Origin of the sequence: Pseudonocardia nantongensis, from assembly GCF_046546495.1 — a bacterium.
Taxonomy (GTDB): domain Bacteria; phylum Actinomycetota; class Actinomycetes; order Mycobacteriales; family Pseudonocardiaceae; genus Pseudonocardia; species Pseudonocardia nantongensis.
This window is the reverse complement of record NZ_JBKGXT010000023.1, coordinates 1-94,024: the sequence shown is the minus strand read 5'-3', so window position 1 is coordinate 94,024 and position 94,024 is coordinate 1. Positions and strand designations below refer to the sequence as shown.

Sequence of the window (94,024 nt, the reverse complement as noted above, 5' to 3'; positions counted from 1 at the left end):
GGGTCGTTGTCGACGACGATGACCGAGAGGGCGGGGTGGTCGGAGGCCAGCACGGCGCGCAGGCAGCGGGTCAGCGAGTCGGCGCGGTTGCGGGTCGCGATCACCACGGTGATCGGGTCGGCCGCCACCGGCGCGGGGGCGACGTCGTCGACCGGGCCGAGGGTGGCCGCCGCGGCCTCGATGTCGGCGGCGTTCGCCCGGCCGCCCCGGAGCGGGACGGTGACCTGCCCCTGCGGGGTACCGCCGACGGTGAGCAGCAGGCGGGCCGCTCCGAACCGGGGGTCCACTGCCAGGTCGGCGGATGCGGCCAGCCGGTCCCACTCGCCCACCCAGGTCGCCAGGTCCGGTCGCGTCGTCATGGTTCCCATGGTGCTCACGACTCCTGTGACGGCGCTGAGACGTCGCCGTGCAAGGGAGTGTCGCGTCTCGGCGACCTGCGGCGACGCGACCCTGGTCGGGCGCGTCACAACCTCCGGCGGCCGCGGCCCCGGGGAACAACCGCCGTCCGGATCCGGTTGTGCCGAATGTAGATGACATATCAACCGGATCCGGCGTGACCGGACCCGGGAGGGGAGGCCGGACCGATGACCACGACCACCCTGAGCTGGCTGACGGGCGGGCCGGCGACGCCGGCCGACCGGTGGGAGCGGGCGAGCTACCTCTTCGACACCGGCGACCACATCGCGGCCGCCCGGGAGCTGGAGTCCCTGGCCGGCGAGCAGCCGGACGCCGGTGCGGTCCGGCTGCTGCTGGCCCGCGCGTACTACCACTCGGCACAGCTGGAGCGCGCCGAGCGGACCCTGCGCGACCTGCTGGCACACACCCCGGCCGACGGCTACGCGCACCTGCTGCTCGGTCGCACGCTGCAGCGCCGCTCCCGGCGAGACGAGGCCGCGCCGCACCTGCGCCTGGCCGCTGCGATGGGCGTCGCCGCGGACTGACCCGTCCGGCCCCCGTTGCGGGGTCGCGCTCCGGCGCGGTCCCGCAACGGGATCTCCGTGTCATTCCTCGGCGGGGTCCGGGACGGGTTCCTCGGTGGGCTCCGCCGCGGGTTCTCCGGCGGGGTCCGGGGCGGGGTCGCTCCCGTCCAGCGGGTAGATCCGGACCCAGTCCACCTCGTACCGGGCGGGTTGCATGTCGCCGCCGAAGAAGTTGTCCAGCTGGATCGTCAGGTGCCCGCTGGGCATGGCCTGGATGTCGCGGCGGTTGCCCTGCGCACCGCCGGAGAAGCGGAACCACTCCCGCCCGTCGATGAAGCCCGTGATCTCCTCGGGCGTCCACTCGACCGCGACGTTGTGCCACTCGGTCAGCGGGGCGCCGCAGTCGGACTCCCGGACGAACTCCTGCTGCACCGGGCCCCGGCCGTGCGGGTAGTGGATGAACGCCTCCGCGCAGTCCTCGCCGGGTGCGCCGTTCTCCAGGAAGTCGTACTCGCCATCCTGTGGCCAGCGGTCCGACTCCGGCCAGATGATCAGCAGCGGGTGGTACTGCCGGCCGTTGTCCGGGCCGGTCGGCGTCGAGCGGACCCGGGCCTCCCAGCGGCCGTACTGCTGGTTGAACGTCGAGGCGACCCAACCCGAGTCGCCGTTCGCGAGGCCGGTCTGCACCAGCTTCCCGTCCTCGATCGTCGTCCGGCTCGCACAGCGGCCACCGTTGCCGTCGTGGCCGGGCCAGCACTCGCCCGGGGTGTTCCAGCGGGCCGGGTCGGGCGGGCCGGTGTAGTCGAACTCGTCCGACGCAGGCAGAGGCATCCCCCAGCCGTACCGCTCGGCCGCTGTGCCGGCGTCGGGGTCGCCGCCGCCCGGTTCCGCGGAACGCGGTTCAGTGCCGCTCGGTTCCGCGGAACGCGGGTCAGCGGCGCCCGGTTCCGCGGAACGCGGGTCAGCGGCGCCCGGACCGGTGACGTCCGGGGCGACCGGGCCCGGCTCGACGGCACCCGGCCCGGTGCCGCTCGGTTCCGCGGAACGCGGCTCGGCGGGTTCCGGACCGGTGGGGCTCGGCTCGGCGGGGTCCGGCTCGGTCAATCCCGGAGCCGCCGGACCCGGAGCGGCAGCACCCGCGGCCGGATCGGCAGCACCCGCGGCCGGGTCGGGTTCCGCCCCGACCGGATCTGGCGCGGGCGGATCGGGCGCCGGCGGATCAGGGGCCGGGTCGTCGGCAGCCTGGTCATCCGTTCGGTCACCGACAGGCGGCTCGGGCGGGGTGGGCGGGGTGGGCGGGGTGGGCGCCGGGGCTCCCCCGGGCGCCGGGTCGCCGGCCGCGGTTGCGAGGCCGTCCCCCGCCGGCGCGGTGGACACCGGACCCGCGGGTGTCGTCGTCCCCTCGGCCGGCGCGGTGGCGCTGCCGGAGAAGGCGAGCACGCCCGCCGTGATCACTGCCGTTCCACCGATCACCGTGCGTCGTGCCAGTCCGCGTCTCATGGCGCTGGTCCGTCCCCGTCCGTGTCCGGTCTGTCCGATATCGCGGACGCTATGCGCGCTCCGCACGCACCGACCACGCACGCCACCCGACGGTGCGGCGAACCCACCCGGCCGGGCGTCCCCGGGTCGCGCGATCCGGTCACCGGGTGCCGCCCCGCCGTCCCCGCCCTGCCCGTCGTCCGGGGCTGCCGGGCCTGCCGGGACGGTGGGGAGGCGTGAGGTGGCCCCCCGGCCGGACCCCGCGCCGGGTCGCCGCGGCGACCCGGCAGGCTGGGCGGCGTGGCGGACGGCAGTGACCCGAGCGGCGCGGACGAGGACCTGGCGCGACTGGAACGGCTGGCCGGACCCGAGGGCGCCGCCCTGCTCGGCCGGCTGGCCGGCACGGACCTGAGTGGCGACGCGGCGCTCCGGCTCGGGTCCGCGCTGCGCCGCGAGTACCCGGCCGACCTGGTCGCGGACGCGATGACCCAGGCCGGGCTGCGGGACCGGGCGTCGACCAAGTTCGCCCGCGCCGGCGACATGTGGTTCACCCGCGACGGGCTGGAGCAGGCGTCGTCCGAGGTGATCGCACGGCACCGCGCCAGCCGCTACGCCGGCCGCGGGCGGCTGACCGACCTGTGCTGCGGGATCGGCGGGGACCTGGTGTCGCTGGCCGCCGGGCACGACGTCGTCGGCGTCGACCGGGACCCGGTGCACCTGTGGATGGCCGGGCGCAACGCCGCCGCACACGGCCACCGGGCCGGGACCGTGCAGGCCGACGTCCGGGATGCCGACCTGACCGGTGTCGACGGCGTGTTCGTGGATCCGGCGCGGCGCTCGTCCGGGGGGCGGATGCGGACCGGCGAGTCCGAGCCGCCGCTGGAGTGGTGTCTGGCGCTGGCCGGGCGGGTGGACGCCGTCGGGATCAAGGCCGCACCCGGGATCGACCACGCGCTCGTGCCCGCCGGCTGGGAGCTGGAGTTCCTGGCCCTGGGCCGGGAGCTGAAGGAGGCCGCCGCCTGGTCCCCGGGACTGGCCGGCGCCAGGACCCGGGCCAGCGTCCTTGACCCGGACGGCACGGCGCACAGCCTGGCCGGGGAACCGGATCCGGCGGACGGCGACACCGGCGTCCCGGTGAACGGCCCCGGGGGGTGGCTGCTGGACCCGAACCCGGCCGTGACCCGCGCCGGCCTGGTGTCCGAGCTGGCCGCGCGGACCGGCGGCACCCGGATCGACCCCCGGATCGCGTTCCTGACCTGCGACGACCGTCCGGCACCGACGCCGTTCGCCCGGACCATGCAGGTCATCGACTCACGGCCGTGGAACCAGAAGCGGTTGCCGTCGCTGCTGCGCTCGCTCGACGTCGGCGCAGTCGACGTGCGCCGCCGCGGGCTGGCCGGGGACGTCGACGCGCTGGCCCGCAAGCTGCGCGGTGCCGGATCGCGCCGCGCGACGGTCGTCATGACCCGGGCAGAGGACCGCCCGTGGTGCCTGGTCTGCGTCGATGCCTGAGCCCGCCGGGCGGGACCTGCTCAGACCCGGCCGGGGAAGTGGATGAACTCCAGCGTGATCCCGTCCGGATCGCGGAACTCCAGCGTCGCGTAACCGGTCGGGTCCGTCCGGTCGACGACGCCGTCGTGCGGCACCGCGAGCGTGTCCAGCCACGCCGCCCACCGGTCCAGGGTGTCCCGACGGTCGACGCCGAACGCCAGGTGGTCCAGCGCCCCCCGCAGGATCCCGGGGTCGCCCCCGGCCGGCGCGTGCAGCTCGATCATGACGCCGGTCGCGGAGTCGAGCAGCAGCGCGGCCTTCTCCGGGTCGCCGCCGCCCGAGTCGTGGTGCGGGAACGTCATCGGCAGCCGCTGCAACCCGAGAACCCGCTGGTACCAGGTGGCGCTGCACTCCACGTCGGTCACGGCGGCCGACACATGGTGGAAGCCGGTGACCGCCGGTCGTTCGATGCCCGAGCCCATCGGCGCCCTTCTCCTCGTCCGGCCGCGAACCACGACCGCGCTCAGTCAATCGGTCGGCCGGGCCCGGTGTCCACCGAGCACGCCCGGCCGACAGCATGATCGCCGGTGCGGATCGCGGCCGTGACGGCCCCTCGGCGCCCGGCGAGCGGGTTCGCGCGAACGGTGATCGACGATCCGGTGGCCGACCCGGTCACCGGTGGCCGGACCGACCGCCGGATCGTCGATCACCGGGCTCCGGCACCGCCTGCGTTGCCGCCCCCGTGACCGCGTGCCACCGTCGACACCGTGACCGCGAGCGCCGAGATCCCCGAATCGATGCGATGCAGCGTGCTGCGGACCGCCGGTGAGCTGGAGGTGCAGCAACGCGCGGTCCCCCGGCCGGGCCCGCGCGAGGTCCTGGTCCGGGTGCACGCGGTCGGCACCTGCGGCTCGGACGTGCACTACTTCCGGCACGGCCGGATCGGGTCGTTCGTGGTCCGAGCACCGCTGGTGCTCGGGCACGAGCCGGCCGGGCGGATCGTGGCGGTCGGGCCGAGCGTGGACCCGGCCCGGATCGACGAGCGGGTGTCCCTGGAGCCCGGGGTGCCGTGCCGACGCTGCCGGCACTGCCACACCGGCGCCTACAACCTCTGCCCGGACGTCGTGTTCTTCGCGACACCGCCGGCGGACGGCGCGTTCGCCGAGTACGTGACGATCGCCGACGACTTCGCGCATCCGGTCCCCGAGCACGTCTCGGACGACGCGGCGGCGCTGCTCGAGCCGCTCTCGGTGGCGTTGTGGGCGCACCGCAAGGCCGGCACCGGCGCCGGTTCCCGGGTGCTCGTCGCGGGGGCCGGGCCGATCGGGCTGCTGGTCGCGCAGGTCGCCGCGGTGCAGGGTGCGTCCGAGATCCTGGTGTCCGACCCGGATCCGGGACGCCGGGAGGCGGCCCGCGCGAACGGCGCGACGGCGGTGCTCGACCCGACGGCCGACGACCCGTCGAGCACCGACGTGGACGCCTTCCTGGACTGCTCCGGCGCATCGCCGGCGGTGCTCGCCGGCCTGGCCGCGGTCCGCCCCGGTGGGCGCGCGGTGCTGGTCGGGATGGGCGCCGACGAGATGACCCTGCCGGTCGCCGCGCTGCAGTCCCGGGAGATCACGCTGACCGGCACCTTCCGCTACGCCGGTACCTGGCCGACGGCGGTGCGGCTGGCAGCGTCCGGCGCGGTCGACCTGGACCGGCTGGTGACCGGGCACGTCGACCTCGACCACGTCGCCGACGCGCTGGAACCCGACCTGGCGCAGGTCAAGGTGGTGGTCCGGCCCTGAACCCGGTGACGCTGCCGGTCCGTCCCGGCTGGGAGCGGCGGGCCGCCCGGACGGTCCTGGCCGCGCCCGCCGGACCGGCCGGGAACCGGCTGGTCACCGTCGACGGGTTCTCCGGGGCCGGGAAGTCCTCCCGGGCGACGGAGCTGGCGCACCGGCTGGACGCACCGCTGCTGGAGATCGAGGACCTCTGCCCCGGCTGGGACGGCCTGGCCCGGGTGCCGCAGCTCGCCCGGGACGGGATCGGCGACCCGCTGACCGACGGGCGGACGTTGTGCTGGACGTCCTGGGACTGGGAGCACGACCGGCCCGGCCCGCGGCGCACGCGCCCGCCGGCGGCCGTCGTCGTGCTGGAGGGGTGCGGTGCCGGCGCCGCCGCGCTGGCCCCGGTGACGTCGCTGGCGATCTGGGTGGACGCCCCGCCCGATGTCCGGGAGGTGCGGTTGCGGGCGCGCCCGGACTGGCCGCTCCACGCGCCGTACCGGGACGCCTGGCGCCGGGCCGAGCAGGCGCTGGCCGCCCGGGACGGCAGCCGGGACCGGGCCGGCGTGCTGCTCGCCGATCCCGGCCGCTGACCGGGCGGACACGACCGCGGTCCGGCACCACCCCCCAGTGGATGCCGGACCGCGGCCGGGTGCCCGGGCTCCCCTCCCGGGTCGTGGGTCAGGCGTGGGCGCGCCGCACCACGAGGAAGCCACCGGCCGCCGCGACGACCGCGAGGCCCAGTGGGTAGATGCCCAGCAGCAGCGGGATCGGGGTGTCGACGAAGAACCGGCCGAAGGCCGGCCACGCGCTCTGCCAGGTCAGCGCGAACACGATCGCGCCGATCACCAGCAACGCCGCGACCACCGCCGTCCACACACCGAACTGGCCCCAGCGCCGGAAGATCGCACCGATCGCGACGAACACGAACCCGATCGCCACCAGCGGGCTCCAGTAGGTCAGCACCTGCAGCAGCGGGTTCTGCTCCGGCATGAACGACATGGAGAAGAAGCCCGTCCCGATCCCCCAGCCGCCGGTCGCCCGCTCGATCCCCAGCAGCGCGGTCAGCACGACCGCGTGGAACAGCGTCTCGACCGCCACCAGCACCGACACCCCGGCGTAGAAGTGCCGGCGGGTGATGCCCAGGCTCAGCGCGAACGGCATCACCTGGGTCATCACGATCAGGTAGGTGGAGCCGATGATGAAGAACAGCGCGGACAACGCGCCGGTGGCGCCGTCACCGGCGTCGTCGACGTTGGCCCGGATCGCCCACCAGATCACCAGGTTCACCGCGAAGATCGCGGTGAGGATCAGCCAGGATCCGCCGATCCGGCCGACGGCGTCGACCCCGTTCATCCGGATGACGGCGAGCACCCGGTTCCCCGTCGTGGTGGACCGGTTCCGGTCCAGGGTGGCGGCGGTCATGACAGGACCTCCCGGTCGGCCAGGACTCCGGACTGCTGCTGGGTGGTGCGGACGACGAGCTGCTGCAGCGAGACCGGCTCGAACTGCAGGTTCGGCTCGGTCGGCTCCGGGGCGGCGCCGGACAGGGTGACCCGCAGGAATCCGCCCAGCTGCTCGCGGTGCAGCTCGGTGTGCCCGGCGGCGAACCGCTCGACGGCCTCGACCGGGCCGGTGACGGTGACCGCCCGGCCGCGCAGGGCTTCGGCGTCCTCGTCGATCAGCACCCGCCCGTGGTCGATCAGCACCACGTGCTCGATCAGGTCGGAGACCTCGTCGATCAGGTGCGTGGACAGCACCACGGTCCGCGGGTGCACGGCGTAGTCCGCGAGCAGCCGGTCGTAGAACAGCTGCCGGGCGACGGCGTCGAGACCCAGGTACGGCTCGTCGAAGAAGGTCAGCGGCGCCCGCGAGGCCAGACCGATGATCACTCCGACCGCGGACTGCTGGCCGCGGGAGAGCTTCTTGCAGGACCGGTTCGACGGCAGCCCGAACTCGCCGACCAGCTGATCGGCGAACGCCTGGTCCCAGTTCGGGAAGACGCTCGCGGCGGCCCGCAGCGCGTGCTCGACCTTGTAGGAGTCCGGGTACTTCAGCGACTCGCGGATGAAACAGGTGCGAGCGAGCACTCGCGCGTTCTCGTACGGTCGCTCACCGAAGATCTCGGCGCTGCCCGAGGTGGCGAAGTTCTGCGCGGTGAGGATCTGCATCGCGGTCGTCTTGCCCGCTCCGTTGCGGCCGAGCAGGCCGTGGATCCGGCCCTCCTCCAGCTCGAAGCTGACCTCGTCCAGCGCGGCGAGATCGCCGTACCGCTTGGTCACCCCGTGCATCGCGACGACGGTGCTCATCGCTCCTCCCCCCAGACGTCGATCATCTTCTTGAGCTGCTCCGGGTCGATCCCGATCTTGCGGGCCTCGGTGACCAGCGGAGCGATGTACTGCCGGGCGAAGTCGTCGCGCCGGCTCTCCAGCAACCGGGTCCGCGCCCCCTCGGCCACGAACATCCCGATCCCCCGTCTCTTGTAGAGGACACCCTCGCTGGCCAGCTGGTTCAGGCCCTTGGCCGCGGTCGCCGGGTTGATCCGGTGGAACCCGGCGAGCTCGTTGCTGGACGGCACCTGGGTCTCCTCCGGGTAGGTCCCGTCCACCACCGCCGAGGCGATGGCCTCGGCGATCTGCGCGAACAGCGGGCGGTCGTCGTCCATCACGGCGACCTGCCGGTCCCGTAGCGCTGTGGTTCATTACTCATGTAACGAACCATAGAAGCAACGAACCTCGACGTCCAGTCCGGGTATTATTCTGTCTTGACTTATATAAGTTAGTGCGTAAATTATGGCCGTGCACGCGTTCGACGTCCTGGGCGATCCCGTCCGGCGCCGGATCCTCGAGCTGCTGGCCGGCGGCGAACACCCCGCCGGCGAGATCGCCGAGGCCCTCCGAGCCGAGTTCGGGATCTCCCAACCTGCCGTCTCCCAGCAACTGAAGGTGTTGCGGGAGAACGGCTTCGCCACCGTCCGCGCGGAGGGGACCCGGCGCATCTACGCCGTCGATCCGTCCGGTGTGGATGGCGCCGAGCAGTGGCTGACCCGGTTGCGCGGCTTCTGGTCGCAGCGACTGGACGCACTCGGTACCGAACTCGCCCGTGGGCGCCGCACCCGCGCCCCGTCCCGGAAGGATCCACAGTGAACGATCTGCTCGACACCCTGGACGCGGTACGCCGCCGGGTGCACTCCGGTACCGACGGGGACGTCGGGGCGGAATCGTGACCGGCCCGGCGGGCGCGGTCGTGCGCCGCCCGGACGGACGCTCCGAGCTGGCGTTCCGCCGGGAGTTCCCGGACCGGGTCGACGACGTGTGGGCCGCGGTCACCGACCCGGACCGGTGCGCCCGCTGGTTCGGTCGCTGGACCGGCGACGCGCGTCCCGGTGGCACCGTCATGCTCACGATGACCAGCGCCGAGGACGGCGGCGGGCCACCGGAGGCCGTGCGGATCGTCGACTGCGTGCCGCCGCACCGGCTGGCCGTGACGATCGGTGTCCCCGACGCCGGCCCGCCGTGGGAGATCACGGCGGAGCTCGCCGCCGACCGGGACGCGCCCGGGGGCGGCACGGTGCTCGAGTTCCGGCAGGTGCTCGCCGACGGGTTCTCCCCGGCCGACGCCGGGCCGGGCTGGCACTGGTACCTGGACCGGCTCGCCGCCGTGCTGTCCGGCGGGCCCATGCCGGGCTGGGAGGCGACGCTCGCGGCGACCGGCCCGCTGTACCCGCGCTGAGCCCGGTGCCGACCCGACCGAACAAGAAGCAGCGATCTCCAATCGTTCCGCTGATTCCGTTCCGGTCCGGTGACCTACCCTGCTCGGATGAACGCCTCCCGCACCGCCCGCGAGCGCGCCCGCGCCGAGCTCGTCGCCGAGATCACCGCGTCGGCCCGGCGGCAGCTGGCCGAGACCGGGGCCGCGGCGCTGTCCATGCGCGCGGTGTCCCGCGACCTCGGGATGGTGTCGTCGGCGCTGCACCGCTACTTCCCGACCCGCGACGACCTGCTCACCGCGCTGATCGTGCAGAGTTACGGCGCACTCGGCGACGCCGTCGCGGCCGCGGACGCCGCCGCGGACCCGGCCGACCACCCGGGCCGCTGGCGCGCGGTGACCGGGGCCGTGCGGGACTGGGCCCTGGCCCACCCGCACGAGTACGCGCTGATCTACGGCTCTCCGGTACCCGGCTACCGGGCCCCCGCCGACACCATCCCGGCGGCCGGGCGGGTGGTGCTGCCGATGCTCGGCATCCTGGTCGACGCGCACGCCGCGGGCCGGCTGGCGACACCCGCCGGCCCCGTCGCGTCGGCCGGCGACACCGGACGGCTGCGCGCGGTCCTGGAGGCCCCCGACGACCTGCCGGACGCGACGCTGGCCGCCGGGGTGACGGCCTGGACCGGCGTGTTCGGGCACGTCTCGTTCGAGCTGTTCGGTCAGTTTGAGAACACCGTCGAGAACCGGGACGTCCTGTTCCAGGCGACGACCACCCGGCTCGGCCTCCTCGCCGGCCTGCCCTGCTGAGCCCCGCCACCGGCGCGCCGATCCGGAAGGACGCGCGAGCGCGCGTCCTGCGGTGTCGCGCGTCCTCGTGGCGGAGGCGCGTCCGTGGGAGCGTCGGGCGGGTCAGTCGCGACGGAGGCGCGCGACGAGCGCGGCCCACCGGGCCCGCCAGGCCTCGAGGCCGCCCTGCTCGGCGCGCACCACGAACGCGACTGCGGCGACCGCGAGCAGCAGCGCCAGCAGCAGGTCCCCGAACGGTCCGACGCCGAACCGCCCGGTCCCCAGCGACGACGCCGCCGTCCCGACCGGGGGCAGCCAGGCCCGCGTCCCGGTCACGACCAGGAAGACCAGCGCGCACATCAGCGCCACGCCCTGCCGGCGGAACACCGGCCGGGCGAACACCGACCCGACGGCCGCGCCGGTGATCCCGCACGCCAGGTGGGCGAGCAGCCCGTCGAGCAACCCGCCGGTGGTCGCCGTGCCCCAGGCCGCGATCACCCCCCACACGGTGGCGAGCATCCCGAGCGCGGCGGTCCCCGCCGTCGCGGCGATCAGTACGCCGGCCGCGACCGGCAGCGGGCCGCCGGCGGCCGAGAGCGTGACGGTGCGGGCGACGTCGTCCTCGGTCTCGGCCACCGCGTGCGCCAGCCAGGCACCGACCGGGTAGAGCAGCAGCGCGCTGGCCGCCCACGGACCGGGCAGCGGTCCCGGCGCGCCGCCGAACAGGATCGCGAGCGCCCCCACGTAGAGCACGGCGGGCGCGATGAAGCGCTCGGAGCGCGCGACGTCCTCGCCGAGCAGCAGGGCCACGGCGAGCGCCGACCGGGCCCGGGTCACCACGCCGATCCCGCCTCACTCCGTGGTCCGCGCCGTTCGTCGGCCGGCCGCAGCGGGCGCACCGAGCGGACCGCGCAGCCGACGGCGAGCGCCGCGGCCAGCCAGGCGTCGCTCTCCGGTGCGGGTACCCGGACGACCAGCCGGCCCGGTCCGGCCGTCTCGACGTGCGCCGGGGGAAGCCTCTCCAGCAGCGGGCCGGGGTCGCCCGCACAGGCCAGGTCCAGCCGGAGCACGGCACCCGGTGGGGGCGCCGCGGGCAGTGGCACCGAGTCCGGGTCGGCCCCGGACGCGATCCGGCCCCCGCGCAACCGGTGCAGCCGGGCCCCGGGCAGCGACGCTGCGGTGCCGGAGTGGTCGGTGAGCAGGGTGAGCCCGTGCCGCGCAGCGAGCCGGGCGGTCAGCGCGTCGGCCGCGTCGTCGTCCAGGCCCGACCAGGGCTCGTCGAGCACGAGCAGGCCGGGGTCGCAGGCCAGCGCCTGCACCAGCCCGAGCTTCTGCGCGTTCCCCTTGGAGAGCTCGGACATCGGCTCGCCCTCGGCGCCGTCGTAGCCGAGCTCCTCGAGCAACTCGTCACCGGTGTCGGCGACGTCGTCCGGGTCGAGGCCGCGGACCCGCGCGAGGTGGTCGAGCCAGCGCCGCGGCGGCAGCCGCAGCAGGGCGGGGAAGCGGTCCGGCAGGTACCCGACGACCGCGGGCCGTTTGACGACCCGGCCGGCACTCGGCGTCTCGGCCCCGGCGGCGATCCGCAGCAGGGTGGACTTCCCGGCGCCGTTCGCGCCGCGCAGCACGGTCGGTGCGGCCGGGTCGACGTCCAGGTCGACGCCCCGCACCGCGGCCGTCCCGGACGGGTAGGTGTGGTGGATCCCGACGAGACGCACGTGCACCCCCCACCGGCTCGGATCGTCTAGCACCTGCCGACCAGGTTCGCACAGCGACACCGGCGGACGACCGGCCGGGCGCGGGTGCGGATCGGGTCTCACCGAGCCGGTACGCAGGGCACCCGGTCCGGTCCGTTCAGCGCGTCCCGGTGGTGTCCGGGCGCGACGCGGCGATCCGGCGACGCTGGCGTATCCGCCGCCACACCAGCCAGCCGACGGCGACGACGCCGAGCACCAGCACGACCTTGCTGATCGGGGACATGTAGCCCTCGATGAGCTCCCAGCGCTCGCCGAGCGCGTAGCCGAGGGACACGAAGATCGCGTTCCAGACACCGCTGCCGAGCGTGGACAGCAGGGCGAACCGGGTCAGCGGCATCCCGGCGATGCCGGCCGGGATCGAGATCAGGCTCCGGACGATCGGCACGCACCGGCCGCCGAGCACGAACCAGTTGCCGTACCGGTCGAACAGCTCGTACCCCTTCTCCAGGTCCTTCTGGCTGGACAGGACGAACCAGCGGCGCCCGGCGAGTGCGTGCACCCGGTCGTAACCGAGCCACGACCCGAGCGCGTAGAGCATCAGCGCCCCGGCCACCGCACCGGCCGTGGCCGCCACCCACACCGCGACCGGATCCATCATCCCGGTCTGCGCACGGAAGCCACCCAGCGGGAGGATCACCTCCGACGGGATCGGCGGGACCACGTTCTCCAGGAAGATCAGTAAACCGATCCCGGCGGCCCCGAGCCGATCCACGATGTCGAACACCCACTGCGTCACGCACTCCATAGTGCATGCCCGGCCCCGACGACCGGCGCGAGCTGCTCGCACCGGATCCGGCGACATGATCGAACGTAGACTCGCCGGATGGCTGTGAACCCCACCGGTGCGGACATGAAGGCCTTCCTCGCCGAGGACCCCGACCAACCGATCGTGATGCTCAACCTGCTGCGGTTCGCCGAGGACGGCGAGGCCCGCTACGACGAGTACGCGGCCCACTTCCGGGAGACCGCCGCCGAGTACGGGGCGGAGGTCCTCTACTTCGGGCGCGGGCTGGCGCCGGTGGTCGCCGAGCCGGGACAGGAGTGGGACGCCGTGCTGCTGGTCTCCTACCCGAGCCGCCGCGCGTTCTCCGACATGGTCCGCGACCCCGCCTACCAGGACGGCACGCACCTGCGGACCCAGGCGCTGGTCGAGGCGACGCTGCAGCCGACCGTGCCCCGCTGACACACGCACGAGGCCCCGCCGGCCAGGTGCCGGCGGGGCCTCGGTGTCGCGGAGGGGGGGTGTCAGGCAGCCGCGGTGGCCGTCTCCCCCTTCGCGGCGCGATCCCGCAGGCTCTGCGGGACCGCGAACCGCTCGCCGTAGCGCTCGGCGAGCTGGTCGGCGCGGGCCACGAAACCCGCCGTGCCGCCGGGGTAGCCCTCGATGTACTGCAGCACGCCACCGGTCCAGGCCGGGAAGCCGATACCGAAGATCGAGCCGATGTTGGCGTCGGCGACGGTCTCCAGCACACCCTCGTCGACGCACTTGACGGTCTCGATCGACTCGATGAACAGCATCCGCTCGGACAACTCGTGCAGGTCGACGTCGTGGTTGGTCGCCCCGAACTCCGACCGCAGGCCCGGCCACAAGCCGGCACGCTTGCCGTTCTCGTAGACGTAGAACCCGGCGCCCGAGCTCTTGCCCTTGCGGTCGTACTCGTCGAGCATCCGGTCGATCACCGCGTCCGACGGGTGCGGGGTCCACGTCCCGCCGGCGGCCTCGGCGCCCTTGCGGGTCTCCTCGCGGATCTTGCGCGGCAGCGTCAGGGTCAGCTCGTCCATCAGCTGCAGCACCGGGGCCGGGTAGCCGGCCTGCGACGACGCCTGCTCGATCGTCTGCGGGTCGATGCCCTCGGCGATCATCGCGACGCCCTCGTTGATGAAGGTGCCGATCACCCGGCTGGTGAAGAACCCGCGCGAGTCGTTGACGACGATCGGGGTCTTCTTGATCCCCAGGGTCAGGTCGAACGCCTTGGCCAGCGCCGCGTCGTTCGTCCGCTCCCCCTTGATGATCTCGACCAGCGGCATCTTGTCGACCGGCGAGAAGAAGTGCAGGCCGATGAAGTCGTCCGGCCGGTCCACGCCCTTGGCGAGTTCGGTGATCGGCAGCGTCGAGGTGTTCGAGCAGAGCAGCGCGTCGGTGTTGATGTACTTCGCCGCCTCCCGGAACACCTCCTGCTTGAGCTCGACGGACTCGAACACGGCCTCGATGACGGCGTCGCAGCCGGCGAGGTCGGCGTAGTCGTCGGTCGGGGTGATCCGGCCCAGCAGCGCGTCACCCTTCTCCTGGGTGACCTTGCCGCGCTGGACGCCCTTCTCGACCAGGCCCTGCGAGTAGGCCTTGCCCTTGTCGGCGGCCTCGCGCGAGACGTCCTTGACCACGACCTCCCAGCCGGACTGGGCGCAGACGTAGGCGATGCCCGCGCCCATCATCCCGGCGCCGAGGACGGCGACCTTGGTCGGCGCCCACTGGGCCGGGCCGTCCGGGCGGGACTTGCCGCCGTTGATCGCGTTCAGGTCGAAGAAGAACGCCTTGGTCATGTTCTTCGAGACCTGGCCGGTGACGAGCTCGGCGAAGTAGCGGCTCTCGATCCGCAGCGCGGTGTCGAAGTCGACCTGGGTGCCCTCGACGGCCGCGGCCAGGATGTTGCGCGGCGCCGGCATCGGCGCACCCTTGAGCTGCTTGCGCAGGTTCGCCGGGAACGCCGGCAGCATCGAGGCCAGCGACGGGCTCGCCGGGGTGCCGCCGGGGATCTTGTACTTCGGCCGGTCCCAGGGCTGCGCCGCCTCCGGGTTCGCCTTGATCCACTCCTTGGCCTTGGACAGCACCTCCTCCGGGGAGGTGGCCAGCTCGTCGATGATCCCGGTCTCGAGCGCCTTGGCGGGCTTGTGCCGCTGGCCCTGCGCGAGGACGTTCATGAAGCCGTTCGCGATGCCCAGCAGCCGGGTGATGCGGGTGACGCCGCCGCCCCCGGGCAGCAGGCCCAGGGTGACCTCCGGCAGGCCGTAGACGACGCCCTTGGCGTCGAGCCCGACCCGGTGGTGACAGGCCAGGCCGATCTCCAGCCCGCCGCCGAGCGCGGTGCCCGCCATCGCGGCCACCACCGGCTTGCCGAGGGTCTCCAGCTTGCGCAGCTGTGCCTTGACCTCGGTGACGTTCTCGAACACCTGCGGCGCGTCGTCCGGCCCGGCGGCCGAGAGCTGCTGCAGGTCGCCGCCGGCGAAGAAGGTCTTCTTCGCCGACGTGACGATCACGCCGGTGATGTCGTCGCGCGCCGCGACGAGCTCGTCGACGACCTCGCCCATGGCCGCCTTGTAGCGGTCGTTCATGGTGTTGGCACTGCGTCCCGGGTCGTCGAGGGTGACGATCGCGATCCCGTCCGCGTCCTTCTCCCAGCGGACGGCCTTCTGCTCACTCACTGTGTGTTCCTTCCGAAGTCCGGGAGAGGGGCTCAGACGCGCTCGACGACGGTGGCGATGCCCATGCCGCCGCCCACGCACAGCGTGGCGAGGCCACGGCGCAGGTCGCGGCGTTCGAGCTCGTCGGCCAGGGTGCCGAGGATCATCGCGCCGGTGGCGCCGAGCGGGTGGCCCATCGCGATGGCGCCACCGTTGACGTTGGTCTGCTCGTGCGAGATGCCCATGTCGCGCATGTAGCGCAGGGCTACCGCGGCGAACGCCTCGTTGATCTCGAACAGGTCGATGTCGTCGACCGTCAGGCCGGCCTTGGCCAGTGCCTTCTTCGAGGCGGGCGCCGGACCGGTCAGCATGATCGTCGGGTCGGCGCCGGACAGTGCGGTGGACACGATCCGGGCCCGCGGGGTCAGGCCGTTCGCCTTCCCGGCGGCCTCGGTGCCGATCAGCGTCAGCGCGGCACCGTCGACGATGCCGGACGAGTTGCCCGCGTGGTGCACGTGGTCGATCTTCTCGACCCAATGGTACTGCTGCAGCGCCACCGCGTCGAACCCGCCGTCGTTGCCCATCATCTCGAAGGACGGCTTGAGCCCGCCCAGCGCGTCGACCGTCGCACCGGCCCGGATGTGCTCGTCGCGGTCCAGCACGGTCATCCCGTTGCGGTCCTTGACCGGGATCACCGAGTTCGCGAACCGGCCGTCGGCCCACGCCTTCGCGGCGCGGGTCTGCGACTCGACGGCGAAGGTGTCGACGTCGGTCCGGGAGAAGCCCTCGAGGGTGGCGATCAGGTCGGCACCGATGCCCTGCGGCACGAAGCCGGTCTCGTAGGCGGTGTCCGGGTCCATCGCCCATGCGCCGCCGTCGGAGCCCATCGGCACCCGGCTCATCGCCTCGACGCCGCCGGCGAGCACCATCTCCTCCATGCCGGAGCGCACCTTCTGGGTGGCGGTGTTGACCGCCTCCAGGCCGGACGCGCAGAACCGGTTGAGCTGGACCCCGGCAACGGTGTCCGGCAGCCCGGCGGCGATGGCCGCCGTCTTGGCGATGTCGCCACCCTGGTCGCCCAGCGGGGAGACGACGCCCAGCACCAGGTCGTCGACGACGGCCGGGTCCAGCTCGGGGTTGCGCGTGCGGATCTCGTCGATCAGACCGACCACCAGGGAGATCGGCTTGACCTCGTGCAGCGAACCGGAGGCCTTGCCCCGGCCGCGCGGTGTGCGGATCGCATCGTAGATGTAGGCCTCGGGGATCTCGCTCATCCGAACCTCTCGTGGGTGGTCGGGCGCTGGGTCTCCCAACGCGAGGCGCGGCACGGCGCCGACGCCTGCTACTTGCTGGTAGCTTTTGTTACAGCAGTGCTGTCACGTGGGTCAAGGCATCGAACCGATGATGTGACAGCACCGATGCCACATCAAGACTGTCACATCCCGCCGTGCGCACGTAGCCTGCTGGCCATGTCCGCCGCGTCGCCCCCCGAGACCACGCCCGACGGGCAGCTGCTGACCGTCGACCAGCTGGCCGAGCGGACCGGCGTCTCGGTGCGCACCATCCGCTTCTACGCCGGCAAGGGCCTGATCCCGGCCCCGCGGCTGCGCGGGCGCACCGGCCTCTACGACACCGGGCACCGGGCCCGGCTGGAGCTGATCAGCGAGCTGACCGGGCTGGGCTTCACGCTGGCCGCGATCGAGCGGCAGCTGGAGCGGATCCCGCACGACGTCGCCCCCGAGGAGCTGGCCCTGCAGCGGGCACTGCTGACCCCGTGGGTCCCGGAGCGCGGCGAGGAGCTGAGCCGATCCGAATTGGACCGGCGCGCGGGCCGCCCGCTGTCCGACGACGACGTCGCCTGCCTGGAGAGCTTGGGCGCCCTGACCCGGCTGCCCGACGGCGCCCCGGCCGCGGTCCGGCTGCACGGCGCGATCGCACTGGGGTCGGCCCTGGAGGCGCTCGACTCCGGGCTGACCCCGGAGCTGTGGCAGCAGGCGCACGCGCTGATCGAGCGGCACACCACGGCACTGGCCGAGGACCTGATGGTGCTGTTCCAGGACCGGGTGCTGCAGCCCTACCGGGACCGCGGGCGCCCGGCCGACGAGCGCAGCCGGCTCGCGGCCGGGTTCTCCCGGCTCAAGCCGATCACGGTGCAGGGGGTCGTCGCGGCCTTCGGCCGCGCGGTCAACCGGACGATCCGGACCCGGGCGAGCGCCGAAGACCGCGGCTCGCGAACCGGGTGATCTCGGTCTCGTCGCCCTAGTATCGCTCCATGGCGACCTTCGAGTTCCCGGTGCGGGTGCGCTACCACGAGGTGGACGCGCAGGGCGTGGTGTTCAACGCCTGGTACCTGGCCTGGTTCGACGAGGCGGTGACCGAGTTCCTGGAGGCCCGCTTCCTCACGTACCGATCGATGCTCGACGCCGGCTACGACGTCCAGCTGGTGCGCTCCGAGATCGACTGGCGGTCCGGCATCGGGTGGGGCGAGGACGTCGCGATCGCGGTGTCCACCGCCCGGCTCGGCACCACCAGCTTCGACCTGGACTTCGAGGTCCGCCGGGACGACGGCACGGTCACCTGCTCGGCCCGCACCACCTACGTCGTGATCGCCGTCGACGGCTCGGGCAAGCGGGAGATCCCGCCGCTGATCGAGCGCGCGCTCGGCGCCCCGGACCCGCTGCGGCGCTGACGTCGGTGTCCACACCGGACGTTCAGGCGGCGGGCCGGATCCGGCCGCGCACCTCCCCCAGCGACACCCGGCCGCCGCCGGTGCCGGGCGCGGTCGCGGAGAGCACGACCTCGTCGCCGTCCTCCAGCCAGCTGCGCGTCCCCCCCGGCAGGACGACCGGGTCGGCCCCGTTCCAGGCCAGTTCCAGCATCGAGCCGAAGCCGTCGCGCTCCGGTCCGGAGACGGTGCCCGAGCCGAGCAGGTCGCCGGACCGCAGGCCGGCGCCGTTCGACGTCAGGTGCGCGACCAGCTGCTCGGGCGACCAGTACAGGTCCGCGGCCGGCGGGTCGGCGATCCGGTGCCCGTTGAGGTGCACGGTCAGTTCCAGGTCCAGCCCGCGCGCCCCGTGCGGGCCACCCGGGGTCAGGTACCCCAGCGGCTCCGGGTCGTGCGCGGGCACCGGGACCCGGGCGGCGGCCAGCTCCTCGATCGGGGTGACCCACGCCGAGATCGAGGTGGCGAACGACTTGCCCAGGTGCGGCCCCAGCGGCCGGGTCTCGAAGCCCTGGATGTCGCGGGCCGACCAGTCGTTGAGCAGGACGACGCCGAACACGTGCTCGGCGGCGGCGTCCACGGTCACCGGGCCGGGCGCCGTACCGCCGAGCACGAAGCCGAGCTCGGCCTCCAGGTCCAGCCGGCCGCTCGGCCCGAAGTCGCCCGGTCCACGTTGGCCGGACGGCCGAGTCACGGTGCCGCCGCTGACCCGCACCGTCCCGGCCCGCCCGTGGTAGCCGACCGGCATGTGCCGCCAGTTCTTCGTGAGCGGCTCGGCGTCCGGGCGGAAGATCAGCCCGGCGTTCCGGGCGTGCTGCTCGCAGGCGTAGAAGTCGACGTAGTCGGCGACGGTGAACGGCAGCACCGGCACCAGCCCCTCGTCCGGCAACCGGTACGACGCGCTGCGCTCCGGGTCGGCACGCCAGGTCGCGAGCCACTCGCAGATCTCCCGCCACGCGCCGCGCCCCGCCTCCAGCAGCCGGTCCAGGTTCGGGGCGGTGAGCAGCTCGGGGTTCGGGCCGCGCTGGGCGGTGGCGAGCGACCCCACGTCGAGCAACCCGCCGTCCGGCAGCGGGCAGGCGATCCGGGAACCACCGGGACGACCGGCGCCGGCGACCGCTCCGAGTTGCAGTGCGGGCGGGGGTGGAACCGTTCCGACGCTCACGATCGGGACCGTACCGGCCACCCACCGCCACGGGGAGACCTCACCGGACGGTGAGCCGCAACCGGGGTGACTCGCGGGTAACACATGTTTATCCCGAGCCCGGCGAGACATCGCCCCGAACCCATGCCAGAGTCGCGATCCGAGCATGCGTCCTCGTCGACGAGTGGAGTGGTACGACATGGCACAGCAGGTACGCGGGGTCGTGGCCCGCGCCAAGGGCGATCCGGTGACGGTCGAGACGATCACCGTCCCGGACCCCGGTCCGGGTGAGGCCGTGGTGAAGATCCAGGCCTGCGGGGTCTGCCACACCGACCTGGCCTACCGCGACGGTGGCATCAACGACGAGTTCCCGTTCCTGCTCGGGCACGAGGCGGCCGGCATCGTCGAGTCGATCGGTGACGGGGTCACCGACCTGGAACCGGGCGACTACGTCGTCCTGAACTGGCGAGCGGTCTGCGGGGTGTGCCGGGCCTGCAAGAAGGGCAAGCCCCAGTACTGCTTCGACACGCACAACGCGACGCAGCCGATGACCCTGTCCGACGGCACCGCGCTGTCGCCTGCACTGGGCATCGGCGCGTTCATCGAGAAGACGCTCGTCGCGGCCGGCCAGTGCACCAAGGTCGACCCGGAGGCACCGGCCAAGGTCGCCGGGCTGCTCGGCTGCGGCGTGATGGCCGGGCTGGGCGCCGCGGTGAACACCGGTGGCATCGGCCGCGGCGAGTCGATCGCGGTGATCGGCTGCGGCGGCGTCGGCGACGCGGCGATCGCCGGGGCGAAGCTGGCCGGCGCCACCACGATCATCGCGGTGGACACCGACCCACGGAAGCTGAAGTGGGCCCAGGACTTCGGCGCCACGCACGTCGTGAACCCGAAGGAGGAGGACACGGTCGAGGCGATCCGCGGCTACACCGACGGCAACGGCGCGGACGTCGTCGTCGAGGCGGTCGGCCGTCCGGAGACCTACGAGCAGGCGTTCTACGCCCGCGACCTGGCCGGCACCCTCGTCCTGGTCGGCGTGCCCACCCCGGACCTGAAGGTCCCGGAGATCCCGCTGATCGACTTCTTCGGCCGGGGCGGGGCGCTGAAGTCGTCCTGGTACGGCGACTGCCTGCCCAGCCGGGACTTCCCGATGTACGTCGACCTGTACCTGCAGGGCCGGTTCCCGCTGGACAAGTTCGTCACCGACGAGGTCTCCCTGGACGGCGTCGAGCAGTCGTTCGACAAGATGCACAAGGGCGAGGTCCTGCGTTCGGTGGTGATCTTCTGATGGCACCGATCGACCACGTCGTCACCTCGGGCACGTTCAACCTCGACGGCGGCAGCTTCGACGTCGACAACAACGTCTGGATCGTCGGCGACGAGCGCGAGGTGTTCATCATCGACGCCGCGCACGACGCGACCGCCGTCGCCGCCGCGGTCGGCGACCGCCGGGTCAAGGCGATCGTGTGCACCCACGCGCACGACGACCACGTCAACCAGGCCCCGGCCCTGGCCGAGCGGTTCGACGCGCCGATCCTGCTCAACCCGGCCGAGATGGTCCTCTGGGACATGACCTGGCCGGACCGCAAGCCCGACGGCGAGCTCGCCGACGGCCAGCTGCTGTCCGCGGGTGGGGTCGACCTGCGGGTGCTGCAGACCCCGGGCCACTCGCCGGGATCGTCCTGTCTCTACGCACCGGAGCTGGGCGTCGTGTTCACCGGCGACACCATGTTCCAGGGCGGGCCGGGCGCGACCGGGCGGTCGTACTCGAGCTTCGACACGATCATCGAGTCGATCCGGACCACGCTGCTGACCCTGCCCGGCGACACCCAGGTCCGCACCGGCCACGGCGACTCGACGAAGATCGGCGACGAGGCCCCGCACCTGGAGGAGTGGATCCGCAACGGATCCTGACCCCTGCTCGACGCGAACGGGCCCGGTACCGCCTCGGCGGTGCCGGGCCCGTCCCGTGTCCGGCCTGCCCCGTCCCGTGTCCGCTCCGGCGGGCGGGGGCCGGCCGGGGCGAGGTGCTACCCGACCGGTCGCCGGCGCCGCAGCAGCGGGGTGGCGACGAGCAGGACGGCGGCCGTCGTGCCGAAGGCGGCCGCGAAACCGAACGGCTCGGCGATCGCGCCCAGACCGGAGGCGCCGAGGCCGGTTCCCGCGTCGTAGGCGATGTTCCACGCCGCGCTGGCCGCGCCGTAGTGCAGCGGTCCGGCCGCGGCGAACAGGGTGACCATCGCGTCGTTCTGCACGAGCCCGAACCCGAACCCGACCGCGGCCGCGGCCAGCACCAGCAACACCGGGGCGAGCGGGGCGGCCAGCACGCCGAGCATCCCGGCCGCGGCGACCAGCGTCCCGACCGGCAGCAGGGCGCCGGGACGCCCGCTCCGGTCGGTGCGCGCCCCGGCGACACCGCGTCCGACCAGCGCGCCGAGTGCGGTCGCGAACAGCGCCGCCGGCACCGCGAACCGGGCGCCCGGCGCGACCAGCGGGGCGAAGGTGATCACGCCGCCCTGCGCGGTGGAGCAGGTCAGCATGGCCAGCACCGGGACGGCCGGGAGCCTGCGCCGGTGCTCCCGCGGGTGTCCGGTGCCCGCCGCCCGCGCCTCGACCGGCCCGGAGCCGGGGCCCGGGCCGGTGCCGCCGGCCCGTCGGGAAGCCGTGCGCACCCGGTGCGGGCCCCGCAGGAACGCCACGACCAGCGCGCCGGCCACCGGCGTGATCCCGGCGACCAGGAACACCCCCTCGAACCCGAGGACGTCGACCACGGCGACGCCCGCCGGCAGGAACGCCAGCTGCGGGACGCCGACGGCGTAGCCGTAGCGCGCCGAGGCCCGCCCGTGCGCGGACGGCTCCACGAGCTCGGCCACCAGCGCGCTGCCGGCCACCGTCGCCAGGCCGAACCCGACCCCGCGCAGCGCGGAGATCGCCAGCACCGGCGCGAGATCGGCGGACAGCGCCAGCAGCGGCGTCGGCAGTCCGAGCAGCACCGACCCGGCGAGGAGCACCGGGCGGTGCCCGACCCGGCGCAGCAGCGCGGGCACCAGTAGCTGGGTGCCGACGGTGACCGCCATCAGCACGCCGGTGGTGAGCCCGGCCCCGAACTCCCCGGAGCCGCCGCGCGCGACCCACAGCGGCACCACCGGCAGCAGCAGGGCGTATCCGCCGAAGCCGAGCGCGGTGGCGACCAGGAGCAGCCGGAACGGGAGCGAGGTCAGGGAACGGGGCACCTCCTCAGCCTGGCATCGCCCCCGTCCCGGGGAAGATCTGCTCCAGCCGGGGGCCGATCACGCCTCGGGCCATACCGGTACCGGCCGGTGCCGGGTCGCCGCCCGCCCCGAGCCGCTCTCCTGCGGGCTCCCGCATCCCGCGAGGACGGCGCCTCCGGAGAGCGTGACCGTGGCGAGTCCTGCAGGACGTCGTCGCCGATCGATATGGCACAGGCCTTCCGGTCACCCCGGCCCGGTTGCTATGACCGTCCGGGACGGAGGTGTGCATGGACTACGGACCCTGGCTCCTGGTGGTCGACGCCGGCATGATCGGCGGACTGCTCCTCGTCGGCACGCTGGTCAGGAGATGGGTCGAGTCCGCGCAGCGGCTGATGCTCCCGGCGAGCGTCGTCGCCGGCTTCCTCGGCCTGCTGCTCGGACCCCAGGTCCTCGGCGTCCTACCGTTCTCCGACCAGCTCGGAACCTACGCGTCGGTGCTGATCGCCGTGGTGTTCGCGTGCCTGGGCCTCGGCGACGATCCTGGTTCCCGCGGGTTCGGCCGATCCACCGCCGCATTCTCCGCGTACTCCTTCGCCACGTACGCGTTGCAGGTCGGACTCGGGATGGTCCTGGCCTACGCGTTGTTCGTCCCGGTCTTCGGCACTCCGGACGGGTTCGGACTCCTGCTGTTCGCGGGCTGGGCGGGCGGTTTCGGATCCGCCGCCGCAGTCGGCTCGGTGCTCGGCGAGGCCGGCTGGGAGGGTGCGAGCTCGCTGGCCTTCACCTCGGCCACGGTCGGCATGCTCGCAGGGGTCCTCGGCGGGATCGCCATCGCGAACTGGGGTGCCCGGCGCGGGCACACCGGTCGGCTCGGCCGGTTCGACGAGCTCCCCACCACCCTGCGCACCGGTCTCGTACCACCTGGCGACCGCGAGCCCACCGGTGTCGCCACGACCTCGGCCTCCTCCATCGAGCCGCTGGGCCTGCAGGTCTGCCTGGTCGCGGTGATCACCGTCCTCGGTTACGGCGCGGCCGAGGGCGTCGAGCTGCTCGTACCGTCGTTCTCCGCGCCGGTGTTCGTCCTCGCGTTCCTGGCCGGCCTGCTCATCAAGGCACTGGCACGTCGGACCCCGGCCTGGCAGTACTGCGACCAGCGCACCCTCAAGAGCATCTCCGGGGTGAGCACCGACCTTCTGATCGTCTGCGGCATCGCGTCGATCGCCCCCAGCCTGGTCGCGGACTACTGGCTCCCGCTCACCCTGCTGTTCCTCGCCGCGCTCGCGGTCAACCTCGCGATGTTCCGCTGGATCGCTCCGGCGGTCATGCACGGCGCCTGGTTCGAGAAGTCACTGTTCACCTGGGGCTGGGCGACCGGAGCCGTCGCGACGTCGGTCGCGCTGCTCCGCATGGTCGACCCCGATCTGGACAGTCGCACCCTGGAGGAGTTCGGCTTGGCCTACCTCCCGGTGGCACCGCTCGAGACCGGCAGCATCGCCGTCGCGCCGCTGCTCGTGTTGGCCGGCCTGGGTTGGACGGTGGCGGTCGGCTGGACGGTCGCCGGGCTCGTCGCACTCGTTCTGCCCTTCGTGTTCGGGTGGACCCGCACCCGGGCCGGCAGACCCGACCCCACCCCGGAGCGCAGCACATGAGCGCGGACCGCCCCCGCGACGCCGATGTCGCCGTCGTCGGTCTCGGCACGATGGGCTCGATGGCCGCCTGGCGGCTCGCCGAGGCCGGGGCCGACGTGATCGGCTTCGAGCAGTACGGCGTAGCGCACGACCGCGGCGCCGCCGGCGGGGAGTCGCGCCTGTTCCGGGCCGCCTACCACGAAGGCTCCGAGTACGTCCCGATGCTGCGCCGCGCCCGTGAGATGTGGGTCGAGCTGACCCGGACCTCCGGGCGCCCGCTGTTCACCCCGACGGGGTGTCTGTCGATCGGCCTGCCGGACACCGAGCCGATGCGCAACGTCCGCGCCTCGGTCGAGGAGCATGGCCTGGAGCACGAGACGCTCGACCCGGACGCGCTCGCCCACCGGTTCCCGCAGCACGCTCCGGCCGCCGGGGAGATCGGGATCCTGGACACCGCGGGCGGGATGCTCCGGCCAGAGCTCGCCGTGCTGACCGCTGCCGAGCGCGCCCGTGCGGCAGGTGCCCGGCTGCTGGAGCGGACGCCGGTCCTGGCGCTCGAGCCCGAAAACGACGGCGTCACCGTCGTCACCGCGGAGCGAACCTGGCGGGCCCGCCGGGCCGTGGTGACGACGGGACCGTGGGTCCGCGAGCTCGTCCCGTCCGCGGAGGTGACGCCCAAACCGATCGTCCTGACCTGGTTCGCGCCGATCGACGCCCGTGCCTACCGTCCGGAGGTCTTCCCCGCGTTCATCCGGGACACCGACGGCCACCACCTGTTCGGCTGCCCGGTGATGGACGGTGTCTCGGTGAAGGCCGGGGTCGCCGACGTGTGGCCCCCGCTCCCGGACGCTCGGGCGCTGACCCGAGATCTCCCCGAGAACGCGCTCGCCCCGGTCACACACTCGGTCGAGCGGTTCCTTCCGGGACTGCACCCCTCCCCGATCCGCCACGAGGTCCATCTGGACGGCTACACGACAGACCGGACGGCGCTCGTCGGGCCGGTGCCCGGCACGCCGCAGGTGATCGTGCTGTGCGGGTTCTCCGGTCACGGGTTCAAGATGGCACCGGTCTTCGGCTCGATCGCCGCGGACCTGGCGCTGCACGGCGGGACCGGCTTCGACATCGTCCGGATGGATCCCGCCCGGTTCACCCCCGGAGCCGGAGCAGCTCGTCCCGCAGCTCCTGTCCCGCCGAAGCGCTGACCGCGGAGCCGACCAGTGTCCTCACCCTTCCGGCGGCCCGCCGCGCAACCGGCGGGCGTACCAGACGTTCCAGATCCCCAGCCCGGCCAGGACCACGATCGCCATGCCCTGGGACAGCCCGACCGCCACCGGGACCGGCAACAGGTACACCAGCGGCAGCCGCAGCAACGCCTCGGCGATCAGGCCGATCCCCCACACCGCCGACGAGACGCGGTGCCCGCGCCGGGCCGCTGCGCGTCCGCCATCCGGAAGGTCATCGGCAGGTCGAGGAACACCGTGTGCCGATCGGTGATCGCGAAGTCGTGCATCATCGTCGGCGCCCCGACGGCGACCTCCGCGCTGGTCACGAGCTCGCCACCGGCCGAGAGCCGGTGATAGGCGAGGTAGGGCGGCAGCACGGCGTAGCCGAAGAAGTGCAGGTCCCCGGTGACCGGGTCGGTCTTCGGGTGCGCGGTCATCGCGGTCGTGAGACGGCCGCCGAAATCGTCCGGGCCGACGGTCTCGAGCTCGGGGGGCACGACGTACGGGAAGCTGCTCTCGACCAGCGCGAGGATCCGCCCGGCGTGCTCGACCACGTGCGTGTTGGCGGGGCCGACGGCCAGGTCGAACGTGCCGTCCGGCCGGATGTAGGGCTCCCCTCCAGGAGCCGGGTACCCACCCAGCGGTTGCGGTACCACTCGGCGCGCCCGTCGCGGAGCCGGATGCCGTGCAGCATCCCGGCCCCGGCGAACCAGTGCCCGGGGTCGTGGCCCGGTAGCGGGTTGGGTCCGTTGCGCAGGTAACGCCCGATCAGCTCGGGTGGCAACGAACCGGTCACCGGCAGGTCCCGGACGGTGATCTCGTCGGGGACCGGTGCCAGGTGGCCCTGCAGGTAGCTCGGAACGTCCCCGGTGAACGCTCAGTGCACCCGGGGCGCCCGCCCTGCCGCGACCGGGCGCGGCGCCCGCCGCGGCACGGTGCGCGGCACCTGCGGGACATCCAGGCCGTACAGCCGCGCGGCCGTGCCGCCGAGCAGCGCCTCGCGGACGTCGTCGTCCAGCTCGGGGTAGCGCCCGCGCAACGCGTCCGGGTAGCGGAAGGTCATCAGTTCCCGGATCAGCCGCGCCGGCCGCACCAGCGGGTAGCCGCTGCCGAACATCAGCCGGTCCGGACCGAACGCGGCGAGCAGCTCCCCGAGCGCGGCCGCGGCCGGTTCCGGGTTGCGGCGCAGCCCGATCAACAGGTCTGTCAGCAGCACGTACACGTTGGACAACCGGGCCAGCCGGACGAGCGCGGCGGTCGGCGCCGAGCCCGCGCCCAGCACGAACCGGACCCGGGGCAGGGCGGCAGCCAGCTCCCGCACCTCGGCGACGTCGACCGACCCGGCGGGCAGCGGGCCCGCGGTCCGGGTACGGACCGGGAGCGCGGAGCCGGCCCGCACCGGCTCCGCCCATGCGGGCCAGCGCGGGCGCGGCCCGGCGTCCTCGGCCACACCGGCGTGCGCCCAGTCCGGCGCGCCCACCGGCGGCCGTGCGGTCGGTGCGACGCCGAGGTGCACCACCCCCGCGCCCGCCTGCTCGGCCCGGATCAGGGTGCGGCGCAACCAGGACCCGCGCAGCGACACCGCCGTCTCCGGGCGGCGGGCGGGCAGCACGGTCAGGGCGCCGAACCCGGCTCGCGTGACCTGGGTGCCGATCCCGCGGGCCCGCGCCCGGTCGGCCGGGTCGAGCTCGCCGGAGAGGACCAGCCGTCCGGGATGTTCCTCGGCCAGCTCGGCGTGCCAGGCGGGCGCGGCGAAGCCGAGCACGAACAGGTCGGAGAAGGTCGCCGGCACCAGCACCGCCCGATCCACAGCGGACAGCACGTGCGCGGCCAGCGCATCCGGGGTGACCAGCCCGAACGCGTCGTCGGGGAGCGGGCGCGGGGACGGGTCGACCATCCGGTGCCGGTGGTGCAGGTCGGCGACGAACTGCTCGCCGGCCGGGCCGGCCTGGTTGTGCGGGCGACCGTCCCAGCCGTGCACCTGCGCGTCCACGACGAGGGGGAGCCCGGTCCCCCGGCCGAACCGCCCGCCGTCCACTGTGTCCTCCACCCGCCGTTGCGTTCGCTCTGTCGCGGATCGGCCCGGCGCACGCGTGGCGTGGCCGGGCCGATCCGCCGTCCCACCTGCCGGGCGGGTCAGCCCACCGACGGGCCCATGCCCAGCGACTGCGGCGTGCTGGAGTCCGGACTGGGCTGCGGGATGCCCTCGTCCAGCTCGCCGAACTCCGTCATCAGTGCCTTGTTCCAGGGCGTCTGCTCCTCGGCCACCAGCGAGTTGGTGGTGAGGATCAGCCCGGCGACCGACGCACCGTTCTGCAGGGCGGAGCGGACCACCCGGAGCGGGTCGATGATCCCCATCTCGATCATGTTCCCGTAGCGGCCCTCGAGGGCGTCGAACCCTTCGTCGACGGCACTCGCGGTGACCTGCTTGACCACCTCGTCGCCGTCGTAGCCGGCGTTGGAGGCGATCAGGTGCACCGGCTCGTTGAGCGCGTGCCAGACGATCTCCACGCCGATCCGGTAGTCACCGGTGACGTCCATCCTGTCCAGTGCGGCCTCCGCGTGCAGCAGCGCGGCGCCGCCGCCGGCGACGATGCCCTCGGCGACCGCGGCCCGGGTGGCCTGCAGCGCGTCGTCGACGCGGTGCCGGACCTCACGGGCCTCGGCGTTCGTCGGCGCGCCGGCCGAGATGATCGCGGCCTTCCCGGACAGCCGGGCGATGCGGTCGGAGAAGAAGTCCTCGTCGGTGCCGATGGTGGCCCTGGCGAGCTCGGCGCGCAGCTGGGAGAGCCGGTACTCCAGCTTCTGCTTGTCCCCCAGCCCCCCGATGATCGTGGTGCTGTCGCTGGTCACCTGCACCTGCGAGGCGCGGCCGAGGTGCTCGATGTCGATCTGTTCCAGCGAGAACGAGGAGCTCTTCGAGTGCACCTGGCCGCCGCACAGCGCGGCCATGTCCTCGAGCAGGTGGATGCGCTTCTCCCCGAACCCGGGCGCCTGGATCGCGACGGCCTGGAAGTGCCCGTTGACGTGGTTGTGCACGAGCATCTGCAGGGCGGTGCCCTCGACCGCCTCGGCGACGATCACCAGCGGGCGGCGCTCGTTGCGCATGATCCGGTCCAGCACCGGCATGATCTGCTGGACGTCCTTGATCTTCCCCGCGGAGAACAGGATGTAGGGGTTCTCGACGATCGCCTCGAGCGTGCCCGGGTTGGTCACCATGTACGGCGAGACGTAACCGTTCTCGAACTCGAAGTCCTCCACGAAGGACACCGAGACACCCCCGACCGGGGCGTCGTCGATGGTCACGACACCGTCGTCGCCGACGGTGTGCAGCGCCCTCGCCACGACGTTGCCGATCGTCCAGTCGTCGTTCGCGGAGATCGCGGCGACCCGGGCGTAGTCCTCCTCGGTGCTCACCGGGTGCGCCACGGTCTGCAGGTGCTCGACCAGCGCCCCGACGGCGAGGTCGATGCCCCGCTTGACCAGTACCGGGTTGCCGCCGCGCCCGATCGCGGCCATGCCCTCACGGACGATCGCCTGGGCGATGACGGTGGCCGTGGTGGTGCCGTCGCCGACCGTGTCGTTGGTCTTGACCGCGGCTTCCTTGACGATCTGGGCGCCCATGTTCTCGAACGGGTCGCGCAGGTGGATCTCGCGGGCGATGGTGACGCCGTCGTTCGTGACCTCGGGCGAGCCCGTGATCTTCTCCAGGATGACGTTGCGGCCCTTCGGGCCGAGCGTGCTCTTGACGGCTTCGGCCAGCTGGTCGACACCGGCCTGCAGCAGGTGCCGGCCTTCGGCGCCGAAGCGGAGTTCCTTGGCCATGGTGGGAGTCCTCCCGGAGACAGAGTTGGTCCAGTGCGCGGTTGCGGATCAACGCGGTGCTCGTGTCCGAGCGGCGTCGCACCGCCCGAGCCGGCTCGGGCCCGTGGTGGGGGGCGTCGCCGGGTCGTCGTCCCGGGCGGCGCGACGCGATTCGTACTGGGAAACGCCGGTGGCGTCAGTTCACCGGCTCCAGGTCGAAGTCGATGTACTCGGCGGCGTCCTCAGGGTTGGCGAACATGATCGTCTTGTCGTCGAGGTGCACCATCCGCCCGTAGTGGGTGGACATGTTCTCCTCGAACTCGGCGGCGTCGAACCAGCCGTCCTCCTCGCCGGCCTCCTCGTCGAGCGCCGCGTAGTCGAGCTCGAACATGCCCGTGCCGTCGATGCGGATCATCGAGGGCAGGTGCGTGACGGTCACGTTGTCCTGACGGTCCATGACGGTCGCGATCACGGCGCCCACCTGGTTGTTCATCAGGGTGAAGCCGCACATGTTCGACGCGGTGTTGTCCTGCTTGAACGGAGAGTCGGTGCTGGTCACTGCTTCAGCTCCTCGGGGACGTCGAGACCGAGATCGGTGCAGATCCCGGCGAACCGGTTCTTCGCACGGTCGAGGGAGTCCTCGAACGTCGGCGGCTTCGAGTCGGACTGGGACCACATCGGCTGCATCGTGCGGGCGGCCTCGAGCGCCTGCGGCACGTAGGTCCGCAGCCAGCCGTTCATGAGCTCGCGGTTGTGGTCGGCGAACTCCCGGTCGGTGACCAGCGGCCCGAAGCAGGCGAGCGTCCAGCGCAGGTCACGCATGGCGAAGTCGTACTCGCCGGCACCCATCACCGTCGGGGTGACGAAGTCGCCGTTCGTGGCCGCGGACTGCATCACGAGGTTCGACCGGAACAGCTCACCGATCAGCGGCTCGAACACGATGTTCGCCGTGAAGATCGCCTCGGCCCAGTCGTCCCGCACGGCGGTGAGGGCCTCGGTGAACCTGCGGGCGCCCTGCCACTCCGGCGCGTTGTTCCAGGCGTCCAGGTGTGCCGCGCCGTCGAACCCGTCGATCTCCTCGGAGAGCGTCAGGTTGTAGAGCGCCAGGTCCTGCGCGAACCGGATCTTGCGGGTGGAGTTCGCGGCGAGCGCGGTGTTGTGCATGTTGGTCGGCGCCGACCGCTCGTTCGCCGCGAAGACGTACAGGCCGAGGACGTGCTCGATGTGCATCCAGGCGCCGACGTTGCGCTCGACGAACGTGGACCAGTTCGGGTTCCACATCTCGAACGCCTTGGAGTTGCGGGCGTTGTCGATGTTCTGGTTGAGCTGGCGGACGACGTTCGCGTTGTACCGGTAGAGGGACTGCTCCCACTCCTCGTTGGGGTCCCGGAACTCGTGCCAGCCGTGCGCGGGCCAGTCCTTGACGTGCATGGCGCCGGTACCGATGCCGCGGGCCGGCTCGGGTTCGTCGACGCCCCAGGCCTTCAGCTTGGTCCAGTGCAGCGGGTAGCCGCCCTCGCCGTTGGCGAACCCGTAGATCCAGCCCTGTGCGAGGTAGTGCCGAGGATCCGGCTGGACCTCGACCGTGACGTCTTCGTAGTGGGTCTGCTTGCGCTTGGCGGGCTTGAAGTAGTTGTAGCGGCGCGCGCTCGCACTCGAGTCCGGGAACTCCCGTGCCCCGGCCTCCGCGTCGGTGAAGACGGGCTTGGGAACGCTGCGCTGCGAACCGGACGACGTGCTGCTCTCGGTGGTGGTCACTGTCCGTCCTCGCCTTCTTGTTCACCGGTCGTGGTGAACTTGTCGTAGAAGATGTTCTGCTCGCTCACACCCAGCTGGGTCAGCGTCGCGACCGCCGCGTCGACCATCGGCGGCGGACCGCAGACGTAGGCATCGACTCCCTTCAGATCCGACTCGTGCTTCCTGACCACGTCGGTGATCAGACCGGTCTCCCCGTCCCAGTCCGCGCTGTCGAGGCCGTCCGTGTCGGACAGCGCTGGAACGAACCGGAAGCCGGTGAGCTGCGGGGCGAGCGCGGCGATCTCCTTCTCGAAGCAGAGGTCACGCGCCGTCCGCGCGCCGTAGTAGAAGGACGCGCGCCGCTCGACCCCGCCCTCGGCCATCGCCCGCAGCAGCCCCAGCACCGGCGCCATGCCGGCGCCGCCGCCCACGAAGATCAGCGGGGAGTTCCGGTTCTGCCGCAGGGTGAACGTCCCGAACGGCGCCTCGACCTGCAGCCGGTCCCCGACCTGGACCTTCCGGTCCAGGTACTCGGAGAACAGGCCGTCCGGGTAGATCTTGATGACGAACTCGAAGACCCCGTCCCGGTTGGGGGTGTTGGCCATCGAGAACGAGCGCGTCTCCTCGGTCCCCGGGACGACGAAGTCCATGTACTGCCCCGGGAAAAACTTGATCTCGGACGGCTCCACCAGCTTGACCGTGAGGTGGCGCATGTCGTGGGTGACCGGTTCGTTCGACACCACCTCGACCGTGCCCCTGGTGAGCGGGAGACCGGACCGGATGATCTCCTCGTCGTAGTTGAGGAGCTCGATCGTGAGGTCCTCGTAGGCGTGTGCCCGGCAGAGGAGCGTCTGCCCCTCCTCCTTCTCGTAGTCGGGGAGCGCGAACGTCGAGTAGCTGTCGTACTCGATGTCCTCTCCCTCGAGGACGAAGGACTTGCAGGCCGAGCACTGTCCCTCCTTGCAGCCGTGCATGAGCTGGACGCCCTGCTCGGCGGCTGCCCGGAGGATGTTCTGGTCCTCGTCGACCTCGATCTCGATACCGACCGGCTCGAACCGCACGACGTGTTTGTCACCCACGGTCTCCGAACCACCTCTCTGCGATGAACGCGACGTATCGGACAGTCCCGGCCACACGTGTCCCGGATGCCCGTGGCGGGAGGCGGGATGACCCGGCCGGGGAAGACGACCCCCCGGCCGGGCCGCGGGAGAAGGGCCCCGTCATGGCGTGACGGGAGCCCCTCCCCCTCGCCTGACCCGCGCTCAGGCGTCGGTGGGCGCGGGCCGGCCGGCCGGCCCCTGGCGGACGTAGTCCGCCGCGAACGCCGCGCGCTCGTCGTCGCTCATCTCGTTGAGCACCACGTTCGGGCTCGCGAACGCGGGCATCCGCCGCATGTGGTCCAGGTTCCACATCTTCTTCGGGTCCAGGTCCAGGTGCGGCTGGGCGGTCAGCGTGTGGCCGTCGTCGCGCACGTGGCCCATGTCCTTGACCACGTCGGCCCAGTTCCAGCCGTGGTAGAGCGTCTCCCACTCGCGGTGGCCGACGAGCTTGCCCATGTTCGGGGTCTCGCGACCCTGGTAGGTGGGCCGGAAGGCGACGGCGTCGGTCCAGTGGCAGACCTCGTGGCAGTAGGTACGCCACTGACCGTCCACCTGGTCCATGACCATGTCCTCACGCACCAGACACGGGACCATGCAGGTCCAGCAGCGGTGCGGGTACACGTAGTCGACATCCTCGGCCACGATCGCGTGGTGGCCGTTCGGCTTGGCGAGGCGGTTGTAGTTCTCCCACCACTTGCCGTAGCGGTCGTACCAGCCCGGGTACTTGTACTCGAACCACTCGAAGTCCTCGTCGGTCATGCCGTCGATCCGCCAGTAGTTGGCGAGCCAACCGGTGGCGAAGAACTGCGCGACCTCGTGGACGTAGCCCTTGTTCCAGATCTGGTTCCAGGACTCCTCGACCAGGTCGTGCGGGATGACCAGGCCGTACTTCTCGAGCGGCAGCAGGTACGAGCGGTAGTAGTCGTCGTAGATCCATCGACGCCACATCTCCGCGTAGGACTCGCGGTCCTTGCGGCGGTCCTTCGTGCCGTACTCGATGAAGGTGCCGATCGCGGCGTCGACGACCCGGTGGTTGTTCCACCACGCGTAGCGCAGGTCGCGCTCGAGCAGCTGGCGGTTGTCCTCGTCGGACAGGGCCATCAGCAGGGTCGCGTAGCCGTTCGAGATGTGCCGCGACTCGTCGGACTGCACCGAGTGGAACACCGTCGGCAGCAGGTAGTCGCCGTTGGCGGCGGCCTCCGCCGGCATCGCCACGAACAGCGTGTTGGTGAACGCGGTCTCGGCGACGATGGTCAGGTAGATCGACGCCGCGGTGATCGCGTCACCGGTGATGAACCCCTCGGCGAACTGACGGCCGATGGTGCCGCAGTAGTCCGTCTGGAAGTTCTTCAGCGAGTTGTTGAAGCCCGCCGGGTCGATGTAGTTATTCATGTACAGGCGCTTGAGGTTCTGCTGGATCGTGCTGTGCCGAACCTCGTCGATCATCTGGATCGCCTGGCCGTTGTGCAGCTCCGGGTTCGGAACCGCGTGGAACAGCATCGGCATCGAGCGCGCGGCGGAGATCTCCGGCAACGGGATGATCGACAGGAAGAGCTTCTGCCACTCCAGCCAGCGCTCCTGCACCTGCCGGAACATGTTGCCGCGGATGGCACCGTCCTGGGCGCCGTAGACGCGGTGGTCCTTCTCCTCCTCCATCGGGAAGTACGACCGCAGGACCTGCTTGAGCGGATCCTTCTTCGCGGCCTTCCGGAAGGTGTAGTCGGTCCCGTACTTCATGTACGGCTCGTGGTACAGCGGCTCCCAGGAGAGTTCCTGGATCTTCTGGTGAGCCTTCGCCAAGCTCTGCCGACTCACGTCGTCTCCTCACGGTGGTGGGTCATGTGGTCGGATCGCGGGACGAGCGCGGGTGCCCCGGGTTCGTGGTCGAACGCGGGAATCACGGTGTCGCAGCGGCGCGGGTGGCTCCCGCGGCAACGACGTCGTTCTGCCCGTGCTGCGAATCACACCTGGTACACCGAGTGACGGCGGTCTCAATATGAGACGAGGCTGGATCGCCGACTATGGTGATCTTCCTCGCACGGCGCGTACCGTCGCCGTCACACCCTGCGTCGAAGCGGGTCACCGCTGCTCAGCGCCCGATCGCGGGGTGTACGTCCCGATCTCGGCGCAGGCGAGGAGGCCCTCATTGACAGCCCCGCCGCACGCGACCCCCGGGCCGGACGACGGTCGGGGCGGTACGACCATGCGTGAACCGGCATCCGGGTCGCCCGCCGGCGGCGCCCTGACCGCCGCGTCCGCGGTGCCGGCCGAGCGGATCGCCGCCGCGCGCGAGGCGTTCCTGCACCGCGGCGACCGGTTCTCGGACGCCGTCCGGGCGCCGATCCTGGCGTCCTGGATCCGGTCCCGGGACATGGACGTCCCGGCGGACTCGATCGACCTCCCCGAACTCGACGCCGAGCCGGACAGCCCGCTGGTCCGCGCGGCCCGGCCGATCGTCTCCGAGCTGGCCGACCAGTTCGCCACCGAGCCGGTCAGCCTGATCCTCTGCGACCACGACGGCGTCGTCCTGGACCGGCGCACCGGGGACTCCGCGCTCACCCAGCACCTGGACCGGGTGTGGCTCGCGCCGGGGTTCTCCTACGCCGAGCGGCACGTCGGGACCAACGGCATCGGCACGGCGCTGGAGGGGCGCCGGCCGACCGAGGTGTTCGGGCACGAGCACTTCGTCGACCATCTGGAGAACCTGGCCTGCGCCGGCGCCCCGATCCGGCACCCGGTGACCGGGAAGATCCTCGGCGTGGTCGACCTGACCTGCTGGCGCCGGGAGGCCAACGCGCTGATGGTCGCCACGGCGTCCACCACCGCCCGGCGGATCGAGGAGGCGCTGCTGGCCGCCTCCGGCCGGCACGAGCTGACGCTGCTGCACGACTACCTGGCCGCGGTGCAGCGGGCCGGGAACACCCCGGTGCTCGCCGTGGGCGACGACCTGGTGATGATGAACGACCGGGCCCGGGAGCTGATCGCCCCCGGAGACCAGGTCGGGCTGCTGGCCGGGGCGACCGAGGCGCTGCGCGGCGGGCGCTCCCGGCAGCTCGTCGTCGACCTGCCCAGCGGGGCGACCGCCCGGGTGCAGTGCCGGCCGAGCTGGTCCGAACCCGGTTCCTCCGGCGGGGTGCTGCAGGTGACGCTGACCTCCCGCGAGCCGTCCGGTGGTGGGCGGCCCGCGCACCCCACCATCACCACCGTGCTGCCCACCGCCGTCGGGTCCGGGGCGCTGTGGACGAAGTGCGCGCAGTCGGTGGACCGGCACTTCCGCACGAACGAGTGGGTGGTGCTGCAGGGCGAGCCCGGCTCCGGCCGGACCACGCTGGCCCGGGCCACCCACCACCTGCACTCCGCCGCCGGGCACGTCCGGGTGCTGGACGCCGCCGACTTCTGCCCGCGCTGGCTGGGCGAGGTGCACGACGAGCTGACCGGGGCGGGCGGCACGCTGGTGCTGCGCGACGTGGAGAAGCTCTCCCCGTCCGCGGCGACCGCGCTGGCCGACGCGCTGGAGCCGATGCGCGAGTCCACCGACCACGAGCGGCCGTGGGTCGTGGCGACCCGGTCGGCGAGCGCCGCCGGCAACACCGTCGAGGACACCTCGCCCGAGGTGGACACCCTGCTGCGGGCGTTCCCGCGGACCATCGACGTGCCGCCGTTGCGACACCACGTGGAGGACGTCGGCGAGCTGGTGCCCTACCTGCTGACCCGGCTGACCCGCGGCTCCGACCTGAGCTGCTCACCCGCGGCGATGCGGGTGCTGATGCGCAACCGCTGGCCGGGCAACGTCGAGCAGCTCTACCAGGTGCTGCGCAAGGTCGTGGCGCGCCGGCGGACCGGTGTGATCCGGCCGGAGGACCTGCCGCCGGAGACCCGGGCACTGACCCGTCGGGTGCTCACCCCGCTGGAGTCGATCGAGTGCGACGCGATCGTCGACGCACTGCTCGACGCCGACGGCAACAAGGCCGAGGCGGCCCGCCGGCTGGGCATGTCCCGGGCCACGATCTACCGCAAGATCCGCGGCTACGGGATCGCGACGCCGGAGGACACCTCGGCCCCGGCGTAGCCCACCGGCCGCCGATCACACGGGTTCCCGTCATCCACACGGGATCGGACCTCGTGTGAACGACGGGAACCCGTGTGGACCGGATCGGACCTGGCATCGGTACACCTGCGCCCGGTCCGTGATCTACCGTCGTCGCACATGACGCCGGACATCCCGCCCCCGTGGCCGGACACCCTGTTCCCGGCCGATCCGTACCCGGGGCTCCGGCCGCCGGTGTCGTTCGTGCACGAGGATCCCGCCGACGGGGCCGGTGTGACCCGTCAGCTCCGGGCGGACCCGTCGGTGCCGTCGGGCCTGCGGGTGGACGGCGTCTGCCTCGACGGGTGGCTGCGCGAGCGCGGCGTGGCGCCCTCGGCCGGGCGGGTGCCGGTTCTGGCCTACGGGTCGAACGCGAACCCGTCGAAGATCTCCTGGATGCGCGCCGAACGGGGCCTGACCGGACCGGTCGTGGTGTTGCACGTCCGCACCGAGGAGCTCTCCGCGGTGTGGTCGGCAGGGCACCGGGTGGTCGACGGCCAGCGCCCGGCCACCCTCGTCGCCGCGCCCGGCGCGGTCGAGACGCATGCACTCTGGCTGGCCGCGCCGGACCAGTTCGCGGCGCTCGACGCCGTCGAGGGGCGCACGGCGGACCCGCCGCGCTACCGGCTGGCCCGGGTCGCGACCGGCGCCGTCCGGCTGACCGACGGCGGCGGGGTGATCGACCGGCCCTACGCCTACGTCGCGCCGGTCGAGCCCACCGGTGAGCAGCGCACCGACCGGCGTCCACTGCTGGTCGACGGTGCTGCGGTGCCGTGCTCGGCCGTGGGCCAGGTCGCGGCCCGGTCGTTGCGCGGGGTACCCAGCGGCGACGGGCTGGACGCGGTGACGGTCGACGGTGTCCCGGATCCCGACGCCTGGCCGTCGCGGGTATTCGTCTACGGCTCGCTGATGCCCGGCGAGGACGCCTGGGGGCAGATCGCGGAGCACGCCGCTCCCGGGAGCACACCGCGTGCGGCGGTACTACCGGACGCGGCCGTCGCCGACACCGGACACGGCTACCCCGCGCTGACCCTCGGCGGCGACGGCGTACCCGGGTACGTGGTGGAGCTGGCCGACCCGGTCGCCGCGCTACCGGTGCTGGACCGCTACGAAGGGCCGGAGTACCGGCGGATCCGGATCACGCTGCCGGACGGCGCGGTCTGCTGGGCCTGGCTGTGGATCGCCGACCGGGCCGGGCACCGGCCGCTGCCACGTGGTTGGGTGGCCCGCTGACGACGGCGTCCGCAGCACGACCGGGGCTGCCGACCTTCCGTCTCGAGCTCGGCGGTCCGGCTGCGGGGCAGCGTCAACAACACCCTGCGCCCGTGCGACCGGTGACCTACAGTTCGGATCATGAGCAGGTCGTTGTCGCGTTGGCTCACGTTCGACGACGGGATGTCACCGGGGATCCGCGCACTGGTGTGCATGGTGGCCGCCTTCGTGAGTGGTATGTGGCCTACGCTCTTGCTCCCGGTCGAGACTCCGATCTGGCTCCGCGCCATGATCGGCGCGGTGAGCGTGCTGGTGCTGATGGGTCTGGCCGGCGTCGGTTACCGGCGTTTCAGGCCCCGAGGGCGCGTACACGACTCAGGCTGACAGCCGGCAACGCCTATCAGCTCGGCCGTCCCAGCCAGAATCCACCGATGCCCCTCGACGGTCTGGTCGTCGTCGCCATCGTTGGTCTTCGGTGGGGTGCGGCCGGTGCCGCACGGCTGGGCGGGACGTCGAGCGGCTGCTGACACGACGCCGGGCCCGCCTCCGACCTGCGGAGACAGGCCCGGTAGGCCGTGCGCAACGGGGTCAGGAGCGCGCCTTGGCGGCCCGCCGCTCCCGGTGCTCGGCAAGACCCGGAATCTCCCGACCCTTGATCGACATCCCCTTGGTCTCGATGACGAAGTACAGCGCGATCATGCCGATCACACAGGACCCCATCATGTAGTACGCGGGGAACAGCACGTCCCCGGTCGACTCGACGACCGCCTCGTTCACCAGCGGCGCGGTCCCCCCGAACGCGGCCGTCGCCAGGTTGTACGAGATCGCCATGCCGGCGAACCGGACGTGCGTCGGGAACATCGCCGGGAAGGTCGCCGAGATCGTGCCCAGCTGCAGCAGGTAGATCAGGCCAAGCACGGTGAACCCGACGATCGCCCAGGCCAGCCCCTGCGCCATCAGCATGTACATCGGGATGGCCAGGACGAAGATGCCGATCAGCGAGATCCACCAGCACGGCTTACGACCGATCCGGTCCGACAGCGTACCCGCGAACGGGATGAGCAGCATCATGATCACCTGCCCGACGACAGCCAGCGTGTCGGCGCCCGCCGACTCCATCCCGATCGTGGTCTGCAGGTAGGTCGGCATGTACGTGAGCAGCGTGTAGTTGATGACGTTCAGCGCGACGACCAGACCGAACAGCGCCAGGATCGGCTGCCAGTAGCGGACGACCAGGTCCCTCAGCGCCCCGGTCGCGGCGGTCTCGGACTCGCCGGACGCCTCCAGCTCCCGGAAGACCGGGGTGTCCTCCAGCTTGGTCCGGATATAGAGACCGATCATCGCCAGCGGCAGCGCGACCATGAACGGGATCCGCCACCCGTAGTCGAGCATCGCCTGCTCGCCGATCGCACTCTCCAGGCCGAAGACCACCAGGACGGCCAGGGTGAGGCCCGCGAGGGTACCGAACTCCAGGAAGCTGCCCCAGAAGCCGCGCTTCTTGTCCGGGGCGTACTCGGCCATGAAGGTCGCGGCACCGCCGTACTCACCGCCGGTGGAGAAGCCCTGCACGATCCGCAGGAGGAACAGCAGCGCGGGAGCGCCCCAGCCGATCGTCTCGAAGGACGGGATCACGCCGATCAGGAACGTGGCGACACCCATCAGGATGATCGTGAGCGAGAGGACTCGCTGGCGACCGATCCGGTCCCCGAGGGGGCCCCACACGAAGCCGCCCAGCGGGCGCAGGACGAAGGAGATCGCAAAACCGAGAAGTGTTCCCAGGTAACCCAGTTCGCCCGGGAAGAAGGCGTTCGTGAGCTCGACCGTCAGGTACGTGTAGACGCCGTAGTCGAACCATTCGGTGGCGTTACCGATGGCCGACGCGGCAACCGCTCTGCGCAGGATCGATGGCTCGACCTCGTCCTCCGCCCCCTGCTGTGAGCCTGCCGGGACCGATGTCATTCGGTACACCCCCATTCACCAAATGCGTCTGCAATCTGAAACGCATTTTCGTTACACGATCGACACAATCCCCGGATAGTGATCCGCGGAGCCTACCCAGCGCAACGAACGACTGCTACCCCACGCAACGGTCGGCTTCCGGTGCGCGGCACGGGGTCCGTGTAGCGTCGCCCGGGTGCTGGCGATCGACGGGCTCGCCAAGCGGTTCGGGACCGCGCAGGCCCTGGACGGCGTGACGTTCGAGGTCCGGCCGGGCGAGGTGTTCGGCTTCGTCGGCGGCAACGGGGCGGGCAAGACGACGACGATGCGGATCGTCCTCGGCGTCCTGGACCCGGACGCCGGGGACGTCTCCTGGCGGGGCTCCCCGATGGACGCCGCCGTCCGGCGACGCATCGGCTACCTGCCCGAGGAACGCGGCCTCTACCCGAAGATGCGGGTCGCCGAGCAGCTCGCCTACCTGGCCCGGTTGCACGGCCTCTCGCGCGCCGACGCGCACGCCGCGGTGAGCCGGTGGACCGAGCGGGTGGGGCTGGCCGACCGGCGCCACGACGAGGTGCAGAAGCTCTCGCTGGGCAACCAGCAGCGGGTGCAGCTGTGCGCCGCGCTGGTGCACGCCCCCGACGTCCTCGTGCTCGACGAGCCGTTCTCCGGGCTCGACCCGACCGCCGTCGACACCATGAGCGAGGTGCTGCACGAGCGGGCGGGCACCGGTACCCCGGTGATCTTCTCCTCGCACCAGCTGGAGCTGGTCGAACGGCTCTGCGACCGGGTGGGGATCATCTCGGCCGGCCGGATGGTCGCCGTCGGGACGGTCGACGAGCTGCGCGCGGCCGCGGCCGACCGGTACGACGTCGTCGGCCCGCCGCCGGGGTGGGCGGACGATCTGGACGGGGTGCGCGTCCTCGCCACGGACGGTGACCGGACCCGGGTCGAGCTCGCGGCCGGGACCGACGACCAGACGCTGCTGACCGCCGCGCTCGCCGCCGGCCCGGTGCACGCGTTCGGACCGCACCGGCCGCCGCTGACCGAGCTGTACCGCGACGCCGTCGCCGACCGGCCCGGCCCCGGAGCGGACGGGGCGGCGTGAGCGGGGCCGCCGGCACGATCGCGCTGGTCGCGCAGCGCGAGGTCACCACCCAGGTCCGCTCGCGGACGTTCGTCATCGGGCTGCTGCTGATGCTGCTGGTGCTCGGCGGCTACGGCGCGGTGTTCGCGTTCGTCGGAACGCAGTCCTCGTCGTCGTCGCTGGTGCTCGACGGGCCGGCCAGGGACCTGCGCCCGGTGCTGCAGTCGACCGCCGACCGGGAGGGCGGCAGCCTGACGCTCACCGAGGCCGGCAACCGGGCCACCGCGGAGTCGATGGTCCGGACCGGCGAGGCGGACGCGATGCTCACCGGCGGGCCCGGCAGCTACCAGCTCGTCGGGCTCGAGGACGTCGGCGGCGGCCTGCGCACGCTGGTGACCGACGTCGTCGAGCAGCAGGCGGTGCACGACGCGCTCACCGCGGCCGGGGCGGATCCCGAACAGGTCGGCCGGACCGCGGGGGTCGGGGTCCGCACCCTCGAGCCGGCCGACACCGAGCTCGGGCAACGGGTCGCGACCGCGTTCGTCGTGACGTTCCTGCTGTTCTTCTCCGTCACCGCCTACGGCGCGGCCGTCGCCCAGGGAGTGGTCGAGGAGAAGTCCGGCCGGGTCGTCGAGCTGCTGCTGTCCACGATCCCGGCCACCCAGCTGCTGGCGGGCAAGGTCCTGGGTCTGGGCCTCGTCGGCCTGCTGCAGCTGCTCGTCCTCGGCGGGATCGGCACGACGGCGGCGCTGGGTACCGGCGTGGTCGCGGTCCCGGCGCTGCTCGTGGGGCCGCTCGCGTCGGCGCTGCTCTGGTACCTGGTGGGGTTCTTCCTGTTCGCGACGCTGTACGCCGCGGCCGGGGCGCTGGTGTCGCGGCAGGAGGAGCTGCAGTCGGTGACCGCGCCGGTCGCGGTCGTCCTGCTGGTGCCGTTCCTGCTGGCGGTGGCGGTGCTGCCGGTCGACCCGCGGAACACCGTGACGACGGCGCTGTCGTTCGTGCCGTTCTTCTCCCAGACCCTGATGCCGGCCCGGACGGCGCTGGGCGTCACCGCCTGGTGGGAACCGCTGCTCGCGCTGGTCCTGGCCCTGCTGGCGCTGGCCGGCATGGTGCGCCTCGCCGCGCGCGTCTACCGGAACTCGATCCTGCGGACCGGGGCCCGGGTGACCTGGCGGGAGGCGCTGCGCCCTACCGGGCGCGCTTGACCTCCTCGTAGCGGTCCAGGGCATCGTGCCGCTCGGTCGGGTGGTCGACCATCGGCTGCGGGTAGCCCGCCGGGATCCCGTCGCGCAGCTTCCAGGGCTGGTGCACCGCCTTGCCCGCGACGCCGGCGAGCTCGGGTACCCAGCGCCGGACGTAGTCGCCGTCCGGGTCGAACCGCTGCCCCTGGGTGATCGGGTTGAAGATCCGGAAGTACGGCGACGCGTCCGTCCCCGATCCGGCCGTCCACTGCCAGCCGTGCTGGTTCGACGCCAGGTCGCCGTCCACCAGCAGCCGCATGAAGTGCCGGGCGCCCCACCACCACGGCAGGTGCAGGTCCTTGACCAGGAACGACGCGACGACCATCCGCAGCCGGTTGTGCATCCACGCCTCGGCACGCAGCTGCCGCATCCCGGCGTCGACGATCGGGAACCCGGTCCGGCCCTGCTGCCACCGCTCGAAGTCGGCCCAGGCGTCCTCGCCGGTGCGCAGCGGGAGGTGGTCGAAACCGGGGTCGTAGTTCTCCCGGGCCGAGTCCGGGCGCCGGTAGAGCACGTCGGCGTAGAACTCCCGCCAGGCGATCTCGGTACGGTAGGCCTGCACCGAGTCGCCGCGGCGGCCGGCCAGGTCGGCGAGCAGCGTGCGCGGGTGCACGCAGCCGTACTTCAGGTACGGCGACATCCCGGACGTGCCGTCCTTCGCCGGCAGGTCCCGGTCGGACTCGTAGTCCTCGACTCCGGAGTCGAGGAAGTCCTTCCAGCGGGCCAGGGCCGCCCGCTCCCCAGGCTCGGGCAGCTCGGACTCGCAGGACTCGTCATCGGGGATCGGCACCGGGCGCGGCCCGCCGCCGGACTCCGCGGGGCCGATCCAGGTCACCGTGGACGCCGTCGTCCCGGCCGGAGCGCGCCAGCCGTGCTCGGCCCAGGCCCGGCGGAACGGGGTGAACACCTTGTACGGGCCGCCGTCGCCGGTCCGCACCCGGCCCGGGGCGACCGCGTAGGGCGAGCCGGTGCGGACCAGCTCGACGCCGTCCTCGTCGAGCGCCTGCTCGACGCGGCCGTCCCGTCGCATGCCGTACGGCCCGTAGTCGGCGGCGACGTGCACGGTGCCGGCGCCGACCGCCCGCGCGACCCGCGGTACGACGTCGGCCGGGTCGCCCCGGACGACCAGCAGTCGCCCGCCGAGCGCGGCGTCCAGCTCGCGCAGGCAGCCGTACAGGAAGTTCCGCCGCGCGGCCCCGGACGGCCCGAGCAGGGCGTCGTCCAGGACGAACAGCGCGAGCGACCGGTCCGCGGCGTCCGCCGCGGCGAGGAAGGTCGGCTGGTCGGCGACCCGCAGGTCACGCCGGAACCAGACGACGCCGGACGAGACAGCCATGCCGGCCGACGCTAGCGCCGCTCCGCGCCGGACGCCCGCCGACCCCGACCCCCCGAGCGCACGATGGCTCCACAACGCGGTGGGGTGGGGTCCCTACGTGCGTCGTGGAGCCGTGGTGCGTGTCGTGGTGCGTGTCGCGGTGCGTGTCGCGGTGCGCGCGGGTCAGCGCCGCCCGAGGGGGACGTAGCTCCGCTCACCGGAACCGGTGTAGAGCTGCCGCGGACGGCCGATCTTGTTCTGCGGGTCGTCCATCATCTCCCGCCAGTGCGCGATCCAGCCCGGGAGCCGGCCGAGCGCGAACAGCACGGTGAACATCTTCACCGGAAAGCCCATCGCCCGGTAGATCACACCGGTGTAGAAGTCGACGTTCGGGTAGAGCTTGCGCTCGACGAAGTAGTCGTCGGCGAGCGCCTTCTCCTCCAGCGTCATCGCGATGTCGAGCAGCGGGTCGTTGACGCCGAGCTTCTTCAGGATCGTCTCGGCCTGCTCCTTGACGATCTTCGCGCGCGGGTCGTAGTTCTTGTAGACCCGGTGCCCGAAGCCCATCAGCTTCGCGCCCTCCTCCTTGTTCTTCACCCGGTTCACGAACGCGTCGACGTTGCCGCCCTCGTCGTCCTTGATCTGGGTCAGCATCTCCAGCACGGCCTGGTTGGCGCCGCCGTGCAGCGGGCCGAACAGCGCGTTCACGCCGGCCGAGATCGAGGCGAACAGGTTGGCCTGGCTGGAGCCGACCAGTCGTACCGTCGAGGTCGAGCAGTTCTGCTCGTGGTCGGCGTGCAGGATCAGCAGGGTGTCCAGCGCCCGGGCCATGTCCGGGTCGAGCTCGTAGGGCTCGGCCGGGAACCCGAACGTCATCCGCAGGAAGTTCTCGACCAGACCCATGGAGTTGTCCGGGTACAGGAACGGCTGACCGACCGACTTCTTGTAGGCGTAGGCGGCGATCGTGAAGACCTTCGCCATCAGCCGGACCGTCGACAGCTCGACGGCCTTCTCGTCGAACGGGTCCAGCGAGTCCTGGTAGAAGGTCGACAGCGCGGACACCGCCGAGGACAGCACCGGCATCGGGTGCGCGTCCCGCGGGAAGCCGTCGAAGAACCCCTTGAGGTCCTCGTGCAGCAGCGTGTGCCGGCTGATGTCGTTGGTGAACCGGTCCAGCTGCTGCTGCGTGGGCAGCTCGCCGTAGATGAGCAGGTAGCTGACCTCGAGGAAGGACGAGTTCGTCGCCAGCTGGTCGATCGGGTAGCCGCGGTAGCGGAGGATGCCGGCGTCCCCGTCGATGTAGGTGATCGCGGAGGAGCAGGCGGCGGTGCTGGTGAATCCCGGGTCGTAGGTGACCAGGCCGGTCTTGCCGAGCAGCTTGCTGACGTCGACGGCCTGAGACCCCTCGGTCGGGGTGTGCACCGCCATCTCGAACTCGCCGCCCTGATGCTTCAGTACGGCGGTGTCGGCGCTGGCGGCGGTCTCGTCGGACATGTGGAGGTTCCCTCTCACAGCTGGGATGTATTCGGGTCTCGGACGCACACGCTAGCCCGCCCGGCCGGATCCGCAGAACGCGGCGACCAGGGTCACGTGTCCGGCCGGTCCCGCGGAGCGCGGTAACGCAGGAACTCCGGGAACCGGGTGACCACCAGCAACGTGGCGATGATCACCGCCACTCCGCCGAGCGTGGCGGTGGGACCGGGGCCGATCGCGGCGGCGGCCGGGCCGTGCCAGAGGTCGGCCAGTCGCGGCCCACCGGCGACGATGACGATGAACACCCCCTGCATCCGGCCGCGCATCTCGTCGGTGGCCACCGTCTGCAGCATCGACGACCGGTACACCGAGCTGACCAGGTCCCCGGCCCCCGCGACGGCCAGTGCCAGCACCGCCAGGAACAGCGATCCGGTCAGACCGAACAACGCGATCCCGCCGCCCCAGACGCAGATCGCGACGACGACGGCGAGACCCTGCCGGTCCACCCGCGTCAGCCAGCCGGACAGGACGCCGCCGACCACCATCCCGAGCGGGATCGCGGCGAACAGCACGCCGAGCGCGATCCCGCCCCCGGCCGGACCGCCGAAGGTCGTCTGGGCCATCTCCGGGAACACCACCCGCGGCATCCCGAACCCCATCGCGATCACGTCGACCAGGAACGACACCAGCAGCACCCGGTGCATGCCGACGTAGCGGAACCCGTCGAGGACCGCCCGCAGCCCCACCTGCTCGCGGCCGCCGCCGCTCTGCGTACTCGGCAGCGGCGGCAGCCGCCAGGTCGCCCACAGCGTCGCGAGCAGGAAGATCGCGTCCAGCAGGTACAGCGTCGGCAGGCCGATGAAGGGGATCAGCACCCCGGCCAGCAGCGGCCCCAGGACCGCACCGATCTGCACGACGGTCATGTTCAGCGCGTTCGCCGCGGGCAGCTGCTCGGCCGGGAGCAGCCGCGGGATCACCGCGCTGCGGGTGGGCTGGTTCATCGCGAGCATCGCCGACTGGACGGCGAACAGCACCAGCACCACCCAGACGTTCCCGGCGCCGGTGGCCGAGACCACCCACAGTGCCAGCGAGGTCAGCGCGATCCCGGAGCCGGTGAACAGCAGCATCACCCGGCGGTCCACCGCGTCGGCGATCGCGCCGCCCCACAGGCCGAACACGACCAGCGGGACCAGGCCGAACAGCCCGGTCAGGCCGACGTAGGCCGACGACCCGGTGAGCTGGTAGATCTGTGTCGGGACGGCGACCACCGAGAGCTGCGCACCGATCACCGTGACGATCCCGGCCGCCCACAGCCGCCGGTAGGCGGGCGTGCGCAGCGGCGTGGTGTCGGCGAACGTCGAGCGCAACAGGCCGGTGGCCCGGGCACCCCAGCCGGCCCGGGTACGGGTGGTCGGCGCGCCCGGCTCGCTCCCACCGGCGTCGGCGGCGGCGGCGTTCCACACGGGTCGGGTCGGGGACTCGTGTTCGGGTCCCGGGACCGGCTCGGTCGGACCGCCCCCCGGATCGTCGGGCGTGCTCACGGCGTCAGGTGTACACCGCGGGGCGGACGGTCTGCCTCCGGGTTCACCCGGATCCGGCCGGTCTCTCCCGGGTGCGAGCCGGCGCTCAGGGGGCGAGCCGGCGGATCGACCAGCGGTCGTCGCGCCCGAGCTCGAAACGCAGCCGGTCGTGCATCCGGTCCTCGCGGCCCTGCCAGAACTCCACCTGCCACGGGTCGATCCGCCAGCCGCCCCAGTGCGGCGGCCGCGGGATCCGGTCGGTGTCGGCGAACCGGCGGGTGACACCGTCCAGGGCCTGGTCCAGCACGGTGCGCCCGGCGACGACGGTGGACTGCGCCGAGGCCCACGCCCCGAGCTGGGAGCCACGCGGGCGCAGCGCCCAGTAGGCGTCGGACTGGGCCTCCGGGCACCGCTCCACCCGGCCGGTGAGCTGCACCTGACGCTGCAGCGAGTACCAGGGGAAGGTCACCGCGGCGGTCCGCGTGCGGCGCAGGTCGTGGCTCTTGGCCGAGGTGTAGTTGGTGTAGAAGACGATCCCGCCGACGTCGATCCCCTTGCACAGCACCGTCCGCGACGACGGGACGCCGTCCGGGTCGGCGGTCGCCAGCACCATGGCGTTCGGCTCCGGCTCGCCGCCCGTGCGGGCGTCGTCCAGCCAGGCGGCCAGCTGCTCGTGCCAGGTGGCAGCCACGTCGGCGACGTCGAACGGGCGGGTGGCGTAGTCCGTGCGCATGCTCTCGAGCGCCGGTGCGTCGGTCATGGGTCTCCTCCAGGGCCTACCGGCATGTGACCGTAGGCGGGACCCGGTCACCTGCGCACCCGCCGATCGGGGTGCGGCCGGTGCACCGTGTTCACCCCGGGATGTCCGCTTCGTGACCGATCCCACCGGCCCGTCACGTTGCCCGGTCGGTCGCGCGCGGAGCAGGGTGAGCACGCTCGCGGAGCGACCGTCGACGCCGAGCGCAACCCGTGCCGAAGGAGACCCGGTGCCCGAGAACGCCACCACCCACGAGGTGCCCCCGCCGCCGCCCGGCTTCCGCTCCGGTCTGGAGGGCCACGTGGCGTTCCGCACCGAGATCGCCGAGCCGGACAAGGACGGCGGCGCGCTGCGGTACCGCGGCGTCGACCTCGAGGACCTCGCCGGCGCGGTGACCTTCGGCGACACCTGGGCACTGCTGGTCGACGGCCGGTTCGGGCAGGGACTGCCGCCCGCCGAGCCGTTCCCGATCCCGGTGCACACCGGCGACGTCCGGGTCGACGTGCAGGCCGCGCTGGCCATGCTCGCCCCGTACTGGGGATACCGGCCGCTGCTCGACGTCGACGAGGCCGAGGCCCGCGACAACCTGGCCCGGGCCTCGGTGATGGCGCTGTCCTACGTGGCGCAGTCCGCGCGCGGGATCGGCGTCCCGGCGGTCCCGCAGTCCCGGATCGACGAGTGCTCGACGATCACCGAGCGGTTCATGACCCGCTGGCGTGGCGAGCCGGACCCCCGGCACGTGGCCGCCGTCGACGCCTACTGGGTCTCGGCCAGCGAGCACGGCATGAACGCCTCCACCTTCACCGCCCGCGTGATCGCCTCCACCGGGGCGGACGCCGCCGCGTCGCTGTCCGGCGCGATCGGGGCGATGTCCGGCCCGCTGCACGGCGGAGCCCCGGCCCGGGTGCTCCCGATGATCGACGAGGTGGAGCGGACCGGGGACGCCCGCGCGCTGGTCACGGGCATCCTGGACCGCAAGGAGAAGCTGATGGGCTTCGGGCACCGGGTCTACCGGGCCGAGGACCCGCGGGCCCGGGTGCTGCGCCGCACCTGCCAGGAGCTGGACGCGCCGCGCTTCGAGGTGGCCGCCGAGCTGGAGCGGGCCGCGCTGGCGGTGCTGCGCGAGCGCCGCCCGGACCATCCGATCGAGACCAACGTCGAGTTCTGGGCCGCGGTGATCCTGGACTTCGCGCAGGTGCCGCCGCACATGATGCCCGCGATGTTCACCAGCGCCCGGACCGCAGGCTGGTCGGCACACGTGCTGGAGCAGAAGCGGGAGGGCAAGCTGGTCCGCCCGTCCGCGCAGTACGTCGGGCCGGGCCCGCGGCGCCCGCAGGACGTCGAGGGCTGGGACTCGATCGTCGCCCGCTGAGACAGGGCGGAGACCGCTCGCTCAGCCGAACCCGGCTTCGCGGATCAGGTCGGCGTCGAGGTGCTCCCGGCGGATGCGCTGGTCCTGGTGCAGCAGCCCGAGCACGCCGCCCGTCAGCACAGCGCCGACGGTTCCGGCCACCACGCCGACCAGCCCGCCGACGACACCTGCCGCGGCCGCCCCGCCACCCCCGGCGGCGACTCCGACACCGACGATCGTCAGCGGGATCATCAGGACGATCACGAGCAGCATCACGAACAGCATGGCGAGCAGCTGGACGCCGAAGAACCGCCACCACGACCCGCGGACCAGCTCGACCGACCGCCACAGGGCGTCCCGGACGCCGAGCCCTTCGACTGCGGCGACGGCCACCGCCGGGTAGAGCAGCACGCCGACGTAGATCAGTGCGGCGTAGGCCGCCAGCCCGATCAGGATCGCGACGACCGCCGCGACTCCCCCGGCCCGCCCGAGCGGCAGCGCCACCCCGAGCACGACCGCGAACACGGCCAGCCCGGTCCCCGTCAGGACGAGCTGCACGCCGTAGAGCGTGCGCAGCCGTGGCCGGGTCGCGGCCCATGTCCCGCCGAGCGTCGGGCGCCGTCCCAGGACGGCCGGGCGCAGCCCACAGAGCAGGATCCCCATCACCGGCGGGTAGACGGCGAGGTAGACCAGCCCCAGCGGGATCGACGTGGTCAGCGACCCGGCCAACGCGTCGGCGAGACCGGCCCCGGGGTCCGGCGCAGCCGCGCCGGAGAGCTGCATCCCGGCCTGGACCGCGGTCACCACGACCGCGGCCAGGAATCCCGGGACCAGCACCACGCCCGGGTTCCTGCGGGCGAACCGGACGGCCCCGCCCACGATCTCGCCGGCGTCCAGCGCGCGCAGCGGGACGATCCCCGGCTGTGGTGGCGGGCCGCCGGGAGGCGGCCCCTCTCCCGTCGGTCCGTCGGTCATGGCCGTCCCCCTCCGGTCGCGGTCCGGCCCCCGGAACTACCCGACCGGCGCCGAGGAGGCCAGGAAGGGGACCCGATCGTGCAGTTCCCGTGATCACCCGTCCGGCAACGGCGGCTCCGGCCCGGCGGGGCCGGAGCCGATCTCAGCCGACCACGAGGCTGCTCTCGACCAGGAACGTGTCGTCGAGGAGGGTGTAGCTCCCGGCGGGGGCGTCGAACGTGACCCGGGCGGTCGTCCCGGGCGCGACCTCCTGCCGCACGTCGAGCTCCGGGATCAGGAAGCGCACCCCGACCAGCGGGTCGGTGTTGGTGACGGCGATCGTGACCGGGCCCGGGGCGGCGGTCAGCCGGGCCGGGGCGAACGACCGGCCCGCCTGGTCGGTGAGTAGGCCCCAGCCTTCCCGCTCCCGGGTCACCTGCAGGTCCCCGGGCCGGGCGGGGTCGTCGGCCGCGGTCACGAACAGTACCGCGGCGACCGCGGTCGCCACCGCGAGGACGAGAGCGACGGCCCGGCGCAGCACGGCGGGGCCCGCGCCCTCCGGGAACCGGGAGGTGACCACCGCGAGCGGGATCGCGAGCAGCGACCCGATCCAGGTGGTCAGGCAGGTCAGGAACGTGACCGGGTCGCCGGCGGGCGCGGTCACGGCGGCCAGGAACAGGCCCGCGTGGATGTTGTTCAGCAGCGAGAACACGCCGATCAGGACCGCGCCGGACCGGATCCGGCCGCGCCCGCCGCTCACCAGCAGCAGCAGTCCGGCCAGCATCGTCAGGTCGACCACGACCAGCGAGGGGAAGCCGACGAACCGGCCCGTCGCCTGGAGCAGGACCGTCCCGGTCAGGGTGAGCACGGCGCAGAAGGCGAGCAGCCGGGGCCACGGGAGCCGGCCGGCCGTCGTCGCGGGGGTGGTGGTGCGGGTGTCGGGGGTCGGCATCGCGGGCTCCGTCCGTCGGTGGCGGGGTGACCCGGGGGACCCCATACGGGGAGCCGTCCCGGCCGCAGCGGACGGCGGTCCCCCGTTCGCCGGGACCCGCACCGGGACCGGGGTCAGCGGTCCCGGCGCAGGCCCGCCTCCCGGGCCTGTGCCCCCGCCTGCGCACGGTCGGTGACCTGCAGCTTCGCCAGGACGTTCGAGACGTGGTTGCGGACGGTCTCGGGGCTCAGCGACAGCCGGTGCGCGATCACGGCGTTGCCGGCCCCGTCGGCCAGCAGCGCGAGCACCTCGCGCTCGCGTTCGGAGAGGTCCGGGAACGGCGGTGCGGCGTTCGCGCCGGCGGCGGCGAAGAACGCCGAGATCCGTCCGGCGCACCACGGCAGGCTCCCAGGTGCGACGTCCCGGTGACCAGGGACGGGCGCCCCGGACGGGCCGGGTCACCCGGCGGGCTGCGGTTCCGAGACCCGCCGGCGCCGGATGGCGAGCGACAGTCCCACCGCCACGACGCAGAGCACAGCACCGCCGTACCAGGCGGCGTCGTAGCTGCCCAGCGCGTCGCGTACCAGGCCGGCGACCAGGGCGGCGAACGCCGCGCCGAGCTGGTGCGAGGCGAACACCCAGCCGAACACCACCGCCGCGCGGACCCCGAACGCCTCGCGGGCCAGCGCCATCGTCGGCGGGACGGTGGCCACCCAGTCCAGCCCGTAGAAGATCACGAACGCGAGCATGCTGACGTTCAGGTCGGTGCCGAACAGCGGCGGGAGCAGCGCCAGCGACACCGCCCGCAGGCCGTAGTAGGCACCGAGCAGCAGCCGCGGGTCGACCCGGTCGGTGAGCCAGCCGGAGCAGATCGTCCCGACCAGGTCGAAGATCCCGACCAGTGCGAGCAGCGACGCGGCGGTCGTCGCGGGCATGCCGTGGTCGTGCGCGGCCGGGACGAAGTGCGACTGGACCAGGCCCGCGGTCGTCGCGCCGCAGACGAAGAACCCGCCGACGAGCAGCCAGAACGTGCGGGTACGGGCGGCCTCGGCCAGCGAGCGCACGGCCAGCACCGCGGCCCCGGTCCGGACCGGGGCGACGACGTCGGCCTCGGTGCCGCCGTAGGGCAGCACGCCGGCGTCGGCCGGGCGGTCCCGGAGGAAGAACCACACCACCGGCACGACGACCACCGCCGCGACCGCGGTGACCAGGGCCGCCGGGCGCCACCCACCGGACTCGACGATCGCCGCGACCAGCGGGAGGAAGATCAGCTGGCCGGTGGCGGTGGCCGCGGTGAGGATCCCGGAGACCAGGCCGCGGTGGGCCACGAACCAGCGGTTCACGACCGTCGCGACCAGCGCCATCGCCATCGAGCCGGTGCCAAGCCCGACGATCACGCCCCAGAGCAGCACGAGCTGCCAGACCGCCGTCATGAACACGGTCGTGCCCGCGCCGATCGCGACCATGACGAGCGCGACCGACACCACCTGGCGAACGCCGAACCGCTCCATCAGCGCGGCCGCGAACGGCGCGGTGAGCCCGAACAGGGCCAGGTTCACCGCCAGCGCGAACGAGATCGACCCGATCGACCAGCCGAACTCGGTGTGCAGCGGCTCGACCATGACCCCCGGCGTCGACCGGAAGCCGGCCGCACCGAGCAGCGCGAGGAAGGTCGCGGCCGCCGCCCACCAGGCCGGGTGCACCCGGCGTTCCCGTCCCGCCGCGTGCGGGAGTGCCTGCGTCATGGCCCGAGCCTGCAACGATCCGGTCGCCGCCGACAGTGGCCGTACAGCCGATATATGCAAAGATCCGGCCATGCCCGCCACGCCGCACCGGGTCGGGGTGCTCGCCGTCGACGGGGTGATCGCCTTCGAGGCCGCGATCCCGGACCGGATCCTCGGCACGGCGACCGCAGCGGACGGGACCCCGCTCTACGACGTGCGGGTCGGCTCGCTCGACGGTGGGCCGGCCCGGACCAGCTCCGGCTACCGGCTGCTGCCCGAGCACGGCCGGGACGTCCTGGACGCCGCGCAGACCCTGGTGGTCCCGGCCGTCGCCCTGGCGGCCGGTCCCGGCCCGGCCGGTGACGGCACGCAGGCCCGGGAACCGGATCCGGAGGTCCTCGACCTGGTCCGCGCGGCCGCGGCGCGCGGACGGGTCGTCGCGATCTGCGCCGGAGCCTTCACCCTCGCCGCCGCCGGGGTGCTCGACGGCCGCCGCGCCACCACGCACTGGGCGCACGCGGCCCGGTTCCGACGGCGGTTCCCGCAGGTCCGGCTCGACCCGGGCGTCCTGTTCGTGGACGACGGCGGGGTACTCACCTCCGCCGGCGTCGCCGCCGGGATCGACCTGTGCCTGCACCTGGTGCGCCGCGACCACGGTGCCGAGATCGCCGCGGCGACCGCGCGCCGGAACGTCGTCGCGCCGTGGCGGGAGGGCGGGCAGGCGCAGTTCGTCGAGACCCGGCTGCCCGACGCCGCCGGCCCGGACACCAGCGCGGTCCGGGACTGGGCGTTGGACCGGCTGCACCAGCCGCTGGGGGTGCAGGAGCTGGCGGACCGGGCGTCGATGAGCGTCCGCACCTTCACCCGGAGGTTCCACGCGGAGACCGGGACGAGCCCCGGGCGCTGGCTCGCCGCGCGGCGACTCGACCTGGTCCGGCGGCTGCTGGAGGGCACCGACCTGCCGGTCGAGCAGATCGCCGCGCGGTCCGGGTTCGGCACCACCGCGGCGCTGCGGCAGCGGTTGCGCGGCGAGATCGGGATGGCGCCGCTGGCCTACCGGCGCGCGCACCGGGTCCCGCACTCCTGAGGGGGCCGGGTGTGGCACGGCACACCGCCCCCTCGGTCCGGAGGGTCCGGTACTGCGACACTGACCGGCGTGACCTCGACACCCACCGATCTGAAGATCCCCGCCGGTCTCCTGCCATCGGACGGCCGCTTCGGCTGCGGTCCCTCCAAGGTCCGCCCTGAGCAGCTGGCCGCGCTGGCCGCCTCCGGCGACTCGGTGATGGGCACCTCGCACCGGCAGAAGCCGGTGAAGAACCTGGTCGGACGCGTGCGGGCCGGCCTGTCCGAGCTGTTCTCGCTGCCCGAGGGCTACGGGGTGGTACTGGGCGACGGCGGCTCCACCGCGTTCTGGGACGCCGCCGCGTTCGGCCTGGTCCGCGAGCGCTCGCTGCACCTGACCTACGGCGAGTTCTCGTCGAAGTTCGCCGACACCACGAAGGGCGCGCCGTTCCTGGCCGACCCGGTCGTGGTGTCCGCCGAGCCGGGCAGCGCGCCGGAGCCGACCACCGACCCGTCGGTGGACGCCGTCGCCTGGGCGCACAACGAGACCTCGACCGGCGTCGCGGTGCCGGTGACCCGCCCCGCAGGACTCACCGACGATCAGCTCGTCCTGATCGACGCCACCTCCGGCGCGGGCGGGCTGCCGGTCGATGTGGACCAGGCCGACGCCTACTACTTCGCCCCGCAGAAGGGCTTCGCCTCGGACGGCGGCCTCTACCTGGCGCTGCTGAGCCCGAAGGCCCTGGAGCGGGTCGCGGAGCTGGACGCGTCCGACCGCTGGATCCCGCCGTTCCTGTCGCTGGCCACGGCCGTCGACAACTCCGGCAAGGACCAGACCTACAACACCCCGGCGCTCGCCACACTGTTCCTGCTGGCCGAGCAGATCGACTGGATGAACGGCCTCGGCGGGCTGGACGGCTGCGTCGCCCGGACCCGCGACTCCTCCGACCGGCTCTACTCGTGGGCCGAGAAGAGCTCGTTCGCGACACCGTTCGTGTCCGACCCGACGCACCGCAGCCTGGTCGTCGGCACGATCGACTTCGACGACACGGTCGACGCGGCCGCCGTCGCGAAGGTCCTGCGGGCGAACGGGATCGTGGACACCGAGCCGTACCGCAAGCTGGGCCGCAACCAGCTGCGGGTCGGGATGTTCCCGGCCGTCGAGCCGGCCGACGTCTCCGCGCTGACGGCGGCGATCGACTGGGTCGCCGAGCGACTCGGCAGCTGACCCACCTCGGCCCGACCACCGCGGCCGCCCCACCGCAACCGATCCACACAGCCGACGCAGCACAGCCGACCACCGCCACCTCACCGGCCGGGCCCCGCCGACGCGGAGCCCGGCCGTCGTGTGTCCGGATCCGGCGCGCGGCCGTCCGTGAGCGATGTTGCGTGATCGATAGCGACTCGTTGTAGTCACACGAGTAACAACGGCCCCAACTTTCTCATTCGTCACGTGGCGTGGGAGCCTGCGCACGGTGAGTGAGAACCCAGGCGGGTCCCACGGCCAGGTGGATGTCAGCGACCAGGCAGAACTCGCACGGCGCGCCTCACCCGGCACGAGGCAGCGGGGATCTACCGTCACCCGGACGGGGACGAGCAGCAGGAGGGCTGATCGATGCGCGCGTTGCGGGTCGTGGGGGTGACCGGGGAGGGCTCGGTCGTCCTCGAGGACCCGGGTCGACGCGAGCGCTACACCGTGCCGGCCGACGAGCAGCTGCGCGCTGCCGCGCGTGGCGACGTGACCCGGCTCGGCCAGATCGCGATCGAGTTGGAGAGCCAGTTGCGCCCACGGGAGATCCAGGCCCGCATCCGGGGCGGCGCGTCGGTCGACGAGGTCGCCGCCGCGGCGGGGGTACCGGTCCAGAAGATCGAGCGGTTCGCCTACCCGGTGCTGCTGGAGCGGTCCCGCACCGCCGAGCTCGCCCAGGGTGCGCATCCGCAGCGGGCCGACGGCCCCGACTCGCGCACGCTCGGCGAGACCGTCGCGCACACGTTCGGCCTGCGCGGCCAGGACTACGCCACCGCCGGGTGGGACTCCTGGAAGGGCGACGACGGCAAGTGGGTCGTCGCCCTGACCTGGCAGACCGGACGTTCGGACAACGCGGCGCGCTGGGCGTTCCAGCCCGGTGCCCACGGCGGCACCGTCGTCCCGCTGGACGAGCACGCGTCCGACCTGGTCGAGGGGCTGCCCGCGCGGCCGCTGCGGCCGCTCGGCGCCGTCGTCGACATGGCCCGGGACGAGGAGCCGGCCCCCGACCACGACGACACCGTCACCCCGGCCCGGGCGGTCGCCGCCGGTGGCCAGGCCCCGCCGCCCACCGAGTCCTGGGCGGGCCGCGGGATCGCCCCCGAGCAGCGGCGCTCCAGCCCACCCCCGGCGCGCCAGCCCGCCTCGGCCCCCATCCGCACCGCGGCCCCGGCCCTCAGCCGTCCGGCGAGCTCGACGAGCTCGCCGGATCCTGCTCCGGCGGACGAGGCTCCGGCCGAGGCGACACCGGCCGACCGTGCACCGGCACCGACGACCGACGGCGAGCCGGCCGGGCCCGGTGCAGAGCCGCCGGCCCCCGAAGCCGCGCCCGCGACCGCGTCGGCGACGGAGGAGCCGGTCGAGACGACCGCCGACGACGCATCCACCGGCCCGGCGACAGCCGCCCCGGCCGCAGCCGGAGCGCCGACGGACGGCACGCCGGTCGACGAAGCACCGGTCGAGGAAGCACCGACCGAGGGCGCCCAGACCGACGAGGCCCTGTCCGCTGAGGCCCTGCCCGATGAGGCGCTGCCCGATGAGGCGCTGCCCGGGGACAGACCGGCCGACGGGGCACCGGCCGACGGGGCGTCGTCGGACGAGGCGAAGCCGCGCGGCGGGGCCTCGTCGCGCCGCACCAAGAAGGGCAAGCCGGTCATGCCGTCCTGGGACGAGGTCCTGCTCGGGGTCCGCGGCCAGCGCTGAGGCCCCGCTCGAGCCGGCCACGGGCACCCCACTGTGCGAAGTCACTCACCTGGTGAGCGACTTCGCAACAGGAGCAACGGCGCTCGCCGTCGACGCCACCCATGTGCGGACCGTCCCGGAGGTCATCCCCCTCCGGTCACCGCGTGGAACGCGACCGCGGCGGCCGTCGCGACGTTCAACGAGTCGACTCCGGTCGCCATCGGGATCCGGACCCGGCGATCGGCGGCGGCCATGGCCTCGTCGGACAGGCCGGCCCCCTCGGCACCGACGAGCAGCGCGACCCGCTCCCCGGCGAGCCCGGCGGTCGCGAGCGGCTCGGCGTCCGCTGTCGGCGTCAGCGCGACGACGCTGAACCCGGCGTGGCGCAGGCCCTCCAGCGACGCCGGCCACGCCCCACCGAGCCGGGTGAACGGCACCCGCAGCACGTGCCCCATCGACACCCGCACGCTGCGCCGGTACAGCGGGTCCGAGCAGCCCGGGCCGAGCAGGATGCCGTCCACGCCGAGCGCCGCCGCGTTCCGGAACAGCGAGCCCAGGTTCTCGTGGTCGCCCACCCCCTCGCAGACCGCGACCGCGCGCGCCCCGGCGAGCAACCCGGGGACCTCCGGCGCCGCGGCCCGGTCCGCCACGGCCAGCACCCCCCGGTTGAGGTGGAATCCGACCGCCTCGGCCATGGTGCCGGCGTCGGCCGCGTAGGCCGGGACGTCGAGCCCGTCGAGATCGGGTTCCAGCTCCGCCAGCCGCCGCGGCACGCCGAGCAACGACCGCACCGGGAACGGCGAGTCGAGCAGCCGTCGCACGACGACCACGCCCTCCGCGATCACCAGTCCCCGCCCGCCGGGCCGGTCCGGACGGCGGTCGGCGGTCGTCAGGTCCCGGTAGTCGTCGATGCGGGGGTCGTCGGGACGGTCGACCGGGGTGAGGATGGCCACGAGGACCGATCGTCCCATGTCACTGGCCGCTCGCCGCTCCTGGTAGCCCGGTCAGCCGGTACCGCCCGACCCGGTGATGTGACAACGTGTAGTGCCGTCTCCCCGATCCGGACGTCCGCCGGGTGGGTGAGGAGGCTCCCCGTTCGATGGAGGTCGGTTCGCGCATGGGTCAGGTGCTCGACCGGACGACTTTCACCCGGCGCGACCGCCAGCGGTACCGGATCAAGGTCCAGCGGTGCCTCGACGCGCTCGAGGAGCTGCTGAACACCTACCCCTTCCCCGACGTCGAGCCGATGACCGGGGTGGAGATCGAGTTCAACCTCGTCGATCCGGAGCTGGCGCCGTCGCTGAACGGCCACGACGTCCTCGACACGATCAACTCGACCGAGTTCCAGACCGAGCTGGGACGCTGGAACCTGGAGCTGAACCTGCCGCCGCGGCCGCTGCCGGGCGAGCAGTGGCGCCAGCTCGAGCACGAGCTGTTGGACCTGCTCGCCGGTGCCGGCGCGAAGGCAGGCGACCTGCGCACGCAGCTCGTGATGATCGGCATCCTGCCGTCCCTGGACGCCGGTCACATGGTCGCCGAGTCGATCTCGCCGGAGGATCGCTACCAGGCCCTCAACGACCAGATGCTCTCCGCCCGGGGCGAGCCGATCCGGATCGACATCGCCGGATCCGGGCCGGGCGAGCGGGTCAGCGGGGACTTCGACACGATCATCCCGGAGGCCGCGTGCACCTCGATGCAGCTGCACCTGCAGGTGGCACCGGGCGACTTCGGCCGGTACTGGAACGCGGCGCAGTGCCTGGCCGGCGTCCAGCTGGGTCTGGGTGCGAACTCGCCGTTCCTGATGGGCTCGCAGCTCTGGGCGGAGACCCGGATCCCGCTGTTCGAGCAGTCCTGTGACGTCCGCACGCCCGAGTTCCACAACCAGGGCGTACGGCCGCGGGTGTGGTTCGGCGAGCGCTGGATCGACTCGGTGCTCGACCTGTTCTCGGAGAACGCGCGCTACTTCCCGGCCTTGATGCCGCTGACCACCGAGACCGACCCGATCGCGCAGATGCGCGAGCAGGGCTTCCCGGACCTGCCGGAGCTGACCCTGCACAACGGCACGATCTGGCGCTGGAACCGGCCGATCTACGACAGCACCGGGGAGGCGCCGCACGTGCGCCTGGAGAACCGGGTGCTCCCCGCGGGGCCTACCACCGTCGACATGGTCGCGAACGCGTTGTTCTTCTACGGCCTGCTGCGCACCCTGGTCGAGTCCGACCAGGAGCTGTGGCGGTCGGTGTCCTTCGAGGCCGCTCGGGAGAACTTCCACACCGCGGCCCGGCACGGCATGGACGCTCCGCTGTACTGGCCCGGGACGGGGTGGCTCAACCCGGACGAGCTGACCCTGCGCAAGCTGTTGCCGCTGGCCCACGAGGGTCTGGCCCGCTGGGGCGTCGGCGGGGCGGTGTGCGACCGCTACCTGACGGTGCTGGAGCGCCGCTGCGTGACCCGGCAGACCGGGGCGGCCTGGCAGGTCGACACCGTCGCGGCGCTGCAGGAGCGCGGCATGGACCGCGCCTCGGCACTGCACGGGATGCTCGAGCGCTACCTCGCCCAATCCGCCGCCAACCAACCGGTGCACGCCTGGGAGCTGCCGGGCTGACGCCCCGGCACGACCAGGCCCGGCAGGCCCCGGACGGGCCGCCCCACCGGCTTCGCCATCGCGAAGCGTCCCCGCCGACGCGGCCCGGTGGGCACCCGGCCGTTCCTACCGTCCCTTCCCGCGCCGCCCCCGATCCGGGGCGCCGGCGCCGCAGGGACGGAGGGCCATGTCCGCACACCATCCAGAGCATCGCCGGCGGGACGAGCGACGGTGGCTCGCGGCCCGCGCCGGCGCCCCCGGCTCCCGGCGATGACGGGCATCGCGTCCGTGTCCCCGTTCCGCCTGTTCGGCCGCACCGCCCGGGTCGACCGCACGCCGGACGCCGGGCCCGACCCCTGGCTGGACGATCCGCCCGCCGCGCCGCCGGTGACGGCCGGGACCGCACCGGGGTGGACCGGCACGGGCGGTCCCGGCCCCGCCCGGCCGGTCGCCGGTCCTGACCCCGGTCCGGCGACCGCGGCGGCCCGGCCGGTGCCGTGGACCCCGCGACGGCCGCCGGTCGAGCCGCAGGCCGACCCGGAGCCGGTCACCGACCCGTTCGGGTTCCCGCCGGTGCCGCCGACGACCGTCCCGCCCGCCCCGGACGACGTCGCCGCGGCCTGGGCCGCGTGGGCGCCGGCCGGGCCGGGTCCGGTGCTCGCCGCCGGACCGCCCGCCGAGCGACCGCGTCCCGCCGTCGAGCCGGCGCCCGTCCCCGCCGTCGAGCCGGTGCCCCGCCCCGCGGCCGAGCCGGTGGCCGTCGAGCCGGTGGCCGTCGAGCCGGCGGCCGTCCCCGCGGTCGAGCCGGCACCCACCGCCGGCGGCGTACCGGAACCGGCCCCGGAGATCGACGTCGCAGAGATCGACGTCGCGGACGCGGCGTCGCTGGCCGGGTCCTTCGCCGCCGACCTGCTGTCCTGGGACGAGGACGACCCCGGCCGCCGCGGGCACGCCCTGACCGAGCACCTGTCCGAGGCCGCGGCCGCGGGTCTGCTCGGGTGGACCGGCACCGGACGCCAGCGGGCCGACCTGGTACTGCCCGGCCGGGTCCGGCCCGGCGCCGACGGGCGGGTGCTCGTCGACGTGCGGGTCCGGGTCGTCCCCTACCGCCGGGTCGACGCCCGCGGGGCCGGGGTCCCGGAACCCGCACCCGAGCAGGCGCTCGGCACACCCGCGGCGGCCCCGGCAGTGTCGGCCCGCGGCTGGCGCGGGCTGGCCGCCCGCTGGATGCGGGTGCAGGTGAGCGTCGCCCGGGACGGCGATCGGCTCGTCGTCGACGCCGGTCCGGCGTCCGGGGCGGATCCGGCGCCACCCTCCCCGCGTGACCTCGCGACCCGCCGGCGGCCGTCGTGACCGCGCCGCGGATCCCGGTCGTCGGCGGGCTGGCAGGCGGGGTCGGGACCAGCACGGTCGCTCGCGCGCTGCGGGCGCGCGACGCCGGCGTCGTCACCGGCACCGACCTGCTGCCGGACGTCCTGCTCTGCCGGGACACCGTCTCCGGTCTCGCCCGCGCCGCGCGGGTCGCACCACGACCGGCTGCGGGTGCTCCGGTCCTCGCGCTGCATCCCGGCTCGGCCGACCCGGACGGGATCGACGCCGCGGCGGCCGGTCCCGGCTGGGCCGCGGTCGTCGCGCTGCCCGCGGTCCCCGGCTGGGCACGCTCCGCCGATCCGTGGGCGGACGCTGCCACCGTGCTCGGCGGCCGTTCCGGCGAACCGCGCACCGGCGACCCCGCAGCGCTGCGCCGCTACGCCGAGGCCCTCGACCGGATCGTCGCCGCACTCACCGGCGGCGGCCGGCTGACCCGTCCGCTCGCGCCCGCGGGCGCCGGGCCACTGCGCCCGATCCGCGGCGTCCGGACGGGTCTCCCGCCGCGCCTGACCGCTCCGGACGGGCCGTGGCCGGCCGGAACGCCGTGCTGAGCCGTGGCCGCGTCGCTGCTCGGCAGGCTGCTCCTGCCGGTCACCGCTCTCGGGCTGCTGGTGGCGACTCCCGCACCCGCCGCGGCCGCCCCGGCGGCCGATCCCGCCCCGTCCGGGATGGACGCGGCGAGGGTTCCCGAGGCCGCGCGCCCGCACCTGGAGCTGGTCACCCGGCTGACGACCGAGAGCTGCCCGGAGCTGCCTCCGGTGTGGGTCGTCGCGCAGGTACAGGCCGAGTCCGGCTGGGACCCGGGGCTGCGCACCGGAGCGGCGGCCGGGCTGCTGCAGGTCTCCGAGCGGACCTGGGTCGCCGCCGGCGGAGCGGCCTGGCCGGATCCGGCGCTCACCGACCCGGACGCACACCTGCGGACCGTCCTGCCGTGGTTGTGCGCCACCCTGCGCGCCGCGGCCGGCCACCTGGCGACGCGGCCGAAGCCCGTCCCGGTGCTCGACGCCATGCTGGTCTGTCACGTCGCCGGCTGCCGGCGGGTGACCGGCGCGGCGGCCGGCGTCCCGGAACCCGGCGAGGCGGGCTGCGCCGCGGACTGCAGCGCGGCCGTCCGCCGCTACCTCGACGCCGTGCACGACCTGGTCCGCGCCTACTCGACCGGCACCCCACCCGCGGACGACCGGCCGGGCGCGGCACGCGGCGCCGCGGCCGCCCGCCCCGCCGCGCCGCCGGCACCCGGTCGGGTGTCCGCCTCCGCACCGGCACCGGCCTGGACCGGCGGAGCGACGGCCTGCGGGCAGCCGGATCCGGCCCGCTCCGGCGGCTGCCTCACCGGCGCCGCCCACCACGGGCTGACGGCCGCCGAGGCGGTGTTCGGCCCGGCGCGGGACGGCCCGGTGATCAAGAGCGTCGGCTGCTGGGACGAGCACGCCCAGAACCCGCGCTCGCACCATCCGCGGGGACGTGCGTGCGACCTGTTCCCCGGTGCGCCGGGCGCCTTCCCGGAGGGCGCCGCGCTGGACAACGGCTGGCGGGTCGCCCGGTGGTTCCAGGCCAACGCGGAGCCGCTCAGGGTCGAGTACCTGATCTGGCAGGGCCGCTACTGGGACCCCTCGGTCCGCGCCGACGGCTCCGGCTGGGGCCGGCGCTACACCGGCGGTGGGGTCTACGACGTCTCCGACGCGACCGGCGGGCACTACGACCACATCCACGTGAGCTTCGCGGAGTGACCCGATGAACCGACGGCTGCCCGTGCTGCCCGTGCTGCTCGGCCTGCTCGTCGCGCTGGCACTGCCGGTCGCGCTGCTCGTCCCGGTGCTCGCGCCGGCCGGCCCGTCGGCATCGGTACTGACCGCCCGCGACCGTGCCGCGCTCGGTGGCCCGGACCTCGGACGCGGGCCCGACCCGACGGCCCCGGCGCTGCTGCCGGCGGCTCCGGAGGCCGTCGCCCGTGCCTACCTGGTCGCCGCGCACGCGGCCGGGCCCGACGACGCGGGCCGCACCCGGCGGGACGCCGTCGTGCTGGCCGAACCGGGCAGCCCGGCGGCCGTCGGGACGCCGGTGCTGGACCCGCCCGGACCCGGTGCCCGGCGGGTCGCGGTGGTCGACGGGCTCGTCCCGGCCGGCACCGATCCGGACCGCGGCCGGCTGGCGTACCTGGCCGCGGTCCACACGGTGACCGCACGGCCGGGCGCGGCGCCGCGTACCGAGCGGTGGCGCACCCGGGTGGTGCTGCACCGCGATCCCGGCGGGCGGTGGCGGGTGGCCGCCGACGCCCCCGTCACCCCCGACACGCCCGGCGTGGGCGACCGACCCGGCAGAGGTGGGCGATGAACACCGGCGAGCTCGAGGAACTGATCGGGAAGCTGATCGCCGGCGGGGTCACCGTCGTCGTCCTGACGCTGGGCCCGGCCGGACGACCGGTCGAGCCGGCACCGCAGGCGGCTCCCCCGCCCGGCACCGGATCGACGCAGCTCGAGGCGCCCGCCGGCCGCGATCGCCCGCCGCTGTCGCTGGACGGCGGTACGCGCGCCGGGGAGCAGGACACCAGCGGGTCCGGGACGACCGACTCCGGCGCGGGCGAGATGACCCGCCCGGCACCATCGGGGGATGACACGACGGGAGACAGCACGGTGAGCGGCGTGACGGCGGCGGAGACGTACGGCTGGGGCGAGCCGGTCCGCACCGACGACTTCACGGACGGGACGTCCGGCTGGTCCATCTACGACGGCCCCGGCCACGCCGGCAACGGTCGTCGTACGCCGGACGCGGTGAGCGTGTCCGACGGCGTCCTCACGATCACCGGCGACGCCGAGGGCAACACCGCCGGGATGGCGTGGACCGAGGGCAGCCGGCAGTACGGCCGCTGGGAGGGGCGGGTGCGCGCACCGGCGTCCGACCCGTCGTACAACGCGTTGCTGCTGCTCTGGCCGACGGCCGAGAACTTCCCGGAGGGCGGCGAGGTCGACTTCATGGAGATGATGGACCCGTCCCGGCAGCGCACGAACATGTTCCTGCACTACGGCGCGGACAATTCGCAGATCGACGGCGAGGTCGAGATCGACGGCACCCAGTGGCACAACTGGGCCGTCGAGTGGACGCCCGAGCGGATCGCCGCCTTCGTCGACGGGGAGCAGTGGTTCGAGACCACCGACACCTCGATCCTCCCGCCCGGCCCGATGCACCTGTGCATCCAGCTGGACTGGTTCCCGAAGGGCGGTTCGGTGCAGGAGTCGCAGATGCAGGTCGACTGGGTCCGGCAGTACGCCGTCGACGGCGGCCCGGGCCCGGGCTGACCGGGACGCCTCTCAGCGTGCCCACAGGCAGCCGGCCATAGCGTGTCGCGCGATCGACCGACGACAGCGCGATCGACCGACGACAGAGGAGCTCGCGTGCACCAGGAGGCCCCGGGCCGGACCCGTGAGCTGGACGCCTCCGACGCCGATCCCGAGCCACGCCGGCGTCGCTGGCCGAGCCTGCTCGGCGCGTTCGTGGCCGGCGGGTTGCTGGTCGCGGTGGTCGGGGTGGCGGCGAACGTCGAACTGTTCGGCTCCGGCTCCGGCTCCGGCACGGACGACCGTCCCGCACCCGCCCCGTCGGCCGAGGGACCGGCACCCGGCGGGATGCACGACCAGGAGCGGCCCGACCAGGTCGGAGCGCTGGATCCGGCGGCCCGCTCCGACTCGGAGGCCGCGGTCCGCAACGGCTGGCAGCTCACCGCGAAGGACGAGTTCGACGGTGCCGGGCTGGACCGCTCGAAGTGGAGCCCGTACACCGGCGAGACCACCGGCGGCGTCGGCCGGCACCGCGCCGAGAACATCTCGGTCCGGGACGGGCAGCTCGTCCTGACCAGCCGCGGGCTCACCTCGGCCGGCCTCGCCTGGCGGGACGGCCAGCAGTACGGCCGCTGGGAGATCCGGGCGAAGACGAACCCGGGCTGGGGCTACGGCGACGTCGCGCTGCTCTGGCCGGACGCCGAGGACTGGCCCGAGGGCGGCGAGCTCAACTTCATGGAGATCCCGAAGGGCGACCGTTCCGAGACACACACGATCGTCCACTACGGCGAGGACAACAGCCAGGTCGGGAAGAGCATCGCCGGCGACTTCACGCAGTGGCACAACTACGCCGTCGAGTGGCTGCCCGGCCGGGTGGTGTTCTACATCGACGGCCAGGAGGTCTTCCGGACCACCGACCCGGACCAGATCCCGCCGCGCCCGATGCACCTGGCGATGCAGCAGGACATCGGCCCCTACGGCGACGACTGGATCCCGGCCCGCGACGAGCGCACGCCGGACACGCTGGACTTCCAGGTCGACTGGGTGCGGATCTACGCGCCCTGACCGACGTCCCACCTCTGCTCGGCGGCGGGGGTGGGGATCTGGGGAAAGAAGAGAGCCCCGGCCCTGTGGGGCCGGGGCTCTCTCCTGTCCCGAACTGACGCGCCGCTCCCACCACGAAGCGACGCGTAGAAGTTAGCCTAGGCTTGCCTACTCTCGCAAGAGCTTCCGCCGAGAACTTCTATCCCAGCAGCGCACGGATCGGCCCCACCGCGAAGTAACCCACGAACAGCACCGCGACGACCCACATCAGCGGGTGCACCTGCCTGGCCCGGCCGGTGGCGGCGGACAGCGCGACGTAGCTGACGAACCCGGCCCCGATGCCGTTGGCGATCGAGTACGTGAACGGCATGACGGTCACCGTCAGGAAAACCGGGATCGCGGTCCGCAGGTCGTCCAGCTCGATCGTGGTGATCTGCCGGAACATCAACGCCCCGACCACGACCAGCGCCGGGGCCGCAGCCTCCACCGGCACGATCGAGTACAGCGGCGTGAAGAACATGGCCAGCAGGAACAGCACGCCGGTCAGCACGTTCGCCAGCCCGGTGCGGGCCCCCTCGGCGATCCCGGCCGCGGACTCCACGAACAGCGTGTTCGACGACGACGAGCCCAGCCCGCCGGCGACCGCACCCGTGCCCTCGACCACGAGCGCCTTGCCGACGTCCGGCAGCTTGTCCTGCGAGTCGGTGAGCCCGGCCTGCCGGCCCAGGCCGGTCAGCGAGCCCATCGCGTCGAAGAAGTTCGCCAGGACCAGCGTGAAGATCAGCAGGACGACGGTGATGATGTCCAGCCGGGCGAACGCCCCGAACGACACCTGCCCGACCAGCGACAGGTCGGGCAGGCCGACCACCTGGTCCGGCAGCGTCGGCACCGCCAGCGACCAGCCCTCCGGGCGGTCCGGCGCGGACGGGCCGACCCCGGCGATCGCCTCCACGACGATCGCGATGATCGTCGTGACCACGATGCCGATCAGCATCCCGGCCCGCACCCCGCGGGCCACCAGGATCCCGACGATCACCAGGCCGAGCACGAACACGAACGTCGGCCAGGAGGCGATCGAGCCGTCGATGCCGAGCCCGACCGGGACGGTGGTGTTCGCGGCGTCCGGCAGCCGGCGCACGAACCCGGAGTCGACCAGCCCGATCATCGCGATGAACGCGCCGATGCCGACTGCGATCGCCGTCTTCAGCTCGGGCGGCACGGCGTTGAACACCGCCGTCCGGAACCCGGTGACCGCCAGCACGACGATGATCAGACCGTCGATCACGACCAGGCCCATCGCCTCCGGCCAGGTCATCATCGGCGCGATCGTCACGGCCAGCAGGGTGTTGATGCCCAGGCCGGTGGCGATCGCGAAGGGGTAGTTCGCGACGAGCCCGAACAGGATCGTCATCACGCCCGCGACCAGCGCCGTCACCGCCGCGACCTGGGCCACCGGCAGGATGCCGCCGAGCGCGTCGGCCTTCGCCGACGGATCGCCCGGCGTCACGCTGCCGAGGATCAGCGGGTTCAGCACGATGATGTAGGCCATCGCCATGAACGTGACCAGGCCCCCGCGCAGCTCCCGGGGGACGGTGGAGCCGCGTTCGGAGACGCGGAACAGACGCTCGATCACGGCCGACACCCTAGACGCGGCGCAACGGTCCGTAACCGCGTGGCGGTACCCCTTAGGCTGACGATCCGTGACACCCCCCAACCCGCCACCGCTGCCCCGGCGGCTCTACGACTCGCTGCCGGTGATCGGCGGCGGGATGGTGCTGTGGCTGGTCGCCGCCGGCGTCGTGCTGCTGCTCGGCGGCCCCCGGGAGCTTCTCTGGACGTGCGTGGCCGGGCTCGGCGTCGGCGCGTTCGGCCTGGTGGTGTTCCTGGCCCAGCGGGCCGCGGCCCGACGCGGGGACCGCTCCGCCCAGCGGGGCATCGAACGTCGCTGAGAGCACCGCCGGGGCCGCCGGGGGCGCCGCTGCGCGACGGCCGGGCGGGCCTCCGCACGGGCGGCCGGGCCGGTCCGGGGCAACTAGGCTCGCGGGCATGACCGTGAACGACCGTCCGACCGCCGTCGTCACCGGCGCCTCCTCCGGGATCGGCGCCGCCACCGCCCGCGCGCTGGGTGCCGCAGGCTTCCACGTCGTGCTCGGGGCCCGCCGGGTGGAGCGCTGCGCGGAGATCGCGAAGGAGATCGACGGCACCGCGATGCCGCTCGACGTCACCGACGCGGACTCCGTCCGGGCGTTCGGCGAGGCCGTGCCGGACGCGAAGCTCCTGGTCAACAACGCCGGCGGGGCCAAGGGCCTGGCGACGGTCGAGGAGGCCGACGAGGAGCACTGGCGCTGGATGTGGGAGACCAACGTCCTGGGCACGCTGCGGCTGACCCAGGCGTTCCTGCCCAAGCTGCGCGCGTCCGGCGACGGGCACGTGATCACCGTGACCTCGATCGCCGCGCTGGACTTCTACGACAAGGGCGCCGGCTACACCGGCGCCAAGCACGCCCAGGCGATGGCGCACCGCACGCTGCGCGGCGAGCTGCTGGGCGAGCCGATCCGGGTCACCGAGATCTGCCCGGGCATGGTCGAGACCGAGTTCTCCGAGGTGCGCTTCTCCGGCGACACCGAGCGTGCGGCGAAGGTCTACCAGGGCATCACGCCGCTGAGCGCCGGCGACGTCGCGGAGACCATCGCGTTCGCCGCGACCCGGCCGCCGCACGTGAACCTGGACCAGATCGTGCTCAAGCCGCGCGCCCAGGCGTCCGGGACCCGGGCACACCGCGAGTAACCGGCCAGAGAGCTACCGGCCTACAGGGTCTCCTCGGACCGGCGGCGCTGCTCGGCGTCGTCAGCCGGCTCGATGCCCTCCAGCGACCCCGCGATCCGTTCCTCGGACTCACGCAGGATCTCCTCGGCGCCGGACTCCTCCGGGCCGCCGGTGCCCTGCTCCTCGGGCAGCGGGTTCGCGCGGGTCGGCGCGCGCTCGTCGGGGACCTCGGGGTTCTGCGGGCCGGTCATGCCCCGTTCGTACCCGTTCGGCCGGAGCGCGACCCCCGCGCCTCGGTCAGAGGGCGGACAGCTGCTGCCAGCGGTCCCAGGACAGCGTCCAGTCCGAGATGTCACCGTCCTTCGGGCTCAGCCGGACCGGCGTGCCGGTGACCTCGACCGGATCGCCGTAGCGGGCGCTGTCGTAGTAGGCCTTCGCGTCGGCGGGCGAGAGGTTCACGCAGCCGTGCGTCACGTTCGACGCGCCCTGCGCGGACGCCGAGGCCGGGTTGGCATGGATGAACTCGCCGTTGTTGCTCATCCGCACCGCCCACTTCTCGACGAGGTCGTAGCCGTACTGCGGCGAGACCATCCGCTTGTCGGTGAACTTCTCGGTGACGACGTGGGTGCCCGAGCGGGTGTTGCGGTCCGGGTCCGCGGCCAGGCCGTAGCTGGCCGGGTAGCTCGCGACCTGCCTGCCGTCGCGCTCCACGACCATCCGGAACGAGCGGGTGTCGGCCTTCACGACCTGCGCGCGGCCGATGTCGAACGACGTGGAGAGGTTCTCCGCACCGTAGTTCCCGCCGCCGTAACCGACGCCGAGCAGCGGGGCGTCGACCCGGACGTGGGTGCCGGCGGGCCAGTACTCCTTCGGCCGCCAGTGCACCCGGGAGCCGCCGTTGTCGTCGGGCAGCCAGCCCCAGGAGCCCTCGACCGGCGTCGAGGTGGTGACCTTCAGTGCCCGCTCGACGGCGGCCCGGTCGTCGACGTGCCGGTCGAACCGGATCTCGATCGGCGCGGCGACGCCGACCGTGCGGCCGTCGCCGATGTTGAGGGTGCCGCGCACCTCGTGCGCCGGCTTCAGCGTGCCGAGCGTGCCCGCGACCGGCGTCGTGGCACCGTCGGCGCCGAGCGCGCGGCCGTGCCAGGTGTAGGTGGTGGCGTAGTCCAGCGGCGCGGTGCTGGTCCAGGTGCTGCGATCCGGGGACAGCGCCCCGTCGACGGTCTCGCCGTCCGGGCCGGTCAGCGCCACCCCGTCCAGGGTGCCGCCCGCGGCGCGCACCGAGACCGGCTCCGCCGGGTTCGCCGACGACGCCGGGGCCGTGCCGGTGCTCGCTCCGCCCGCGCTCCGCTCGGCGGGCTGGTAGCTCACCTGCGGAGCGGCCGGGGCCGCGAGCGGCCCCGTTCCCTGGGCGGCCGCGGTCAGCGCCACCGCGCTCGCCACGCCGAGGGCGGCGACCAGGGCCACCGCCACGATCAGAAGTCGTCGCACCCATCCCTCGCGGAAGATCGCTTGCGTCGCGTAACCGACCGTACGCGAGTGCGCCCCCGTCGCGGCACGCCTCCACATCGCAGCCCATCCCCGCGCCATTGCTCCACAACGGGAGAGGGGGCGGGGGTCACAGGGTGCAGGCGACCAGGACGGGTTCGGGGTGCAGGGTCACGCCGAAGCGGTCGGCGACGCCGTCCCGGACCTCGCGGGCCAGGGCCAGCAGGTCGTCGGTGGTCCCGCCGCCGCGGTGGGTCAGCGCCAGCACGTGCCGGGTGGACAGCGACACCCGGCCGCCGGGGCCGGCGTGCCCGCGGGCGAAACCGGCGTTCTGGATCAGCCCGGCGGCCGAGAGCTTGACCCGGCCCTCGGCGGCGGGCCATGCGGCGAGCCCCTCGATGGTGGGCGCCTCGGCGGCGGGCAGGATCGGGTTGGTGAAGAACGAGCCGGCCGACCAGGTGTCGTGGTCGGCGACGTCGAGCACCATCCCCTTGCCGCGGCGCAGCCCGAGCACCGCCGCGCGGGCGGCAGCCGGGTCGACCCGGGTGTCCGGTTCGACGCCGAGGGCGCGGGCCAGCTCGGCGTAGCGGATCGGGGCGGAGCGGCCGTCGGCGCGCAGCGCGAACCGGACCCGCAGCACGATCGCGTCATCGTTGCCCTTGAGCACGCTGGTCCGGTAGGCGAGCCCCAGCCGTGCGGCCGGCACGTGCTCGCGGACGGTGCGGGTGCGCCGGTCGTAGAGGTCGACGTCGACGAGCAGGTCGGCGACCTCGATGCCGTAGGCGCCCACGTTCTGCACCGGGGTCGCGCCGGTCCGTCCGGGGATCCCGGACAGGCACTCCAGCCCGCCGAGGCCCTCGGCGACGGTCGCGGCGACGACGTCGTCCCAGTCCTCGCCGGCATCGACGGTCAGCACGACCGTGTCGTCGTTCCGACGCTCGTGGGACATCCCGCGCCCGGCCAGCAGGACCGCCGTGCCGTCGAACCCGGCGTCGGCGACGACCAGGTTGGAGCCACCGCCGACCAGCAGTACCGGTTCCCCGGCCGCGTCCGCGGACCCGACGGCGTCGACCACCTCGCGCGCGCCCTCGGCGCGGAGGAGCCGGCCGGCCGGCCCGCCGAGCCGCAGCGTGGTGTGCGCGCTCAACCGGGGGTCGGTGGTCGGCCGGGTCGACGCTGAGGCAGGAGAGCTCACGCCGTCAACGGTAGCCTTCGCCCATGCCGCGCTCGATCGACTACCGCGCCACCTCCGCGCACCCCGCCGACAAGGTCTACGCGGCGATGGTGGACCGCGGGCTGCTGGAGGAGCAGATGCGGCACATGGGCGGTCCGGACGCGGCCGTGACCTCCTACGAGACCACTCGGGACGGCGTCCGGTACACGCTGCGGCACGGCATCCCCGCGGCCGACCTGCCGTCGATGGTCACCTCGTTCATCCCCGGCGGCGACCTGCGGATCGACCGGACCGAGGAGTGGAAACCCGCCGGTGACGGCGGCTACGACGGGACCGGCTCGGTCCAGGTCCTCGGGACGCCCGCCACGGCGCGGTCGGTGATGCGGATCGCCGACACCGACGCCGGTTCCGAGGTCCGCGTCCAGGCCGAGATCGCGGTGAAGGTCCCGGTCATCGGGTCGCGGATCGAGGAGGCGATGGCCGGGCAGATCGAGAAGCTGCTGGCCGCCGAGACCGAGTTCACCCTGAAGCGGATCACGTAGCCCGCCGTGCCCGACCGCCGTTTCGTCATCACGCTGTCCTGCCCGGACCGCACCGGCATCGTCGCCCGGATCTCGGCGTTCCTGGCCGACCTGGGTGCCTCCATCACCGAGGCCGCCTACCACGCCGACGTCGAGGCGGGGGTGTTCTGCACCCGCCAGGTCGTCGACGCCGCGTCCGTCCCGTGCGACGCCGGAGAGCTGCGCGAGCGGTTCGCCCCGGTCGCCGCGGAGCTCGGCGGCGAGCACCGGATCTCCGACACCGGCGAGCCCAAGCGCGCGGTGTTGCTGGCGACCCGGGACGAGCACTGCCTGCACGACCTGCTCGGCCGGGTGCGGACCGGCGAGCTCCCCGTGGAGATCACCAAGGTGATCGGCAACCACGCCTCGCTGGGGGAGATCGTCACCGCGCACGGGGTGGACTTCCATCACGTGCCGTTCCCCGCGCCCGGGGACCCGCACCGGGAGCAGGGCAAGGTCACCGCGTTCGAGCAGATCCGGAAGCTCGTCGACGCCGACGCGCCGGACGCGATCGTGCTGGCCCGGTTCATGCAGATCCTGCCCGCGCACCTGTGCGAGGCCTGGGCCGGGCGGGCGATCAACATCCACCACAGCTTCCTGCCCTCGTTCGCCGGGGCACGGCCGTATCACCAGGCCCACCGGCGCGGGGTGAAACTGATCGGCGCGACCTGCCACTACGCGACCGCCGACCTGGACGCCGGCCCGATCATCGAACAGGACGTCATCCGGGTCGACCACGGCGACGCCGCCGCCGACATGGTGCGGCGCGGCCGCGACATCGAACGTCTCGTGCTGGCCCGGGGCCTGCGCTGGCACCTCGAGGACCGGGTCCTGATCGAGGGCAACCGGACGATCGTCTTCCGATAGCCCGGTCCGCCGCCGCACCTCGCCTCTCCCGCTGCGCCCTCCCCGCGCCTCGCCTCACCCCGCCGAGATGCAGCTCAGCGGGCCGTGGAGATCGACAATTCCCGCTGAGCCGCATCTCGCCGCGGGTGGTCCGGGCTCGTACGGTTCGCGATCGGGGCGGGGGTGGGATGTTCCCGTCCGCTGGGCCCCGGGACACGCAGCATCGACCGGTGACGATTCCGGGATGGCCCGAGGTGTTCCGCGGAACGGCAGCGGTGGCCGCGGGTCTGGTGACGCCCGACCAGCTACGCGGCCCACAGTACGAGCGGGTCCTTCCGGACACCTACGTCCGGGTCGACGGGCGACGCACCGACCTGCGACTCCGCTCGCTCGCCGCCCATCACTGGGCCGGCCCGGACGCCGTGCTCTGCGGCTACTCCGCCGCGGAGCTCCTGGATCGATCGTGCGCGCCGTGGCACGCGCCGGCCGAGGTCGTCGTGACGGCCGGACGCGCCGGAGCACGGTCCAGGCAGGGAGTCATCGTGCGGCGCGACGTCCTGCACCCCGGTGAGATCACCGAGGTGGACGGCGTCCGGGTCACCAGCCGGATGCGCACCGCCTTCGACCTGGCTCGATGGCTCTCGCCGACCGAGGGCGTCGTCGCGGTGGATGCGCTCGCCCGCGGCGCGTTCGCACCGGATCTGCTGCTGAACTTCACGGTCCGCTACGTCGGACTGCGTGGCGTGCGGAACGTCCTCGATGCCCTGACCTGGGCCGACGCCCGGTCGGGGTCGCCACCGGAGACCCGGTTGCGCCTGCTCCTGGTGCGTGCCGGCCTGCCTCGCCCGATCCCGCAGCACCCGGTCCTCGACGACGAGCGGCGCCGCGCGGTCTGGCTCGACCTCGTCTGGCCGGAGCACCGGCTCGCCGTCGAGTACGACGGTGACGACCATTTCGCGACTCCGGAGAAGGCGCGCGCCGACGCGCAACGCCACACCCGGCTCGTCGCCGCCGGCTGGCGGGTCCTGCGCTACACCGCCCACGAGATGCGGCACCAACCGGACCGCATCGTCGCCGAGGTCCGCCGTGCCCTCGGCCTTCCTCACCGAGATGCACGTCAGCGGGCCGTGGAGATCGACAATTCCCGTTGACGTGCATCTCGGCGGGATTCGGCCACGGGCGCGGGTACGCCGGAGCGCGGGTCAGGCCGCGGAGGCGTGCTCCGCGGCCGGCTCCAGCGCGATCTCCAGGACATCCGCGACGTCGGCGACCGGGTGCACCCGCAGCTCGCCGCGGACCGACTCCGGCACCTCGTCCAGGTCCGGCTCGTTGCGCTTCGGGATGATCACGTCGGTCAGCCCGGCCCGGTGCGCCGCGAGCAGCTTCTGCTTCACCCCGCCGATCGGAAGGACCTTGCCCTGCAGGGTGACCTCACCGGTCATCCCGACGCTCGACCGCACCGGACGCCCGGACGCGAGCGAGGCCAGCGCCGTCGTCATCGTGACGCCGGCGCTCGGCCCGTCCTTCGGGACCGCACCGGCCGGGACGTGCACGTGCAGCTTGCGCGACGCCAGATCCCCGGCCAGGCCCTTGGAGCGCAGGTAGGACAGGGCGATCGAGACCGACTCGGTCATCACCTCGCCCAGCTGCCCGGTGATCTGCAGGCCCGGATCGCCGTCCATCGCGGTGGCCTCGATGAACAGCACGTCCCCACCGGCACCGGTGACCGCCAGCCCGGTGGCGACGCCCGGGGCGGACGTCCGCTCCGCCGTCTCCGGCGTGAACTTCGGCCGCCCGAGATAGGTGACCAGCGCGGTGGCGTCGACGTGCACCGGCCGCCCGGCGCCGTCGGACCCACCGGTGCCGTCGGAGCCGTCGGGGGCGTGCGTGCCATCGGGGGCGTCGGCGCCGTCCAGCTGCACCGCGACCTTGCGCAGCACCTTCGCCAGCCCGCGCTCGAGCTGCCGCACCCCGGCCTCGCGGGTGTACTCCGCCGCGATCATCGACAACGCGACGTCGGTGAACTCCACGTCCGACGGCGCCAGCCCGGCCTTGGCGATCTGCCGCGGAAGCAGGTGGTCCCGGGCGATCGCGACCTTCTCCGGCTCGGTGTAGCCGTCGAGCGTCACGACCTCCATCCGGTCGGCCAGCGGACCGGGGATCGCCGAACCGTCGTTCGCGGTCGCCAGGAACAGTACGTTCGACAGGTCGAGGTCGACCTCCAGGTAGTGGTCGCGGAACGTGTGGTTCTGCGCCGGGTCCAGCACCTCCAGCAGCGCCGCGGTCGGGTCGCCTCGAAAATCGGAGCCGACCTTGTCGATCTCGTCGAGCAGCACCACCGGGTTCATCGATCCGGCCTCGCGGATCGCGCGGACGATGCGTCCGGGCAGCGCGCCGACGTAGGTGCGCCGGTGGCCGCGGATCTCGGCCTCGTCCCGGACGCCGCCGAGCGCGACCCGCACGAAGTTGCGGCCCAGCGCGCGGGCGACCGATTCCCCCAGCGACGTCTTGCCGACGCCGGGCGGGCCGACCAGCGACAGCACGGCACCCGAGCCGCGGCCGCCGATCGTGTCCAGGCCCTTGCGGTTGCGCCGCGAGCGGACGGCCAGGAACTCGGTCAGCCGTTCCTTGACGTCGTCGAGGCCTGCGTGGTCGGCGTCCAGGATCTGGCGGGCCTCGACGAGGTCGTCGGTGTCGACGGTGGTCTCGTGCCAGGGGATGTCCAGGATCGTGTCCAGCCAGGTCCGGATCCAGCCGCCCTCCGGGCTCTGGTCCGACGAGCGCTCCAGCTTGCCGACCTCGGTCAGCGCGGCCTTGCGGACGTGCTCCGGGAGGTCGGCGTTCTCGACCTTGGTCCGGTAGTCGTCCTCGGACTCGTCGCCGTCCCCCTCGCCGAGCTCCTTGCGGATCGCGGCGAGCTGCTGGCGCAGCAGGAACTCGCGCTGCTGGCGCTCCATGCCCTCGCGGACGTCGTTCGAGATCTTCTCCGAGACCTCCTGCTCGGCCACGTGCTCCTTGGTCCACGCCAGGAGCTTCTCCAGCCGTGCGGTCACGTCGGTCTCGGCGAGCAGCTCGGCCTTGTGCGCGAGGTCCAGCCAGGACGCCCAGCCGGCCAGGTCGGCGAGCTGCCCGGGGTCGGTCGTCTGCTGCACCGAGTCGATGATCTGCCAGGCACCCCGCTGCTGCAGGATGCCGACGACCAGCGCCTTGTACTCCTTGGCCAGCTCGTGGGTGCGGCCGGTCGGCTCGCTCTCGTCGACCGGCTCGGCCTCCACCCACAGCGCGGCCCCGGGCCCGGAGACACCGGATCCGATCCGGGCGCGGCGCTCGCCGCGCAGCACCGCGGCCTGGTCACCGTCGGGCAACCGGCCGATCTGCTCCAGCACCGCGACCACACCGATCGCGGCGTACCTGCCGTCGAGGCGGGGGACGACGAGCACCCGCCGCTGCGAGTCCGGGCCGTCGGCGCCGGAGGCGTCGACGGCCGCACGGATGTCCGGCGCGTCCAGCCGGACCGGGGTCACCATGCCGGGAAGGACCACCGCATCGTCCAGCGGCAGCACCGGCAGCGTCAGCACGTCACTCATGTACCGGCCAACACTTACACCGTTACACCGCTTCCGCTGTCCGCTGCGGGCGAACACCCCCAGCTCAGCGACCCGCCTCAGCGCGCGAGGTCCTCCACGACCTCGGCCCCCGGCAGCGACGCCAGCAGCGCACCGGGGACGGCGAGCTTGCCGTCCCGGGTCCCGCTGCCGATCACGACGGCGTCCGCCGCGGCGACGCCGGGCGCGATCCAGAGCGGCCATCCGTCGGGCAGGCCGATCGGGGCGATGCCGCCGTAGGCCATCCCGGTCAGGGCGACGGCGTCGTCCATCGGCGCGAAGGACGCCTTGCGCACGTCGAGCCGCCGCTTCACGACGCCGTTGACGTCGGCCCGGGTCGTCGCGAGCACGACGCAGGCGGCGTACCGGGTCTCGCCGGCGCGCTTGCCGGCGACGACGACGCAGTTCGCCGCGAACGCGAGCGGGGACCCGTAGGCCTCGCAGAACGCCGCGGTGTCGGCCAGATCCGGATCGATCTCGGCGACGCCGATCTCCTCGGCCCGCGGGCCGAGGTCCTTCAGCGCGGCGGCGACCGGGTCGCCCAGCAGATCCGGGCGCTCCAGTGCCGGGACCGGGCTCAGCGTCCCGAGGACGGACCAGCTCACCAGCGTGGACCGCCGCCCTGGACCTCCACCACCGCCGGCTTGACGTCGACGATGTAGACCAGCGTGGCGACCGTCGCGGCCAGCCAGAACATGGCGCCGCCGTACATCGGGCCGCTGGTGATGACCAGCAGCAGCAACGCGACACCGGTGATCCCCAGCCACGCGTTCTTGGTGAGCTTCCCGGCCGCGGTGAAGGCGTCGGCGCGCTGCCGCAGGGCGTGCAGGAACGCGTAGCCACCCACCGGGATCGCAATGATCTTCAGGGCCAGCACGACCCAGTAGTCCAGGCTGTACAGCAGTTCCACGCGGCCAGAGTACGGGCAGCCACGGCACCGGTCACGCCGACTCCAGCACTCCGGGATCGGTCGTACCGGGCATCACCACGCGTGTCCGACCGGCTACACATCGGTACGACTACACATCGGTCCGGCCACACATGCCGACGCCCCCGCCGGCGAGAGGCCGGCGGGGGCGTCGGGGATCAGCGGTACCGGGCGGTGCGCCCGGCCGCACTCACTTCTTGGTCGACGCGTTGCCGGTACGGCGCGCGGCCGGCTTGCCGGCCGAGGTGGCCTTGACGCCGGTACCGGTCTTCGGGTCGGTCTTCGCCGCGGTCTTGCGGGCGGTGCTGCGGGCGTTGCTCGCCACCTCGTCACCGGCCTCGTCGATGGCCTTCGCGGCGTCCTTGCCCGCCTCGGTCACGGCCTCGGCACCCTGGCCGGCGGCCGACTGCGCGGAGCGGGCGACCTTCTCGCCGGCCGAGCGGGTCTGCGAGGTGACCGTGCCCAGGGCCTTCTCGGCGACGTCGTGGGTCTCGTCCACGAACTCGTCGACCCGGGCGTCGAACTTCTCGGTGAAGTCCTCGACGGTCGAGATGGCCTGCTTGACCTGCGGCTGCTTGCGCAGCTTGCCCCAGGCCTTCTCGCCGCGCTGGGCGAAGCCGACGTAGACGCCCTCGACGTCGCTGCGGAACTCCTCGACCTGCTTGCGCAGGTGCTCCGAGCTCAGCTTGCCGCGCAGATCCTTGACCTCCTGCGGCAGCTCCTGCACGCGGGTCTGGACCTCCTCGGCGCGCTTGGTGGCCTCGGTGCGGGCGTCGGTGACGACCCTGGTCACGGTGGTGTAGGCGTAGTCGCCGACACCGAGGACCGCCATCAGCGGGGTGCGGGCGACCTCGGCCTGCTCGGTGGCCTGCTCGCGCACCTTGCGGACGTCGGCACTGGTCGGGAGGTTCACGGCCATGTCAGATCACTTCCTCGTCTGGGATGAACTCGTCTGGGTTGCTGTAGGGGTGTCGTCCGGGAGATCGTTCTCCCGGCGGAAGGACTCGTAGACGTCGAGCAGCACGCGCTTCTGCCGCTCGTTGAGGGTCGGATCGGTGAGTACGGCGTCGGTGACCCGCCCGGCCGGGCGTTCCTCGAGGATCCCGGCCCGGACGTACAACGCTTCGGCCGAGATCCGCAGGCCCTTCGCGATCTGCTGCAGGATCTCCGCGGACGGCTTGCGCAGCCCCCGCTCGACCTGGCTCAGGTAGGGGTTGCTCACCCCGGCGGACCGGGCCAGCTGGCGCATGGAGACCTGTGCGGCCTCCCGCTGCGAGCGGATGTAGGAACCGATGTCCTCCACCGCGTGCCCGACGACCTGCTGGGCCTGTCCGACGACCTGGCCGACCTGGTCGACGGCCTGCCCGACGCGCTCGGCCGGCTCGGCGGGCTGTCCGTGCCGCTCGCCCGGGTCGCGCCCGGCGCTCCGCTCCGGAGCCATCCGCCTCACCTCCGATCGATCCGTTCCCTGACGGACACCACTGACCGTACGGACCAGCGCTAGCTCTTGCAAGCACATAGCTAGCGCTGGTCGCGTGGCATGCGCCACGTTCGTGACGGCGTGGTGGCGGGCGGATGACGACCGGGCGCCGGCCGGGTCAGATCAGCAGCTCGCCGACGGAGTGGATGACCAGGCCGGCCAGCGCGCCGACGACCGTGCCGTTGATCCGGATCCACTGCAGGTCCCGGCCGACCTGAAGCTCGATCTTGCGCGAGGTCTCCTCGGCGTCCCAGCGCGCGACCGTCTCGGTGATCAGCGTGGTGATCTCGTGCCGGTAGTGCCGTACGACGTAGCACGCGGCACCGGCCAGCCAGCCGTCCAGCTTGCCACGCAGCTCGGCATCGCTGCGCAGCCGGCGCCCGAAGGACATCAGGCCGTCCCGCACGCGCAGCCGCAGCTCGTTCGACGGGTCCTCGGCGGCGTCGAGCACCATGCCCTTGACGACCGTCCACGCGCGCCCGATGAAGTGCTGCACCTCGGGGTGCTCGACGACCTGGCGCTTAACCTGCTCGGCCCGCTCGATGGTCGTCTCGTCGTGCTGCAGATCCTGGGCGAACTCGGCGAGGTAGCGGTCGACCGCGTGCCGCAGCGGGTGCTGGGGATCGGTCTTGACCGCCCAGGCGTAGCCGCGGATCTCGGCGAACACCTTGTCCGCGATCATGTCGTCGACGAACCGGGGGCTCCACGCAGGCGCACGCTCGTGCACCACGCGCAGCACCATCTCCTGGTTGTCGGCGACCCAGTCGTAGGCGCGGTCGCAGACCAGGTCCACCAGCCGGCGGTGCGCCCCGTCGGCCAGCACACCCTGCAGGGCCTTGCCCAGCGGCGGGCCGACCGGGATCTCCAGCAGCTTGCGGACGGCGACGGACTCGACGACGTTCTGCACGTCCTCGTCGCGCAGCACGGTCACCACCGCCCGCGCCGCGGTGACCAGCTCGGTGGTGATCCGGTCGGCGTTCCCCTGCTCGCCGATCCAGGCACCGACCCGGTCGCTGACGCCGACCCGGTCCAGCTTGTCCCGCACCACGGTCTCGGACAGGAAGTTCTCGCCGACGAAGTCGCCGAGACTGTCGCCGATCATGTCCTTCTTCCGCGGGATGATCGCGGTGTGCGGGATCGGGATCCGCAGCGGATGCCGGAACAGGGCGGTGACGGCGAACCAGTCGGCCAGTGCGCCGACCATGCCGGCCTCCGCGCTGGCCCGCAGGTAGGCGGCCCAGCCGAGACCCTGGACGTCTTCCAGGTACTTCGCGACCAGGAAGACCACGGTGGCCAGGATCAGGAACCCGGTGGCGACGGCCTTCATCCGGCGCAGGTCGCGCCGCTTCTGCTCGTCACCGGGGCCGAAGCCGCCGAGCGGGACGGACGGGGCGGCGCCGACGCTGCGGCCCCGTTCCGGGACGGTCGTCGTGGAGCCGGTGGCCGGGCCGGAGGGGCCCGGCCGCTCCGGTGCGCGCGAGGTGTGCACCTCTCCATAGTGCCCGTCCGGCCGGGCGGCGCGGTGTGTGGCTAGCGCAGGGCCGAGACCCGGGTCGCGGACCCCTCGGCACCCACGTCGAGGTCCGCCGCGGTGGCGGCACCGCGGTGTCGGACCGCCTCGCACACCGCATCGACCACGACCGAGGCGTCCGGGACCCGGTAGCCGACCCGGGACGGCGCGACCCGCCACTGCACCCAGCCGTCCGGCCGCTCCGTCGGCGGGGCGACGACCCCGATCCCGTCGGTGTGCAGGACGACGTCCGCGTGCAGGCTCAGCTCGGCCGGCAGGGCGTGCCGCGACGTCATCGGGAACCACCAGGTCCCCTCCGGCGTGGCCGCGACCGGGACGACCTCGCCCGCCTCGCGCAGCGTGCGGCACACCCGGCGGCCGGTCTCGGCCGGCACCTCGACGACGTCGAGCACGTCGCCGGTGGCGAGGAGGGCTTCCGCTCCGGGGCCCGGTACGAGCGGCCAGCCGTGGTCGACGTACTCACGCGCGGCAGCCCGCAGCTCCGCGCCGTAGACGGCTCGGTAGCTGTCCCACCAGGACATCCGTCCCCACTTCCTTCCGTGTGTGCTGACTCCTGCCAGACGCGGCCATCCGGCCGTCCTGTGAAGTGCAACACCAGGATGCAGGTGTCGGTGACGCGTTCGCGAGGGGGCCGCGGCGAGGGCACGCGCGCCGGAGACGAGCGGGAGGACCCGACCGCACACCGGAGGAACGGCCGGTGACCGGCCGACGACCGGCCGGAGCGGACCGACGGGCGGTGACAACCTCCGGAGCAGTTGCCGCGACACCGGTCGTCGCACCGCTCGACACGCCCCGGGCGTTCGGCTGATCCGCCGGGCCCGCAACAGAGAACGGCGCCGACACCCGAGGGGTGCCGGCGCCGGTTCACGCGGACGGGGTCATGCCCCGTCCGGAAGTCAGATCACGCGGACCGAATCGGCCTGCGGCCCCTTCTTCCCCTGGCTGGACTCGAAGTCCACCCGCTGGTTCTCCTCCAGGGTGCGGAAGCCGTTGGCCTCGATGGCGGAGTAGTGGACGAAGACGTCCGGTCCCTCGTCGTCGGTGGCGATGAAGCCGAAGCCCTTCTCGGCGTTGAACCACTTGACGGTGCCCTGCGGCATAGCTCTGTGTCCTTCTCGAATGGAGCGGTTCCGGGTCCTCACAGCAAGGGCCCGGAGGTTGCGTGGGCACCGTCGACGACACATCCGTATCAGCGGCGAAGCCCACCGTCACAACTTCACACGGACGCTTCACGGCGATCGGGAGAAGAACGACTGCAACCGGGGCGGACGCTACCACGCACGCCCCGGACGGCCGAGTCGCTCGGGTCGCCGGCCGCTCGCACCGCGTCCGCCGCGCGCCTGCGACGCCGGGTGACCACTCGTGGCCCCGCCACCCCATGCGTCACACCCGGCCCGGCGTTGTAGCGCAGCGTGAGATGTTCGCCGAGTTCCGGACACGGCCGGTCACCGGCACCCCGGACGGGTGATGACGACGCCATCTCCACGCCGACGGGTGACCGTCGAGCCGCCGAGGACCCCCGTTCCGGGTGGCGGACGGGGGTGACGAGCCCCGGATCCCGGTCGCACCCACCGTTCGTGGTCGCCCGTTCCGGGACTCGACACCGGCCGTGATCGTCGGTGCGTGACCGCCGGGGCCGGTGGGGCGGGAGTGGCCACGATCGGGTCACTGGTGCATCACCGCTGGTCACCGCAAGCTCTGCGCCGTCCGCCAGCACCGGCGGGAACTCCCGCGAACTGGAGAGATCGTGCGATCCCGAGTCACCACGTCCTTCGCCCTGACCCTCATGATCGGCACGCTGGGCGTGTACGGCGCCGGTGTGGCCGGCGCGGCCGAGCCGGCAGCGACGCACGCCGTCGTGCCCGCGGCGACCGCCGTACCGGCGGCACCTGCCGACGGCCCGCTGGACCGGCTCTTCGACACGCTGTTCGGTGGGGGGAACATCGCCGCCGAGCCGGCCGACGCCCCGACCGTGGCGGACGCGCAGGCCGGGGAGCTGCCGGCCGCACCGACGGGGCCGGGTACGCCCGAGGCCCCGGCGGCACCCGCGGTTCCCGCCGTTCCCGGTGCCCCGGCCGACCTGCAGGCCCCGGCCGGTCCCCAGGACGGAGCCGCCCCCGCAACCCCGGCTCCCCCGGCGGCGCCCGCCGTTCCGGCCGCCCCGGCTCCCGCGGCACCTGCCACCCCCGCGGTTCCCCCTGCCCCGGCCGCGCCCGCCGCCCCGGTGGGTCCCGCTGCTCCGGCCGTGCCCGCCGCGCCGGCTGTGCCCGCCGCGCCGGCCGCACCGGCTGTGCCCGCCGCGCCGGCCGCTCCGGCCGCGCCGGCCGCACCGCAGGTCCCGGCCACACCGCAGGTCCCGGCCGCCGCCCCCGTACCGGGCACGGCCTCGGCCGCCGAGGTTCCCGCGGCGCAGACCCCGGCCCGGACCGTGCCGCAGGCCCCACCGCCGCCGAGCAGCCGGCGACCCAGCAGGCCGCCGACGGCCCGCAGGGCCCGGCCGTGCCGAACCCGGCCGACGCCGCGCAGGCCCCGGCCGCACCGCAGGTTCCGGGCACGGCCCCGGCAGCACCGCAGGACCCGGCCCAGGCCGTCGCCCCGGCCGCACCGCAGGTGCCCGCGCAGGCCGCGGTGCCGGCCGTCCCGGGAGAGGCGACCGCACCGGAGCCGCAGGCGGCTCCCGCAGACACCCCGGCGGGCGCCGACGAGAACTCCGCCCCGGAGCGGACCGAGAAGCCGAGCCTCTGGGAGCGGCTGTTCGGCACCACCCGCTGACACCCCCGGCGACGGCGTCCCGCGACCCGCGGGGCGCCGTCGCGGCGCGTCCGGACCCGGCGTCCGGCACGGGGTCACCGACCTCTGCGGATCGCGCGAAAGGGAACGGAGCCGCCCGGTCGGGTACCGCACCGGGCACCGGGTGGGCCGGGCACACCGCGCGGGTCGGCGCTCAGGCCAGTTCGGTGCCCCACCCGCGTTCCAGCGAGCGGAAGACCCGGTCCAGCAGGTCGGTGAGCTCCGCGGCGTCGTCGGCGAGCCAGCGCTCGTAGGCCGCGATGCAGACCCCCAGGCAGGCATGCCCCACGCTCTGCGGCACCAGGGCCGACGCCGGTTCCCCGCGCCGCAGCGCGACGTGGTCGGCGACGACCTGGCGCCAGGCGCCGTAGCGCAGCGTGGAGTGCGCCTGCAGGGCCGGGGTCTGCAGGATCAGCCGCAGCCGCCTGCGGTGCCACGGCTGTTCCGCCGGTTCGACGCGGTTGAAATCGAGCACCGCCCGCCGGATCCCCTCCAGCGCGGGCAGTCCCGCCGGCTGCGCGGCGAGCACCTCCCGCATCCTGTCGAGCTGTTCGTCGAAGTTGCCCCAGGCGACGTCGTTCTTGGAGGCGTAGTAGCGGAAGAACGTCCGGCGGCCGATGCCCGCGGCGTGCGCGACGTCGTCGACGGTGGTGTGCTCGAACCCCTGCTCGCTGAACATCTCGAGCGCGATGTGCTCGATCTCCGGCCGCGAGGTCACCGGCCGGCGCCCGGCCCGGCGCAGTCCGGCGCGGCGGGCGTCACCCGTGTCGTTCCCGACCGTCGCCGACATCCCTCGTTCCGTGCCTTCCGGCCATCCAGCTGTGCCACACCGGGCCAGCGCCCCGGGAGGCCGTCGGTGCGCCGCCTCCGAGCATCCCACGTCCCCCGCCGATGGTCATCGAGCACGCGGCCGGGCGACCTCCGGGAGCGGGCCCGACCACCGGCCGTCGACCGCTACCGCGGTCCGTTCACCGGAAAGGGCTCCCGAACTGTCGGTGATGCACGGCACACTCACGCACACGACGGGGCCGGTCCGACCGGCCCACCCGACGTCCGAGCCCGCAAGGGGGACCCATGAGCGCACCGGCACGGACCGGCTCCGGACTCGACGAGGCCGGAGGCGTCGACAACCGCCCGCTGGACCTGCGGCTCGAGGACCACCGGCGGGAACTGACCGGCTACTGCTACCGGATGCTCGGCTCCGCGTTCGAGGCCGAGGACGCGGTGCAGGACACGATGGTCCGCGCGTGGAAGGGGCTGGCGAAGTTCGACGGCCGGTCGTCGCTGCGGTCCTGGCTGTACCGGATCGCCACCAACGTCTGCATCGACGCGCTGAACGGGCGCAAGCGGCGCGCGGTGCCGATGGACGTCGGCGGCCCCGGCGCCCCGGTCGCGGAGTCGCTGCGCGAGCCGCTGCCGGACGCCGAGTGGCTGGAACCGATGCCCGACGCGCGGGTCTCCACCCCGGCCGGAGACCCGGCCGACAAGGCGATCGCGAGGGAGACGATCCGGCTGGCGTTCGTCGCGGCGCTGCAGCACCTGCCGGCCCGGCAGCGTGCCGTGCTGATCCTGCGCGAGGTGCTGTGCTGGAAGGCGGCCGAGGTCGCCGCGCTGCTCGACACGTCGGTCGCCTCGGTGAACAGCGCCCTGCAGCGGGCCCGCGCGACGCTGGGCGAGCAGGGGATCTCGGAGGCCGCTCCGGGGACCGCGCCGTCGATGGACACGGCGCACACCGAGCTCCTGATGCGCTACATGGCGGCGTTCGAGGCCTTCGACATGGAGGCGCTGACCGCGCTGCTGCACCAGGACGTCGAGCAGAACATGCCCCCCCTGGAGCTGTGGTTCCGTGGCCGGGAGGACGTCATCGCCTGGATGGCCACCGGCCCCGGCCAGGCCTGCCGCGGCTCGCGGGTCGCCCCGGTCGCGATCAACGGCACGCTCGGGTTCGCGCAGTGGAAGCCCTCCGGGCCGGACGGCGGGTTCGAGGCCTGGGGCATCCATGCCCTGCGGATCGAGGACGGCCTCGTCACCGGGCTGAGCATCTTCCTCAACAAGGATCTCTTCGGGTACTTCGGGCTGCCGCTGAAGCTGGCCGACCGGCCCGAGCTGTGGGAGCCGAAGCTCGCTGTCGGCGAAACCGGTCCGCCGACAGCGTAATCGCAGGTGGGAGGGCGGGCCGCGGCCTAGCGTCGGTACTCGAGACCGAGCGAACGGAGGCCCGAATGCCTGCCCTGTCCACCACGTCCGAACTCGCCGACCGGCTCCTGGGCGAGCGGATCGTGCTGCTCGCCCGGGAGCTGGACGACGACGTCGCCGCCGAGACCTGCGCCCGGCTGATCCTGCTCGCCGCGGAGGACCCGCGCCGCGAGATGACCCTGCAGGTCCTCTCCCCCGGCGGCTCGCCGGTGGCGGCGATGGCCGTGCACGACACGATCCGCGCCCTGGGCGTCGACGTCGTCACCGTCGCGATCGGGTCGCTGGCCGGTCCGGTGCCGTTCCTGGTCGCGTCCGGTACGGCGGGGAAGCGGTTCGCACTGCCGCACGCGGCGTTCCTCCCGTCCGCCGACGGCCAGGCGCGCGGCGCCCACCCCGGCGACGTGCGGGTCCGCGCCGACCACCTGACCCGGCGTCGCGAGGAGATCGACACGCTGACCGCCACCTACTGCGGCCGCGCGCTACCCGACGACGCGCGGGACCGCTGGCTGTCGGCGGCCGACGCCGTGTCGCTCGGCCTCGTCGATCACGTCCGCGGATCGGATAGCTAAACTCTCGCAGGTGCGAGTCTCCGAGCTGTCCCGGTCGTCCGGCGTCCCGGTCGCGACGATCAAGTACTACCTGCGGGAGGGGCTGCTGGCCCGCGGGGCGACGACGTCCCCCAACCAGGCCCGCTACGACAGCTCCCACCTGCGCCGGCTCCGGCTGATCCGGGCGCTGGTCGAGGTCGGCGGCCTGCCGATCGCCGTGGTCAAGGAGGTGCTCGGCGCGGTCGACGACCCGGACACCGGGCTGCACGGGGTGCTCGGCCGCACCGTCTACGCGATCACCGGCACCGGCGGGACCGAGGCCGACAGCGACGTCACCGACGCGGCCGAGGCCGACGTCCGGGCCATCACCGCGCACACCGGCTGGCGGGTCTCGGAGAAGGCGCCGGCCCTCGCCGGTGCCCGCAGCGTGCTGGCCCGGATGCACGAGCTCGGTCACGCGCCGGGCGAGGACACGCTGCGGCTCTGGGCGGAGGCCGCCGACCGGGCGGCCGACGGCGACCTGCGGGCCGTCGCCCACAGAGAGGCCGACGCGGGCCGCGAGGGCGCCGCGGAGACCGCACTGGTCGGGACGGTGCTCGGCGACGCCCTGCTGGCCGCGCTGCGCCGGATCGCGCAGGAGAGCCACTCCGCCGCCCGCTACCGGTCGGACTGCTGACACCACATCCGTTCCCGCACCCGCTCCCGACAGACGCGCACGACACCGGAGAACGCGCGCGAGGTCCAGTGCGCGTTCTCCGGCCGCACGCGCGTTCTGCGACGAGAGGCCGGCACCGGGGGCCACGCAGCGTCCGCGCGATCACATCCGCGCCGCGGCCGTGTAGAGCGCCGTCAGATGCTCCACCAGGGAGTCGAGCGGGACCGGCGGCCCGGGGTCGGTGGCATACCCGATCAGCACCTCGACCAGGCCCCCGGTCAGCACCGCCGCGCTCGTCGTCAGGTCGCGTCCGTCGCCGGGGCCCCGCAGCGAGCGCATGAGCTGGGCGGCCAGCACGCCGAACGACTCGATCAGGTCCCGCCGCCGGCCACGGAACTCCGGCGTGGCCAGGGACTCCATCAGCGCGACCCGGATGGTGCGGGGGTCCGCGGTGAACCAGTCGGCGAGCGCCTGGAGCACCGCCCGCGCCCGGGCCTCCGGGTCGGAGGAGGCGGGCGGGTCGGAGGAGACCGCGCGACGGACGAGCTCGCGGACGTCCTCGGCGATCCGTGCGGTCACCGCGTGGAACAGGTCCTCCCGGCTGCCGAACAGCTCGTAGAAGTACCGGGGGCTCAGCCCCGCCACCCGGCACACGTCGGAGACGGTCCCGTTCGCCCAGCCCCGGTCCGCGAAGACCCCGAGGCCGGCGTCCAGTAACTGCTCGAACCGCCGGGAGGAGCGTTCCTGCGCGGTCATCCCGGCATACACCCGTTCCGCCATCGCCCCTCCACAAACCGATCTAGAACGACACTTTACAAGATGAATGGTGCCGTTCATGATGCTGGCAGATCACCCCGCCGGGTGCGGGGACACCTGCTGGACCGACCGAGGAGCCGGACCCCCTCATGAGCGACGCCTGGGACACCGACGAGCGCAAGGCCCTGCGAGCCTCCGCGCGGCGCTTCACCGAGGCCGAGATCGTGCCGCACCTCCCCGAGTGGGAGGCGGCCGGCGCGGTGCCCCGCGCGCTGCACGCCTCGGCGGCGAAGGCCGGCCTGCTCGGCGTCGGCTTCCCCGAGGAGGCCGGTGGCGAGGGCGGCGGCCCGATCGACACCTGGGTGATCGCCGAGGAGATCATCCAGTCCGGCGGGTCCAGCGGCCTGACCTCGGCCCTCTACACGCACGGCATCGGCCTCCCGCACCTGGTCGAGGCCGGTGACCCGGCGCTGATCGAGCGGGTCGCCCGTCCGGTGCTGGCCGGCGACAAGATCATCTCGCTCGCGATCACCGAGCCCGAGGGCGGCTCGGACGTCGCCGGGATCACCACCCGGGCGGTGCGTGACGGCGACGGGTACGTCGTCAACGGCGCCAAGCTCTACATCACCTCGGCCACCCGCGCGGACTTCTTCACCGTGGCCGTCCGCACCGGCGAGGACGGGGCCGGCGGCATCTCGCTGCTACTGCTCGAGCGGGACATGCCCGGCCTGACCGTCTCCGAGCCGCTGCAGAAGATGGGCTGGCTGTGCTCGGACACCGCGGAGCTCTCGTTCACCGACGTGCGCGTCCCGGCCGGCAACCTCACCGGCGCGGAGAACACCGGCTTCTACGCGATCATGGGCCAGTTCGCCGCCGAACGGCTCAGCCTGGCCGTTCAGGCCTACGCCACCGCGCAGCGCTGCCTCGACCTCACGATCGACTGGGTGCGCCGGCGGGAGACCTTCGGACGCCCGCTCTCGACCCGTCAGGTGGTGCGACACCGCATCGCCGAGATGGCCCGTCAGACCGACGTCGCCCGCACCTACACCCGCGCGGTGATCGACCGCTGGCAGGCGGGCGAGAACGTGTTCGCCGAGGTCGCGATGGCGAAGAACACCGCGGTGGCGGCGTGCGACTCGGTCGTCGACAGCGCGGTCCAGCTCTTCGGCGGGATGGGCTACATGCGGGAGTCGGAGGTGGAGCGCCACTACCGCGACAGCCGGATCCTGGGCATCGGCGGCGGGACGACCGAGATCATGACCGAGATCACGGCCCGGCTGATCCTCGCCTGAATCCGGCGCCAGCCCACCGTTCCCTGCTGACGGGAGTCCCGATGTCCACCGATCCCGAGCGCACCGACCGCTACGAGCGCACCGTCGCCGCGGATGCCGCCGTCCCGGCCGCCCCCGGCCCCACCCGTCGCCTGGTCGGTGACCTGTCGCGGTGGCCGGACTGGCTGGCCCTGCACGCCGGCTGGCGCGGGACCCCGCCCTCCGGCGCCGTCGCCGGGGTGACCTTCGGCGAGCGGCTGACGCTGATGGGGATCCCGGTCGACGTCTCCTGGGAGGTCACCGACGTCACCGAGGACCGGGTGGAGCTGCAGGGATCCGGGCCGATGCAGCTCGCACTCGGGCTGTCCGTCGCGGTGGCGGCCGACGGCGAGGGGTCCCGGGTCCGGGTCGAGGCCGGGGTGGGCGGGGACCCGGTCTCCGGTCCGATGGGCGCCACCGTGCTCAAGAGCCTCGAGGAGGCGGTGACCGACTCCGTGCAGCGGCTCGCCGGGCTGCTCGCCGCACCGCAGGACGACACCGACCCGCAGGACGAGGACGCCGCGGCCGCCCCGGTACGTCACACCCGGACCGGCCGGCTGCTGGACCCGCGCACGCCGGTGATCGTCGGCGTCGGCCAGGTCGTCCGCCGGACGCCGGACCTGGAGCACCCGGCCGACCCCGCGACGCTGGCCGCGGAGGCCGCGCGCGCCGCCGAGGGCGACAGCGGTGGCGCCCTGCTCGGGCGGCTCGACGAGATCCACGCCGTCGCCAGCGCGTCGTGGAACTACCGCGACCTGGGCCGGGCCGTCGCCGGGAAGCTCGGGACCGACCCGGGCCACACCGTCATGTCGGCGCGCTACGGAGGCGACGCCGGGCACGTGCTGCTGGCCGCCGCCGGGCAGTCGATCGCCGAGGGCAGCGCCTCGGTGGCGCTGGTGTGCGGGGCCGAGGCGGGCAACACGCTGGCCGCCGCGCAGAAGGCCGGGGTGGACACCGGTTGGCCGGAGCAGCCGGACGACGTGCGGCCCGACGAGGTGCTCGGCAGCGAGAAGGCGCCCAACAACGCCGCCGAGACCGCGGCCGGGCTGAGCATCCCGGTCCCGCACTACGCGCTGATGGAGTCGGCGCTGCGGGCGCGCGCGGGCGCCACCCCCGAGGAGCACACGCGCTACCTCGCCCGGCTCTGGTCCCGGTTCTCCGAGATCGCGGCCGGAAACGAGCACGCCTGGCTGCCCGAGGTGTTCGGGGCCGAACGGCTCGCGACGCCCGACCCGGACAACCGGATGGTCAGCTCGCCCTATCCGAAGCTGCTCTGCGCCAACCTGCAGGTCGACATGGCCGCGGCGGTGCTCGTCACCAGCGTCGCCGCCGCCCAGGAGGCGGGCATCCCGCAGGACCGCTGGGTGTTCCCGCACGCCGCGGCGGCCGCCCACGACGAGTGGTTCTTCTCCGAGCGGGGCGACCTCGCCGCGTCCCCGGCGATCCGCGGCATCGGCGCGGCCGCCCTCGAGCACGCCGGGCTGAGCATGGACGACGTCCGGCACGTCGACCTCTACTCCTGCTTCCCCGCGGCGGTCCAGATCGCCGCCACCGAGCTCGGGCTGCCCCTCGACGACCCGGAGCGGCCGCTGTCGGTGACCGGCGGGCTGACCTTCGGCGGCGGGCCCGGCAACAACTACGGCACGCACGCCGTCGCCAGCCTCGTGCCGCGGCTGCGGGCCGACCCGACCGGCTACGGCCTCTCGACGTCACTGGGCTGGTACGCCACCAAGCACGCGCTGGGCATCTTCTCGGCCCAGCCGCCGGAGCGGCCGTACCGGTCCCTGCGCCCGGCACTCGCCCCGTCGCCGAGCCGTCCGGCACTCGAGTCCTACGCCGGCCCGGGGGTGCTCGAGGCGTGCACGGTGCAGTACCGGCGCGACGGGTCGGCGTCGGGCGCCATCCTGTCCGTGCTCACCCCGGACGGCGCCCGGGCCCTGGTCCGGAGCCGGCAGCAGGACGTCGTCGACGCCGCGGCCCACGACGACCTGCTCGGCCTGCCGGTCGAGGTCACCGACCCGGCCACCCTGCGCATCACCGGCCGTGCCCCGGGCCCGCTGCCGGAACCGCCGGCGATGCCGGTGCTCCTGGAGAAGCGGGGGCCGATCGCGGTGATCACGCTGAACCGGCCCGAACGCCGGAACGCGATCGACCCGCGGACCGCGGAGCTGCTCGAACAGATCGTGGACCACGTCGAGGCGGACCCGTCGCTGCGGATCGCGGTCATCACCGGTGCCGGCGGCTCGTTCTGTGCCGGGATGGACCTCAAGGCCGCCGCCGCGGGCGGGGTCGCGATCACCGAGCGGGGCGGGCCGCTGGGCATCACGGCGCGGCCGATGACCACGCCGCTCATCGCCGCAGTGGAGGGGCACGCGCTCGCCGGCGGGTTCGAGCTCGCCCTGGTCGCCGACCTCGTCGTGGCCTCGACCGAGTCGCAGTTCGGGCTGCCCGAGGCCAAGCGCGGGCTGGTGGCCGCGGCCGGCGGCGTGCTACGGAGCGCCCAGCGCCTGCCCCGCAACCTGGCCATGGAGCTCGCGCTGACCGGCAGCCCGGTCCCCGCCGCGCGGATGGCCGAGTTCGGCCTGGTCAACCGGCTCGCCGCACCGGGCGAGGTACTCGACACGGCCCTCGCCCTGGCCGGTGAGATCGCCGCCAACGCGCCGCTGTCGGTCCGGGTGAGCAAGCAGATCATCGAGGAGTCGCCGGACTGGTCGGTGGCCGAGGCCTTCGCCCGCCAGAGCGAGCTGGCCACGGTCGCGGTCCAGTCCCGGGACGCGGCCGAGGGCGTCACCGCGTTCGCCGAGAAACGGGACCCGGTCTGGACCGGCCACTGATCGACCCGGCCGCCCCCGGACCGCTCCCCTGTGGCCCGGAAGGAGAACGCGATCCTCCCGAAGACGTTCTCCTGGCGGATCTCGCCGACCTCGGCGCCGTCGGGTCGTGCCACGAGGACACGCGATCGGAACGCCTTCGCCGGCCGGGTGAGTATCAGGACCAGGTTCCCGTCCGGATCGCGCACCTGCAGCCGGACCGCCTTGAACTGGTCGTTGGAGCCCAGCCACCGCGCGGCCTTCGCAAGCCCGCCCTGCTCGACCTGCACCATCCGGGCGAGCTGGACCTGGCGCCGGATGCGCGAGGGCAGGTCGCTCAGTCAGCCCACCGACAGGGTGCGAAGCTGGGGCCAGACCGCCGACCAGGACCCGTTTCGCCCGGTCGCCAGCCACAACCCGGCGTCTTCCCCGACGTCGCCGACCCGTCGCAGATCGGTGAAGTGCGGGCGCAGCCCCTCCGGGTCGGAGCCGAGGAACAGCACCGCGTCGATGTCGTCGGACGGCGGGGGGAAGTAACCGTAGCTGCGGTTGCCGCTGTAGGCGGGCGGGAGACCGTGCCGCTCCCGGTAGCCGTCCACATAGGCCGCGTAGATGTAGGACTGTCCGAACACCGCCGTCCGCCGCTGCTGCTCCGGCGTCAGTTCCCGGAAGGCGGCCGCGGTCTTCGCCACGATCCCCTCCGGGACCTCCGGTGCGACGAGCATGGGCGCGCCGACCAGCAGCACGCCGGCCAGCAACGCGCTGGCGGTGAACCCGGGCCAGGCGACCCAGCTCAGCGACCAGGTGCGCGTCGACGGCTCCCCCGTACCGGCGCCCCGACGGGCCTCGCGGCGCCGCTGCATGCCCACCGCACCCGCCGCGGCGAGCAGGCCGTAGAGCCCGTCCAGGTAGTAGGGCCGTCCGGTGATCACGACGAACAGCACGTACATCGCGACGGCGGTCACCCCGAGGAACCGGTATGGGCGCAGCTCCCCCGCGCGCAGCAACCGCACGACGCCGTAGAGCGACAGCACCAGGCCCGCCAGCCCGGCGCCGACCAGCATCAGCACGGCAACACCCCAGCGTCCGCCGTAGAGCGCCTCGGACTCGGCGACGACCACCGGTCCCATCCGCAGCTGCGGCCAGTCGTGCAGGGCCTGCCAGATCAGCGTCGGCGCGGCGAGCAGCGCACCGATGCCGGCGGCGGCCCAGAGCAGCGGGCGGCGCAGCAGCTCGCGCGGGCCGCACGCGAGCACGCTCAGCACCAGCACCGCGCAGAGCAGGAGCACCTGGAACTTCGTCTCGGCGGCGATCCCGGCGACGACGCCGACGCCGAGCAGCAGCCGGTCGTCGCGGGTCCGGACCCAGCGGACCAGCAGCCAGCACAGCAACAACCACTGCACCGGTTCGAGTGTGTACGGGGTGAGCCAGTGCCCGGCCAGCGTCGCCCACAGTCCGGTGGCCTGCGCGCCGGCGGTCAGCACCTGCGCGCGCCGGTCGCCGCCGAGCTCGCGGGCGATCAGCGCCGCGACGACGACCGCAGCCGCGGTGGCCAGCACCGCCGGGATGCGCAGGGCCAGGATCGAGCCGGGTGCGATCGCGTCCATCAGCGCGGCCAGCAGCGGCGCCAGCGGTGGCTGGTCGGCCGAGCCCCAGTCCAGGTGGTCCCGGCCGAGCACCAGCATCAGCAGCTCGTCGAACCAGTAGCCGCGGCCGAGCCCGGCCGCCACGAGGTGCGCGATCGCGACCACCCCGGCGATCGCGAGCACCGGTAGCCGGGCGAAGCGGTGCACCGTGTCGGCGAGTGTCGGCGGCGGTGCGGGCGCGGCGGTCGTCTGCATGGTCCCCCCAGGTCGCGAGCCCGGTCAGTACAGCGGACCCGCCCGAACGGTGCAGCGGCATTCGGTCCGGTGCGGCTCCGTCCGAAGGTGGCGGCCGTACCGACCTTCGTCGCGTGCCGCCGTGACATTCGCGCTGGGCAAGCGCCGAGTCCTTTGGTACTACAGTCGTGCTAGCAAACCATGCCCGGGAAGTGGCGTCCGGCGAACAGCTACGTCTTCGGCACGGCCGGGCTCGTCGACGAACAGCGGGTGGCGATGCAGCGGTGCCTGGACCCGAACACGTTCGCGCGACTGCAGGCCATCGGCGTGGGCCCGGGTGCAACGGGATTGCCGTGGTCGGGGGGAATCGCCCCGATCCCTGGAGACATCAGCAACCGCGCCAGCCGCTCCGCGTCACGACGATCGGTCTTGACCTTGTCCCCGGACGGGCGTTCCAGCTTCGACGGCGCGACCACCTCGCAGGCGATCCCGGCCGCGGTCAGGGCTCTGGCCAGCCCGAACCCGGTCGGGCCGGCCTCATAACAGGCCGCCACCGGGCCCGGATGGCTCCGGACCCACTCCACGACCTGCTCGGTCCGCGGCCCGACCCGCCGCGTCGAGATCTTCCCGCTGGCCTCGTCGATGGCCGACCCGACCACCGAACGAGCGTGAACGTCGAGCCCGACCCACGTACCCTCTCCAGACACCGGCGCCTCCCGTAATTGCGGCACCGACACCCGCTGACGGTGACCCGCGCCAACTTCCGAGCGAGGCGCCGGCCTCCATACGGTCTAGGTCGAAGGTGTTGAGCTGGGCGAGGCCGCGCTTGCCGGCGACGCGGACGAGCACGGCCAGCGCGAGATATACCGCGACTGCGCGAAGTAGGATCTCCCACACGGGGACTTCGAGGGCAAACACCTGCGACATCGACCTTCCTCCTTCGCTCAGTGGGAGCTGCCGACAGGCCCGATCTCGGGTCGCCGCCAGAGCTCTCATCCAGTCTGGAGCGCGCAGACGACGGTCAGTGCCGCGAGCGCGGCCAGCGCGGGTGCGAACATGGCGAGCGGGATGACCGCGGCCGCGGCCAGCGCAGCGAGCACCCGGTCGGTGGCCAGCTGGTGGTGGTCCCGCCAGCGGTAGCCGACGTCCGCGGCGAAGAACAGCGCAACCCCGCCGGCCAGGGCCGGCGCGGGCAGCGGCGACAGGGGCTCGTCCACCCCCGCGACGGCCTCGTGCACGCCGAGCGCGAAGAACACGACCCCGGCAATCAGCGGCAGGTGCGGGTAGCTGTAGGAGTCCCGCGCCAGCCGCGCCCGATCCTGGCCCTCGGCGCCCCGCAGCCGGCGCTCTGCACCGCTGCGGATGTAGCCGAAGTAGGACCACCACAGTCCGGCCGCGATCAGCACGGCGAGCACGACCGCGCCGAGCACCGCGGGCCGGGCGAGGTTCTCCTCGGCTCCGGCGCCGACCTCCACGATCGCCTCACCCAACGCGATGATGACGACCAGACCGTGCCGTTCGACGAAGTATGACGGCGCGATCCGCCAACCGCCTGTGCCAACGAGGAGCGGCCCGGAGACGTCGATCAGGGCAGCTGCGGTCCACAGCAGCTCCCGAACCGGCGACTCGAGGAATGCCGCGACCACGATGAGCGCCGGCCCGGTGAGCAGGGTGGAGACTCCCGACCTACCAAGGCAGCAAGCACTGCGGATCGGCATCACTGGTGTCTGGGTTCATTCGGGGGTGCCCGCACCGGGCTCGGCGTGATCGACGGGCGTCACGACCTTGGCTCATGAGGTGCCGGCCCCCCGAACAGGACCGCCAGCGTGTCCGCCGGTAGCCCCAGGGGCGGGGCACCGCCGGCGGGCCGGGCTGCGCCAGGTGGGCGAGAACCGGGTCAACACCACGGTGCCCCGCGCGCATGAGCGCAGTCGATCCGGGTATCCGATCGCCGTGGACGCCACCCTCACCCTCACCCTCGACGGGCGGCCGAGGACGCTGACCGTCGACACCCGGACCACCGTGCTCGACGCGCTGCGCGAGCATCTCGACGCCACCAGCCCGAAGAAGGGGTGCGACCACGGGCAGTGTGGGTCCTGTACGGTGCTGTGCAACGGTCGCCGGACGCTGGCCTGCCTGTCCCTGGCCGTCGCCCACGACGGTGACGAGATCACCACCGCCGACGGGCTCGCGCCCGAGGGTGAGCGGCACGCGATGCAGGACGCGTTCCTGGACTCCGACGCCTACCAGTGCGGCTACTGCACCCCCGGCCAGATCTGCTCCGCGGTCGGCATGCTCGCCGAGGCCGCCGCGGGGCACCCCAGCGCCGCGTCCGGCGACGTCGCCGCCCCGCCGGCGCTGGACCGCACCGAGATCGCCGAGCGGATGAGCGGGAACCTCTGCCGCTGCGCCGCCTACGTCAACATCGTCACCGCCATCGAGCGGGTCCACGCGGGGGAGGGCGCCCGATGAAGCCGTTCGCCTACGCCCGCCCGGACGACGCCGCGGACGCCGTCGCCACCGTCGCCGCCGACCCGGACGCCGCGTTCCTCGCCGGCGGTACCAACCTCATCGACCACCTCAAGCTCGGCATCGCGTCGCCGACGACGCTGGTCGACGTCACCGCCCTGACCTCGAACCGGATCGACGACCTCGCCCCTGCCGACGGGGACACCGAGGGCGGCCTGCGGATCGGCGCCGCGGTGCGCAACTCCGACCTCGCCGCGCACCGCCGGGTGCGCGCCGAGTACCCGGTGCTCGCCGAGGCGCTGCTCGAGGGGGCGTCGGGGCAGCTGCGGAACATGGCCACCACCGGCGGCAACCTGCTCCAGCGCACCCGCTGCGCCTACTTCCAGGACCGAACGACCCCGTGCAACAAGCGCGAGCCGGGCAGCGGCTGCTCGGCGATCGGCGGCTGGGCGCGCTACCACGCGATCCTCGGGGCCACCCATGAGCCGGCGGGCGAGGCATGCGTGGCCACCCACCCCTCGGACATGGCCGTCGCGATGGCCGTGCTCGGCGCGCAGG

The 94,024-nt window shown here is 73.4% G+C and carries 93 protein-coding genes; 44 read left to right on the top strand and 49 right to left on the bottom strand.

Annotation, left to right across the window (positions count from 1 at the left end):
- Nucleotides 1–359 (bottom strand): glycosyltransferase family 2 protein (locus tag ACLFMI_RS22335; RefSeq protein ID WP_410949889.1); only part of this gene is annotated, 359 nt, incomplete at its 3' end.
- Nucleotides 360–584: 225 nt separating this feature from the next.
- Here ACLFMI_RS22335 and ACLFMI_RS22330 point away from each other — a divergent pair.
- A complete protein-coding gene (locus tag ACLFMI_RS22330; RefSeq protein ID WP_410949888.1) occupies nucleotides 585–941 on the top strand; it encodes a tetratricopeptide repeat protein in 357 nt (118 codons plus the stop codon).
- Between the two features lie 60 nt (nucleotides 942–1,001).
- Here ACLFMI_RS22330 and ACLFMI_RS22325 read toward each other — a convergent pair whose 3' ends face one another.
- Complete coding sequence (locus tag ACLFMI_RS22325; protein ID WP_410949887.1) at nucleotides 1,002–1,751, bottom strand: glycoside hydrolase family 16 protein; 750 nt, start codon at nucleotides 1,749–1,751, stop codon at nucleotides 1,002–1,004.
- On the opposite strand from ACLFMI_RS22325, the gene ACLFMI_RS22320 reads away from it, so the two are divergent.
- Complete coding sequence (locus tag ACLFMI_RS22320; RefSeq protein ID WP_410949886.1) at nucleotides 1,662–2,639, top strand: pentapeptide repeat-containing protein; 978 nt, start codon at nucleotides 1,662–1,664, stop codon at nucleotides 2,637–2,639. The genes ACLFMI_RS22325 and ACLFMI_RS22320 overlap by 90 nt on opposite strands.
- Nucleotides 2,640–2,699: 60 nt before the next feature.
- Nucleotides 2,700–3,911, top strand: coding sequence for a class I SAM-dependent methyltransferase (locus tag ACLFMI_RS22315; RefSeq protein WP_410949885.1), 1,212 nt, complete (start codon nucleotides 2,700–2,702; stop codon nucleotides 3,909–3,911).
- A 20-nt stretch (nucleotides 3,912–3,931) separates the two neighbouring features.
- Here the strand turns inward: ACLFMI_RS22315 and ACLFMI_RS22310 are convergent, their stop codons facing one another.
- Nucleotides 3,932–4,372, bottom strand: coding sequence for a VOC family protein (locus ACLFMI_RS22310; protein WP_410949884.1), 441 nt, complete (start codon nucleotides 4,370–4,372; stop codon nucleotides 3,932–3,934).
- A gap of 285 nt (nucleotides 4,373–4,657) precedes the next feature.
- On the opposite strand from ACLFMI_RS22310, the gene ACLFMI_RS22305 reads away from it, so the two are divergent.
- Together ACLFMI_RS22305 and ACLFMI_RS22300 are read left to right on the top strand one after the other, a co-directional pair.
- Nucleotides 4,658–5,680 (top strand): NAD(P)-dependent alcohol dehydrogenase, encoded by a 1,023-nt coding sequence (locus tag ACLFMI_RS22305; protein WP_410949883.1) that lies wholly within the window; start codon nucleotides 4,658–4,660, stop codon nucleotides 5,678–5,680.
- Nucleotides 5,681–5,685: 5 nt separating this feature from the next.
- Nucleotides 5,686–6,252 (top strand): nucleoside/nucleotide kinase family protein, encoded by a 567-nt coding sequence (locus ACLFMI_RS22300; protein ID WP_410949882.1) that lies wholly within the window; start codon nucleotides 5,686–5,688, stop codon nucleotides 6,250–6,252.
- 88 nt (nucleotides 6,253–6,340) lie between these two features.
- Here the strand turns inward: ACLFMI_RS22300 and ACLFMI_RS22295 are convergent, their stop codons facing one another.
- The 3 genes from ACLFMI_RS22295 to ACLFMI_RS22285 are packed head-to-tail and all read right to left on the bottom strand — an operon-like array spanning nucleotide 6,341 to nucleotide 8,324.
- Nucleotides 6,341–7,084, bottom strand: coding sequence for a hypothetical protein (locus ACLFMI_RS22295; RefSeq protein ID WP_410949881.1), 744 nt, complete (start codon nucleotides 7,082–7,084; stop codon nucleotides 6,341–6,343).
- Nucleotides 7,081–7,968, bottom strand: coding sequence for an ABC transporter ATP-binding protein (locus tag ACLFMI_RS22290; protein WP_410949880.1), 888 nt, complete (start codon nucleotides 7,966–7,968; stop codon nucleotides 7,081–7,083). The genes ACLFMI_RS22295 and ACLFMI_RS22290 overlap by 4 nt, the downstream gene beginning before the upstream one ends.
- Nucleotides 7,965–8,324 carry a GntR family transcriptional regulator gene (locus tag ACLFMI_RS22285; protein WP_410949879.1) on the bottom strand — a complete coding sequence of 120 codons (360 nt, stop codon included), beginning with the start codon at nucleotides 8,322–8,324 and terminating at the stop codon, nucleotides 7,965–7,967. Before ACLFMI_RS22285 ends, ACLFMI_RS22290 begins: the two co-directional genes overlap by 4 nt.
- Nucleotides 8,325–8,457: 133 nt before the next feature.
- On the opposite strand from ACLFMI_RS22285, the gene ACLFMI_RS22280 reads away from it, so the two are divergent.
- The 3 genes from ACLFMI_RS22280 to ACLFMI_RS22270 all read left to right on the top strand — a co-directional run bounded on the left by ACLFMI_RS22280 (nucleotide 8,458) and on the right by ACLFMI_RS22270 (nucleotide 10,174).
- Complete coding sequence (locus ACLFMI_RS22280; RefSeq protein ID WP_410949878.1) at nucleotides 8,458–8,805, top strand: ArsR/SmtB family transcription factor; 348 nt, start codon at nucleotides 8,458–8,460, stop codon at nucleotides 8,803–8,805.
- A gap of 76 nt (nucleotides 8,806–8,881) precedes the next feature.
- The gene (locus ACLFMI_RS22275; protein WP_410949877.1) at nucleotides 8,882–9,391 is read left to right on the top strand and encodes an SRPBCC family protein; all 510 of its coding nucleotides are present in this window, start codon (nucleotides 8,882–8,884) and stop codon (nucleotides 9,389–9,391) included.
- 87 nt (nucleotides 9,392–9,478) lie between these two features.
- Nucleotides 9,479–10,174, top strand: a complete 696-nt coding sequence (locus ACLFMI_RS22270) for a TetR/AcrR family transcriptional regulator (RefSeq protein WP_410949876.1) — start codon at nucleotides 9,479–9,481, stop codon at nucleotides 10,172–10,174.
- 102 nt (nucleotides 10,175–10,276) lie between these two features.
- On the opposite strand, the gene ACLFMI_RS22265 is transcribed toward ACLFMI_RS22270, so the two are convergent.
- The 3 genes from ACLFMI_RS22265 to ACLFMI_RS22255 all read right to left on the bottom strand — a co-directional run bounded on the left by ACLFMI_RS22265 (nucleotide 10,277) and on the right by ACLFMI_RS22255 (nucleotide 12,643).
- On the bottom strand, nucleotides 10,277–10,990 hold the full coding sequence (locus tag ACLFMI_RS22265) for a hypothetical protein (protein ID WP_410949875.1): 714 nt from the start codon (nucleotides 10,988–10,990) through the stop codon (nucleotides 10,277–10,279).
- A complete protein-coding gene (locus ACLFMI_RS22260) occupies nucleotides 10,987–11,874 on the bottom strand; it encodes an ATP-binding cassette domain-containing protein (RefSeq protein ID WP_410949874.1) in 888 nt (295 codons plus the stop codon). The genes ACLFMI_RS22265 and ACLFMI_RS22260 overlap by 4 nt, the downstream gene beginning before the upstream one ends.
- Before the next feature lie 130 nt (nucleotides 11,875–12,004).
- Nucleotides 12,005–12,643: a DedA family protein gene (locus ACLFMI_RS22255; protein WP_410949873.1), complete on the bottom strand. Its 639-nt coding sequence runs from the start codon at nucleotides 12,641–12,643 to the stop codon at nucleotides 12,005–12,007.
- 87 nt (nucleotides 12,644–12,730) lie between these two features.
- Between ACLFMI_RS22255 and ACLFMI_RS22250 the strand changes: the two genes are divergently transcribed.
- Entirely contained in the window at nucleotides 12,731–13,090 is a 360-nt protein-coding gene (locus tag ACLFMI_RS22250; RefSeq protein WP_410949872.1) for a DUF1330 domain-containing protein, read from the top strand.
- A 62-nt stretch (nucleotides 13,091–13,152) separates the two neighbouring features.
- On the opposite strand, the gene ACLFMI_RS22245 is transcribed toward ACLFMI_RS22250, so the two are convergent.
- The gene (locus ACLFMI_RS22245) at nucleotides 13,153–15,327 is read right to left on the bottom strand and encodes a 3-hydroxyacyl-CoA dehydrogenase NAD-binding domain-containing protein (RefSeq protein ID WP_410949871.1); all 2,175 of its coding nucleotides are present in this window, start codon (nucleotides 15,325–15,327) and stop codon (nucleotides 13,153–13,155) included.
- Between the two features lie 32 nt (nucleotides 15,328–15,359).
- On the bottom strand, nucleotides 15,360–16,580 hold the full coding sequence (locus ACLFMI_RS22240; protein WP_410949870.1) for an acetyl-CoA C-acetyltransferase: 1,221 nt from the start codon (nucleotides 16,578–16,580) through the stop codon (nucleotides 15,360–15,362).
- A 195-nt stretch (nucleotides 16,581–16,775) separates the two neighbouring features.
- Between ACLFMI_RS22240 and ACLFMI_RS22235 the strand changes: the two genes are divergently transcribed.
- Both ACLFMI_RS22235 and ACLFMI_RS22230 read left to right on the top strand, forming a co-directional pair.
- Complete coding sequence (locus ACLFMI_RS22235) at nucleotides 16,776–17,549, top strand: MerR family transcriptional regulator (RefSeq protein WP_410949869.1); 774 nt, start codon at nucleotides 16,776–16,778, stop codon at nucleotides 17,547–17,549.
- Nucleotides 17,550–17,578: 29 nt separating this feature from the next.
- On the top strand, nucleotides 17,579–17,995 hold the full coding sequence (locus ACLFMI_RS22230; protein WP_410949868.1) for an acyl-CoA thioesterase: 417 nt from the start codon (nucleotides 17,579–17,581) through the stop codon (nucleotides 17,993–17,995).
- Between the two features lie 22 nt (nucleotides 17,996–18,017).
- Here the strand turns inward: ACLFMI_RS22230 and ACLFMI_RS22225 are convergent, their stop codons facing one another.
- Nucleotides 18,018–19,193, bottom strand: a complete 1,176-nt coding sequence (locus ACLFMI_RS22225) for a fumarylacetoacetate hydrolase family protein (RefSeq protein ID WP_410949867.1) — start codon at nucleotides 19,191–19,193, stop codon at nucleotides 18,018–18,020.
- A gap of 178 nt (nucleotides 19,194–19,371) precedes the next feature.
- On the opposite strand from ACLFMI_RS22225, the gene ACLFMI_RS22220 reads away from it, so the two are divergent.
- Together ACLFMI_RS22220 and ACLFMI_RS22215 are read left to right on the top strand one after the other, a co-directional pair.
- Nucleotides 19,372–20,460: an S-(hydroxymethyl)mycothiol dehydrogenase gene (locus ACLFMI_RS22220; RefSeq protein ID WP_410949866.1), complete on the top strand. Its 1,089-nt coding sequence runs from the start codon at nucleotides 19,372–19,374 to the stop codon at nucleotides 20,458–20,460.
- Nucleotides 20,460–21,086, top strand: a complete 627-nt coding sequence (locus ACLFMI_RS22215) for an MBL fold metallo-hydrolase (RefSeq protein WP_410949865.1) — start codon at nucleotides 20,460–20,462, stop codon at nucleotides 21,084–21,086. The genes ACLFMI_RS22220 and ACLFMI_RS22215 overlap by 1 nt, the downstream gene beginning before the upstream one ends.
- A gap of 116 nt (nucleotides 21,087–21,202) precedes the next feature.
- Here the strand turns inward: ACLFMI_RS22215 and ACLFMI_RS22210 are convergent, their stop codons facing one another.
- A complete protein-coding gene (locus ACLFMI_RS22210; RefSeq protein ID WP_410949864.1) occupies nucleotides 21,203–22,405 on the bottom strand; it encodes an MFS transporter in 1,203 nt (400 codons plus the stop codon).
- A gap of 266 nt (nucleotides 22,406–22,671) precedes the next feature.
- Here ACLFMI_RS22210 and ACLFMI_RS22205 point away from each other — a divergent pair, with 266 nt between their 5' ends.
- Both ACLFMI_RS22205 and solA read left to right on the top strand, forming a co-directional pair.
- A complete protein-coding gene (locus ACLFMI_RS22205) occupies nucleotides 22,672–24,033 on the top strand; it encodes a sodium/glutamate symporter (RefSeq protein ID WP_410949863.1) in 1,362 nt (453 codons plus the stop codon).
- Nucleotides 24,030–25,214 carry an N-methyl-L-tryptophan oxidase gene (gene solA, locus ACLFMI_RS22200; protein WP_410949862.1) on the top strand — a complete coding sequence of 395 codons (1,185 nt, stop codon included), beginning with the start codon at nucleotides 24,030–24,032 and terminating at the stop codon, nucleotides 25,212–25,214. The genes ACLFMI_RS22205 and solA overlap by 4 nt, the downstream gene beginning before the upstream one ends.
- A gap of 21 nt (nucleotides 25,215–25,235) precedes the next feature.
- Here the strand turns inward: solA and ACLFMI_RS22195 are convergent, their stop codons facing one another.
- The 9 genes from ACLFMI_RS22195 to ACLFMI_RS22155 all read right to left on the bottom strand — a co-directional run bounded on the left by ACLFMI_RS22195 (nucleotide 25,236) and on the right by ACLFMI_RS22155 (nucleotide 33,676).
- A complete protein-coding gene (locus tag ACLFMI_RS22195; protein WP_410949861.1) occupies nucleotides 25,236–25,412 on the bottom strand; it encodes a hypothetical protein in 177 nt (58 codons plus the stop codon).
- Complete coding sequence (locus ACLFMI_RS22190) at nucleotides 25,394–25,759, bottom strand: carotenoid oxygenase family protein (RefSeq protein ID WP_410949893.1); 366 nt, start codon at nucleotides 25,757–25,759, stop codon at nucleotides 25,394–25,396. The genes ACLFMI_RS22195 and ACLFMI_RS22190 overlap by 19 nt, the downstream gene beginning before the upstream one ends.
- Nucleotides 25,669–26,031, bottom strand: a complete 363-nt coding sequence (locus ACLFMI_RS22185) for a carotenoid oxygenase family protein (RefSeq protein WP_410949860.1) — start codon at nucleotides 26,029–26,031, stop codon at nucleotides 25,669–25,671. Before ACLFMI_RS22185 ends, ACLFMI_RS22190 begins: the two co-directional genes overlap by 91 nt.
- Nucleotides 26,032–26,112: 81 nt before the next feature.
- Complete coding sequence (locus ACLFMI_RS22180; RefSeq protein ID WP_410949859.1) at nucleotides 26,113–27,285, bottom strand: amidohydrolase family protein; 1,173 nt, start codon at nucleotides 27,283–27,285, stop codon at nucleotides 26,113–26,115.
- A gap of 86 nt (nucleotides 27,286–27,371) precedes the next feature.
- Nucleotides 27,372–29,060, bottom strand: coding sequence for a chaperonin GroEL (gene groL / locus ACLFMI_RS22175; protein WP_410949858.1), 1,689 nt, complete (start codon nucleotides 29,058–29,060; stop codon nucleotides 27,372–27,374).
- A gap of 175 nt (nucleotides 29,061–29,235) precedes the next feature.
- Nucleotides 29,236–29,598, bottom strand: a complete 363-nt coding sequence (mimD, locus tag ACLFMI_RS22170; protein WP_410949857.1) for a propane 2-monooxygenase effector subunit MimD — start codon at nucleotides 29,596–29,598, stop codon at nucleotides 29,236–29,238.
- On the bottom strand, nucleotides 29,595–30,797 hold the full coding sequence (locus ACLFMI_RS22165; protein ID WP_410949856.1) for a ferritin family protein: 1,203 nt from the start codon (nucleotides 30,795–30,797) through the stop codon (nucleotides 29,595–29,597). Before ACLFMI_RS22165 ends, mimD begins: the two co-directional genes overlap by 4 nt.
- Nucleotides 30,794–31,855: an FAD-binding oxidoreductase gene (locus ACLFMI_RS22160; RefSeq protein ID WP_410949855.1), complete on the bottom strand. Its 1,062-nt coding sequence runs from the start codon at nucleotides 31,853–31,855 to the stop codon at nucleotides 30,794–30,796. Before ACLFMI_RS22160 ends, ACLFMI_RS22165 begins: the two co-directional genes overlap by 4 nt.
- Before the next feature lie 183 nt (nucleotides 31,856–32,038).
- Nucleotides 32,039–33,676 (bottom strand): ferritin family protein, encoded by a 1,638-nt coding sequence (locus tag ACLFMI_RS22155; RefSeq protein ID WP_410949892.1) that lies wholly within the window; start codon nucleotides 33,674–33,676, stop codon nucleotides 32,039–32,041.
- A 403-nt stretch (nucleotides 33,677–34,079) separates the two neighbouring features.
- On the opposite strand from ACLFMI_RS22155, the gene ACLFMI_RS22150 reads away from it, so the two are divergent.
- From ACLFMI_RS22150 to ACLFMI_RS22140, 3 genes are all read left to right on the top strand, one after another.
- Nucleotides 34,080–35,945, top strand: coding sequence for a sigma-54-dependent Fis family transcriptional regulator (locus ACLFMI_RS22150; RefSeq protein ID WP_410949854.1), 1,866 nt, complete (start codon nucleotides 34,080–34,082; stop codon nucleotides 35,943–35,945).
- Nucleotides 35,946–36,083: 138 nt separating this feature from the next.
- Nucleotides 36,084–37,196, top strand: a complete 1,113-nt coding sequence (locus ACLFMI_RS22145) for a gamma-glutamylcyclotransferase family protein (RefSeq protein WP_410949853.1) — start codon at nucleotides 36,084–36,086, stop codon at nucleotides 37,194–37,196.
- Nucleotides 37,197–37,316: 120 nt separating this feature from the next.
- Complete coding sequence (locus ACLFMI_RS22140; protein WP_410949852.1) at nucleotides 37,317–37,559, top strand: hypothetical protein; 243 nt, start codon at nucleotides 37,317–37,319, stop codon at nucleotides 37,557–37,559.
- A gap of 204 nt (nucleotides 37,560–37,763) precedes the next feature.
- Here the strand turns inward: ACLFMI_RS22140 and ACLFMI_RS22135 are convergent, their stop codons facing one another.
- Nucleotides 37,764–39,134: an MFS transporter gene (locus tag ACLFMI_RS22135; RefSeq protein WP_410949851.1), complete on the bottom strand. Its 1,371-nt coding sequence runs from the start codon at nucleotides 39,132–39,134 to the stop codon at nucleotides 37,764–37,766.
- A 175-nt stretch (nucleotides 39,135–39,309) separates the two neighbouring features.
- Here ACLFMI_RS22135 and ACLFMI_RS22130 point away from each other — a divergent pair, with 175 nt between their 5' ends.
- Nucleotides 39,310–40,221 carry an ABC transporter ATP-binding protein gene (locus ACLFMI_RS22130; RefSeq protein ID WP_410949850.1) on the top strand — a complete coding sequence of 304 codons (912 nt, stop codon included), beginning with the start codon at nucleotides 39,310–39,312 and terminating at the stop codon, nucleotides 40,219–40,221.
- Nucleotides 40,218–41,405, top strand: a complete 1,188-nt coding sequence (locus tag ACLFMI_RS22125; protein ID WP_410949849.1) for an ABC transporter permease — start codon at nucleotides 40,218–40,220, stop codon at nucleotides 41,403–41,405. The genes ACLFMI_RS22130 and ACLFMI_RS22125 overlap by 4 nt, the downstream gene beginning before the upstream one ends.
- On the opposite strand, the gene ACLFMI_RS22120 is transcribed toward ACLFMI_RS22125, so the two are convergent.
- From ACLFMI_RS22120 to pdxH, 4 genes are all read right to left on the bottom strand, one after another.
- The gene (locus ACLFMI_RS22120; protein WP_410949848.1) at nucleotides 41,389–42,777 is read right to left on the bottom strand and encodes a cryptochrome/photolyase family protein; all 1,389 of its coding nucleotides are present in this window, start codon (nucleotides 42,775–42,777) and stop codon (nucleotides 41,389–41,391) included. The two genes, ACLFMI_RS22125 and ACLFMI_RS22120, sit on opposite strands and share 17 nt — an antisense overlap.
- Before the next feature lie 162 nt (nucleotides 42,778–42,939).
- Nucleotides 42,940–44,250: a citrate synthase gene (locus tag ACLFMI_RS22115; protein WP_410949847.1), complete on the bottom strand. Its 1,311-nt coding sequence runs from the start codon at nucleotides 44,248–44,250 to the stop codon at nucleotides 42,940–42,942.
- Nucleotides 44,251–44,342: 92 nt separating this feature from the next.
- Nucleotides 44,343–45,770, bottom strand: coding sequence for an MFS transporter (locus ACLFMI_RS22110; RefSeq protein WP_410949846.1), 1,428 nt, complete (start codon nucleotides 45,768–45,770; stop codon nucleotides 44,343–44,345).
- An 85-nt stretch (nucleotides 45,771–45,855) separates the two neighbouring features.
- On the bottom strand, nucleotides 45,856–46,509 hold the full coding sequence (gene pdxH, locus ACLFMI_RS22105; RefSeq protein WP_410949845.1) for a pyridoxamine 5'-phosphate oxidase: 654 nt from the start codon (nucleotides 46,507–46,509) through the stop codon (nucleotides 45,856–45,858).
- A 226-nt stretch (nucleotides 46,510–46,735) separates the two neighbouring features.
- Between pdxH and ACLFMI_RS22100 the strand changes: the two genes are divergently transcribed.
- Entirely contained in the window at nucleotides 46,736–47,878 is a 1,143-nt protein-coding gene (locus ACLFMI_RS22100; protein WP_410949844.1) for a citrate synthase 2, read from the top strand.
- A 21-nt stretch (nucleotides 47,879–47,899) separates the two neighbouring features.
- Here ACLFMI_RS22100 and ACLFMI_RS22095 read toward each other — a convergent pair whose 3' ends face one another.
- From ACLFMI_RS22095 to ACLFMI_RS22080, 4 genes are all read right to left on the bottom strand, one after another.
- Nucleotides 47,900–48,832, bottom strand: a complete 933-nt coding sequence (locus tag ACLFMI_RS22095) for a hypothetical protein (RefSeq protein WP_410949843.1) — start codon at nucleotides 48,830–48,832, stop codon at nucleotides 47,900–47,902.
- Nucleotides 48,833–48,974: 142 nt separating this feature from the next.
- A complete protein-coding gene (locus ACLFMI_RS22090) occupies nucleotides 48,975–49,763 on the bottom strand; it encodes a cupredoxin domain-containing protein (protein ID WP_410949842.1) in 789 nt (262 codons plus the stop codon).
- Nucleotides 49,764–49,876: 113 nt separating this feature from the next.
- A complete protein-coding gene (locus ACLFMI_RS22085; RefSeq protein WP_410949891.1) occupies nucleotides 49,877–50,125 on the bottom strand; it encodes a helix-turn-helix domain-containing protein in 249 nt (82 codons plus the stop codon).
- Between the two features lie 75 nt (nucleotides 50,126–50,200).
- Nucleotides 50,201–51,487, bottom strand: a complete 1,287-nt coding sequence (locus ACLFMI_RS22080; protein WP_410949841.1) for an MFS transporter — start codon at nucleotides 51,485–51,487, stop codon at nucleotides 50,201–50,203.
- Between the two features lie 70 nt (nucleotides 51,488–51,557).
- On the opposite strand from ACLFMI_RS22080, the gene ACLFMI_RS22075 reads away from it, so the two are divergent.
- The 3 genes from ACLFMI_RS22075 to sepH all read left to right on the top strand — a co-directional run bounded on the left by ACLFMI_RS22075 (nucleotide 51,558) and on the right by sepH (nucleotide 55,481).
- Complete coding sequence (locus ACLFMI_RS22075; protein ID WP_410949840.1) at nucleotides 51,558–52,553, top strand: GlxA family transcriptional regulator; 996 nt, start codon at nucleotides 51,558–51,560, stop codon at nucleotides 52,551–52,553.
- 69 nt (nucleotides 52,554–52,622) lie between these two features.
- Nucleotides 52,623–53,759, top strand: a complete 1,137-nt coding sequence (gene serC, locus ACLFMI_RS22070) for a phosphoserine transaminase (RefSeq protein ID WP_410949839.1) — start codon at nucleotides 52,623–52,625, stop codon at nucleotides 53,757–53,759.
- A 387-nt stretch (nucleotides 53,760–54,146) separates the two neighbouring features.
- Nucleotides 54,147–55,481 carry a septation protein SepH gene (gene sepH / locus ACLFMI_RS22065; protein ID WP_410949838.1) on the top strand — a complete coding sequence of 445 codons (1,335 nt, stop codon included), beginning with the start codon at nucleotides 54,147–54,149 and terminating at the stop codon, nucleotides 55,479–55,481.
- 122 nt (nucleotides 55,482–55,603) lie between these two features.
- On the opposite strand, the gene ACLFMI_RS22060 is transcribed toward sepH, so the two are convergent.
- Nucleotides 55,604–56,413: a TrmH family RNA methyltransferase gene (locus ACLFMI_RS22060; RefSeq protein ID WP_410949837.1), complete on the bottom strand. Its 810-nt coding sequence runs from the start codon at nucleotides 56,411–56,413 to the stop codon at nucleotides 55,604–55,606.
- Nucleotides 56,414–56,577: 164 nt separating this feature from the next.
- Between ACLFMI_RS22060 and ACLFMI_RS22055 the strand changes: the two genes are divergently transcribed.
- From ACLFMI_RS22055 to ACLFMI_RS22025, 7 genes are all read left to right on the top strand, one after another.
- Nucleotides 56,578–58,065: a glutamate--cysteine ligase gene (locus ACLFMI_RS22055; RefSeq protein WP_410949836.1), complete on the top strand. Its 1,488-nt coding sequence runs from the start codon at nucleotides 56,578–56,580 to the stop codon at nucleotides 58,063–58,065.
- A gap of 249 nt (nucleotides 58,066–58,314) precedes the next feature.
- Complete coding sequence (locus tag ACLFMI_RS22050; RefSeq protein WP_410949835.1) at nucleotides 58,315–59,397, top strand: hypothetical protein; 1,083 nt, start codon at nucleotides 58,315–58,317, stop codon at nucleotides 59,395–59,397.
- Nucleotides 59,394–59,966, top strand: a complete 573-nt coding sequence (locus ACLFMI_RS22045; protein WP_410949834.1) for a hypothetical protein — start codon at nucleotides 59,394–59,396, stop codon at nucleotides 59,964–59,966. The genes ACLFMI_RS22050 and ACLFMI_RS22045 overlap by 4 nt, the downstream gene beginning before the upstream one ends.
- Nucleotides 59,967–59,969: 3 nt before the next feature.
- Complete coding sequence (locus ACLFMI_RS22040; RefSeq protein WP_410949833.1) at nucleotides 59,970–61,145, top strand: lysozyme family protein; 1,176 nt, start codon at nucleotides 59,970–59,972, stop codon at nucleotides 61,143–61,145.
- Between the two features lie 4 nt (nucleotides 61,146–61,149).
- Nucleotides 61,150–61,749 carry a hypothetical protein gene (locus tag ACLFMI_RS22035; protein ID WP_410949832.1) on the top strand — a complete coding sequence of 200 codons (600 nt, stop codon included), beginning with the start codon at nucleotides 61,150–61,152 and terminating at the stop codon, nucleotides 61,747–61,749.
- Nucleotides 61,746–62,711, top strand: coding sequence for a glycoside hydrolase family 16 protein (locus ACLFMI_RS22030; RefSeq protein ID WP_410949831.1), 966 nt, complete (start codon nucleotides 61,746–61,748; stop codon nucleotides 62,709–62,711). The genes ACLFMI_RS22035 and ACLFMI_RS22030 overlap by 4 nt, the downstream gene beginning before the upstream one ends.
- Before the next feature lie 96 nt (nucleotides 62,712–62,807).
- Nucleotides 62,808–63,755: a glycoside hydrolase family 16 protein gene (locus tag ACLFMI_RS22025; protein ID WP_410949830.1), complete on the top strand. Its 948-nt coding sequence runs from the start codon at nucleotides 62,808–62,810 to the stop codon at nucleotides 63,753–63,755.
- 178 nt (nucleotides 63,756–63,933) lie between these two features.
- On the opposite strand, the gene ACLFMI_RS22020 is transcribed toward ACLFMI_RS22025, so the two are convergent.
- Nucleotides 63,934–65,367, bottom strand: coding sequence for an NCS2 family permease (locus tag ACLFMI_RS22020; RefSeq protein WP_410949829.1), 1,434 nt, complete (start codon nucleotides 65,365–65,367; stop codon nucleotides 63,934–63,936).
- Nucleotides 65,368–65,434: 67 nt separating this feature from the next.
- On the opposite strand from ACLFMI_RS22020, the gene ACLFMI_RS22015 reads away from it, so the two are divergent.
- Entirely contained in the window at nucleotides 65,435–65,683 is a 249-nt protein-coding gene (locus tag ACLFMI_RS22015; RefSeq protein ID WP_410949828.1) for a DUF2530 domain-containing protein, read from the top strand.
- A gap of 97 nt (nucleotides 65,684–65,780) precedes the next feature.
- On the top strand, nucleotides 65,781–66,521 hold the full coding sequence (locus tag ACLFMI_RS22010) for an SDR family NAD(P)-dependent oxidoreductase (protein WP_410949827.1): 741 nt from the start codon (nucleotides 65,781–65,783) through the stop codon (nucleotides 66,519–66,521).
- Nucleotides 66,522–66,541: 20 nt separating this feature from the next.
- On the opposite strand, the gene ACLFMI_RS22005 is transcribed toward ACLFMI_RS22010, so the two are convergent.
- The 3 genes from ACLFMI_RS22005 to ACLFMI_RS21995 all read right to left on the bottom strand — a co-directional run bounded on the left by ACLFMI_RS22005 (nucleotide 66,542) and on the right by ACLFMI_RS21995 (nucleotide 69,183).
- A complete protein-coding gene (locus ACLFMI_RS22005; protein WP_410949826.1) occupies nucleotides 66,542–66,751 on the bottom strand; it encodes a hypothetical protein in 210 nt (69 codons plus the stop codon).
- A 46-nt stretch (nucleotides 66,752–66,797) separates the two neighbouring features.
- Nucleotides 66,798–67,991, bottom strand: a complete 1,194-nt coding sequence (locus ACLFMI_RS22000; protein ID WP_410949825.1) for a L,D-transpeptidase — start codon at nucleotides 67,989–67,991, stop codon at nucleotides 66,798–66,800.
- Between the two features lie 127 nt (nucleotides 67,992–68,118).
- Complete coding sequence (locus ACLFMI_RS21995; RefSeq protein ID WP_410949824.1) at nucleotides 68,119–69,183, bottom strand: UDP-N-acetylmuramate dehydrogenase; 1,065 nt, start codon at nucleotides 69,181–69,183, stop codon at nucleotides 68,119–68,121.
- A gap of 23 nt (nucleotides 69,184–69,206) precedes the next feature.
- Here ACLFMI_RS21995 and ACLFMI_RS21990 point away from each other — a divergent pair, with 23 nt between their 5' ends.
- The 3 genes from ACLFMI_RS21990 to ACLFMI_RS21980 all read left to right on the top strand — a co-directional run bounded on the left by ACLFMI_RS21990 (nucleotide 69,207) and on the right by ACLFMI_RS21980 (nucleotide 71,719).
- Nucleotides 69,207–69,704 carry a DUF2505 domain-containing protein gene (locus ACLFMI_RS21990; protein WP_410949823.1) on the top strand — a complete coding sequence of 166 codons (498 nt, stop codon included), beginning with the start codon at nucleotides 69,207–69,209 and terminating at the stop codon, nucleotides 69,702–69,704.
- Nucleotides 69,705–69,710: 6 nt separating this feature from the next.
- Nucleotides 69,711–70,589 (top strand): formyltetrahydrofolate deformylase, encoded by an 879-nt coding sequence (gene purU / locus ACLFMI_RS21985; RefSeq protein ID WP_410949822.1) that lies wholly within the window; start codon nucleotides 69,711–69,713, stop codon nucleotides 70,587–70,589.
- 209 nt (nucleotides 70,590–70,798) lie between these two features.
- Complete coding sequence (locus tag ACLFMI_RS21980) at nucleotides 70,799–71,719, top strand: DUF559 domain-containing protein (RefSeq protein WP_410949821.1); 921 nt, start codon at nucleotides 70,799–70,801, stop codon at nucleotides 71,717–71,719.
- A gap of 51 nt (nucleotides 71,720–71,770) precedes the next feature.
- Here the strand turns inward: ACLFMI_RS21980 and lon are convergent, their stop codons facing one another.
- The 8 genes from lon to ACLFMI_RS21940 form a co-directional block, all read right to left on the bottom strand.
- Complete coding sequence (lon, locus tag ACLFMI_RS21975; RefSeq protein WP_410949820.1) at nucleotides 71,771–74,155, bottom strand: endopeptidase La; 2,385 nt, start codon at nucleotides 74,153–74,155, stop codon at nucleotides 71,771–71,773.
- Between the two features lie 77 nt (nucleotides 74,156–74,232).
- Nucleotides 74,233–74,781, bottom strand: a complete 549-nt coding sequence (locus tag ACLFMI_RS21970; protein WP_410949890.1) for a YbaK/EbsC family protein — start codon at nucleotides 74,779–74,781, stop codon at nucleotides 74,233–74,235.
- A complete protein-coding gene (locus tag ACLFMI_RS21965; RefSeq protein ID WP_410949819.1) occupies nucleotides 74,775–75,083 on the bottom strand; it encodes a DUF2516 family protein in 309 nt (102 codons plus the stop codon). Before ACLFMI_RS21965 ends, ACLFMI_RS21970 begins: the two co-directional genes overlap by 7 nt.
- 208 nt (nucleotides 75,084–75,291) lie before the next feature.
- Nucleotides 75,292–76,020 carry a hypothetical protein gene (locus tag ACLFMI_RS21960; RefSeq protein ID WP_410949818.1) on the bottom strand — a complete coding sequence of 243 codons (729 nt, stop codon included), beginning with the start codon at nucleotides 76,018–76,020 and terminating at the stop codon, nucleotides 75,292–75,294.
- 6 nt (nucleotides 76,021–76,026) lie between these two features.
- Complete coding sequence (locus tag ACLFMI_RS21955; RefSeq protein ID WP_410949817.1) at nucleotides 76,027–76,542, bottom strand: helix-turn-helix domain-containing protein; 516 nt, start codon at nucleotides 76,540–76,542, stop codon at nucleotides 76,027–76,029.
- Between the two features lie 157 nt (nucleotides 76,543–76,699).
- Nucleotides 76,700–78,070, bottom strand: a complete 1,371-nt coding sequence (locus tag ACLFMI_RS21950; protein ID WP_410949816.1) for a DUF445 domain-containing protein — start codon at nucleotides 78,068–78,070, stop codon at nucleotides 76,700–76,702.
- A gap of 41 nt (nucleotides 78,071–78,111) precedes the next feature.
- Nucleotides 78,112–78,633 (bottom strand): hypothetical protein, encoded by a 522-nt coding sequence (locus ACLFMI_RS21945; RefSeq protein ID WP_410949815.1) that lies wholly within the window; start codon nucleotides 78,631–78,633, stop codon nucleotides 78,112–78,114.
- Nucleotides 78,634–79,008: 375 nt separating this feature from the next.
- Complete coding sequence (locus tag ACLFMI_RS21940; protein WP_410949814.1) at nucleotides 79,009–79,212, bottom strand: cold-shock protein; 204 nt, start codon at nucleotides 79,210–79,212, stop codon at nucleotides 79,009–79,011.
- 1,399 nt (nucleotides 79,213–80,611) lie between these two features.
- Between ACLFMI_RS21940 and ACLFMI_RS21935 the strand changes: the two genes are divergently transcribed.
- On the top strand, nucleotides 80,612–80,884 hold the full coding sequence (locus tag ACLFMI_RS21935; protein WP_410949813.1) for a hypothetical protein: 273 nt from the start codon (nucleotides 80,612–80,614) through the stop codon (nucleotides 80,882–80,884).
- A gap of 172 nt (nucleotides 80,885–81,056) precedes the next feature.
- Here ACLFMI_RS21935 and mftR read toward each other — a convergent pair whose 3' ends face one another.
- A complete protein-coding gene (gene mftR / locus ACLFMI_RS21930) occupies nucleotides 81,057–81,692 on the bottom strand; it encodes a mycofactocin system transcriptional regulator (protein WP_410949812.1) in 636 nt (211 codons plus the stop codon).
- Nucleotides 81,693–81,976: 284 nt separating this feature from the next.
- On the opposite strand from mftR, the gene ACLFMI_RS21925 reads away from it, so the two are divergent.
- From ACLFMI_RS21925 to ACLFMI_RS21915, 3 genes are all read left to right on the top strand, one after another.
- Nucleotides 81,977–83,059, top strand: coding sequence for a sigma-70 family RNA polymerase sigma factor (locus ACLFMI_RS21925; RefSeq protein ID WP_410949811.1), 1,083 nt, complete (start codon nucleotides 81,977–81,979; stop codon nucleotides 83,057–83,059).
- A gap of 65 nt (nucleotides 83,060–83,124) precedes the next feature.
- The gene (locus tag ACLFMI_RS21920) at nucleotides 83,125–83,667 is read left to right on the top strand and encodes an ATP-dependent Clp protease proteolytic subunit (protein WP_410949810.1); all 543 of its coding nucleotides are present in this window, start codon (nucleotides 83,125–83,127) and stop codon (nucleotides 83,665–83,667) included.
- Nucleotides 83,668–83,677: 10 nt separating this feature from the next.
- Nucleotides 83,678–84,322, top strand: coding sequence for a MerR family transcriptional regulator (locus ACLFMI_RS21915; protein WP_410949809.1), 645 nt, complete (start codon nucleotides 83,678–83,680; stop codon nucleotides 84,320–84,322).
- Nucleotides 84,323–84,463: 141 nt separating this feature from the next.
- Here ACLFMI_RS21915 and ACLFMI_RS21910 read toward each other — a convergent pair whose 3' ends face one another.
- Entirely contained in the window at nucleotides 84,464–85,081 is a 618-nt protein-coding gene (locus ACLFMI_RS21910) for a TetR/AcrR family transcriptional regulator (RefSeq protein ID WP_410949808.1), read from the bottom strand.
- A 125-nt stretch (nucleotides 85,082–85,206) separates the two neighbouring features.
- On the opposite strand from ACLFMI_RS21910, the gene ACLFMI_RS21905 reads away from it, so the two are divergent.
- Both ACLFMI_RS21905 and ACLFMI_RS21900 read left to right on the top strand, forming a co-directional pair.
- Nucleotides 85,207–86,349 carry an acyl-CoA dehydrogenase family protein gene (locus tag ACLFMI_RS21905; RefSeq protein WP_410949807.1) on the top strand — a complete coding sequence of 381 codons (1,143 nt, stop codon included), beginning with the start codon at nucleotides 85,207–85,209 and terminating at the stop codon, nucleotides 86,347–86,349.
- Nucleotides 86,350–86,390: 41 nt separating this feature from the next.
- Nucleotides 86,391–89,201: a type II toxin-antitoxin system Rv0910 family toxin gene (locus ACLFMI_RS21900; RefSeq protein WP_410949806.1), complete on the top strand. Its 2,811-nt coding sequence runs from the start codon at nucleotides 86,391–86,393 to the stop codon at nucleotides 89,199–89,201.
- Between the two features lie 317 nt (nucleotides 89,202–89,518).
- Here the strand turns inward: ACLFMI_RS21900 and ACLFMI_RS21895 are convergent, their stop codons facing one another.
- The 3 genes from ACLFMI_RS21895 to ACLFMI_RS21885 all read right to left on the bottom strand — a co-directional run bounded on the left by ACLFMI_RS21895 (nucleotide 89,519) and on the right by ACLFMI_RS21885 (nucleotide 92,715).
- Nucleotides 89,519–91,018: a glycosyltransferase family 39 protein gene (locus ACLFMI_RS21895; protein ID WP_410949805.1), complete on the bottom strand. Its 1,500-nt coding sequence runs from the start codon at nucleotides 91,016–91,018 to the stop codon at nucleotides 89,519–89,521.
- 209 nt (nucleotides 91,019–91,227) lie between these two features.
- A complete protein-coding gene (locus tag ACLFMI_RS21890) occupies nucleotides 91,228–91,704 on the bottom strand; it encodes an IS110 family transposase (RefSeq protein ID WP_458788595.1) in 477 nt (158 codons plus the stop codon).
- A 285-nt stretch (nucleotides 91,705–91,989) separates the two neighbouring features.
- Nucleotides 91,990–92,715, bottom strand: coding sequence for a low temperature requirement protein A (locus ACLFMI_RS21885; protein WP_410949803.1), 726 nt, complete (start codon nucleotides 92,713–92,715; stop codon nucleotides 91,990–91,992).
- 235 nt (nucleotides 92,716–92,950) lie between these two features.
- Between ACLFMI_RS21885 and ACLFMI_RS21880 the strand changes: the two genes are divergently transcribed.
- Entirely contained in the window at nucleotides 92,951–93,469 is a 519-nt protein-coding gene (locus tag ACLFMI_RS21880) for a 2Fe-2S iron-sulfur cluster-binding protein (RefSeq protein ID WP_410949802.1), read from the top strand.
- Nucleotides 93,466–94,024 (top strand): FAD binding domain-containing protein (locus ACLFMI_RS21875; protein WP_410949801.1); only part of this gene is annotated, 559 nt, incomplete at its 3' end. The genes ACLFMI_RS21880 and ACLFMI_RS21875, both read left to right, overlap by 4 nt.

What these genes read in the sequence shown, in the direction of transcription:
- ACLFMI_RS22120 (WP_410949848.1), bottom strand. Translation starts at nt 42,777, where the DNA reads ATGGCTGTCTCGTCCGGCGTCGTCTGGTTCCGGCGTGACCTGCGGGTC.
- ACLFMI_RS22035 (WP_410949832.1), top strand. Translation starts at nt 61,150, where the DNA reads ATGAACCGACGGCTGCCCGTGCTGCCCGTGCTGCTCGGCCTGCTCGTC.
- ACLFMI_RS22140 (WP_410949852.1), top strand. Translation starts at nt 37,317, where the DNA reads ATGAGCAGGTCGTTGTCGCGTTGGCTCACGTTCGACGACGGGATGTCA.
- ACLFMI_RS22030 (WP_410949831.1), top strand. Translation starts at nt 61,746, where the DNA reads ATGAACACCGGCGAGCTCGAGGAACTGATCGGGAAGCTGATCGCCGGC.
- ACLFMI_RS22230 (WP_410949868.1), top strand. Translation starts at nt 17,579, where the DNA reads ATGGCGACCTTCGAGTTCCCGGTGCGGGTGCGCTACCACGAGGTGGAC.
- ACLFMI_RS21940 (WP_410949814.1), bottom strand. Translation starts at nt 79,212, where the DNA reads ATGCCGCAGGGCACCGTCAAGTGGTTCAACGCCGAGAAGGGCTTCGGC.
- ACLFMI_RS22310 (WP_410949884.1), bottom strand. Translation starts at nt 4,372, where the DNA reads ATGGGCTCGGGCATCGAACGACCGGCGGTCACCGGCTTCCACCATGTG.
- ACLFMI_RS22240 (WP_410949870.1), bottom strand. Translation starts at nt 16,580, where the DNA reads ATGAGCGAGATCCCCGAGGCCTACATCTACGATGCGATCCGCACACCG.
- solA (WP_410949862.1), top strand. Translation starts at nt 24,030, where the DNA reads ATGAGCGCGGACCGCCCCCGCGACGCCGATGTCGCCGTCGTCGGTCTC.
- ACLFMI_RS21990 (WP_410949823.1), top strand. Translation starts at nt 69,207, where the DNA reads ATGCCGCGCTCGATCGACTACCGCGCCACCTCCGCGCACCCCGCCGAC.
- ACLFMI_RS21900 (WP_410949806.1), top strand. Translation starts at nt 86,391, where the DNA reads ATGTCCACCGATCCCGAGCGCACCGACCGCTACGAGCGCACCGTCGCC.
- ACLFMI_RS22115 (WP_410949847.1), bottom strand. Translation starts at nt 44,250, where the DNA reads ATGTCCGACGAGACCGCCGCCAGCGCCGACACCGCCGTACTGAAGCAT.
- ACLFMI_RS22215 (WP_410949865.1), top strand. Translation starts at nt 20,460, where the DNA reads ATGGCACCGATCGACCACGTCGTCACCTCGGGCACGTTCAACCTCGAC.
- ACLFMI_RS22235 (WP_410949869.1), top strand. Translation starts at nt 16,776, where the DNA reads ATGTCCGCCGCGTCGCCCCCCGAGACCACGCCCGACGGGCAGCTGCTG.
- ACLFMI_RS21895 (WP_410949805.1), bottom strand. Translation starts at nt 91,018, where the DNA reads ATGCAGACGACCGCCGCGCCCGCACCGCCGCCGACACTCGCCGACACG.
- groL (WP_410949858.1), bottom strand. Translation starts at nt 29,060, where the DNA reads ATGGCCAAGGAACTCCGCTTCGGCGCCGAAGGCCGGCACCTGCTGCAG.
- ACLFMI_RS22050 (WP_410949835.1), top strand. Translation starts at nt 58,315, where the DNA reads ATGACGGGCATCGCGTCCGTGTCCCCGTTCCGCCTGTTCGGCCGCACC.
- ACLFMI_RS22250 (WP_410949872.1), top strand. Translation starts at nt 12,731, where the DNA reads ATGGCTGTGAACCCCACCGGTGCGGACATGAAGGCCTTCCTCGCCGAG.
- ACLFMI_RS21920 (WP_410949810.1), top strand. Translation starts at nt 83,125, where the DNA reads ATGCCTGCCCTGTCCACCACGTCCGAACTCGCCGACCGGCTCCTGGGC.
- ACLFMI_RS22135 (WP_410949851.1), bottom strand. Translation starts at nt 39,134, where the DNA reads ATGACATCGGTCCCGGCAGGCTCACAGCAGGGGGCGGAGGACGAGGTC.
- ACLFMI_RS22010 (WP_410949827.1), top strand. Translation starts at nt 65,781, where the DNA reads ATGACCGTGAACGACCGTCCGACCGCCGTCGTCACCGGCGCCTCCTCC.
- ACLFMI_RS22055 (WP_410949836.1), top strand. Translation starts at nt 56,578, where the DNA reads ATGGGTCAGGTGCTCGACCGGACGACTTTCACCCGGCGCGACCGCCAG.
- ACLFMI_RS22290 (WP_410949880.1), bottom strand. Translation starts at nt 7,968, where the DNA reads ATGAGCACCGTCGTCGCGATGCACGGGGTGACCAAGCGGTACGGCGAT.
- ACLFMI_RS22005 (WP_410949826.1), bottom strand. Translation starts at nt 66,751, where the DNA reads ATGACCGGCCCGCAGAACCCCGAGGTCCCCGACGAGCGCGCGCCGACC.
- pdxH (WP_410949845.1), bottom strand. Translation starts at nt 46,509, where the DNA reads ATGACCGACGCACCGGCGCTCGAGAGCATGCGCACGGACTACGCCACC.
- ACLFMI_RS22220 (WP_410949866.1), top strand. Translation starts at nt 19,372, where the DNA reads ATGGCACAGCAGGTACGCGGGGTCGTGGCCCGCGCCAAGGGCGATCCG.
- lon (WP_410949820.1), bottom strand. Translation starts at nt 74,155, where the DNA reads ATGAGTGACGTGCTGACGCTGCCGGTGCTGCCGCTGGACGATGCGGTG.
- ACLFMI_RS21925 (WP_410949811.1), top strand. Translation starts at nt 81,977, where the DNA reads ATGAGCGCACCGGCACGGACCGGCTCCGGACTCGACGAGGCCGGAGGC.
- ACLFMI_RS21955 (WP_410949817.1), bottom strand. Translation starts at nt 76,542, where the DNA reads ATGGCTCCGGAGCGGAGCGCCGGGCGCGACCCGGGCGAGCGGCACGGA.
- sepH (WP_410949838.1), top strand. Translation starts at nt 54,147, where the DNA reads ATGCGCGCGTTGCGGGTCGTGGGGGTGACCGGGGAGGGCTCGGTCGTC.
- ACLFMI_RS21905 (WP_410949807.1), top strand. Translation starts at nt 85,207, where the DNA reads ATGAGCGACGCCTGGGACACCGACGAGCGCAAGGCCCTGCGAGCCTCC.
- ACLFMI_RS22285 (WP_410949879.1), bottom strand. Translation starts at nt 8,324, where the DNA reads ATGGACGACGACCGCCCGCTGTTCGCGCAGATCGCCGAGGCCATCGCC.
- ACLFMI_RS21960 (WP_410949818.1), bottom strand. Translation starts at nt 76,020, where the DNA reads ATGGCCGTGAACCTCCCGACCAGTGCCGACGTCCGCAAGGTGCGCGAG.
- ACLFMI_RS21945 (WP_410949815.1), bottom strand. Translation starts at nt 78,633, where the DNA reads ATGTCCTGGTGGGACAGCTACCGAGCCGTCTACGGCGCGGAGCTGCGG.
- ACLFMI_RS22325 (WP_410949887.1), bottom strand. Translation starts at nt 1,751, where the DNA reads ATGCCTCTGCCTGCGTCGGACGAGTTCGACTACACCGGCCCGCCCGAC.
- ACLFMI_RS22080 (WP_410949841.1), bottom strand. Translation starts at nt 51,487, where the DNA reads ATGACGCAGGCACTCCCGCACGCGGCGGGACGGGAACGCCGGGTGCAC.
- ACLFMI_RS22205 (WP_410949863.1), top strand. Translation starts at nt 22,672, where the DNA reads ATGGACTACGGACCCTGGCTCCTGGTGGTCGACGCCGGCATGATCGGC.
- ACLFMI_RS22090 (WP_410949842.1), bottom strand. Translation starts at nt 49,763, where the DNA reads ATGCCGACCCCCGACACCCGCACCACCACCCCCGCGACGACGGCCGGC.
- ACLFMI_RS22075 (WP_410949840.1), top strand. Translation starts at nt 51,558, where the DNA reads ATGCCCGCCACGCCGCACCGGGTCGGGGTGCTCGCCGTCGACGGGGTG.
- ACLFMI_RS22295 (WP_410949881.1), bottom strand. Translation starts at nt 7,084, where the DNA reads ATGACCGCCGCCACCCTGGACCGGAACCGGTCCACCACGACGGGGAAC.
- ACLFMI_RS21885 (WP_410949803.1), bottom strand. Translation starts at nt 92,715, where the DNA reads ATGCCGATCCGCAGTGCTTGCTGCCTTGGTAGGTCGGGAGTCTCCACC.
- mftR (WP_410949812.1), bottom strand. Translation starts at nt 81,692, where the DNA reads ATGTCGGCGACGGTCGGGAACGACACGGGTGACGCCCGCCGCGCCGGA.
- ACLFMI_RS22150 (WP_410949854.1), top strand. Translation starts at nt 34,080, where the DNA reads ATGCGTGAACCGGCATCCGGGTCGCCCGCCGGCGGCGCCCTGACCGCC.
- ACLFMI_RS22095 (WP_410949843.1), bottom strand. Translation starts at nt 48,832, where the DNA reads ATGACCGACGGACCGACGGGAGAGGGGCCGCCTCCCGGCGGCCCGCCA.
- ACLFMI_RS22145 (WP_410949853.1), top strand. Translation starts at nt 36,084, where the DNA reads ATGACGCCGGACATCCCGCCCCCGTGGCCGGACACCCTGTTCCCGGCC.
- ACLFMI_RS22330 (WP_410949888.1), top strand. Translation starts at nt 585, where the DNA reads ATGACCACGACCACCCTGAGCTGGCTGACGGGCGGGCCGGCGACGCCG.
- ACLFMI_RS22270 (WP_410949876.1), top strand. Translation starts at nt 9,479, where the DNA reads ATGAACGCCTCCCGCACCGCCCGCGAGCGCGCCCGCGCCGAGCTCGTC.
- ACLFMI_RS21910 (WP_410949808.1), bottom strand. Translation starts at nt 85,081, where the DNA reads ATGGCGGAACGGGTGTATGCCGGGATGACCGCGCAGGAACGCTCCTCC.